The organism is Streptomyces sp. NBC_01481 (genome assembly GCF_026339995.1).
Lineage (GTDB): Bacteria > Actinomycetota > Actinomycetes > Streptomycetales > Streptomycetaceae > Streptomyces.
This window is the reverse complement of sequence record NZ_JAPEPT010000001.1, coordinates 1-110947: the sequence shown is the minus strand read 5'-3', so window position 1 is coordinate 110947 and position 110947 is coordinate 1. Positions and strand designations below refer to the sequence as shown.

The window sequence follows — 110947 nt, the reverse complement described above, 5'->3', positions numbered from 1 at the left end:
GGGGGAAGGGGTCGCGGAAGGGACGGTGACGGTCGAGGTGGAGGGCCTTGAGAGCCGGGTGACACCGTTCCCCGTGGCGGCCTCCAAGTACTCGGCTCTGCACCCCGTGAGCGGCGGCGGACTCGTCTGGCTGCGCTGGCCGATCTCCGGGGCGCTCGGCGAGACTTTCGCCAATCCGGCGGACCCCTCGCACCGCCCCACGCTGGAGCACTTCGACATCACCAAGGCCCGCAAGACCGAACTGGTCGGCCATCTCGACTGGTTCGCGGTCAGCGGCGACGGCAGCCGGCTGGTGGTCATGGACGACGGGGAGCTGCGCGCGGTCCCGGCGACCGAGTCCGGCGACAGCGACTCGACGGTCTATCTGGACCTGCGCCGGATCATGCACGAGGTGGATCCGGCGTCCCAGTGGCGCCAGGCGTACGGGGAGGCGGGCCGTATCGTCCGCGCGTTCTTCTGGGAGCCGGGGATGTGCGGCATCGACTGGGACGCGGTGCTCGACCAGTACCGCCCGCTGGTCGAACGGGTCGCGTCGCCGGACGAGTTCGCGGACCTGCTGCGCGAGGTGATGGGCGAGCTGGGCACCTCGCACGCGTACGTGACGGCCGCGCGGCGCAACGAAGGGCCGCCGCACTACCAGCGGGCGATGGGGCTGCTGGGCGCGAACCTGGTCTGCCGGGACGGCAGTTGGGTGGTCAAACGCATCCTCCCCGGCGACTCCTCGGACTCCAAGGCCCGCTCGCCCCTGGCCGGTACGGGCATCCGCGAAGGCGCGGTCCTCACCCATGTCGACGGCCGCCCGGTCGATCCGGTGACGGGCCCCTACCCGATGCTCTCGGCGGCGGGCGGCACAACGGTCGAGCTGACCTTCCGTCCCCCGGAGGGCGAGGGTCCCCCGCGGCGGGTGGCGATCGTCCCGCTGGTGGACGAGCGGCCGCTGCGATACCAGGACTGGGTGGCCAAACGCCGCGAGGTGGTCCTGGAGTTGAGCGGCGGGAAATGCGGCTACCTCCACATCCCGGACATGGGCGGCTCGGGCTGGGCGCAGTTCAACCGCGATCTGCGCAGGGAGATGTCACGCCCGGCGCTGATCGTCGACGTACGGGGCAACGCGGGCGGCCACATCAGCGAGCTGGTGGTGGAGAGCCTGACCCGGAAGATCATCGGCTGGGACCTGACACGGAACGCCCAGCCCGTCTCGTACGCCTCGAACGCGCCACGCGGTCCGGTGGTCGCACTGGCGGACGAGGCGACGTCGTCGGACGGCGACATGATCACGGCGGCGTTCAAACTGCTGGGCCTGGGCCCGGTGGTGGGCAGCCGGACCTGGGGCGGGGTGGTGGGCATGACGGGCCGCCACCGGCTCGGCGACGGCACGGTGATCACGGTCCCGATGAACGCGGCCTGGTTCGACGCGTACGGCTGGGGCATCGAGAACCACGGCGTCGACCCGGACCTGGATGCCCTGCGCACCCCTCTGGACTGGGCGGAGGGCCGCCACGTCCAGCTGGACGACGCGATCCAACTGGCCCTGGACCTGCTGAAGACCCACCCGGCGGCGATGCCCCCGGACTACTCCGACGCCCCGGACCTGCGCAGGCCGAAGCTTCCGCCGCGGGGGCCTTGAAGGGGCGCGGGCTTGAGAGGCGCGGGCCGGAGGGGCGCGGGCTGGAGGGGCCGCCACCGGCTCACCTACGCAGTCGCCGGTCCAGCGCCATCGACAGTTCCGCCTCGACCACGCTCTTCGCCAGCGGGCGCAGTCGCTCCACCTCGCCCTCCGGGGTGTGGGCGCTCAGCACCTCGACGAACAGGTCCGCCAGCGCGTCCGCGTGGGAGCGGACCCGGCGGGCGGCGTCCAGGACCGCCGCGAGCGGAACTCCCTCGCGTACCAGCGCGGCCGAGACATCCAGCAGACGGCGGCTGATGTGGACGATCTCGTCGCCGTCGGTCGCCAGATAGCCGAGGTCCAGCGCGGCGGCCAGATTCTCGGGAGTGACCTCGCCCTCGAAGTAGTCGGCCAGTTCCTCCGGGCTGAGCCGGACCGGGGTCTCCTCGGTCGGCTCGCCCAGGCCGAGCACCTCGCCGACGTCCCGGCCGCTCTCGAACGCCGTGGCCAGGTCCGCGATGCCGTTCAGCGTGTGGCCGCGCTCCAGCAGCGCCGCGATCGTACGGAGCCTGGCGAGGTGGTGCTCGTCGTACCAGGCGATGCGGCCCTCGCGGCGGGGCGGCTGTATCAGCCCCCGTTCGCGGTAGAAGCGCAACGTGCGCACCGTGATGCCGGCCTCCTTGGCCAGCTCCTCCATGCGGTACTCGCGTACGTCAGCCACAGGGGAAGCCTATGTTGTACCGCCGGTAACTTGTCGGGTCCCACCCCTACCGCGAGATATGCCGCTGCCTTACCCTCCCAACTGTGCCAGTGATTGCTGGCAGGGTGGTGACCTTCAGCGGGAGGCGGCGGCATGGGCCAGCGCGAGCACGTACGGGTGGCGGTGATCGGATCCGGATTCGGTGGCCTGGGGGCGGCGGTCCGGCTGCGCCGCGAAGGGATCACCGACTTCGTCGTCCTGGAACGGGCGGGCTCGGTCGGCGGGACCTGGCGGGACAACAGCTATCCCGGGTGCGCCTGCGACGTGCCCTCGCACCTCTACTCCTTCTCCTTCGCGCCCAACCCCGACTGGCCGCGCACCTTCTCCGGGCAGGAGCACATCCGCGCGTACCTGGAGCGTGTCGCCGACACCTTCCGGCTGCGCTCCCACATCCGCCTCGACCATGAGGTGCTGATGATGCGCTGGGACGGCGACGAGCTCCGCTGGGAGATCGAGACCTCCAAGGGGACGATGACCGCCGATGTGGTCGTCTCGGCGACCGGGCCCCTCTCCGACCCGAAGACGCCCGAGATTCCGGGTCTGGCCGACTTCGCCGGCAAGGTCTTCCACTCCTCCCGCTGGGACCACGACTACGACCTGCGCGGCAAGCGCGTCGCGATGATCGGGACCGGGGCGTCCGCGATCCAGATCGTGCCCGCGATCCAGCCGCAGGCCGCGAAGCTGACGCTGTTCCAGCGGACGCCGCCGTGGGTGCTGCCGCGGATGGACCGGAAGATCACCGGGGTCGAGCGCTGGCTGCACCGGCAGCTGCCCTTCACCGGGAGCGCGCGCCGAGGGCTGCTGTGGGGAATCAGGGAGCTGCAGGTCAGCGCCTTCACCAAGCGGCCGAACGAGCTCGGGCTCATCGAGTCGCTCGCCAAGGCCAATATCGCCAAGTCCATCAAGGACCCCGCGCTGCGGGCCCGGTTGACCCCCTCGTACCGCATCGGCTGCAAGCGGATCCTGCTGTCGAGCGACTACTACCCGGCGCTCGCGCAGCCCAATGTGGACATCGTCGCCTCGGGGCTGAGCGAGGTACGCGGATCGACGGTTGTCGCGGCCGACGGTACGGAGACAGAGGTCGACGCGATCATCTTCGGTACGGGATTCCATGTGACCGACCTGCCGATCGCCGAGCGCGTGGTCGGCGCCGACGGGATCACGCTGGCCGAGTCCTGGAAGGACGGGATGCAGTCGCTCCGCGGCGCCACCGCCGCCGGTTTCCCCAATTGGATGACGATCATCGGCGCCAACACGGGCCTCGGGAACTCCTCGATGATCCTTATGATCGAGTCGCAGCTGAACTACATGGCCGACTACATGCGCCGGCTCACGGTGCTCGGCGGGCGCGCGGCGCTGGCGGCCCGGCCGTCCGCGGTGGGTGCGTGGAACCGGCGGGTGCAGGAGCGGATGGAGCGGACGGTGTGGAAGTCCGGCGGCTGCAACAGCTGGTACCTGGACGCGAACGGGCGTAACACCACGCTGTGGCCGGGGACGACGGGCGAGTTCCGGCGGGAGACGCGGCGGGTGGATCTGACGGAGTACGAGGTCGTACGGGTGCTCGCCAAGTCCGCCGCGGCCGCCGAATCCGTGGACGTCGCGTCATGAACCGGACCGTCATGAGCCGGACACTCACCGCCGTCTCCGCGGACGGATCGCCGGTCCATGTCGAGGTGCACGGCCCAGACGGTGCGCCCGCCGTCGTGCTGGCGCACGGCTGGACCTGCTCGACGGAGTTCTGGGCCGCCCAGATACGGGAGTTGGCCACCGATCACCGCGTCGTCGTCTACGACCAGCGCGGTCACGGGCACACCGCGGCCGCCGGAGCCGGTACCGGCGTACTCGCCGACGACCTGGTGGCCGTGCTCGGGGCGGTCCTGGCTCCGGGCGAGAAGGCCGTACTCGCCGGGCACTCCATGGGCGGGATGACACTCATGGCCGCGTCCGGGCGAGCCGCCTTCGCCGAGCACGCGGCCGCGGTACTGCTGTGCAGCACGGGCAGTTCGCGACTGATCGACGAGTCGCTGGTGCTGCCGATGCGCGCCGGACGGCTGCGGAGCCGGATCACCCGTGCGGTGCTCGGGTCACGGGCGCCGCTCGGGCCGGTGACGCCGGTCTCCAAACGGATCCTCAAGTACGCGACGATGGGCCCCGGTTCGGCGCCGGAACGGGTCGCGGAGTGCGCCCGTATCGTGCACGCCTGCCCGAGGGCGTCCCGGGTGGCCTGGGCACGTGTGCTCGCGGAGCTCGATCTCGACGCGGGCGTACGGGAGTTGATGGTGCCCACGATCGTGGTGGCGGGCACGGCCGACCGGCTGACCCCCCTGGTGCACGCCCGGCGAATCGCCGACGCCCTGCCCCGGTGCCTGGAGCTCGTGGAGCTCGCCGGGATGGGCCATATGACACCGGTGGAGGCTCCCGAGGCCGTCACCGCGAAGATCCGCGAACTGGCGGACACGTATCTGAACGCGAAGGAGGAGGCCGCATGAGCAGGACCAGCCTGGAGGGACAGGTCGCGGTCGTCACCGGCGCGGCACGAGGCGTGGGCGAGCTGCTGGCCCGCAAACTGTCGGCGCGCGGCGCGAAGGTGGCGCTCGTGGGCCTGGAGCCGGACGAACTGAAGAAGGTCTCGGAGCGGCTGCACACCGAGAGCGACCACTGGTACGCGGACGTCACCGACCACGAGGCGATGGCGCGGGTCGCGCAAGAGGTCAAGGAGCGCTTCGGCAAGGTCGACATCGTCGTCGCGAACGCGGGCGTGGCGTCGGGCGGTCCCTTCATGGACTCGGATCCGGTGTCGTGGCGCCGGGTGATCGAGGTCAACCTGATCGGCAGCGCGGTGACCGGGCGGGCGTTCCTGCCGGTCCTGGTGGAGAGCCGGGGGTACTTCCTGCAGATCGCGTCGCTGGCCGCGATCACCCCGGCGCCGATGATGACGGCGTACTGCGCGTCCAAGTCGGGCGTCGAGGCCTTCGCGCACAGCCTGCGGGCGGAGGTCGGCTACCGGGGCGTCGGGGTCGGTGTCGGCTATCTGTCCTGGACGGACACGGATCTGGTGCGGGGCGCGGACCAGGACGACGTGATGCGGGAGCTGCGGCAGCGGCTGCCGTGGCCGTCGAACAAGACGTATCCGCTCGGCCCGGCGGTGGACCGCCTGGTGGCCGGGGTCGAACGGCGGTCCTCGCATGTGTACGGGCAGTGGTGGCTGCGCGGGATGCAGTCGGTGCGGGGGTATCTGCCGTCGCTCATCGGGATCGTGGGACAGCGGGAGATGCGGCGTTTCGCGCCGCGACTCGAGGGGGTCCCGAAGGGGCTTGTCGGGGCGGGCGGCGCGGCGGACGAGGCGGCGCGCACGGAGCGTAATTGATCAAAATGCGCGGTATGTCGGCGCATGCCAGTCTGGTCGAGGCCCACATCTCTACACCCCGCTAGGAGTGAAACACATGGGCATCAGGGACCAGTTCGCGTACAAGGCTCAGCAGCTCAAGGAGCGGGCGGAGCAGGCCGCGAGCGGCGCGCGGGACGAGGCGCCGGAGCGGGCTTCGAAGGCGCGGAAGCCGGGCCGGGAGCAGGACAAGTCCGACGACGAAGCCATGCAGGAAGCGCAGGACAGGTTCAACCTGGACTACGACGCCTGACGCTGCGCTGTGCGAGGGCGTGAACGAGGCGCACCCGGGACGCCGGGTGCGCCTTTCGCGCGTGGGGCCCTCACTTGAGGTCGTAGACCGCCGTCACCGGCGCATGGTCGCTCCACCGCTCCCCGTGCGTCGCGGCCCGCTCCACCCACGCCTTCACCGCGCGCCGCGCCAGACCCGCCGTCGCGACCTGGTAATCGATGCGCCATCCGCTGTCGTTGTCGAAGGCCCGCCCGCGGTACGACCACCACGAGTACGGCCCCTCCGCCTCCGGGTGCAGCGCCCGCATCACATCCACGTACTCCTCGAAGACCTGGCCGAGCCACTCCCGCTCCTCGGGCAGGAAGCCGGAGTTCTTCCTGTTGCCCTTCCAGTTCTTGAGGTCCGCCTCGCGGTGCGCGATGTTCCAGTCGCCGCACACCACCACCTCGCGCCCGTCCGCCGCGGACTTCGCCTTGAGCTCGCGCAGATACGGCAGGAACTCGCCCATGAACCGCATCTTCTCGTCCTGCTTGTCCGTGCCCACGTCGCCCGACGGCAGATACAGGCTCGCGACCGTGACACCGGGCAGGTCCGCCTCGACGTACCGCCCGCTCGCGTCGAACTCGCTCGACCCGAAGCCGATCCGCACCCGGTCGGGTTCGCGCCGCGTGTAGAGGGAGACGCCCGCGCGGCCCTTCGCCAGGGCGGGGGCGTGCACCGTGTGCCAGCCCTCGGGCTCGCGGACCTCGTCCGGGAGCTGGTGCGCCTCGGCCCGTACCTCCTGCAGGCAGATGACGTCGGCGGCGGTGCCGGCCAGCCACGGAACAAAGCCCTTCTTGGCGGCGGCGCGCAGCCCGTTCACATTCACGCTAGTCACGGTGAGCATCCCGGCACCCTACCGAGCGACCACCGCGGCATCCCGGTGTGGCCTACACGTACGCTCGTGGGCATGGATGTGAGACCCATGCCTTTCGACCACCCCGATGCCGTCAAGCTCAATGACCAGGTGCAGCTCGAGTACGCCGAGCGCTACAGCGACGACGGCGATGTCACGCCGCTCGACGCATCGATGTTCGAGCCGCCGAACGGTCTCTACCTCCTCGTGTACGACGACGGTCACCCGGTCGCCTCCGGCGGCTGGCGTTCGCACGAGGAGAACGATGAGGGCTACAGCGACGGAGACGCCGAGCTCAAGCGCATGTACGTGATCCGCGAGGCGCGCGGCCAGGGTCTCGCCCGGCGCATCCTCGCGGCCCTGGAGGACGACGCCCGCGCGGCCGGCCGGACCCGGATGGTTCTGGAGACCGGCACGAAGCAGCCCGAGGCGATCGCCCTCTACCTGTCCAGCGGTTATGAGCTCTGTGCGCGGAAATTCGGCCACTACCGCGAGTTCGACGACAGCCGCTGCTTCGCCAAGCTCTTGTCGCGCCCCTGACATAACCAAGATTCCCGTGGCACTCTGCCTCACGCACGTGCAAGCCGATCCGCACCGCCTCATCCCCCACCCTGCCCGCGCGACACCACGCGCGGGCACGGCAGAAGGAGACATGCGTGAGACGCCATCGCACCGCCGCAGGAATCCTGTTGGCTGTCGGTACCCTGCTCGCCGGCGCACCGTCGGCCACCGCCGCAAGCGCCGCCCCGGCCCCCTCCCCCACCCCGACGGTCTTCAAGCAGCAGCACACGAAGGGCTTCTGGACCGCTGAACGGATGCGCAGCGCCACCCCGCTCGATGTGCTCCGGGTCGCCCCCGGCTCCGTCAAGGCACCGAGCCCGGGCGGCAAGGAGACGGTTGTCGCCCCGACCGTGGCATCCTCAACTGCCGTAGGGCCGATGGCCTTTCCGCAGCCGGGCGGCCCCTGGACGGGCGGCGGCGCGGTGGTCAAAACCTCCGGCCGGGTGTTCTTCACCTTCCAGGGACGTACGGCTTCCTGCTCCGGCGACTCGGTCACCAGCCAGAACGGCAGCACGGTGATCACCGCGGGCCACTGCGTGAAGTACCAGGGCAGCTGGCACACCAACTGGGTCTTCGTGCCCGGCTACAACAACGGCCAGGCCCCGTACGGGCAGTGGTCCGCCACCAAGACCTTCTCGACCACCCAGTGGGTGGCGAGTGAGGACATCAATTACGACGTCGGCGCCGCGGTCGTCGCCCCGCTGGGCGGCAAGACCCTCGCCGCGACCGTCGGCGGGCAGGGCCTGAGCTTCAACGGCGGCTACAACAAGCCGATGTACGCCTTCGGCTTCCCCGCGGCCTCTCCGTACGACGGCACCAAGCTCATCTACTGCAGCGGGAACTCCTCCAAGGACTTCCTCTTCTCGCAGGACCACAGCCTGGGCTGCAACATGACGGGCGGCTCCAGCGGTGGCCCCTGGTTCACCTCGTTCAGTGAGACCACCGGAATGGGTCTTCAGGCTTCGGTGAACAGCTTCGGCTACGTCTTCCTGCCGAACCGGATGTTCGGCCCGTACTTCGGCAATGACGCCAAGTCGGTGTACGACAAGGCGCAGGTGTCCTGAGCCCGGACGGCCGGCGGGGGCGCTCAGCTCCCGCCGGTCCCGGCGCCCGCCGCGGCCGCCTCCGGCTCGTTTTCGCCCTCCGCGTCCACATGCGGCAGGATCCGGTCCAGCCACCGCGGCATCCACCACGCCGCCGGCCCGAGCAGCGTCATCACCGCCGGGACCAGGAGCAGCCGCACCACGGTCGCGTCGATCAGCACACTCACCGCGAGGCCCAGACCCAGCATCTTCACCACGATGTTGTCGCTGATGAGGAACGCGGCGAAGACGCTGACCATGATCAGCGCGGCGCAGGTGATGACCCGCGCGGTGATCTCCAGCGCGTGCGCGACGCTTGCCTTGGAGTCGCCCGTGCGCAGCCACGCCTCACGGACGCGGGAGAGCAGGAAGATCTCGTAGTCCATGCTCAGACCGAAGACGATCGCGAACATCATCATCGGCACATAGCTCTCGATCGGCACGTCCCCCGACACCCCCAGCGCCGGGCCTCCCCAGCCCCACTGGAAGACGGCGACCACGACTCCGTACGAGGCCGCGATGGAAAGGACGTTCAACACGGCCGCCTTGACCGCGACCAGCACTCCGCGGAAGACGATCAGGATGATGATGAAGGCGAGGCCGACCACGACCAGGATGATCAGGGGCAGCCGCTCGGAGACGATGTCCAGGAAGTCGACCTGCGCGGCCGTCGTGCCCGTGACGTAGCCCTTCGCGGCGGTGCCCGATACGGCGTCCGGCAGGGTGGTGTCCACCAGCCGGTTCACCAGCTGCGTGGTGTCCTCGTCCTGCGGCGCCTGCTTCGAGTACGCGGTCGCGACCAGGACATCGCCGTCCTGGGTCGGCTTCAGCGGAGTGATCACGGCGGCCCCGGGCACATTGGTGAGCGCCTTCTGGGCCTGCGAGGAGAGCGCCGCCCGGTCGGCCGACGGCACCGAGGTCTGGTCGATGACAAGGGTCAACGGGCCGTTGGATCCGGGTCCGAACGCGCTGGACATCAGATCGAAGGCACGCCGGTCCGTGAAGGACTTCGGGTCCGCACCGTCCCCGATATGGCCGAGCTGGATGGAGAAGAGTGGAATGGCAAGCACGGCCAGGACCACCACCCCGCCGGTCAGGAACCACCACGGGCGGCGCTCGACACGCATCGCGTACCGGTGCCAGGTTCCGTGCGCCTCGGCGCCGGGCTCCGCGTCCGTCTCCGCGATCGGCTTTCGCACGTGGTACTTGTCGATGTGCCTGCCGGCCAGCCCCAGCATCGCGGGCACCAGCGTGAGCGCGCCGATGACCGCCGTGACCACGGTGACGGCGGCGGCCACGCCGAGTTTGCCGATGAAACTGATCCCGGAGACCCAGAGGCCGCACAGGGCGATGATGACCGTGCAGCCGGAGACGAGCACCGCCCGGCCGCTGGTGGCCACCGCCCGGCCGGCCCCGCTCACCGGGTCGGCGCGGTCGATGAGGTTCTGCCGGTGCCGGGTGATCAGGAACAGCGCGTAGTCGATGCCCACGCCGAGGCCGATCATGGTGGCCAGCGTCGGCGAGACCGTGGCGAAGGTGAAGGCGGCGGCGATCAGCCCGAGGACGGCGAGCCCGCAGATCACGCTGATCAGCGCGGTCAGCAGCGGCAGTCCGGCCGCGATCACACTGCCGAAGCCGATCAGCAGCACCACGATCGCCACCGCGAAACCGATCAGCTCACTGACCCGGTCGTCGGCCTCGGGACGGGCAAGCTCACCCAGTGAACCGCCGTACTCCACATCCACTCCGGCGGACCGCAGCGGCTGGACGGCCGTGTCCACCCCGTCGAGATACGAGTCCTCCAGGAGGGAGGGCTGCTTGTCGAAAGTGATGGTGATGTACGCGGTCTTGCCGTCCGAGGAGAGCGGACCGACGTCCTGCCCGGACGGCTGCGCCGGTGGAGTGGATCCGGGGGGAGGCAGCGGATTCTGCACCGAGATCACATCCGGCAGCTTCTGCAGATTCGCGACCACCGTGGACACCTGCGAGCTGAGGTCGGTGAGCGGCTTGGCGGTGTCGTTCAGCACGATCTGGCTGCTGTAGCCGCCCGCGGACGGCTCGTGCTCCTTCAGTACGTCAAGCCCCTCGGTCGACTGCACGTCGGACAGCGAGAAGTTGTCGGAGTACTCGCCGCCATATGTGCGATGCAGCACCTGAAGACCGGCAAGCGCGACCAGCCAGATGACGATGACGATCACGCAGTGGCGGGCGCACCATTCACCGAGCCTGCGCAGCAGCCCTTTGCGGGGCACGGGTTCGGACGCACGGGAGGTCTGCGGGGGTGGCTCGACCATCGACATGCGTCTCTCCCGACAGGAGCTGGAATCGGACATTCAGCATTAAAAGCCCGGCCGGTCGGAACGGCATGCGCAAAACGACGAAGTCCCGCCCGGTCGTGATGACCGGACGGGACTTCGTCAGTTGTTGTGGACCTGTGGGGATTTGAACCCCAGACCCCCTCGATGCGAACGAGGTGCGCTACCAGACTGCGCCACAGGCCCTTGCAACGAGTGAAACTCTAGCATCCCCCTCGGGGTGCTTGGAAATCCGTTCCCGCGCTGGAAACGCGCCGGTCACAGGCTCACTCGTTGGCGGCGCGGGGCCGGTCCTCGTCCGCGTACTGGTCGAACAGCGGGGTGCGGCCGCGCTCCCGCGAACGCCGGGGCTGCGGTGTACGCCGACCGGGCGACGGCTCGGCCGTCTCCGCGTGCGGTGCCGGGGTCGGCTCGGCCGTCGAGGAGCGGGCCGCGCTCCAGGTCTCCGGATCGCTGACGTCGACGCCGCTCGTCGCCCGCGGGGCCACCGGCGCGGTGACATACGTCGGCAGGGGGACCGGGACCGGCTCCCAGCTGTCGCCGCGGGCCGGACCGCGCTCGCGCTGCTGGTCGACCCACTCCGCGTGGTCCGTCTGCTCGACGAGCGCACGCCGGCCCGCCTCCTGCGGGGAGAGCGCGGCGGCGGACGCGGGCTCGGGGCCGGCTTCGGGCTCCTCGTCCGGCTCGGCGGCGGACGCAGCCGCGGCCTGGTGCCGGCGCGGACGGTTCTCGCGCAGCCGCTGCGCCGCGGCCTCGGCCCGGCGCCGGTCCATGGTGAACACGAAGCGGCGCCGCTCCTGGTTGCGCAGATGCACGATGTATGCGCTCAGGAGAACGGCCGGGGCCGCCGGGGCCCACAGGAAGCCGAGCCCGCCGACCGCCGCGACGATCGCGCCGAGCGTGAAGGCGAGGAAGAGGACGACGGTGGTCCGTCTGCGGCGGGCCAGAACCCTGGTGCGGCGGGCGCGCTCGGCCGCGGAGCCGTTCGGGCGGGGACGCCGCGGGGCGGGGGCCGGGACCTTGGCCGCCTGCTCCGGCGCCTTGCGGGACGCCGGGACATCCATCCGGGCTTCGGTACGGGCCGGGGGCGCGGCGAAGGCCCGGACGTCCACGGAACTCAAACGGTCCGTGGGGGCATCCGGGTCCACGTCGGGAACGGCCTGCTCCGCGTCGCGCTCCCGCAGCTCCCTGGCGTATCGGCGCTCCATCGCACCGCGTCCGGACAGCAGCCGGATGGCGGTGGAGAAGCGTTCCGTCGGACGGGCTTCATTGAGCTCGTCCTGCCTGCGGAGCCACATCGGCACCAAGTAGGCGGCCCAGGCCCCGACGATGACTGCGTAGATGAGGCCGCTGCTGCTCACGCATCACACCGTAGAGGGGTTTACGCAAGGGCATCCGCCAATTGGCCCGGTGTGTCGCACGATCTGGCTGATATCACGGACTTTTTTTGCGATTGTTCAGATCACATCATGGTCGGCCGCGATCGATTTCGAACGTTTATTTTATTTCCCGTGGCCTTCCGGGCCGTGCCTGGTGCCAGCGGCGGAGCAGTCCTTCGGGCACCTCGTCGGCCGTCAGCGCGAACACCAGATGGTCCCGCCACGCACCGTCGATGTGGAGATAACGCGGGCGCAGCCCCTCTTCACGGAATCCGAGTTTCTCCACCACCCGCCGGCTGGGGCCGTTCTCGGGCCGAATGCAGACTTCGATGCGATGCAGCCCCACCGAACGGAAACAGTGGTCGACGGCGAGCGCGACAGCGGTCGGCATCACCCCGCGGCCCGCCACGTCCCGGTCCACCCAGTAGCCGACATGGCCCGAGCACATCGAGCCCCAGGTGATCCCGGCGACCGTCAACTGGCCCACCAGATGGCCCTGGTACTCGATGACGAAGGGCAGCATCCGCCCCGCGTTGGCCTCGGTGCGCAGATGACGGACCATCTGCCGGTAGGTGGGGCGCTGGGCGTGCGGGGCGCCGGGGGCGGGCGGCGGAATGGTCGCCTCCCAGGGCCTGAGCCAGTCGCGGTTGCGCCGGTTGACCTCGCGCCAGCTCCGCTGGTCACGCACCTTTATGGGACGGAGGACCACATCGCCGTCCGCCAGGATCACCGGCCAGGAGAGGGCGTTCAGCTTGAGCTCCCGGCAGGTCTGGGGTGGTCGCCGCCGCGGATCTGGTCGACGGCGTGGATCAGCAGCGGCTCCAGTACGGCCATACCGTCATGTACCCCGCCGGTGGACCCCGGCAGGTTGACGATCAGGGTGTGGCCGGCGACCCCGGCAAGCCCACGGGACAGCGCCGCGGTGGGCACCTTCTCGCGTCCGTACGCGCGGATCGCCTCGGGGATGCCGGGGATCTCGTGGTCGAGGACGCGGCGGGTGACCTCGGGAGTCTCGTCGGTCGGCGAGATGCCCGTGCCGCCGGTGGTGAGGATGACGTCGTACGCGGCGGCCACCCCCTCGCGCAGGGCCTGCTCGACGGGGTCACCGTCGGGGACGACCCGGGGGCCGTCGACCGCGAAGCCCAGTTTCGTCAGCCCCTCGGCGAGGACCGGGCCGCCCTTGTCCTCGTACACCCCGGCCGCGGCGCGGTTGGATGCGGTGACGACCAGGGCCCGCCGGACCGCTCCCGATTCCGCCCCCGCTTCCGGGCCGTGACTGTGGCTGTAGACCTCTCCGGCGCGCGGGCTCATGGCCGGCTCCAGTCGCCGGACTTGCCGCCCGTCTTCTCCTCGACCCGGACATCGGTGATCACCGCGCCCTTGTCGACTGCCTTGACCATGTCGACGACGGTCAGCGCGGCGACCGAGACCGCCGTCAGCGCCTCCATCTCGACACCCGTACGGTCGGTCGTCTTCACCGTGGCGGTGATCTCCACCGCGTCGTCGGCGACCGACAGATCCAGCGTGACGCCGGAGACGGCCAGCGGATGGCAGAGCGGGATCAGATCGGGGGTGCGCTTGGCGCCCATGATGCCCGCGATACGGGCCGTGGCCAGGGCATCTCCCTTGGGGACGCCCTCACCCCGCAGCAGCTCCACCACCTGCGGTGAGACCAGAACCCGGCCACTGGCGCGGGCGGTGCGCGCGGTGACGTCCTTTCCGGAGACGTCGACCATACGGGCCGCCCCCGCCTCGTCGATGTGCGTCAGCCTGCCTTGCGTACTCATTCGGTGCGGCGCTCCCGGTCAGGGCCCTGGGGGGCCTGTGTGGGCAGACACGGTACCGCCACCGTAGGCAGGTCAGCCGATGAGGACCACTTCCACATCCGCGCCGGGCTCCACCGAGGTGTCCGCTTCCGGAACGACGATCAGGCAGTCGGCATGGGCGAGGGCCGCGATCAGATGGGAGCCGGAACCGCCGACCGGGGAGACCGTGCCCGACTCGGCGTCGTACCTGCCCCGCAGGAACTGCCGCTTGCCGTCGGGCGAGGTGAGCGCCTTGTCGGCCTTCAGTACGGCACGCGCCTTCGGGCGCTGCACGTCCTTGAGGCCCATCAGCGCCCGGATCGCGGGTCGTACGAACAGCTCGAAGGAGACGTACGAGGAGACGGGATTGCCCGGCAGCGCAAGCAGCGGGGTGTGCTCGGGGCCGATCGAACCGAAGCCCTGCGGCTTGCCGGGCTGCATGGCGAGCTTGCGGAAGTCGACACCGCTGCCCGGCACGTCCTCGTCGCCCACCGAGGAGAGTGCTTCCTTCACCACGTCGTACGCACCGACGCTCACGCCGCCGGTGGTAACCAGCAGATCGGCGCGGATCAGCTGGTCCTCGATGGTGGCGCGCAGCGTCTCCGCGTCGTCGGTGACCGCGCCGACCCGGTAGGAGAGGGCGCCCGCGTCGCGAGCGGCGGCGCACAGGGCGAAGCTGTTCGAGTCGTAGATCTGGCCCTCGCCCAACTTCTCACCCGGCTGGACCAGTTCGCTGCCGGTGGAGAGCACGACCACGCGCGGGCGGGGCCGTACCCGCACGGTGCCACGGCCGATCGCGGCGAGCAGGCCGATCTGCGGCGGCCCCAGGACCGTGCCCGCCTCCAGGGCCAGATCACCCACCTGGACGTCGCTGCCGCGCGAGCGGACATGGGCACCGGCCTCGGCCGGACGGTGGACGCGGACCTCACCGCTCGCGCCCTCGGGGGCCTCGCCCGCCGGGCGCATCGTGGTGGCCACTCCCCCGCCCGTACCGCCGTCGGTCCATTCGACCGGGACGACCGTCTCGGCGCCGGGCGGCAGCGGGGCACCAGTCATGATCCGGGCGGCCTCGCCGGGCCCGACGGTGGGCAGTGGGCCGCCGCCGGCCGCCACATCGCCGATCACCGTGAGGACCGCGGGGAACTCCTCGCTCGCGCCGGCGACATCGGCGGTGCGGACCGCGTAGCCGTCCATGGAGCTGTTGTCGAAGGGTGGCAGCGCGACCGGCACGGTGACGTCCTCCACCAGGACGCAGCCCTGGGCGTCCGGCAGCTGCAGCTCGATCGGGTCGAGCGGCCGGATCGCGCCGAGGATGTCATCCAGGTGGTCGTCCACCGACCAGATCGTGCTGCTCACGGTGTTACATCTCCTCGGTCACATAACTGCGAAGCCAGGTCCGGAACTCCGGGCCCAGGTCTTCACGTTCGCACGCGAGTCGGACAATCGCCCGCAGATAGTCACCGCGATCGCCGGTGTCGTAGCGGCGGCCCTTGAAGATCACGCCGTGCACCGGGCCGCCGACCTTCTCGTCCTCGACGAGCTTCTCCAGGGCGTCGGTGAGCTGGATCTCGTTGCCGCGGCCCGGCTCGGTCTCCCGGAGTATGCCGAAGACGGCGGGGTCGAGGACATAGCGGCCGATGATGGCGAGATTGCTCGGGGCCTCGGACGCGGCGGGCTTCTCGACCAGCTCGGTGACCTTGACGACGTCACCCTCGGCGGTCGGCTCGACGGCCGCGCAGCCGTACAGGTGGATCATCGCGGGGTCGACCTCCATCAGCGCGATGACGCTGCCGCCCTCACGCTCCTGGATCTCGACCATCCGGGCGAGCAGCGGATCGCGCGGGTCGATCAGGTCGTCGCCGAGGAGGACCGCGAAGGGCTGATCGCCGACGTGCGGTTCGGCGCACAGGACGGCGTGGCCGAGGCCGCGCGGATCGCCCTGGCGGACATAGTGCATGGTGGCGAGGTCGCTCGACTCCTGGACCTTGGCGAGCCGGCCGGCGTCGCCCTTGCTCTTGAGCGCCTCCTCCAGCTCGTAATTACGGTCGAAGTGGTCCTCGAGCGGGCGCTTGTTGCGGCCCGTGATCATGAGCACGTCGGAGAGGCCGGCCGAGACCGCCTCCTCGACGACGTACTGGATCGCAGGCTTGTCGACGACAGGCAGCATCTCTTTGGGAGTGGCCTTCGTGGCAGGCAGGAACCGGGTGCCGAGGCCTGCGGCTGGGATGACAGCCTTGCTGATCCTGGGGTGCGACTGAGTCATGAGGATCACCCTATCCGGTGACTATGGGCTGAAGATGAGCCTCCGGTTAACTTCCTTCTCATAAAGGCGTATACGAGAGGTTTGTGAAGTACCGATGAGCGGTGACTTGTCCGGAAAGAGTGCGGTAAGGCGTGAACTCCTGGACGCCCGGAGCCTTCTGTCCAGTGAGGACGTCGAGCGGGCCGCCGCGGTTCTCGCGCGACTGGCCCTGGATCTCCCGGAATTGACCGAAGCACACACCGTCGCCGCATATGTCTCCGTCGGGCGCGAGCCCGGAACGCGCACGCTGCTCGACGCGCTGCGCGCGCGGGGCGTACGCGTCCTGCTCCCGGTCCTCAGGGCGGACAACGATCTGGACTGGGGAGTGTACGAGGGCGCGGAGCATCTGGTGCGCGCGGGGCGCGGACTGCTGGAGCCGGACGGGGAGCGGCTCGGCGTGGACGCCGTGCTCGACGCGGATGCCGTGCTCCTTCCCGGGCTCGCGGTGGACGCCCGCGGTATGCGGCTCGGCCGCGGCGGCGGCTCGTACGACCGGGTCCTCGGCCGCCTCTCGGCCGCCGGTGCCGACCCGGCGCTGGTGGTGCTGCTGTACGCGAACGAGGTGGTCGCACGGGTCCCTGAGGAGCCGCACGACCACCCCGTGCACGCGGTGGTCACACCCGAGGCCGTCATCCGCTTCAAGGACCGTGACGTCAGGCGCCCCGGTCGGTGAGCGTCAGGGAGTGAGCTTGAGGGTGTCGACGGTCCTGGCCTGGACCGCCTGCTTGCCGTAGGCCCAGTCGAGGAGCTCGCCGTCGGCCCACTTGTCGGTCTGGTCGATGTAGTGCGCGCTGTACGCGTGTCCTGAAGCGCCGGTCAGATTGATCCAGCGGGACTTGTCCCAGTCGCCGACGTTGACGACCATCCGCATCGAGGGCGCCCAGATCACGCTGTAGTCGCCCGCCGCGTTCCAGCCGGTGGCGTTGGCGGCCGCCTCGCCGCCGCCCAGGTTCCACGGGCCGCGGTTGAGCACGAACTGCAGGAAGCCGGGCCCCTCGGTGCCGAGCGTCTGGTTCTTCAGCGTCAACTGGTGCAGCCTGCCCCAGCTCCAGCTGGTGGCGTCCTTGCCGAGCTTGGCCGTCAGCTCCCAGCGGGCGTCCTCCATGGCCCGGGCCAGCAGCTGGTCACGGGTGACGGTGGCGGCGTCCGTACGGCTGGCCGGGGACTGCCACCACTCGTTCTTCTCGTCCTTGAGGATCCTGCGTACGACCTCGAACCAGCGGTCGCCGCCGTCCGGCTGCGCCGAATCGGTGTCGCGCTGGCCGCACTCGCGCACCCGCTTGGTGAGCTCGTCGTCCGGGGCCGTGCTGTCGGCGGGGCGGACATTGAGGCACTCGTCCTCGACCCGCAGCTCCTTGGGCAGCTTGTTGCCGAAGGCGAGCTTGAGGACATTGCGCCAGACCACGTTGAAGTAGGCGGCGGCACCGGAGTCCGGCTCCTGGGTGTAGCGCCAGCCCTCCAGCAGCTTTTGCGCCTCACGGACGTACGGGTCCGAGATGTCGATCTTCAGCAGGTAGGGGGTCAGCAGCTTGGCGATCTCGCTGCTGTTGTCCATCTGCATGGTGCGCATGTCTTCGGTCGAGATCTTCCCGCCGCCCTGGATCTTCAACTCGATGAGGTCGTTGATCCGCTGGCTGCGGGTGCCGTAGCCGTAGTCCTTGGTGATCAGATGCGGATACTTCTTGGCGTCGGTCACGGCTTGGTTGGCGGTGACGATGTAGCCGCGCTCCGGGTCCAGTTCGTACGGCAGCTCGTCGAAGGGGATGTAGCCCTTCCACTTGTACTTGGGGTTCCAGCCGGGCGCCGGCGTCGTGCCGTCGCCCTCCGCACGCACCGGGATCTTGCCGGGTGCCTGGTAGCCGATATGGCCCTTGGTGTCGGCGTAGACGAGGTTCTGCGAGGGGACCTCGAAGTTCTTGGCCGCCGCGCGGAAGGTGGCGAAGTCCTTGGCGCGGTTGAGCGCGAAGACGGCGTCCATGGACTTGCCGGCCTGCAGGGCGGTCCACTGCAGCGCAACCCCGTAGCCGGCACCGCGGTCCGGGGCGGAGTTGGAGACGGGGGCCTTCTGGCCGACCTTCTCCAGCTCGTCGCTGCGGTCGGAGACCAGCGGGCCGTGCTCGGTGGAGCGGACCGTGATCTTCCTGTCGGAGCCGCCCGCGACCTTGATGACCTCCTCGCGGGTCGTCAGCCGCCTCTCCTCGCTGCCCACCTGGTAGCTGTAGCCGCTGAGCTTCTCCAGGTAGAGGTCGGTGACGTCCGCGCCGAGGTTGGTGAAGCCCCAGGCGATGTCCTGGTTGTGACCGATGATCACGCCCGGCATGCCGGAGAAGGTGTAGCCGGCGACGTCGTACTGGCAGGAGGCCGAGACGCTGCGGCAGTGCAGGCCCATCTGGTACCAGAGGGAGGGCAGCTGCGGCGCGAGGTGCGGGTCGTTGGCCAGCATCGGCTTGTTGGTCGTCGTGTACCGGCCGGAGACGACCCAGGAGTTGGAGCCGATGCCGTTGCCGCTGGGACCCAGCAGGGCCGGGATCGTGTCCAGGGTCTCGGAGAGCGCGGCCAGCTGCGAGTTGAGGCCCTGCGCGGCGCCCTGCGCGCTGTTGCCGCCACGGTTGCCGCCGCTGTTGCCGGAATTGTCCGACGGCTTGGCGTCCGGGTCGAACTTGCCGGTGGCCGGATTGACCCCGCCCTCGGCGACGATCGGCTTGTTCCTGTCGTACGGATAGGCCGGATACAGATCCTTGATCTGCTTCTCGCTCAGCCTGCTGGTCAGCAGGGAGCGGTCGATCTCCTCCTGCATGTTGCCGCGCAGGTCCCAGGCCATCGCCTTGAGCCAGGCCACCGAGTCGACGGGCGTCCACTTCTCGGGCTTGTAGTCGTTCTCGAACTCGAGCGCGGCGTACTCGACGGAAAGGTCCCTGCCCTCGCGACCCTTGAGATAGGCGTTGACGCCGTCCGCGTACGCCTGGAGGTACTTCTTGGTGGCCTGCGAGAGCTTGGTGTCGTACTCCTGCTGTGCCACCCGGCGCCAGCCCAGCGTGCGGAGAAAGGAATCGGTCTCGACCTGACCGGAACCGAACATCTCGGAGAGCCGGCCGGCCGTCATATGACGGCGTACGTCCATCTCCCAGAAGCGGTCCTGCGCCTGGACGAACCCCTGGGCGCGGAACAGGTCTTCGTCACTGTCCGCGTAGATCTGCGGGATTCCGTAGTCGTCGCGCTTGACCTCGACCTGACCCTTGAGGCCTTCGAGCTTGATGGTCCCGGTGGTCTGCGGGAACGAGGCGCGCACCGTAGTGATGCTCCACCACGTGCCGTATCCGACACCCGCGACAAGCGCCAGCACCAGGACGATCACGAGCAGGCGGGCGCGTCGCCCCTTCTTCTTCTTGGGGGAAGAGGCGGTTGTGTTGGCGGGCATCGCTGTCCTTCGAGGCGCAGTCTGGTCCTGGAGTGCTGGAGCAACCATAGGCGCAGCGTCCGACGGGCCCGGACGCGGTATCCGAAAGGCAGCACCCGGCCCCCGAACAAACGATCTCCCAAGTAAAGGAAACGTTAAAGATTAGGTAAGGTAACGAAGTGTCGCCGGCCGGTGGAACGATCCGGCATGTACGCGCGAGGGGAAGGATCGGCCACTGACTGTCCACCAGCTCAACGAACTCCTGCTCATCTGCTCGCTGGTCCTGCTCATCGCCGTGGCGGCGGTCCGCATCTCCTCCCGCAGCGGGCTCCCCAGCCTGCTCCTGTATCTCGGGATCGGGATCGCCATCGGGCAGGACGGCATCTTCGACGTCAAGTTCGACGACGCCCGACTGACGCAGGTGATCGGCTATGCCGCGCTTGTGGTGATCCTGGCCGAGGGTGGCCTGGGCACCAAGTGGAAGGAGATCAAACCCGCGTTGCCCGCGGCGGTCGTGCTGTCGACCGTCGGCGTCGCGGTGAGCGTGGGCGTCACGGCCGCGGGAGCGCACTATCTGGTCGGGCTCGACTGGCGGCAGGCGCTGATCATCGGTGCGGTCGTGTCATCGACTGATGCCGCGGCGGTCTTCTCCGTACTGCGCAGGGTGCCGCTGCCGTCCCGGGTGACCGGTGTGCTGGAGGCCGAGTCGGGCTTCAACGACGCCCCTGTGGTCATCCTGGTGGTGGCCTTCTCCACGGCCGGACCGATCGACGACTGGTACGTCCTGGTCGGCAAGATCGCGCTGGAGCTGGCGATCGGCGCGAGCATCGGACTCGCGGCGGGCTGGCTGGGCGCCTTCGGGCTGCGGCATGTGGCGCTGCCCGCGTCGGGTCTCTACCCGATCGCCGTGATGGCGATCGCGGTGGTGGCGTACGCCGCCGGCGCCATGGCACACGGCAGTGGCTTCCTCGCCGTCTATCTCGCCGCCGTGGTGCTCGGGAACTCCCGGCTGCCGCACGCGCCCGCGAACCGTGGCTTCGCGGAGGGCCTCGGCTGGATCGCCCAGATCGGCATGTTCGTCCTGCTCGGCCTGCTGGTGACCCCGCACGAGCTGACCGAGGACTTCTGGACCGCGGTGGTCGTGGGCCTCGTGCTGACCATGGTCGCTCGACCGCTGGAGGTCTTCGTCAGCCTGCTGCCCTTCCGTATTCCATGGCGCGAGCAGGTCCTGATGTCCTGGGCGGGGCTGCGCGGAGCCGTGCCGATTATTCTCGCGACCATCCCGACGGTGGCCGGCATCGAGGGCAGCGACCGGATCTTCAACATCGTCTTCGTCCTGGTCGTCGTCTACACCCTGGTCCAGGGACCGACGCTGCCGTGGCTGGCGCAGGCGCTGGGCCTCGGCCGCTCGGACGACGCCTCCGACCTGGGCATCGAGTCCGCTCCCCTGGAGCGGCTGCGCGGGCATCTGCTGTCGGTGGCGATCCCGGAGGAGTCGCGCATGCACGGCGTGGAGGTCGCGGAGCTGCGGCTGCCCGCCGGGGCGGCGGTCACCCTGGTCGTACGCGACGGGAAGAGCTTCGTACCGCTGCCGTCCACTGTGCTGCGGCGGGGCGACGAGCTACTGGTGGTGGCGACCGATCCGGTACGGGACGCGGCCGAGCGGCGGCTGCGGGCGGTCGGACAGGGCGGAAAGCTGGCCGACTGGCTGGGGACGGGAGGAAACACCGAGGGAAGACCCGGTTAATCGCAGGCGGACCTTCGAGAATGTGAGCCATTTCCCAGGAACGATCCCGAGATCCCCTGTACGATGAAGGCACACTGATCGACCAACTCTGCCTGACGCAGAGCTGGCGCGACCGTATGGCGGCCGCGGAGCCCTCGCAGCGGCCCCGGTATCTACCGCAGTTCAGCGCAAGAGGACAGCTCTCGGCGGCTCGGGTGCGTCTCGTACCACAAGTACGACGCGTACTTCAGGAGCGCTACCAGGCGGCAGAAAGGCACGGACCGTGGCATCCACGGTCAAGAACCGTCCTGGATACGGGCAGCTTCTGCGCACCCCCGGCGCCTGGACATTCCTGCTCCCCGGCTTTCTGGCGCGCCAGCCCTTCGCGATGCTGACCATCGGCATCGTCCTGCTGGTGCAGCACACCACCGGCTCGTACAGCAGCGCCGGCGTGGTGGCCGCCGTCACCGGCGTCTCCATGGCGCTGTTCGCACCGCAGAGCGGCAAGCTCGCGGACCGCTTCGGGCAGCGGGCGGTCCTGGTGCCCGGCGTCCTGCTGCACACCGCTTCCGTCTCCGCGCTCACCGCGCTCGCGCTGTCGGGCGCTCCCCTGTGGGCCCTGTTCGCGGCGGCTGTTCCGACGGGTGCCTCCGTACCCCAGATCGGCCCGATGGTGCGGGCCCGCTGGGCCGCCAAGCTTGGTGGGGGTACCTCCCAGGCCGAAGGCTCTGGGGGAGGCTCGCCGCTGATGACGACCGCGGCCGCCTTCGAGTCCGTGACGGACGAGTTCACCTTCGTCGTCGGACCGGTGCTGGCGACCGCGCTCAGCACGGGTGTGCACCCGGCCGGCGGACTGATCGCGGAGGCGATGCTGACGCTCACCGGCGGTCTGTTCTTCGCGGCCCAGAGCCGTACGCAGCCCCAGCCGAGCCGTGCCGCGGGGCACGCGCGCGTGGAGCACGCGTCCGCCCTGTCCATCCCCGGCGTACGCGTCCTGGCCGTGGCCTTCCTCGGCATCGGCTCGGTCTTCGGCGGAATGCAGGTCGCACTGACCGCCTTCTCCGAGGAGATCGGCAACCCCGGGGCCAACGGTCTGCTCTACGGGATCTTCGCGGCCGGCAACATGCTCGCGGGCATCGCCTGCGGCGCGATCGCCTGGAAGAGCGGGCCGCGGCGCCGGATGGTGCTCGGTTACGCCGGGCTGACGCTGGCCGCATCCGCGCTGTGGGCCGTGCACTCCGTGGCACTGCTGGCAGGGCTCGGGCTGCTGGTCGGCCTCTGCATCGCTCCGGCCCTGATCGGCGGCTACACCCTGGTCGAGTCGCTGGTGCCCGCATCGGCCCGTACGGAGGCCTTCACCTGGCTGACGGGCGCCGTCGCGCTCGGTCAGGCGGCGGCCGTGACGGTGGCCGGACGGCTGGCCGACGAGCACGGCGCAAGCGCCGCATTCGTGGTCCCGCTGGTGGGCACCGCACTGGCTCTGGTCACCCTCCTGGCCCTTCGCTCGCGGCTCTCACCGAGGGCCCCCGGGCGGATCGCGGCGCGTGGGATGGGTCACCGAGTGCCGGTGACGGTGGACTGATCCAGCGGAATACGTCACTATGGACCGTCGTTAGCACTCATTGAGTGAGAGTGCCAGGAGGAAGACACAGTGCCGACCTACCAGTACCAGTGCACCGAATGCGGCGAGGGCCTCGAGGCGGTGCAGAAGTTCACCGATGATGCCCTGACCGTATGCCCCAACTGCGAGGGACGCCTGAAGAAGGTGTTCTCGGCAGTCGGCATTGTCTTCAAGGGATCCGGCTTCTACCGCAACGACAGCCGTGGCTCGTCGTCGAGCAGCTCGCCCGCGTCGTCGGGCGCGTCGACGCCTTCCACGGGTGCGAAGTCGTCCGACGCGAAGCCCGCGGCTTCCCCGTCGACGAACGGCTCCGGCTCGTCCTCGGGCTCCGCCTCTTCCTCGTCGAGCACCAGCGGCAGCTCCGCCGCCTGACGCCCGCTTTCCCAGGACCCTGCCGTTGTGTACGGCGGGGTCCTCGGCGTGTACGGCGGCTTCCCCGGGCGGCGCCCCCTGCGTTTTCGCGTACGGATAATGTGGCGGCCATGGCGACCAACGCGAGCGAACTCTCCGGCACCCCTTCCGCGGAGATCGGTGTCATTGGCGGCTCGGGGTTCTACTCCTTCCTGGAGGACGTGACGGAGGTCCAGGTGGACACTCCGTACGGCAGCCCGAGCGACTCCTTGTTCTTCGGCGAGATCGCGGGGCGGAAGGTCGTCTTCCTTCCCCGGCACGGACGCGGCCACCATCTGCCGCCGAACCGCATCAACTACCGCGCCAACCTGTGGGCGCTGCGCTCGGTCGGCGTACGACAGGTGCTCGGGCCGTGCGCGGTGGGCGGACTGCGGCCGGAGTACGGGCCGGGGACGCTGCTCGTACCGGACCAGTTCGTGGACCGTACGCAGGCGCGCGTGCAGACCTTCTACGACGGCTATCCGCTGCCGGACGGGTCCATGCCCAACGTGGTGCATGTGTCGACGGCCGACCCGTACTGCCCCGAGGGGCGCAAGGCCGCGCTGGCGGCGGCGCGCGGGCAGGACTGGGAGCCGGTGGACGGCGGGGCGCTGGTGGTGGTCGAGGGGCCGCGCTTCTCCACCCGGGCCGAGTCGCTGTGGTACCGGTCGATGGGCTGGTCGGTGGTCGGCATGACCGGACACCCGGAGGCGGTGCTCGCCCGTGAACTGGCGCTCTGCTACACGTCGATGACCCTGGTGACGGACCTGGACGCGGGAGCCGAGTCGGGCGAGGGCGTCTCCCACGGGGAGGTGCTGAAGGTCTTCGCCGCCAATGTGGAGCGGCTGCGGACGGTGCTGTTCGACGCGGTGGCGGGGCTGCCGGTTGACGGGGAGCGGAACTGTGAGTGCATGCGGGCGCTGGACGGCCTCGATCCGGGGATACAGCTGCCGTAGACCACGCGCGGGTGAGGGAGTTGTCCACAGCGCCGGGGTTGTCCACAGGCGCCTGCGGGATGCGGGCGGACGGTGGATCGTGAGGAGCGGTCGGTCCAACTCCCTTCTCACTGCAGGCGGTGCGTGTCATGTCGTTTCTTCCTCCCGCGTCAGTTCCTCCGTCGTCCCTTCCCCCTTCTTCGGCCCCTTCTTCGGGTCTCCCGCCTTCTTCGGGTCTCCCGCCTTCTTCGGGTCTCCCGCCTTCCTCGGCTCCGGAGCCTGTCGGTGTGCCGCCGTTCGCGCCGCTGCGGGTGCGCGGTGGAGCCCACCGGCTGCGGCGGGCGATGCGGCGGCGACGGCGTGCGCTGGCGGCCGGGCTCGCCATGACGGCGGCCGCACTCGCCGCTTCGGGCGCGCGTGGTGCGGACGCTCTGGGGCCGGACAAGCCGGACAGTCCGGGGGCCGGTGCGCCGGCGGCCGCTCATCGTGAACCGCGGCCCGCCGCCGAGATGGTGTCGGCTCCGGTGCGTATCGCCGATGCGGCGACCGTGCGTCTGCTGCGCCCGGGAGACCGGGTCGATGTGATCGCCGCCGCCAACTCCCCTGCGGGTGAAGCATCTGAGGCGCGGGTGGTGGCATCGGGGGCCCGGGTGACCGACGTTCCCCGGCCTTCGGAGGCTGTCGGGGATGGCGGCGCGCTGGTGGTGCTGACCGTTCCACGCGCCACCGCGGCTGCGCTGGCGGGCGCGAGCACGACGTCGAGGCTGGCGGTGACGGTGTGCTGACCTGTCGGACAGCGCGGTCACGTCGTGCCGTAGGTTGCGGAGAGTTTGGCTCCATGACCTGCACGTGCGTAGAGAGGCTCAGCGGTGAGCGAGAAGAAGGTCAGCGTCCTGGAGGGCTTCAAAGCCTTCCTGATGCGCGGCAATGTGATCGACCTGGCCGTCGCCGTCGTCATCGGCGCGGCGTTCACCCAGATCGTGAATTCTGTGGTGAAGGGCGTGATCAACCCGGTGGTCGGAGCGTTCGGCACGCAGGAGCTGGATGCGTACACCTACTGCCTGAAGGGCACCTGCAAGGTGGTGAACGGCGAGGTCGACGGCATCAAGATCCTGTGGGGCTCGGTGCTCAGCGCCACGCTGACCTTCGTGATCACAGCGGCCGTCGTCTACTTCCTGATGGTGCTGCCCATGTCGAAGTACCTGGCCAGGCGGGCCGCCCGGGACGCGGCCAAGGAAGGCGCGAAGGAAGTGGTCGAGCTGACCGAGCTCGAAGTTCTGAAGGAGATCCGGGACGCCGTTGTGGCCCAGCGGGGTTCAGGGCACGACCAGCAGTAGCGAAAGCTCAGTGGTGGGGCGGCTTCTCGTCGAGGAAGCGCGCCAGATCGGCCGCACTGTCGCCGCCCGCGAGAGGCCGCTCGCCCCACCCCCGGTCCGTATCGTCCGAGGATTGCTGGTCCAGTGGATCGTCGAAGATCAGTTGCGGTCGTGGGGACTGCTGCCGCGGCTGCTCCGCATCACGCGGTCCGGGGGCGGGGGCGGTGCTCATACGTCCAGGGTACGGCGGCGGGCGAGGTCCGTCGGCGCGGTCGAGGCGATCCGGCGGTCCCGCCCGAGCGTGGGCGAAGCGCCCTGGCGCTTCCGCCCGGCCCGTCCCGGTTCTTCGCGCGTCTCCGGGGTCCCTCGCTCACCCTCTGCTGTGCTTGGCGCATGACTCACACGCCCGGCGCCGACCGGCCACCGACGTCGTCGAACCCGTCGAGCCCCCTGCGGCCGCTCGTCGCCAGGCGGCGTGACGAGGAACACCGGGCCGCCACGCCTCTTGAGCTGTTCTTCGACCTCTGTTTCGTCGTCGCGATCGCCCAGGCCGGTGTGCAGCTGGTGCATGCCCTCGCCGAGGACCACGTGGGGGACGGCGTTTTCAGTTACGTGATGGTGTTCTTCGCCGTCTGGTGGGCGTGGATGAACTTCACCTGGTTCTCGTCGGCGTACGACAACGACGACGCCCTCTACCGTGTGGTCACCCTCGTACAGATCGCCGGAGTCCTGATCCTCTCCGCCGGAGTCACGCGCGCCTTCGAGGACCATGACTTCCTGGTCGTCTGGCTGGGCTACATCGTGATGCGCATCGCGCTGACCTCGCAGTGGCTGAGGGCCGCGCGGTCCGCTTCAGGCGCCGAGCGGACCATGGCACTGCGGTACGCGGGCGGCGTGATCCTCTGCCAGATCGGCTGGAGCGCCCTGCTGTTCGCGCCCGAGTCGGCCCGGGGCTGGATCTTCCTGGTGATGGCGATCGCCGAGATGTGCGTACCGGCGTACGCGGAGAAGGACTTCCACACCAATTGGCACCCGCACCACATCGCCGAGCGCTACGGCCTGTTCACCATCATCGTGCTCGGCGAGACGATCGCCGCGGCCACCGTCGCAGTGAAGTCCGGCGTCGACGAGAACGAGGCGCTGGGCGATCTGCTGCCGATCGCCGGGGGCGGACTCCTCATCGTCTTCGCCGCCTGGTGGATCTACTTCGTCGTTCCGGCCCATGACCGTCTCACTTCCAGCAAGGAGGGATTCCTGTGGGGTTACGGCCACTACGGGATCTTCGCGTCGGCCGCGGCGATCGGCGCGGGCATCGAGGTGGCGGTCGAGCAGGCCGTGGGCACGGCGCATATCTCCACCATCGCCGCGTCGGCTGCCGTCACCGTCCCGTCCGCCGTGTTCATGCTGCTGGTGTGGGCCCTGCACGCGCGTTATTTCAAGGAGGGCGCCGCGCAGCAGCTGATCCTTCCCGTCACCGCGGCGGCGATCCTCGCCTGTACGTTCGCGGGCGACTGGGCAGTCCTGGCAGCCGGTTTCGTGGCGGCGGCAGCGGTCGCGGTCGGCGTCACGCTCACCGCCCGGACGGCGGCCGCGGCGTGACCGACGCCACGGGCGGGACCGTCCCGCCCCCGGGCGTCACGCCAAGTCCCGTGGTACGCATGGTTCTCATGGCAGCACATGACACACCGACAGACGGCCCGGCGGACGGGCCGACGAACGGCCGGGCGGGTGGGCTGACGGATGTGGCCGGGCTCCACGTCGGCCACGCGCGCGTGCCCGGCGAGCGCGCGCTCAGCGGCACCACCGTCGTCCTCGCCCCCGCGGGCGGCGCGATCGCCGCCGTGGATGTACGGGGCGGCGGCCCCGGCACCCGCGAGACCGACGCCCTCGACCCGCGCAATCTCGTCCAGCGCGTCGAAGCGGTCGTCCTGACCGGCGGCAGCGCGTACGGCCTCGAATCGGCCGCCGGTGTGATGGCGTGGCTGGAGGAGCACGGCCGCGGCGTCCGCGTCGGCCCCGACCCCTCGCAGGTGGTGCCGGTCGTCCCCGCGGCATGCGTGTTCGACCTGGGCCGCGGCGGCGACTGGCGGGCCAGACCGGACGCCACGACGGGACGGGCCGCTGTCGAGGCGGCAGCCCGTACGGACGAGGGCGCGCCGGTCGAGGAGGGTGGCGTCGGCGCGGGCACCGGTGCCGTGGTCGGGCAGTTCAAGGGCGGGGTCGGCACGGCGAGCGCGGTCCTGGACTCCGGGATCACCGTTGCCGCGCTGGTCGTGGCCAACGCCGCCGGCTCGGCGGTGGATCCGCTGACGGGTGCGCTGTACGGGTCGTACTTCGCGGGCCGCGTCGCCTATCCCTCCCCCGACGTGCACGCGGCGGCCCAGCTCCGCCTCACCGAGGCACGCGAGCAGAATGCCCCTCCCCCGCTCAACACCACCCTCGCCGTGGTCGCCACTGACGCCGTTCTCACCCGCGCGCAGGCGCAGAAGCTCGCGGGCACGGCACACGACGGCATCGCGCGCGCCGTACGCCCGGTCCATCTCCTCAACGACGGGGACACGGTCTTCGCCCTGGCCACGGGCGCCGTACCGCTCGACGAGGCCAGTCCGCTCGCCCTCAACGAGGTACTGGCAGCGGGCGCAGACGTGGTGACCCGGGCGATCGTCCGCGCGGTCCTCGCGGCCCGGGGTGTGGAGGGTCCGGGCGGGGTCTTCCCTTCGTACCGGGACCTGTACGACATCGACTGACGTAGGGGACAAGCCAGTTGCCCAAAGGCGCGGGAACTTCGCCCAGTTCCCCTTCGTTTTCCTGAACCCCGGACGCGTTGTCAGACCCAGGGGCTACGTTTAGCAACCACCAAGTGACTTGCGGCGACGGCCTGGAGACCCATCTTGAACGATCCGTACGAGACAACCGAGACGCACCTCGAGCGACTCCTGGGGCGGGCGCTCAACTCGTTCGACCTGCCCGACTCGACGGTCGAACGGCTCGATTCGGCGCTGGCGCACGCCAGTTCGCTGCACTCCTCGCACCACAGCGCCGCGCTGCACCGCGCGACATACCGGCACGCCTATCTCCTCAGAGACGGCAGCTCACTCGTGCTGTGGGAGCTGGTGCACAACACCGGACGCGACGGCTCCGAGCAGCACGAGCTGTACAACGAGGAGTCGGAGGTCCGTCTCGCCGCCTCGCGGCTGCCCGCCGGTTTCCCGGGCTTCGCCGGGCACGGGGGCGACGGTGCGGGCGGCGCGGACGCGGGGCTCGACGTGGATCTGGACGCGGACTGGGAACTCCTGTCCAGCCTGATGGCGCCGCCCGCGACCCCGCTCCCGAGGATGTACGTCCCGGAGGACTCCGCGGACCACGCCCGCCGCGTGCTGCGCCGCGCGGAGAACGCCGACCGGCCGGGCGAGGAGACCGCGAGCCTGCTGCGGGCGGCGTTCGCCCACCACATCACGCAGGTCTTCGGCCGCCAGTGCCAGGTGGCGGGCAAGGACGCGGGCTTCACGCTCTACGAGCACGCGTTCCTGCTCCTCGACGGCACCGAGACGAGCCTGTGGGAGGTGGAGCACACGGCGACGCCGGACGGCCGCCACATGTGCGAGGTCTACGACGCGGAGCGCACCGCGCGCGACGCGATGGAACTGCGCGCGCGGGTGCGCTGACCTCGCCGCGGTCCGGCGCCGGGTTCAGACGCGTACGACGGCCGTCCCAGCGGCCTCGATCGCCCCGGCGTCCTCGGGGCTGAGCCCGCTGTCGGTGATGAGCAGGTCGACGTCGGTGAGGTCACCGAAGCGGGCGAAGTGCGACTGCCCGTGCTTGGCCGAGTCGGCGAGCAGCACCACACGCCGGGCCGCCGAGACGATCGCGCGTCTGACGGCGGCCTCGGAGAGGTCGGGTGTGGTGAGTCCGCCGACGACAGAAAAGCCGTCGGTGCCGAGGAAGACGACGTCCGCGTGGATCTCTCGGTAGGCCCGCAGCGCCCACGCGTCGACGGCGGCGCGCGTACGGTGCCTGACCCGGCCGCCGACCAGGTGGAGGTCGATGCCGGGATGGTCGGCGAGGCGCACCGCGACGGGCAGGGCGTGGGTGACGACGGTGAGCGAGCACTCCAGTGGGAGGGCCGCGGCGAGGCGGGCCACGGTGGACCCAGCGTCGAGGATCACGCTGCCGCCGGTGGGCAGTTCGGCGAGTGCCGCATGTGCGATGCGGTCCCGCTCGTCCGCCGCGGTGGAATCGCGCTCGGCGAGAGCGGGTTCGAAGTCGAGCCGCCCGGCCGGGATGGCGCCTCCGTGCACGCGCTTGACGAGCCCGGCCCGGTCCAGGGCCTCGAGGTCACGCCGGATGGTCTCGGCGGTGACCTGGAACTCCTTGGCGAGGGAAAGCACGTCGACGCGGCCGCCGTCGCGGGCCAGGCGCAGGATCTCCTGCTGGCGCTCCGGTGCGTACATGTGGGTTTACATCCGCTCCATGCCCGAACCTGTGGTTTCGCCAGCAGAGTACGTCCGTTGCGCGGCCTGAACAGATACGGCACGGAACGGGGCCCGGCCCGGAACGCATCCACGCGTCCCGGGCCGGGCCCGTATCCGGGTAATCCGGGTACCCGAGTCCTTCGACCGCCTCAGTGAGCGAGCGCGGGCTCCGCCTCCGCGGAGTCCTCCGGAAGCTCCGACTCGGCTCCCTCCACATGCTGCTTCGGCCGCGCCGGCAGCGCGAACATCACCACGAAGATCACGGCCAGCACCGCCACGACCCACCACAGCGAGTTCTGGAACGCGTCCCCGAACGCCTTCCCGACCGCACTCGGCGCCATCCGGTCGTCGATCGACCCGAAGAAGACGACCGACACCAGACCGAGCCCGAGCGCGTTGCCCATCTGCATCGTCGTGTTGATCAGCCCGGACGCCGAGCCCGAGTGCTCGCGCGGTACGTCCGAGAGGACCGCGTCCGTCAGCGGCGCCACGATCAGCCCCATCCCGGCACCCATGACCGCCAGGGGCAGCACCATCTGCCAGGAGTGGATCGCCGTGCCGTACCGCCCGGCCTCCCAGATGTAGAGGACCAGACCCGTGGCCATCGTCAGCGCGCCCGCCTGGAGGACCTTGCGGCCGAAGCGCGGCACCAGCTTCTGGACGGACAGCCCAGCCGCCGTGGACACGGCGATGGAGAACGGCACCCCGGTGAGCCCGGCCCGCAGCGGCGACCAGCCGAGACCTATCTGCATGTAGAGCGTCCAGACCAGGAAGAAGATCCCGCAGGCGATGCCGAACGTGAGTTGCACGGCGATGCCCGCGGCGAAACTCTTCACCTTGAACAGCGACAGCTCGACCAGCGGCGAACCGTCCTTGCGGGTCTTCCTCTTCTCGTACGCCACGAAGACGGCGAAGACGAGCAGGCTGCCGGCCATGCACAGATGACCCCACAGCGGCCAGCCCAGCTCACGGCCGCGCGTCAGCGGATAGATCAGCATCAGCAGTCCGGTTGTGGCCAGCGCGACGCCGACCAGGTCGAGCCGGAGCGCCTTCGGGGCGCGGGACTCGATGATGTACTTGCGGCCCAGGATGACGCCCGCGATACCGACGGGCAGGTTGATGAGGAAGATCGGCCGCCATTCGAGGCCGAAGAGGTTCCACTGAGTCAGCAGCGCGCCGAGCAGCGGCCCGGACACCGCGCCGAGCCCGATGACCGCGCCGAACATTCCGAAGACCTTGCCGCGTTCGTGCGCCGGGAAGGTGACATGGATGATCGCGAGCACCTGAGGCACCATCATCGCGGCCGTCGCGCCCTGGAGCAGACGGGAGGCGACCAGCATGTTCTCGTCCGCCGCGAAGCCGCAGAGCGCGGAGGCGAGCGTGAAGCCGGTGATGCCGATCAGGAAGAGCCGCTTGCGGCCGTAGATGTCTCCGAGTCGTCCGCCCGTGATCAGACCGGCGGCGAAGGCGAGCGCGTATCCGGCGGTGATCCACTGGATCGCGCCGAACGACGCGCCCAGGTCCCGCTCCATGCTCGGGATCGCGATATTGACGATGGTGACGTCGACCAGATCCATGAAGGCCGCGGTCATGACGATGGCGAGAGCGATCCAGCGACGACGGTCTGAAGCCGTATCCGGTACGGCGGACTGTGAACTCATAGGAGGAAAGTAGAGTAGATATAGGTCGGACCATGTCCTAGATGGCGGGCATCCTGGAAAACATGACGGACACTCCGGCACGACTCCTCAATCTGCTCTCCCTCCTCCAGACTCCGCGCGAGTGGCCGGGCAGCGAGCTGGCCGAGCGCCTCGAAGTGAGCCCGCGCACCATCCGGCGCGACATCGACCGGCTGCGCGACCTCGGCTATCCGGTCGAGGCGACCAAGGGGGCGATCGGCGGCTACCGCCTGGTCGCAGGCGCCGCGATGCCGCCGCTGCTCCTCGACGACGAGGAGGCCGTCGCGATCGCGGTCGGCCTGCGGGCGGGCGCGGGCCATGCCATCGAAGGCATCGAGGAGGCCTCCGTACGGGCCCTCGCCAAACTGGAACAGGTGCTGCCGTCCCGGCTGCGCCACCGGGTCACCACCCTCCAGGCGGCGACGATTCCGCTGACCCGCGGCGACGGCGCGACCATCGACCCGCACACGCTGACGGTCATCGCGGGCGCTGCGACGGGGCGTGAACGCCTTCGCTTCGGCTACCGCGCGGGCGACGGGACTCAGACCAAACGGCAGGCCGAGCCGTATCGCCTCGTGTCGACGGGCCGCCGGTGGTATCTCGTCGCGTACGACCTCGGGCGCGAGGACTGGCGTACGTTCCGTGTCGACCGGGTCTCGGAGGCCTTCGCCACGGGGGCGCGCTTCGTTCCGCGGGAGCTGCCGACGGGCAGCGCCGCGGAACTGCTGGGGCACACGATGTCCCGGCAGCCGGAGCTCGACATCGACGTGAGCTTCGAGGCTCCGGCGTCGTTCGTCGCCGCGCGTCTGCCGGACACCCTGGGCGTACCGGTGGCGACTGGCGAGGAGACCTGCCGCCTGCGCACGAGGGCGGCGGACTCACTGGAGTGGCTGGCGCTCCGACTGGCGCTGGTGGACTGCGAGTTCACGGTCCACGGCCCGAGGAGCCTCGCGGAGTACATGACGGACCTGGGCGCGCGCCTGACCCGCGCCACGACGGCGCGCTGACCGTCGGTCCGGACAGGGAAGGACCCCAGCACCGGGGGGGAGGGTACTGGGGTCCGCTTCAGGGGGCCATTCGCGGGGCGCTTACGCCGCCGCGTCGAAGCCCGTGTCCCGCGCCATCCGCTTCAGCTCCAGCAGCGCGTGCTTCTCGATCTGCCGGATCCGCTCCCGCGTCAGGCCGTGCTGCTTGCCGACCTCCGTCAGCGTGCGCTCCCGGCCGTCCTCGATGCCGTACCGCATGCGGATGATCGAGGCCGTACGGTGATCGAGCTTGCCGATCAGGTCCTCCAGCCCCTCGCTGCGCAGCAGCGACAGCACCGACTGCTCCGGCGAGATGGCCGACGTGTCCTCGAGCAGATCGCCGAACTGCGTCTCGCCCGCGTCGTCCACCGCCATGTTCAGGCTGACGGGGTCGCGTGCCCAGTCGAGCACATCGATGACGCGCTCGGGCGTCGAGCCGAGCTCCTTGGCGACCTCGGCCGGCTCCGGCTCGCGGCCCTTTTCCCTGTTGAACTCGCGCTGGACACGTCGGATGCGTCCGAGCTCCTCCACCAGGTGGACGGGGAGCCGGATGGTCCGGGACTGGTCCGCTATGGAGCGGGTGATCGCCTGGCGGATCCACCACGTGGCGTACGTGGAGAACTTGAAGCCCTTGGCGTAGTCGAACTTCTCGACCGCGCGCACCAGGCCGGCATTGCCCTCCTGGATCAGGTCGAGGAGGGGCAGCCCGCTGCGCGGATAGCGCCTGGCCACGGCCACCACGAGCCGGAGGTTGGAGCGGATGAAGACGTCCTTGGCGCGCTCGCCCTCTGTGACCAGCGCCTCGAGCTCTTCGCGCGTGGCACCGCCCGCATCGCTCTCGACCTCTTTGTCGAGGATCTGCCGGGCGTACACACCCGCCTCGATGGTCTGGGACAGCTCGACTTCCTTGGCGGCATCGAGCAGCGGCGTACGCGCGATCTCATCGAGGTACATGCCGACCAGGTCGCGGTCGGCGATCTCCCCGCCCACGGCGCGAACGCTGCTTGCCCTGCCAGTCCCACTGGAGTCGGACTGACGGCGGGCAACGGCACGGGTTGCCATGCGAGCTCCCTTGCTGAGTAGGTCGCGACACCCTTCCGGGTGCCCTGCATCCGATGGAAACAACGACTGGAATCGGGACAGAATTCCCACGCCGTGGATCGATTTTCGTGATCTTGCAGTACCCTGTCGCGCCACGAGGGGGGAAGCGTGCCGCAGGATCACTCAGAGGTGCAGGTCAGGGCGGGCACGGAGGCGGATCTCGAAGCCCTCACAGAGCCCAAGAACCACTACCTGCGTGAGACGTCCGTCACATTCGACACGTCCGTCTTCATGACCGATCAGCGCCGCCCATGGCTGCACTCCTACCCCGAAGACGGCTCCCACCGCGTTTTGGTTGCTCGGGATGTCCGTTCTGCCCTACTTCTTGGATACGCGACGAGCAGCTGGGACCGACCGGCCTCAGCCGAACTGGACCGACCGCTTCGCCAGGCCCATCCAGAAGCCGTCGATCACGCTCCGCCCGCTCTTGAGCTCACCTTCGGACGCCCCGAGGGTGACGAACAGTGGCGCGAAGTGCTCCGTCCGCGGGTGGGCCAGCCGCCCGGCCGGTGACTTGTTCTCGAAGTCCAGCAGCGCGTCCACGTCCGCCGCCGCGAGCGCCCGCTGCCCCCAGTCGTCGAACTCCACCGACCAGCCGGGAATTCCGCCCTGGCGCAGGGCCGCCAGATTGTGGGTGAAGAATCCACTGCCGACGATCAGCACGCCCTCGTCCCGCAGCGGCGCGAGCCTGCGGCCGATCTCCATCAGCTTCTGCGGGTCGAGCGTGGGCATGGAGATCTGCAGTACAGGAATGTCGGCGTCCGGGAACATCTCCACCAGCGGGACGTACACGCCGTGGTCGAGCCCGCGGTCCGTGATGTCCTGCACCGGCGTACCGGCGCCGCGCAGCAACTTCCGTACCGAATCGGCGAGTTCGGGCGCGCCGGGCGCGGCATAACGCACCCGGTAGTAGTGCTCGGGGAAGCCCCAGAAGTCGTACACCAGCGGTACGGTCTCGACCGCGCCGAGCGCGAGCGGAGCCTCCTCCCAGTGGGCGGAGACCATCAGGATCGCCCTGGGCCGCGGCAACGACGCGGACCAGGAGGCGAGCTGGCCGGGCCAGAGGGCATCGTCGGCGAGCGGCGGGGCGCCGTGGGAGAGATAGAGGGCGGGCATGCGCTCCGCGGCTGGGGTGGCACTCATGACAGCGGCTCCCGGATTGCTTCCGGCCTCGTGCGGCCTACTTGAACTTTCAAGCTGGCCCCACCGTAACTCCAGTTAGTTAAACTTTCAAGAATGTAGTCGTAGAGTGGGATGTATGAATACGGCATCCACGGGCGGGGGCGGCCTCGAACCGCGTTGGCTCACCGAGGACGAACAGCGCGTCTGGCGGGCCTATCTGCATGCCACCACCCTCTTCGAAGACCACCTCGACCGCCAGCTGCAGCGCGACGCGGGCATGCCGCACATCTACTACGGCCTGCTCGTCCAGCTCTCCCAGGCCCCGCGCCGCCGCATGCGGATGACGGAACTGGCCGTCGACGCCAAGATCACCCGCTCCCGGCTCTCGCACGCGATCGCGCGCCTGGAGAAGAACGGCTGGGTCCGCCGCGAGAACTGCCCCTCCGACAAGCGCGGGCAGAACGCGGTCCTGACGGACGAGGGCTTCAAGATCCTGCAGAAAACCGCGCCCGGACATGTCGAGGCCGTACGGCAGGCCATGTTCGACCGGCTCACGCCCGAGCAGGTGGAACAGCTGGGCGCGATCATGCGGATCCTGGCTGAAGGGCTCCAGCCGCAGGACTCGGGCGCGGACCTGCCCTGGCTGCGCTGACCCGCACGCGCATCGGTACCGACGGCACGCGAAGGGCCCCGCCCGGGTTCACCCCGGGCGGGGCCCTGTCCGCTCAATGACCTCTCAGCACGCCTCAGTGCGCGACGACGGGAACCTTGATCTCGTCCTCGACACCGTCACCCGAGGCCGCGGTGACCGAACCGGCCCCCGGGCGCCCGGTGTTGATCAGCGTGAAGGCGATCGCGGCGGCGGCCGCGAGAATGCCGACCGCCCACCAGATGGCGTTCGAGTAGCCGTGCACCATGGCCTGCGCCTGCAGCAGCTGCTGGTTGGTGGCACCCGCCGCGTGAGAGGCGACGTACGCGGTCGTGGCCGAGGCCGCGATCGTGTTCAGCAGCGCCGTACCGATGGCGCCGCCGACCTGCTGCGAGGTGTTCACCATCGCGGAGGCGACACCGGCGTCCTCCGGACGCACCCCGTGCGTGGCCAGGGACATGGCCGGCATGAAGGCCGTACCCATGCCCAGACCCAGCAGCAGCTGCGCGGGCAGGATCAGACCGGCGTACGAGGAGCCGACCTCCAGCTGCGTGAGCATCAGCATGCCGGCACCGGCGACCAGGAAGCCCGGGCCCATCAGCAGCCGCGGCGCGACCCGGGTCATCAGCCGGGCACCGATCTGCGTGGAGCCTGTGATCATGCCCGCGATCATCGGGAGGAAGGCGAAGCCGGTCATGACCGGCGAGTAGTCCTTCACGATCTGCAGGTAGAAGGTCAGGAAGAGGAAGAGCCCGAACATCGCGATGATCGCGAGGCCCAGCGAGAGGTAGACACCGCCGCGGTTGCGCTCGGTGATGACGCGCAGGGGCAGCAGCGGCGCCTTGACCTTGGACTCGGTGAAGACGAACCCGGCGAGCAGCACGGCGGATGCGACGAACATGCTCACGGTCAGGCCGTCGGACCAGCCGGCGGACTCGGCGCGCGTGAAGCCGTAGACGAGGGTGACCAGGCCCAGGGTGGACAGGACGACGCCGGGGATGTCGAGGGTGGAGCGGTTGCGGGTGCCTGCCGGCTCACGGATGACGAAGTACGCGCCCGCGGCGGCGATGACCGCGAACGGGATGTTGACGAAGAACGTCCAGCGCCAGTTGAGGTACTCGGTCAGCACACCACCGAGGATCAGACCGACGGCGCCGCCGCCACCGGCGATCGCACCGTAGATACCGAAGGCCTTGGCGCGCTCCTTGGCGTCGGTGAACATCACCGCGAGCAGGGAGAGCGCGGCCGGAGCGAGCAGCGCGCCGAAGGCACCCTGCAGCGCACGGGAGCCGAACATCATCGCCTCACCGGTGGCCGCGCCACCGAGCGCGGATGCCGCCGCGAAGCCGAGCAGCCCGACCACGAAGGTCCGCTTACGGCCCCACAGGTCGGCGATGCGCCCGCCGAAGAGCAGCAGTCCGCCGAAGGCCAGGGCATAGGCCGTGATGACCCACTGCTTGTTGCCGTCCGAGATACCGAGGTCCAACTGCGCGTGCGGGAGCGCGATGTTCACAATCGTCGCGTCCAGCACCACCATCAGCTGGGCCAGGGCGATGAACACCAGGGCTTTCCAGCGGCTGGGGTCCGGAAGCGATATATCGGGAATAGCGGCTGTTTTTGACATGGCTGTAGCCACCTAAGGGTGCGGAGAGGTCAAAACGGACGTGGTCAGAGAGACGTGATCAAGAGTTGTAGGGAGGACCTGCGAAGCCAACTGAATTAATCGGCGCGCAGGTCCTCCAAGGTCGCTGCCGTGCCCGGCAGTTCGGAGCGCGCCGGCGCTTCGAGTCCGTCGAGGAACAGCGCCAGATGGCGATGGGCGAACCGGTCGATGTTCAGGCACGGGGTGCCCGGCAGCGGCCGGGTGAGCTGGGAGAGAGCGACGAGCAGATCTCCGACGGCGACATCGGCGCGGAGTCGGCCCTGCTCATGGGCGCGGTCGAAGAGAGCCTCGACGACCTCTTCGAGGCGCGCGCTCTCACGGGTCAGATCGGGATGGGACTTGTCGAAGGCGCCCGAGAGCAGCGGGCACAGCGCCCCGATCCGTTCGTCGGCGGCCGCGTGGGTGAAGCGCCGCAGCGCCTCGAACGCGTCCGTCTCCTCGGCGGCGGCATCGAGCGCCTGCTGCTTCGTGCGGGTGAGGACAGAAAGGACCACCTCGTGGATGAGGGCGTCCCGGTCCGGGAAGTGGCGGTAGAGCGTGGCGTTGCCGACGCCGGCGCGGCGGGCGATCTCGTCGAGCGGGACGTCCGGTCCGAACTCCACGAAGGTCTCGCGTGCCGCCGTGACGATCCGCTCCCGGTTCCGCAGGGCGTCGGCCCGCGGCCGGGTGACGCGGCGCGCTTCGGTGTCGGCGGCGGGGCTCACGGCTCCACTCCCTTTCGTGTCTGCCTCGTATCTCTACGTAAGCGGGGATCGTTTCCCCGTTTCCCGGGGACACGAGGTCAAACGGGGAAACCATCCCCGGTTATTTCCCGCATTCGATGTGACCTGCATCACACACCTCTCGCGGGAAATACCCACGATCGGACCAGCCCCGCGCGCGTCCCGCCACGGCCCGTCACAGGCTGATCGCACAAGCGCAGCCAGGGTCCGGCCTGCTGCCGCGGAGCCGAAGGGCGTTTGCATGAAGCCGACGCGCCACCGGATACGCAGAACCAGCAGAACCGGCAGAAGCAGTACGCGCAGGACACGCGGCACAGACGGCAGGGGCGAACGCGGCAGATCCCGCCGTGTCGGCACCCTCGGTGCCCTCGCCTCCCTCGCGCTCGCCGCCCTCACCACGGCGAGCGCCACACTCCCGGCCCCCACCCGCGCCTCCGCCGGCCCGGTGGCCACCGCCGACGAGTCGGCGCTCGGGCCGTGCCGCATCGGCTCCACGCTGGGCGTCCAGATGTCGGAGGGCATGCCGACCCCGCCCGGCTACTCCCGCTCCACAGGCGAGGTCCACGCCCTCAACCTGATGATCGACTTCCCGGACGCGCAGGGTCCCGGGCGGGCGCTGGACCGGCTCGCGGAGTTCTTCCCGCAGACCACGGACTGGTTCCGGACCAGTTCGTACGGACGCCTCACCTACCGTCCGGCCGCCCCGATCACCGAGTGGCTGCGGATGCCGATGCCGTTCGCCGCGTACGGGATACAGCGCGGCTCCCCCTATGAGCCGGGCTACCGCCAGCTGGTCCAGGACATCGCGGCCGGGGCCGATCCGGTGGTGGACTTCAGCGCGTACGACCTGGTCAACATACTGGTCACGCCGAATGCCGGGCCCTCGGCGCTGGACACGGTGCTGTCCGTGACCTTCTCCGGCAACGACGAGGCACCCATGGCGGACGGTGTGCCGCTGGCCAACACGTCCTTCGTCTACAGCCGCCAGGACGACGGCTCCGGGTCGTACGCCGAGACGGGCTATCGCGTCCTTCCCCATGAGAACGGCCATGTCTTCGGACTGCCCGACCTCTACACCGCCGACGGCGGGGGCTCCGTCGGCCACTGGGACATCATGTCCGAGGACTGGGGGGCGAACAACGACCTGCTCGGCTGGCACAAGTGGAAGCTGGGCTGGCTGGACGCCGACCAGATCGGCTGCGCGTCGGCGCCCGGCACGACGGAGTACGAGCTGACACCGCTGGCCACCTCGGGCGGCAAGAAGATGGCGATCGTCCCGCTGAGCGAGGACTCGGGGTACGCGGTGGAGGTGCGCACCCGGGCGGGCAACGACGAGGCCGTGTGCGAGCCGGGCGTACTGATCTACAGCGTGAAGTCCGACGTGGACACCGGGCAGGGACCGGTGACGGTCGCGGACAGCAAACAGAACAGCGGCGGCTGTACGCGCCGCCCCAATGTGCACGCGGAGCTGTCGGACGCGCCGTACCAGCCGGGCCAGACATTCGCCGACCGGAAGCACGGCGTCCGCATCGCTGTGCTCGGGGAGAAGGACGGCACCTACCGGGTGCGCGTCACCCGTTCCTAGGGAGTGTCCGCAAAGTACCGCCGTCCGCCCGAAGGGCGGGGCTCGCGTCCGGTGCGTCCGATCGCAAGGCGCCGGTGCGCCCTCGTAGCGGAGCTACTTGGGCGTACCGGCAACGCAGCGAGCGTGCGTGCAGGGCGTCGCGAGCCAGGCGAGAACGCGGAGCGTCGGCGACTGACGACAACGCGGCATGGGGGCACCTCCCGTGCCCGAAGGGCTACGGGGGAGTGCGTGCCAGGGCACGCGAACCCGGCAAGATCCGAACGACAGGCCCTAGACCCGCTGCTCGCCCAGGAGGCCGCGCAGCTCCCGCTTGAGGATCTTCCCGGTCGGATTCCGGGGCATCGGCTCGTCCCGTACGAAGACATGCGCCGGCACCTTGAAGGCGGCGAGCGTGCGGCCGACATGCGCGCGCAGCCCGTCCACGGTGACCGCGGCCCCGGGACGCAGCTGAACGACAGCCGCGACCTCCTCGCCGAGCTCGGGGTGCGGAACGCCGAACACGGCTGCGTCGGCGACCTCCGAGTGGTCGTGCAGGGCCGCCTCGACCTCGACGCAGTACACGTTCTCGCCGCCCCGGATCACCATGTCCTTGAGCCGGTCGACGATGCTGACCCGCCCCTCGCACACGGTCGCCAGGTCGCCGGTCCTGAACCAGCCGTCCTGGAAGGCCGCGGCGGTCGCGGCCGGGTCCATCCAGTACCCGCGCACCAACGCCTGCCCGCGCAGCCACAGTTCACCGACCTCGCCCTCGGGCAGCGGCTGCCCGCCCGGTCCGGCGACGCGCACCTCGGTGGCGGGGGTCGGCCGCCCCACGCTGCCCGGGTGCTCGCGGTATCCGGCACCGAAGTTGGCGAGTACGCCGCCGCTGGTCTCGGTGAGTCCGTAGCCGTTGCGCGGCTCGATCCGCTGCCCGTAGCGGGCCGTCAGCCGGGCCACGAGACCGGGCGGGGCCGCGGCACCGCCGGTGTTGAGATGCGTGAGCGTCTCCAGCTGCGACCCGGTCCGCTCGGCCGCGTCCAGCAGCTGAAGCGCGGTGGCCGGCACCCCGGAATAGTGCGTGACGCGGTGCCGCTCGATGAGCGCGAGGGCCTGCTCGGCGTCCCACTTCCTCATCAGTACGAGGGCCCCGCCGACCGCCATCGTCGAATACAGCGTGGTGAACGCGGCCACATGGAAGAACGGGAACGTCATCAGCGCCACCGGCGCGGGTCCCTGCCCGGGCATCACCCCGCGCGCGAGGGACGCGGCGGCGGCGTAGTACCGCGGATTGAGCGCGGCCCCCGCCTGTGCGAGCTGCGTGGCGACGGCGCCCTTGGGCCGCCCGGTCGTCCCGGACGTATAGATGATCGTGGCGTCGTCCTCGGCCCGCACCTCGACCTCGGGCGGCGCGAGAGTGGGGTCGTCCACCGGCGCGTACGCCTCGAAGCCTTCCTCCGCCGCACCGTGCTCCGCCGCACCGTGGAAGACGACCCCAGGCACCTCGTGCCGCAGCGCCCAGGCCCGCACGCGCGGCAGCCGCTCGCCGTCCACGAGGAGCACCGCGGGCGAGCAGTCGTCGAGCGCGTACGTGAACTCGTCCTCGGTCCACCAGGCATTGAGCGGCACGGCAACGAGCCCCGCCAACTGGGCGGCCCAGAAGGCGACTTGCCACTCGGGGTGATTACGCATGGCGACGACGGCCCGGTCGCCGGGACGCAGTCCGTACACGTCGACGAGCCGCCGCGCGAGCGCGCACGCCTCGGCGAAGAACTCCCCGTAGGTCAGACTCCGGCTCTCCGCCACGAGAAAGGGCCGGTCGCCGTACGCCCAGGTGGCCTCGACGAACTCCCGCAGGGTCCGCGGCCCGTCGGCGTAAAGCAGCCCGCCGTCCTCACCCCGTACGACGGCGAAGGGCGCGCCGGGGGCGGTGAGTATCGCTTCGGGGACGGCGGGGGAATCGGAGTACGGCACGGGCGAGACGGTATGACGCGGTGCGGGCGGCGTCAAGGTCGGTGTATTGGCCAACGAGCTGGGGAGGCGGGCGACGGCCAGCCGGTCAGCCCGTGCCGGTCACATGGGCCGTCAGACGGCGCAGCAGACGCATCGCTTCCTGCACCTCGTCGGGCGCCAGTCCCATCGCGTCGCCGATGGCGGCGGGAACCGTCCTGGCCCGCCCGCGCAGTGCCAGCCCTTCACCGGTAGGGCTGACCACGACCACCCGCTCGTCGTCCGCGCGACGCTCGCGCTTGAGCAGTCCGTTCGCCTCCAGGCGCTTGAGCAGCGGCGTCAGGGTCCCGTAGTCCAGGTGAAGGGAGGCGCCCAGCTCCTTGACGGGCACTCCGTCCGTCTCCGAGCCGTGTTCCCACAGGACGAGCATCACCAAGTACTGGGGATAGGTCAGCCCGAGCGCCTCCAGCAGCGGGCGGTACCGGCCGGTGACCGCGCGCGAAGCCGCGTACAGGGCGAAACACAGCTGGTCGTCCAGGAGCAGGGAGGCATCACCCCCGAGCTCGGCGGACGGGGCGGCCTGGGCCGACCGGGCGGCGTTCATCCGGGCCTCCTGCTTCCTTCTCTTGCTGCTTCTTGCTGCTTCTTGCTGCTTCTTCCTGACGTGCAACACCTCAGCCTACCTTCCCCTATCGCCAAAGTTACTTGTGAACGTTTAGCTTGTGCACAAGGAAATCGTGCGCTAGCTTTCTGGTCACACGCCACCACGAGGAGTGCGACATGAGCGCGAACACCGTCCGTCCCGTCCTCGAACCGGCCGCCGCCGCGTTCGCCGAAGCCACCGCCAACCCGCCGTTCCTCTTCGAACTCGCCCCCGGCGAGGGGCGCAAGGCGGTGGACGAGGTGCAGTCGGCCAAGATCGCGAAGCCGGACGTGGACGAGGAGTGGGTGACCGTCCAGGGCGGGCCCACCGGCACGGTCCGGGCCCGCATCGTCCGGCCCACGGATGCCACGGGCACCCTGCCGGTGATCCTCTACATCCACGGCGCCGGCTGGGTCTTCGGCAATGCCCACACCCATGACCGGCTCGTACGCGAACTCGCCGTAGGCGCCCGCGCGGCCGTGGTGTTCCCGGAGTACGACCTCTCCCCCGAAGCCCGCTACCCGGTCGCGATCGAGCAGAACTACGCCGTGGCCCGCTGGGTCGTGACCGAGGGAGCGGCGAAGAGCCTGGACGCCGGGCGGATGGCCGTGGCCGGCGACTCGGTGGGGGGCAACATGGCCGCCGCGCTGACCCTGATGGCCAAGGAACGGGGCGATGTCCCGCTGGTTCAGCAGGTGCTCTTCTACCCGGTCACCGACGCCGCCTTCGACACGGGCTCGTACCGCCAGTTCGCCGAGGGCCACTTCCTGCGGCGCGACGCCATGCAGTGGTTCTGGGACCAGTACACGACCGACCCCGCCCAGCGCGCCGAGATCACCGCCTCACCATTGCGCGCCACCACGGAGCAGCTCCGTGATCTGCCCCCGGCCCTGGTCATCACCGCCGAGGCCGATGTCCTGCGCGACGAGGGCGAGGCGTACGCGAACAGGCTGCGCACCGCCGGTGTCCCCGTGGTGGCCACCCGCTACCAGGGCATCATCCACGACTTCGTCATGCTCAACGCGCTGCGCGAGACCCATGCCGCCGGTGCCGCGATCGGCCAGGCCGTCTCCACACTGCACACCGTGCTGCACACCGCCCACTGACAGCAGCGACCACAACCGCACCTACAGGAGGAACCACCGCCATGTCCCGCATTTCCTCGGCCCGGTCCCGTCGCAGTCTGCTCTCCGCCGGCGGCGCACTCCTCGCCGGCGTCACCGTGCTGGCCACGCAGGCTGCCGGATCCGTCTCGGCCGCTCCGTCCCAGGAACACCGGCACCACGGCTCCGAGCCGAAGCCGACCGTGGTGCTTGTGCACGGCGCGTTCGCGGACGCGTCCAGCTGGAACGGTGTGATCAAGCAGCTGAAGCGGGAGGGCTATCCGGTCATCGCCCCGGCGAACCCGCTGCGCGGCCTCGGCAGTGACGCCGACTATCTGGCCGGCGTACTCAAGACCGTCAAAGGCCCGATCGTTCTGGCCGGCCACTCCTACGGCGGCAGCGTGATCAGCGAGGCCGCGGAGGGGAACCAGAACGTCAAGGCGCTGGTCTACGTAGCCGCCTTCATACCCGAGAAGGGCGAGAGCGCCCTGGAACTGACGAACAAGTTCCCCGGCTCGACCCTGCCGCCCACCACCAGCCCGTCCCAGTACCCGCTGCCCGGCGGAGGTACAGGCACCGAACTGACCATCAAGCAGGACAAGTTCCGCGCCCAGTTCGCCGCCGACGTCCCGGCGCAGACCGCCGAGCTGATGGCCGTGACCCAACGGCCGGTCGCAGTCTCCGCGCTCGAGGAGAGGGCAACCAGGGTGGCCTGGAAGGCCATTCCCTCGTACGCCCTCGTCACCACCGAGGACAAGAACATTCCCGCGGCCGCTCTCCGCTTCATGGCCGAGCGGGCCCACGCCGGCACCGTCGAGACGAGGGCCTCGCACGCCGTGACCGTCTCCCGGCCTCAGACCGTCAGCGACCTCATCACCAGGGCGGCGAAGGCCACTTCGCACTGACCCGTACGACCATCGGCCGACACCGGTCTCCCCGGTGCCGGCCGACCCGTGCCTACCGCCCCTGCTCAGCCGTTCGTTTGAGCTCGTCCAGCCAGGCGACCAGGGACTGCTCCAGGGCCGCGAGCATCCCGGCCGGGTCCGCGTCCACCGGCGCCCCCGCCCAGGACTCCTCGGTAACGACCCGCGTCTGACCGTCGCCGTACGGCTCGAACGTCCAGCAGTGGATTCCGTCGATGCCCGCTGCGGGTCCGCCCCAGGCGACGGACCGGCCCGGAACCATGTCCGTCACCGTCGAGGTGATGTCCAGGCCATGGGTGAGCCAGCGGAAGCTCGCGCCCACCTTCAGCTCGCCGTCGAGCGCGGCCAGGTCGATGCCGGAGTTCCAGGTCGGCCAGGCGGCGACGTCGGTGTGCAGCTGCCAGACGGTCTCGACGGGAGCCGCGATCGTGATCTCGTGACGCGTAGTGATCATGCCGCACCATCCTCGGTGTTGTTGTTGTCGATCTCGATGTCGGCGTCGATGTCGGCGTCGGCGTCGGCGTCGGCGATCCAGGAGCCGTGGATCCCGGACGGCACCCGGCGCGGCAGTTCGACCGTGGCGACGGGCTGCCCGGTGGGCGCGGAAGCGTCGAGGATCAGCAGCTGCGAGGCGTCCCGGTCCAGATCGCTGACGACGGTGAGCAGATAGCCGTCGTCCTCGCGGGTGCCGCCTTCGGCCGGTACGAACACGGCCTCGCCGGGCATCCGGCCGCGGCCCATGGGCACCAGCTGCCGTGCGCCGGTGGTGTGGTCGTGCTTGGCGATGGCGTACTCGCTCAGATCCGGCCCGGGGAAGGCGACGGAGTAGCTGAAGCGGTTCGGCAGGCCGGTCAAGTCCTCGTTGATGGTGGGGAATTCGGTCACCAGGTCGTCCACCGCCTCCTCACTCGCGGTGCCGGTCGCCGGGTCGAGGATCCAGCGGTGGCCGGTGGCGCCGACCATGGGCTGGGGCGCGTAACCGGGCGCGCCGATCCACCACTTCCAGGTCTGCTCCCAGGAGCCGCGGTCGTAGCGCGGCCCGCTCAGCACGATCCGGCCACGCTCGTCCTCGTACGCGTTTGCCACATGCAGCAGCGCGCCGGGCTCGACCTCGAACCACTGCACCTTGGCGGGCCCGGTGCGCGGCATGACGCCGATGCGCGGGGTGTAGGTGTCGCTCCAGCGGTACGGGATCCCTGACTGCTCGGCCGGGTTGAAGACGATGGGCAGGTCGAGCCAGATCACATGCCGGGCCGTGATCCCGAAGTCGTGCATCAGCGAGGGGCCCGCGCCGTCGACGACCTCCGAGCGCACGATGTCGCCCTTGGCGTCGGCGACGTAGTACGTCAGATACGGCGGGAAGGGCCCGTAGCCGAAGAAGTGCAGTTCGCCGGTGACCGGGTCGGTCTTGGGGTGCGCGGTCATGGCGGTCTTCAGCCTGCCGCCGAAGTCGTACGCGCCGACGGTGTCCAGCTCGGGCGTCATCTCGTAGGGCAGGTTCACCTCCTGCAGCGCCAGGATCCGGCCCGCGTGCTCGATGACATGGGTGGCGGCGTCGCTGGCCTTGAGATTGGGGATCCCGTCGGCGCCCATGTAGGGGACACCGTCGAGCGCGGGGGTGTGGACCCAGCGGTTGCGGTACCACTCGGCGCGGCCGCCGCGCAGCCGCAGCCCGTGGATCATGCCGCTGCCCTTGAACCAGTGGGTGGGCGTGTGGCCGGGCTTGGGGTTGTGGCCGTTGCGGAAGTAGCGGCCGCTCAGCTCGGGCGGGATGGCCCCGTGGACGGTCAGCTCGTGCGCGGTGATCTCGTCGACGACGGGCGTGTAGTGCCCGGAGACGTACGGCTTGGTGGTCATGACTGCTTCCTCCTGGTGATGGTGAAGGTGGTGCAGGTGGTGAGCGCGGCGAGGACCGCCGCGGTGACGAATGCGGCGCTGTGGCCGGCCGCTGTCGGGGCGATGGCCGTCATCAGGGCGAGGCCGAGTGCTCCGCCGAGCTGGCGCGTGGTGTTGATCAGGCCCCCGGCCAGACCGGAGTCGGCGGGCGGCACGTCTTCGGTGGACAGGGCGGTGAGCCGTACGAACGCGGCTCCGAGTCCCGCGCCGATGAGGAGCGAGGGGCCGAGCAGATCGACGGCGAACGCTGCGTCGTCGGTCGCACGGGACAGCCACAGGAGTCCGAGGGTGAGGACCGCGAGGGCCGCGGGCGTCCCGGCGCGGGCGGGCAGCCGGGGTGCGAGCACCGACCCGACGACGACGCTCAGAGCCAGCGGGAGTTGGGTGAGCCCCGCCGCCAACGGCCCGTATCCGAGGACCTGTTGCTGGTAGAGCGGCAGGAAGTAGAACAGCCCTACCCAGACCGCGCCGAGCAGCGTCATGGCGGCATTGGCGACGGTGACCTTGCCCGTACGCAGCAGCCGCGGCGGTACGAGGGGAGTCCTGGCCCGCTTCTGCCGTACGGCGAAGACGGCGAGGAGGACCAGGCCCGCGGCTCCCGCGAGGGGGTTCTTGGCGGTGAGTGCGTAGACGAGCGCGGTCAGCCCGGCGGCCGACGTGAGGGCGCCCAGGATGTCGACCTCGCCGCCCGCGGGCTGGTCGGCGGGGACGAGGACGAGCGTGGCTGCGAGAGAAACGGCGGCGACCGGTACGGAGACGAGAAACACCGCGGGCCAGCCGTACAGCTCGGTGAGCACCCCGCTGAGCAGCACCCCCGCCGCCCCACCCGCCCCCGAGACCGCACCCCACGCACCGAGCGCCCTGCCCCGGCCGGGCCCGGGCGGGAAGACGCCCAGTACAAGCGCGAGCGCGGCGGGCGCGAGGAGAGCCGCACCCGCGCCCTGTACGGCACGGGCCGCGATGAGGACGGGGGCGGACGGGGCGAGACCGGCGGCGAGCGAGGCGAGCGCGAAGACGGACATGCCCACGGTGAACACCCGGCGCCGGCCGAGCAGATCGGCGAGCCGTCCGCCGAGCAGGAGGAGTGCGCCGAAGGCGAGGACGTAGGCGTTGACGACCCAGGACAGGGCGGCGGGTGACATGGACAGCCCGTCCGCGAGGGCGGGGAGCGCGACATTCACGATCGAGGTGCTGAGCACAACGAGGAACTGCGCGGTCGCGAGAGCGGCGAGGGCGGGACCCTGCCGTATGTCCGGTGGCGCTTCCGTCATGGTTGCCGTGTCCCCTCCGAAGGAAAGAGTGGTCGATCACTCACTCATTGACTGAAAGAAAAGGCCGCGGAGCGTGCGGCCGTGCCCTGCTCAGTAGTGGCGGACACCCGCGAGCAGGGTCCTGGTCCAGGGCGCATCGACGTCCGTCGCACCGATGGACACGACGACATTGCACAGGAACCCGGTGGCGAAGAACCCCTGAATCAACTCGTCGGGCGCACCGGACGCCGACCGCACGTACTCGACGAGCCGTGCGTACATCCCCTGCACGGCCGCCTTGATCGCGGGCTCGCTCGCCGCGCAGTTCGCATGCATCAGCACCCTGAGCAGGTCGTCCCGGTCCGCGATGAGATGCGCGTACGCATCCCCCATCGCATACAGCACATCCGCCGGCTCGGCACTCCCCACCTCGACGACGGCCCCGGCGAGCCGCTCCCGGATCAGCCGCCCGCAGTCCTCGACGACGGCGACGAACAGCGCCTCCTTGTCGGGGAAGAGCCGGTAGAGATACGACTGCGAGATCCCGGCACCCTTGGCCACCTCGGTGGTGGAGGTGCCGTAGTAGCCCCGCGCCGCGAAGACCCTGGCAGCGGTGGCCAGAACTTCCGCGCGCCGGGCGTCGGCAGTGGAGAGCTGTCGCGTCCTTGTCGAACCCATGTGAGTAATAGACCACTCACACTTCCCTGGCGTCAACCCCCCAGAGACCCCACACTCCGGCAGGGCCCGTCCCCGTCGGCCGGTCAGTATCCGCTACCCTGTCCTGGGCTGCTTTCAGCGGCAGCTCAAACCCGCCTCCGTGCCTCCGTGCCTCCGTGCCTCCGTGCCTCCGTGGGGCTTGCGGGAAACCTCAAAAGCCCAGGTCAGAGCCATCCTGCGCAGGCAGCCGAAAACGCTCCTCCCTCTTTCTCGGAACGCTCAGCGCATCATTGCAGCTCAGAGCTTTACCGACGGCCAGGTCGACCTCCCCTAATCGCAGCGTGCGACGGTCACGTCAGCTCGCCTCGCGCATGCGCCGACCGAAGCAACGTCAATGCTGCAAGTCGGCCCACGTCAAACTCCTCACCTGCGACGGTGCGCAGGCGTTCCTAACCGCCGCCCGTCGGGGGTGCGTCCCGGCGGCACGTAGTAGGCGTCACCGGTCTGGAAGGCTTCCTCGCCGTCGGCGGTCTTGAACACCACCTTCCCTTTGAGTACGTAGCCCCAGTGGGAGCACTGGCATCGATCGTCGGGCAGGCCCTTGAACAGCGGGGCCAGGTCTGCGGTCTGGGCCACCAGCTACCTGGGGGGTAAGTCCTACTCCAGCTCTTCCAAGAACGCCGCCCTCACCTGGTCCTTCACCGGAAAGTCAGTGGCCTGGGTGGTCTCGCTCGCCTCGTCTTCCGGGCAGGCGTACGTCTACGTGGACGGTACGAAGGTGGCGACTCTCGACCTCAAGTCGTCCACCACCAAGTACCGGGACGCGATCTGGACGAAGACCTGGTCGACCAGCGCCAAGCACACCGTGAAGATCGTGGTCGTCGGCACCTCGGGCCGCCCGACCGTCACCATGGACGGCATCGTCTACCTCAAGTAGGCACCATGCCCAATCGTGCCCGGCCAGCAGTCCCTCTGCGGGCCGGGCACAGCTGTGCCATAGCGCGCAGCTGCCGCCCGGCCTGCCTCCGCCAAGGCGTACTCGACCAAGCGCCGTGTCGCGCTGAGCGCCGTGAGGCAGACGAGCTGGTGCGGGCAGCCGAGGCGTACCGGGCAGACCTGATCGTTGTGGGGGATGACAGTCACACCGTTCGGGGTCTTAGGTCCCTGGCCGGCCAGTCGAGCAGACGGGCACCGATGACCGCGGTCTGCAGGGTGTAGCGGTGCATGGGGTCCGCTGGATTGGAGCCGGTGAGGCTGTGGATGCGGGTGAGCCGGTACGTCAACGCCCTGACGCTGAGATTGAGTTGGCGCGCTGCTTCGGCCGCGACGCAGCCTGCGTCGAAGTAGGCGGTGAGAGTGTCGAGCAGAGAGTGGGGGCCGCCGCGTGCTTTCTGGAGTGGCCCAAGGACATTGCCTACGAGATCGGCCATCGCTGCCCGGTCGCGGGTCAGGACGGGGAAGACGAGGAGATCGACGGCGCGCAGGACCGGGCCTTCCAGGTGCATACGCTCTGCCAGGTCAAGGGCGTTGAGGGCTTCCTCATACGAGTGGACCACGCCGCCGGGGCCTGGGTGGGGGCGTCCGATGGCGACCTGGCCGCCGTCCGTGGCGGCGTGCGCGTGCTTGGCGAAGAAGGCCAGGATGTCGTCCTGGTCGCCGGGTGCGATGCAGACCAGCCTGCCGTCTTTGGTGGTGAGCAGGATGCGGCGGTCTCCGAAACGGGTGAAGACGGCCTGTTCCACCTGGCGCAGTACGGAGCCGGTCTCGTCGTACGAGGCCGGATCGCCGGCTACCGCGACGGCGTGCGCGTGGGAGAGCCGAAGGCCGAAGCGTTCGGCTCGCTCGGCGAGTCGTCCAAGATCGCTGCGGCCGTAGAGCAGGTCGTCGATGAACTCGCGGCGTGCGGCTTCTTCTTGGCGTACGGCAAGGTGCTGGGCGCCTTCGTAACCTTCGGCGAAGGCGTCGATGGCTTGCTCGACAGCCGCGAGCACGCCGACGGCTGCGGTGCCGGGCCACGATGCCCGTGTCACGGCGAGGTGTTTGACGACGAGGGCTCGCAGACCGTGCCCCGCCTCCGCGGCCTGTTCACCGAGCGCCCGTCGGGACTGCAGCTCGTCCCGGGTGAGCCGACGGCCGGTCGCGGCGACCTCGGCCAGGATCTGGGTGTATCCCGCCAGGTACTCCTCCGGAATTGTCCGCCGATTCACGCAGCCCCCTGATCCTTGATGCGCTGATGACGCGTTCCTGACGCGACCAGGACCAGGGTGGCATGACGCACCCGGCCGTCTCCGGTCGGGGCACGGCATCAAGGGCGTGTAAAGATTGCCGGGTTCCGGCAGTGAACTCATGTGCGGTTCCGTGGAAGCATCGACGTACGGCGGGTACTTGCGAACAGGAAGGGGTGGCGCTCATGGGCTGGTTTCTTGGTCTCGGCATCGCCGGTCTCGTTCTGCTCGTGCTGTCCCTGGTCTTCGACGGGCTGCTGGAAGGGGTCCTCGAGGGGCTGAGCGGCGGCCTGGAAGGGATCATGTCGCTGCCGGTGATCGCCGGGTTCGTGTCGATGCTCGGCTTCGCCGGAGCGATCACGCTCGGGACCACCGGTCTTGGAGCGGCGGCCGCCACCAGTGTGGGCACGGTGGCGGGGGTCAGCGCGGGTTGGCTGACCTGGAAGCTGAGCCGGGCTCTGATGGATGACGGTGTCTCGGTCCCGCCGCGCGGTGAGGATCTCGTGGGCAGTTCGGGCTCCGTGGTGACTGGGATTCCGGCGGACGGTTACGGCGAGGTGCTGCTGTATCTGGCCGGGCAGCCACTGAAGTTCGCGGCGAAGAGTTCTGCTCCGGTCGCTCGTGGCACCGAGGTCTGGGTTGAGTCGGTGCTCACCACGACGTCCGTCGCGGTGCGTCCCGTCGAGCGTTGACCGCCTTACTGCCACGGCGGTCCGTGCTGGTTGTTCTGTCTGTTCCAACCCAAGAGGATTTGTCATGAGCCCTGTTCTCACCGCTGTGGTGGGCATTGTCGTTCTCGTCGTACTGCTCGCCCTCGTCGTCATCACCCGCTACAAGGTCGCAGGGCCCAGCGAGGCGTTCATCATCACCGGCCGGCGCGGTAAGAAGGCCACCGATCCGGCCACCGGCCGGGTGTTCACCGACAACAGCGGCCAGAAGGTGGTCGTTGGCGGAGGCGTCTTCGTCGTCCCGTTCGTCCAGCAGAAGTTCACCCTGGACCTGTCCAGTCGGCACATTCCGGTCGCGGTGCGCGGCGCGGTCACCCTTCGCGGAGTGAAGGCCAACCTCGAGGGCGTCGCGATCGTCAAGGTCGGCGGGACGGAAGATTCCATCCGGGCCGCGGCGCAGCGTTTCCTGATGCAGCAGGACGGCATCGTCGGCTTCACCCAGGAGGTGCTCTCGGGTGCGCTGCGCTCGATTGTCGGCCGGATGTCGGTGGAGGACATCATCCGGGACCGGGCCGCGTTCGCCGGGCAGGTCGCGGAGGAGGCGGAGGCGAGCCTGTCCGGGCAGGGCCTGGTGCTGGACGCCTTCCAGATCCAGGACATCACCACCGAGGGCTCCTACCTGGAGGACCTGGGACGGCCCGAGGCCGCCCGCGCCAAGCAGGAGGCGGACATCGCCGAGGCCGTGGCACGGCGTGCATCGGAGCAGGCGCGGCTGAAGGCCGAGGAGGAAATCGCGATCGCCCAGCGGACGTTCGCGCTCAAGCAGGCCGAGATCAAGGCGGAGACGGACGAGGCCGCCGCCAAGGCTGCCGCCGCCGGTCCGCTCGCCGAGGCCGACCGTCAGCAGGAGATTCTGAGCGAGCAGGAGAAGGTCGCCGAGCGACAGGCCGCCCTGACCGACCGTGAGCTGGACACCCAGGTCCGCAAGCCCGCCGACGCCGCCCGCTACCAGGCCGAGCAGGAGGCAGAGGCGCGGCGTATCGCCCAGGTCAAGGAGGCCGAGGCGGACGCCCAGCGCGCCCGCCTGACCGGTGAAGGCGAAAAGGCACATCGCGCAGCACTCGCCGACGCCGTACGCATCGAGGGCGAGGCACAGGCCGCGGCCATCGCCGCCAAGGGATCGGCCGAGGCCGAGGCCATGCGCAAGAAGGCCGACGCCTTCGCCCAGTACGGCGACGCGGCCGTGCTGCAGATGCTGGTCGAGGTGCTGCCGCAGGTCGTCGCCAAGGCATCCGAGCCGCTGTCCGCCATCGACAAGATGACCATCATCTCCACCGACGGAGCGAGCCAGTTGTCCCGTACGGTCGCCGACAACGTCGCCCAGGGCATGGAACTCCTCAGCTCCACCACCGGGGTCGACCTCGCCCAACTACTCCAGGGCATCACGCAGAAGAAGGTCTCGAGCGCACCCGCCGACAACGGGGCGATCGAGATCACCGACTAGCGCGCCACGGGGGACACGGGGGCGGTTGCCATGAAGACGAGCTAAAGGTCCAGGCCGGTCTGGCGCTGGCCGTGAGCGTATACGCGCTTTCGGCATCCGCCTTCGCTCTCCTCCCCGGTGAACCGATGCTGGACAACACCGGCTCTTTCGCGGGCATCGGTGTCGCGCTGCTGCTCCCTCTCCGAGCCGATGGGGTGATCCCGGCGATGCGGCGCACCACTTCTACGGCGTGCCCGACGGTTCGCAGCTCAGAGCTGAACTCTGCCATGATCTTCCGCGTAGGCCTGGTAGATGTCGCGCGGTGTGCCACCGGTATGGAGAAAACGCTGGTCGAGGATCGTGGAAAGGTCCTCCAGTGCGGTGCTGAGCAGAGCGGCGGCGAACCGCACCTCGGCGTGCTGTGCGTCGCCGGCACGGTCGGCGAGGTCGGCGGCGTAGCGGACTCTGGCAGCCAGTGAGGTGTGGTCCTCACCTTCGTGGAAGTAGTACGACTCGGCGAACTGGAGAAAGTCCACCGAGATACGCGCCACTTCCCCGGCAAGGCTGTCCATGACGGCTGCTCCCAGAGGGGAGCCGAGCTGCGGCGGCGAGGGATCGTTCCGCTGCAACTGGGACAGCCGCAGAGCCAGTGTGCGTCTGCGGCTGAGTGCTGGATAGATCTCCAGCACCCAGGAGACCGTGGCCGTGAGCAGGGCGAATCCGACGAGGGCCTCCAGGGGCGCGACGATGCGCAGCCACGGCTCGGCCGGGGCGATGTCGCCGAGCCCGAGAGTCGCCACGGTGACCAGCGAGATATACAGCGAATCCACCGGCCCGCCGTGCTCGGCCGGCTTCAGGCCCGCGGCGAACGAAAAGGCGTCCGGCAGGTGCAGCCAGTAGATCAGTGCCCATCCCACGACGACAGTGCCCGCCCACATGGCCACCACCGTCACCATGGCGAGCGGACCGGCCAGCCCTGCCGCCCGTCTGCGAAGAGGGAGCCGCTGGGACAGTCTCCACAGCGCCGCCATGACGTGCCGGCTCAGCCCTCCGTGACGGGTGGGGTGCCACAGAGTGTGGAACACGTCCCGCAACGCGACCATGACGAGTGCTGCTCCGACCAATGAGACCAGCCATTTCACACGCGTCTCCCAGAACGTGGCGTATGCGTGCCCAGCATGCACGGCAGCCCGCTCGGAGCTGTGCAGGCCACGCCTCAGAGGGTGAGGCCTTGACGAGGTGTCTTCATTTCTTCCCCAGCAGGCACAACACGCCACGTCGGCAGGGCAGATGATTGTCTGCGGCGACGACGCGCCGACCGGCCCACTCGCCGCCGAGCTGCACGATGTCTACGGGAGCGGGTGACGCTTCTCGGTCGCGGTCGGCCACGCTGGCGGCGCGTGGCGGAGGCCGAGCTGCGCTTCGGGCTCGGGTTCAGTGCCTGAGCCCGACACCGTTGTCCGCGACGACCAGTCCTACCGGTGACGTCGCCCACCCCGCCTGGCGCGCGCCGTCGGCGTCTACCGGCTGTGGCGCGACGGCGGATTCGCCATCGGCGCGCTGCCTGCCGGGCGCTCGCCGGCGCGTACGGGCTCACCACCGCCATCTGGGCCGTCGCCGCCCTCACCGGGGCGTCCAGCCCTCTGGTGGCGGTCCGCATGAAACCCACCCACGGCCCTGACCGTGCGCCGAGCCCCGCCTCACGGCGCGGTTCGGTGACGTCAGCCCGCGTGGTCGGTCAGCCGTTCCGGGTCGAGGACGGTGATGCGGCCCCGGGCGAGGCGGATCAGGTGCTGGTCGGCGAAGTCGCGCAGCACCTTGGTGGTGGTTTCCCGGGAGGTGCCGGCCAGGGCGGCGATCTGCTGGTGGGTGAGCGCGATCTGCGGGCCGCGGGCACCTAGCACTCGGGGCCGGGTTTCGGCGGCGAGAGTGAGCAGGGTGGTGGCGATGCGCTGGGGGACGGATTTGAAGACGCTGTCGGAGAGGCGTTGTTCGAGGTCGGTCAGGCGGCGGCCGAGGATCTCGGTGATGCGTGCGGAGATCCGGGCGTCGGCCAGCAGGAAGCGGTGGACGTCGGCGCGGCTCATCACGCAGACGGTGACGTCGTCGAGGGCCTCGGCGAAGTTGTCGTGCATCCGCTGGCCGAGCAGCACCATCTCGCCGAAGATGGTGCCCGGGCTGATGATCGCGCAGGTCAGGGCGCGGCCGTCGGCGGAGACCCGGAAGATGCGGATGCGGCCTTTCTTGAGGATGAACAGCACCTCGGAGGGCTGGGACGGTGAGTACAGCAGCTCGCCGGCGCTGTAGGTCTTCATCGGGGCCGCGGCGGCGATGGCGTCCATCTCCGCATCGCTCAGGTCGCGGAAGATGTCGACCTCGGAGATGCACCACGTCTTCTCGGCGTCGTCACCGGTCTGGTTCATTTGATGTGATTCCTCGCGTCGTCCCGGCGCCCACGGCGGGGGCGCCGGGCCCCACGCTGGCGTGGCCAGCGCGCCCGCGCTGCTGGCCAGACAGTAGTCGTCCGGGGCACCCAGGAGAGGTTCGGTACTCCGGAGCGGTGAGCCGGGACCAGGTGTTGAGGCCGGCGATATCGGTGTCATCCCGCGGCCCGGCCGGTCCGCTTCCCCGCCATCTGGGCGATGCTCGAGAAGGTGATTCCCGCCAGGATGCCGAAGACGAGGTGGGCGCCGAGGCTGGATGAGGTGACGTCGTTCCAGTCGAAGACAGGCATGCCCATGTTGGCGGGCATGATCCACAGGGCGCCGACGGTCCACCACACGGCGCCGTAGACGAGACCGAGGGCGACGGCGGGCGCGAGGCGCTGCGCGAACTGTCCGAACAGGGCACCGAAGGTGATGCCGGCGAAGAGTGCGATGGACAGGTGGATCAGCCAGCCGGCGAAGGTGTTGGTGGTGCCGAGGAGACCGGCGACCATTGTGATCATCGCGGTGTCCGTCATCGGGCGGGACACCGACATCCAGATGCCCATTCCGATGCCGCCGAAAAGTCCGGCCGCGGCGCCCCAGGCGGCATGGAGGGGAATGGCCGCAGCCTTGGGTGATACATGCGCTGCAGTGGTCATGGTGATTGTCCCATCCGTGCTTCCGGTTTCTGCTTACCCGGTTGACGCTAGGACGGGTGGCATGGGCAGGTATGTGACCGCCCTTACCGACGCGCCGGTAGCCGTCGGCGGTAACCGGGCGGGCACGGTAGCGGTCGCAGCAGTGACCGCTGCTCTCTAGGGTGAGATATGGGGGCAACCGATCGGCTGGGCAGAGAGGAGTGGTCATCATGGCCGGCCGAAGCCGAAGCGAAGTTGAGTCGGAGATCAAGGAAACGCTGGGACTGGTTCCGCATTTCTTCTCCCGGATCCCCGACGACTTGCTGGACTACGAGTGGGAGATCTTCAAGAAGATCGAGCTCGGCGAGACACTCATTCCGAACAAGTACAAGGAACTGATCGGGATCGCTCTGCACTCCGAGACGAAGTGCCGTTACTGCACGCTCTTCCACACGGAGGCCGCGAAGCTGTTCGGGGCCACGGACGAAGAGATCCAGGAAGCCGTCCACTACGCGAAGAACAGCCTCGGCTGGAGCGCCTACCTCAACGGTGTCCGTGAGGACTACGACGACTTCGCGCAGGAACTGGGGCAGATCAAGGACTACCTGGCGTCGAAGGGCTGATCATGCAACTTGAGTGGGCTCGGCCGGGTGTTGTGCGTGCGACTGCTCACGCCTTCGAATTCGCGGCGCTTGTGGCCGCAGCCCGATTCGTAGCCGAGTCCACCCCCTCCGAAATCCCCGGGGAGGCCCTGGACGAACTTCGGCGGATTCTGGACGAATACGATGCGCAGACAGCGCGTCTACGCGAAAAGGCGCCTCCCGCGGACGTCGGGTGATTCGGCGATCAGCAGCGCGTATCCGAGCACGCCATCGGCCACGGCCGTCCGAGCCGCGCCCAGGGCCGTGGGGGCGGCGTCGAGGTCGATGTCGGCCGCGGTGAGCTTGTCCAGGGACGTCATGCGCAGGAGGTTCAGCCGCGCCTCGATCTGGTCGATCATCCGGAGCATCGTTGTGTCGTGCCGTTCGGTAAGTACCGTGCGCAAGCCGGCTGCCTCGAGGATCTGCGCGTACTCGTCCAGCGGCCGGGCGTCGGCGATGCAGGCGATGCGGGCGCCGAGCCCGGTGAGTTCGGGCGGGAGCCGGGCGGGGTCGATGGTGACGTCGGTGATGCCGAGCCTGCCACCGGGCTTCAGGACGCGGGCGAACTCGGCGGCGGCCCGGGTCTTGTCGGGGAAGGTGCACAGCGCGCACTCGCAGACCACGGCGTCGAAGACGGCGTCGGGGTAGGGCAGATGCTCGGCGTCCCCGGTGGTGAAGCGTGCTCTGTCGGCGAGTCCTGCGGCCTGGACCGCCCCTTGGGCGAGCGCGGTGTTGGCGGCGGAGTAGTCCACGCCGTCGACCACGGCGCCGTAAGCGTCGGCGAGGAGCAGGGCGGTGGTTCCGCGTCCGGAGGCGACGTCGAGGACCCGGTGCCCGGGCGCGAGCCTGAGAGCGTCGGCGAGACGTCGGGTGAGCGCGTTGCCGCCGGGGTGGTAGGAGCCGCCGAGGAGGAGGGCGACGATGTCGGAGGAGTACGCGGCGGCGCAGCACGTTTTCAGCTCCTCGCCCGTGGGGGGCTGGGTCATGACGAGGTCTCCCCTCCTGTGGCGGCGCGTGCGGTCTTCGATCCGTACGGGGTCGTGGTGAGGCGGTCAGCGAGGGGCAGGGCGTTGGGGACGACCGGGGCGATGGGCACGCCGGACATGTGGGCGCGGATCTGTTCGCGGTAGCCGACGGAGTTGTATGCGCAGAAGGGGATGAGGCGTCCGTCGGGGGTGATCTCCTCGACGCAGCACTTCATCAGCTGCTTGACGTTGAGGGTGTAGGGGTCCTGGAAGTCCTGCACCACGATCATGAACGTCTTGTCGTTCAGGTCCTTCACGGCCTGCGGCAGGTCAATGCCGCACGCGTCGGCGCAGTCCATCGCCTCGGCGGTCGCCCGCAGCTTCTCCTGTGTCGTCTCGGTGCCCATGAACGCGGACGCCGACCAGAGCTTCTCCAGGGCATTGCGGATACCGGCGTCCGGCATGACGCGGTTGGTCACGTAGTCGAGGTAGTCCTCGATCTGAAGCAGCCGCGGAATCGGCACCACGGTCCGATTCCCCGGCTCGCCATCCACCAGCAGATACGTGACGGAGCGGCAGGTCGGGAAGCAGCAGGGCACCGGGAAGAAATCGCCCCTCCGGAACCAGTCCGGCCGCTGCGCGCCGATCAGCTTGATCACGTCGGGGTTGGTCAGCCGGTTCAGCGGATCGAACTCAACATGCCGCCCCGAGTGGGTAACCGGCTGGAAGGCGACCGAGCGGACGGCGGGATGGTCGATTCCGTATTCGATGATCGCACCGAGTTCGTGCTCGTTCAGACCACGTTCGACGGCGGCGACCAGGGTGACGGTCAGTCCGGCCTCGGCACAGTTGTCGAGCGCCCGCTGCTTGAACGTCCGCAGGTCGCGGCCGCGGATCTCCAGGTGGGTGCGTTTGTCGAAGCCGTCGAACTGTAGGTAGATGTTCACCGAGCGGCCCGGCACCTGGTTGCGTTTGCCCAGCTCGGTGACGAAGTTCCGGTCGGTGGCCAGGCGGATGCCGTTGGTGTTGAGGGTGACGTTCTTGATGGGTCGCTGTTGGGCGAGGCCGATGAAGTCGAGGATGTGCTTGTGGATGGTGGGCTCTCCGCCGGAGAACATCACCACCTCCACCTCACCCTCGCTCTCGACGAAGACGTCCAGCATCCTGGCGCACTGCTCGTGGGTGATGGAGTAGCCATCACTCTGGTGGCCGGAGTCGGCGAAGCAGATCGGGCAGTCCAGATTGCAGCCGGTGTTGACCTCAATGATGCCCAGGCAGGCATGCTGCTTGTGCTCCGGACACAGCCCGCAGTCGCTCGGGCAGCCGTCTTTCACTTCTGTCTGGAAGGTGAGCGGGATGGTGCCGGGCTTGTTGAACCGGGCCGAGGCCAGGTACTCCTCCGCATCCCCATAGACCAGGGCCTCGAACTCTCCGTGCTCGCGACAGCGTTTACGCAGGTAGACCTTGTTCTCACGAATGTTCACCTGGGCGTCGACCGGCGTCTTGCACATCGGGCAGATCGACTTCGTGAACTCCACGAACACCTCGTCCCGGTCCACTTTGCGCCTGGGCGCTGGTGCCTGGGTCATCGAAGAACTCCTCTCCCCTTGGGGGCCTCTGCTGTTCACCGGACGTCACGGCCCGGGGCGTCTTCTTGGTGGGAGGCGGACCGGGGACGATGGGGCAGCAGTCCTCCGGGCGGGCGCCGCGGCGACGGGCGCGGCAGCGCAGGGCGTAAGCGGCACCGGTGAGGAGCACGACCGCGCCGACCGTGATCAGCCACGGGTTGTCGAGCCAGCCGCCGACGCCGCCCAGCGCCCCGCCGGTCACCAGAAGCGGGGCCGCGCAGCACACCACCATCAGCAGCCCGGCGCCCACGACGGCCGCCACACCGCCGAGACCTGAGCCTTCACGGGATGCGGACATCACGACCCGCCTCTACTCCATCGGCATGCCGGGCGGGAGCCTGGCGGGCTGCGCGCAGCATCAGCCCGGCGTAGAGCAGCGTCAGCGAGTCCTGAAGCAGGACGAACCAGCTCAGCCGCTGGGCCAGGTAGATCCCGAAGCAGCCGCAGTTGGCCACCGCGAGGCCGCGCGCATACGCCTGCACAGCCAGCAGCGACCACACCACCGACACCGCTGTGAATGCCCACACCGGCGGCAGGGCTTTCGAGCGCGGTCGGGCCAGGAACCAGACGCCGCACACCAGCTCTCCGGTGATCAGTGCCACGGCCAGCGCGGTCGCGGCGGCCTCGGTCACCAGCCCGTACGCGGACAGGATGGCGGGCATGTGCCCGAGGGAGGCGAGCTGACCGATGGCCATCGCCGTGTACACCGCGCCCAGCGCGATCCTCAGCACCATGATCCGAACGTAGGCCCCTGGGCAAGGCGAGAACTGTAAGCGCGCTCACCGAACCACCACCTCGCTCGCGGGACGATCAGCAGCATCAAGCGGTGTCCTTCACCGCGCGAGCCGGTGTCCCGAGGATTCGGGAGGTGCCAGGTGACCGGTCAGCAGTCCCCCCGCCCGCGTCGAAGGCAGGCAATCAAGGGCGCGGGCGTGATCGGGGCGGCCACGTTCCTGCTCGTGGGCGGGGTCGTCATCGGCTGGCAGGCCCTCTCCGATCGCCCATCCGAGCCGGTGACGGCCGTGCAGACTGGCGAGAACCCGTCGCTGGAGGCGCTGGCCGCTGCCGCAGTCTCCGGCGGGCCGGGCAAGGACGGGATCCCGTCCGTCGACCGGCCACGGTTCGTCCAGGCGCGCGACGCGGACTTCCTCGCCGACGACGAGCCGGTGTTCGGGCTGGAGTACCGCGGCGAGGTAAGGGCGTAACCCACAGCTCGTGCTGGTGTGGCACGAGATCGTCAACGACACCGCCGGCGGCCGGCCGATCGCTGTCACCTACTGCCCGCTGACCGGCACGGTCATCGGGTTCAAGGCACCGCCCGGCGTCCAGCAGCTGACGTTCGGCACCACCGGCCGCCTGATCAACTCCAACCTGCTGATGTACGACCGGCAGACCGGATCCGAGTGGCCCCAGCTGCTCGGCACCGCGGTCAGCGGCCCACTCAAGGGCACCCGACTGGACACCGTCCCCCTGGTGTGGACCACCTGGAAGCAGTGGAGGACCGCGCACCCCGACACCCAGGTGCTCTCGCCCGACACTGGGGCACTGCGCAGCTACGGCAGCGACCCGTACGGCTCCTACGACTCGTATCCGGACCGCAGCGGCTACGCGCAAGGAAGGTCGCCCACCAGGGCGCATACCGTGGGGTCAGCCGTGCGGAGGCGGCAGCCAGCAGAACCCCGCACGCCGTAGCGCCCTGACCAGCCATTCGCTCACGCGATCGCGCAGCCGCACCGGGCCCGGGACAGCCGGGGATTCCGGCAGGACGCGATCACCGGCCACGCGCCGTTCAGTGCGTCCGATCCGTCTTGGTGCCATTGGCCCGCACCTTTTTCCATCAGCTGCCGCACGAACACGGCAAGCCCGCCGTTCCGTAACCCCGCATCGGCCGACACAGGGCACTCGGGCTCACGGCAGGGCCGAGCGCCTCTCCGCCTCCTGCCTGACCGCTGCCAGGGACGCTGCGACGGTCGCCTCCCAGCGCGGAGCGACCATGCCGCCCCACCACTGACCCGCCCGCCACAAGTCCGTGGAGAGTTCACCCTCGTACACCAGCCGGGTCCCCGGCCCCCGCTCGCTGAGCGTGAACGACTCCGTGACGGCGGGCACGGGCCCTCTCACCAGCCGGAAGTCGACCCGCTCCGGGCGGCTGAACTTCACCGTCTCCACCGTCGTCGTCGTCAGCCGCCCACCCGCAACCGGCGTGTGATGCGCTGCCAGCACCATGTCGGCGCCACGCTCCACCACCTGCACCTTCTCCCGCATCGCGCGCGTAGCCCGCCCGAGATAGGGCTGGGCGATCACCTCGAACACCACCTCGCGGGGCGCCGCGATGTCGACCGTCTGCGGCCCCAGCGGGCGCGTCCGCCGGCCAATCCCCACATCCAAGGGCAGCGCCCCCGTCACCAGCCCCACATACCCGGCCACCGCACCACCTGCGACCCCCACGACCACCAACCCGCCGACCCATGCCATGCCCTCGCCCTTCCTGCTGGGCCTGTTCCTCTCAGAATGAGGCTAGGGCGGATGCCCCAGCTGATCGGTGAGCGCGCTCACCTTCAACCACCGTCCAGCCGCCTACCGTGAGCGCAACCCAGCACCCACCCATAACCCCAGGAAAGGACACGGGCGTGGAGTCCGCAGTGAAGTCCGTATCCGAGTTCGCCGACAGCCGCGCTGCCACCAACGCCCTCCTGAACATCCTGCGGGGAGGGCGCCTCTCCCCGCCCGCCGTCGCACGCTTCCTGGCGCAAGCCGCCCACAGATCACTGCGGCAAGCGGCCAACCGCCCACGAGCCCTGGCCGAGCTCACCGCCTTGCACAGTCTGCTGCTCGCCCTGGCCGCGGGCAGGCGCCCGGGACGCCGCTGGGTGGCAACCAGCTGGGCCCTCGCCGTGCTGCACCTGGGCCTGCTGGAGCGGCGCGAACAGCTCACCGCCGCCGACACGCTCACTCTGATCCGCGCCAACCTGCCGGCCCTGCCCGGCGGGGCGAGTCGCTGGTCCGGGCCGCTGGCGATTGTCCTCGACCTCGCCGACGGCCGCCTGGCCCGCCGCCGCGGCACCGTCTCCCCGTTCGGCGACTACGCCGACACCTTCGCCGACGCCGCGTACTGGACCTGGCTCACCCTGCGCCACGAACCCAGCCGCGCCGTACGGACCGCCGCCGTCGCAGCATGGGCGCTTCCCGTAGTCACCGTCACGGCGATGGCGCTGCGCCGTGGCACCATGCCCGAGCGGCCCCGCCCCACGCTGCTGCGGCCGGCCGCCGTCATGCAGGGCCTCGTCGCACTACGCCACCTCACCCGCCGCTGACCCCTCACTCAGACGCCGTCGGCGCCCGACCGCGACGGCTCCTGCGCGCCCTCGACGGTGACGCCCTGCCAGAACGCCACGTGATCCTTGATCTTCCGGGCCAGGGGGCTGGGCTTCGGGTAATACCAGGCGGCATCCGGATTCGGCCGACCTTCGACCTCAAGGCCGTAGTAGCGGGCCACTCCCTTACAGAAGCACAGGGACCAGGTCGTGCTCCGCTCGGCGTGAAGTGCTGACGGTGCAGCGTCTCGGGCGGGAAGCAGTGGTTGCCCTCGACGATCACCATGCGCGGGACCTCCGCGATCACCGTGCCGTTCCATACCGCGCGCAGCATGGCCTGCTCCTCATCCACGGAAGCGCAGGTGGCTCTCACCCTCCGACTGCTCGGCGGCCTGTCGACCGCGGAGGTCGCACGATCCTTCCTCCTGACTGAACCGACGATGGCGCAACGCCTCGTGCGTGCCAAGCACAAGATCAAGGCCGCCCGGATCCCCTACCGCGTACCGGAGGATCACGAGCTGCCCGACCGCCTGCCCCTGGTGCTGGCCGTCGTCTACCTCGTCTACAACGCCGGACTGACCGGACAGGCCGAACAGGGTCTGTGCCCCGAGGCGATCCGGCTGGCACGGATCCTGACGACGCTCATGCCCGACGAGCCGGAGGTGGCCGGCCTGCTCGCACTGTTGCTCCTGACCGAGTCCCGTCGCGCGTCACGACTGCGGCCCGACGGCTCCCTGGTGCTGCTCGGCGAGCAGGACCGCGGCCGATGGGATCGGGCCTTGATCGAGGAGGGCCAGGCGATCGTCCGCAAGTGCCTTCACCGGGACCACCCCGGTGTCTATCAGCTCCAGGCCGCCATCAATGCCGTACATGGGGACACCGCGACATTCGAGCAGACCGACTGGTCGCAGATCGTCGCCCTGTACGATCAGTTGCTCGCGATCGCTCCCACGCCGGTCGTGGCTCTCAACCGTGCCATCGCCATCGGCGAGGTGCACGGCCCCACCGCCGCACTGGCTCTGGTGGACGAGCTGGACTTGGACAACTACCACCCCTTCCACGCCACGCGAGCCGATCTGCTTCAACAACTGGGCCGGAACAGCGAGGCCGCGGCCGCCTATGAGCGTGCGGCCGCCATGGCGCCGACGGACGCAGAGCGGGACTTCCTCAGGCTCGGCGGCCGAGCTGCGCGCTGAGCGAACCGGCTTGCAGCGCGCGGGCATCGCGCGCGTAGCCGCCCGCCGTCAGGGCGTGGCTCAGTGCCCCGTGCTCCAGAGGGCGGAACCATGGGCATGGTTTCGAGTAGGAGTTGGCGCGGGATCGCCCCTCATTTTTTTTGTCCGCTACTGCTCGCTGACAAAAACCCGGGCTTCGTCGATCAGTTCAGCCCAACGGGCCGCATCGCGGTCGCCGATCACGACCCACTCTCGGAAGGTCCGCCCAGCCGGCGTGAACGGCTGGCCAGCACCGTCCGCAATGAGCTGTTCGACGCGCTCGTGGGGGAGTTTGACTACAAGGTCGCCCGACCGGGGATCGCAGGAGGCAAAGAAGGCGCCGGAGACCCGCAGGCAGGGGAACCCCATCATCGTGCCGGTCGCCACATCCGGGTGGGCGAGAGCTGGTGTGCTGACATCTGTGAAGAAGTCGGTAGGGCAGTCAGACATCGGTGGCCTCCCAGCGTGGTGGATTTCAGTGGCGAAGACGGAAGACCGAAAGCGATGCTTCCACCGGCCCGCCAGCCAAGGAACGCGGACACAGGCTCCGGTCGTTGCCCGCGCGCGCCGGCCCAAGTAGTCCTTTCCCCCGTCGGGGCTCCGGCATCAGCACGGCCGCCGACATCACCGACCGCCTGCCTGCGGCAACCTCTGCGCCGCCCGCGGTCCACGATGCCGCTCGGGCAAGGCGGCGGCCGGTCACGGTGCGGTCTCCGGCTCGCCCTCGACCCGCACGCCCTGCCAGAACGCGACATGGTTCTTGATCCGGCGTGCGAGGGGGCTGGGGTGTGGGTAGTACCAGGCCGCGTTCGGGTTCGACCGCCCGTCGACAGTGATGGTGTAATACCGGGCGAGCCCCTTCCAGAAGCACAACGACCGAGAGCGGCTCTCGGTGAAGTACTGGCGGTTCAGCGCCTCGGGTGGGAAGTAGTGGTTGCCGTCCACCACGACCGTGCGCGGTGCCTCCGCGATGGCAGTTCCGTTCCATACAGCGCGAAGCATGGCCATGCTCCTCCTCGTGCGCCAACCCGGGACGTTCCCCGGTCCTGATCACGCTATGCGCGGCCGGTGCGTGGTTCAGTGACGGCGCTCACCGTTCGCCGCGTCGTCTGTCCCGATGAGGATGCGGCAGATGTCGGCGTCGGTGCAGTCGGCCGGATCGGTCGCGGCTGCCCGCGAGGCGAGGGCGCGCAGGGCCGTTCGGGTGGCGCGGAGTTCGGCCACGCGTCGGTCGATGTCGGCGAGATGCTGGTCGATGAGTGCCGTGACGTGCGCGCAGGGGGATGCTCCGGCATCGCGCAGGGCGAGCACCGAGCGGATCTCGGCGAGGGTGAGCCCGGCTCCTTGGGCGTCGCGGATGAACGCCAGCCGCCTCGTGGTCTGCTTCGGATAGTCGCGGTAGCCGCCCGGGGTGCGGGGCGGGGCGGGCAGGAGCCCGGCCTGCTCGTAGAAGCGGATGGCCTTCGTGGTCAGCCCGCTGGAGGCGGCGAGGTCACCGATGCGCATGTCTCCAGGCTAGCCCTTGACCTTCCACTGCACTGGAAGGTCTACGGTCCGGACAGAGCTGATGAGCCGGGAGGACACGCCATGAACGAACGGGATACCAAGGTGCGGATCACGGTGCTGGCGGTTCCGGACTGCCCGAACGCCCCTGTCGTACGCGACAGGATCGAGGCCGCTCTGGCCGGCAGGGCCGCGCAGGTGGACCTGATCGAGGTGTCCGACGAGGCCGGAGCCGTCCGGTGGGGGCTGACCGGCTCACCCACCGTCCTGCTCGACGGCGCCGATCCGTTCGCCGCTGCCCGGGGCGACCGGCCCAGCGTCTCCTGCCGCCTCTACCGCCATGCGGACGGCACCACTGACGGGGCACCGAGCGTGGCGGAACTGCGACGCGCGCTCGCGGAGGCCGGTCTGCCCGAGGCCGCGGGGTAGCAGTGCTGCGAGGCGGACATCCTCGATCCTCTGGGCCGGGCAGGCCGGGGCGGGCCGAGACCGGTACTCGGCCCGCCCCCGACTCACTGGAGCCGATCGCCGAGTCGTACTACCGCACGGCCCGTGACGTGCGACGAGGCCGCGCGGCTGCTGGCTCAGTCACCGCCCGGACTTACGCTGGAACGGAGACCAGAGGGAGAGGGCAGCAATGTGCATGGAGAGGGGCTTGGGCAGTGCCACGACCCGTGATGCCCTGACGAGGCAAGCCAGGCAGTTCGAAGATCGTGCGGTCGAGGCGAAGGCCAGGGGGCAGGTTGGGAAAGCGGAGAGGCTGTGGGCCAAAGCCGAACGCTGCCGGGCGGCCACAGCGCGGCTCGATGAGGTTGAGACCCGCCGCATCGTCCGGGTTACGTGATCAGCCGTAGCCTGTGATCAGGCGGCTGACCTGTGAAGAGGCCGTGCGGCTCCACCCTCGGGCGAAGAGGGCGGGGCCTTTTCGCCGGTAAGGCTCTCCGCTGCGCAGAGATTTGCAGTCCACGCCCCGACGTGGAGTTACCGGTCAACCGTGCTTGGGCACACGCCCCCTGGGGGACCTCCAGGGGACGGTGAGGGGGCGTAACGATCTGCACGGATCGACGAGCACCACGCTGTGAGATCGGCGAGGCGGCGGCCGGGGATCGCCGTGATACGCGCGGCGATACGGGCGTCGGAGAGCAGAAAACGGTGCACGTCCCGTCCCACTGGTGTGGACGACGTGGAAGCAGTGGCGTACCGCGCACCCAGACACGGACGTGCTCTCCACCGACACCGGCGCCCTGCGCAGCTGCGGCAGCGACCCGTACCGCTCCTACGACGGGTACCCGGATCGCGGCGGCTACGCCACGAGTGACCCTTCCCCGACAAGGACATCGTGATCGGCGTACGCGTCGGTGAGGAACGGCTGGCCCATCCACAAGGATCTCGTCCGTACCACCGGACGCACGGCTGCTCAGAGTCCTGCCCGCGTTCCTGCTCGGATTCGCCTGCCGCGTACCGACGTTCCTGCTCGTCCTGGGGACCAGCACGGCAGCGGCGCTCCTGCCGGTGCTGATGCCCTTGCGTCCGGTTTTCTATCCGCTCTAGACCGTGGCACCCCGGCTCCGCTGCACCCGCTCGCGCAGCGTGCGCGCGAACTCCTCGGCCCGCGCCAGCTGGACGCGCAGCTTGGCCACCTGCTCCGCAGTGCCTTGCTCGTATTCGCGGACACGCTTCAGCAGGGCCTCGCGCTCATCCGGCGTCAGCTGCTCACCATCAAGGCGGTCGGTGGCGTCCAGCAGGTCACGCATCTGATCCAGGGTGAAGCCGAGTGGTTTCATCCGGCGGATCACCATCAGGCCGACATCGGCCTCGGTGTAGAGGCGGAAGCCGAGACCGCCACCATCTTCAAAGCCGGCCTCCACATCGCGGGCATCTTCATCTGGTCAGCGAGATGATCCGGGGGAATCGGCTTCGGGCCTTTCCGCAGAATCGGCGCGCCGGGCGCTTTAAACGCAGGGGCCGGGCGGCCGAGGGCTCGAGGTGGAGCTGCTCGATCGCCTCGATCACGAACCAGGCGAGGTGGTCCTCGGGCAGCCAGTCGCGCAGGTCAGGGGGCTGCAGGGGGGCAGCAGCGCGTGGTCTCGATCGCATGTGAGGATGTTCTGTGGCATGCCCCGATGGTTCAAAACGGCCTGGACAGCAAAGGTTTGTGCGACAGCCTCCTTGAGAATCAGGTGCCAGAGTTATCGACGAACCCCACGATATCGAGATATTCGATTTTGGGCGGGACGCCATAAATCCCCGTCACCTTGTCGACGAGCTCCTCCGTGAAGAAGGCGCGGCCTTTCTCCTCGTCATCCCACACGTAGAAGTTCCTTGCCTGAACGCCGTCTTCGTCGAGCATGAAGCTCTTGAAGCGAAGGCCGGCCATGCCTTCGAACGGTCCTCGGAGTTCGCCGGCAATCTTTGCGATAGTTGAACGATCGAACTTGTCGGTCTGCGCGAAAGTCACGAGCACGCCGATCATCGGGCCTCCTATCGATCGAGTGATGCTAGCGGCGGATCCTAGTACACGCGGCCGGAAATTCTGGTCGTCAGGCCGCGAGTCGGAGGTGCGGCTCGCGGTCGGCGATGCGGGCCAGGAGCGCGTCGAGCTTTGCGTGCGTGAACACCTGCTCGAACGGGCGGGCGATTTGGCGGTGCAAGGACACCTGTCTTCCCCCGCGCCCCGGCGGCCGGGCAATAGCCCTGCCTCCCGAGGGCTTGCTGATCCGGAAGAAGCGGCCTAGGAACCTGTCAAGATTCCGTAAGGAACGGGTATGGTTCCCAGCGGTGTGCCGGGAAGCCTGGTCGGCGAATTCGAGAGAGCTCTCTTTGCCGATCGGGGGACACCGTCATGGTGCTCGTTGCTGTCTTCGGAGTCGCACTGCTCATCGCGGTGCTGCTCTCCGGGCTTGCCGCCCGTACGGTCCTGTCCACCTCGTTCCTCTTCCTCGTCGGCGGGGTGCTGGTCAGTGACGGCTTCCTCGGCCTGATCCACATCACGCCGGACAGCGAGATAGTCGCGGTCACTGCGGACCTCGCTCTGTTCGCGGTGCTGTTCACGGACGGCATGCACGTCGCCTTCCCGAAGCTGCGCGCCAACTGGAAGAACCCGGCCCGGGCTCTGGGCCTGGGCATGCCTCTCGCCTTCGCCGGCATGGCCCTGATCACGCACTATGTGGTGGGCCTCGACTGGACGACGTCGTTCCTTGTCGGTGCGGTGCTCGCGCCCACCGACCCCGTGTTCGCCTCGGCGATCGTGGGGCGCAAGGAAGTCCCGGCCAAGCTGCGGCAGTTGCTGAATGTGGAAAGCGGCATCAACGACGGCCTCGCCCTGCCGATCGTCCTGATCCTCATCGCCGCGGCCGGCCCCACGGCCAGCCACGCCGAGGCATCGCTCGCGAAGATCGGGCTGGAGCTGGGTCTCGGACTGGCCCTTGGCATCGTGCTGCCTCTGTTCGTCACCAGCCTCGTGCGGTTCCGGCTGCTGGGCGCGGAGCCGAAGCTGCAGCCGTTGTTGCCGCTCGCCATCGGGATCATCCTGTACGGGCTGTGCCACCTCACCCACGCCAACCCCTACCTCGCGGCCTTCTCCGCGGGCGCGGTGCTCACCGCGGCGTCTCCTGAGGCGAAGGCGGCGTTCGAGCCGCTCGGTGAGGCACTGGCCGAGCTGGCAAAGTTCGCCGCGCTGCTGGTCTTCGGCGCGCTGCTCACGCCACAGCTGTTCGGTGACCTGTCCTTCGGCGGGTACGTCGCTGTGGTCCTGGCGATCGTGTTGATCCGTCCGGCGTCCCTGCTGATCTCTCTCATCGGTACGCGGTTCGACCGACGGGAGAAGCTGGTCGCGGCCTGGTTCGGGCCGAAGGGCTTCGCCTCGGTGGTGTACGGGCTGCTGGTGCTGCAGGCAGGGATCCCGCACGGCCAGGAGGCGTACACCCTGATCGCGGTCTGCATCGCGGCCTCGATCATCGCCCACAGCAGCACGGACGTGCCGATCGCCCGGCTCTTCCACGTCGAGGACCTGACGGGCATCCCCGCCAACAACGACGCAGCGGAAGTTCACCACGGCGAGGAGGCCGGCCATGCTCGCGCGTGACCTCGCAGAACCCTACCCCTCTGTCTCGACGGACATCAGCGCGGTGGATGCGGCACGGCTGCTCACCGAGCACGAGCTGCCCGCGCTGCTCGTGCTCGATACCGCCCAGCGACCGTACGCCATCGTGCAGGGCTCCCAGCTCATCAAGCAGCTGGTACCCGAGTACGTACTGGAAGACCCGCGGCGGGCAGCCGCAATCGACGACCGGCACCTCGCCGAGGTCACTGAGAAGATCGCGGGTCTGGCGGTCACCGCGTGGCTTCCTCCGCGGACGTACACGCCGCCGGTGGTCGGGCCCGACGCGGGAGCCCTGCAGGTGACAGCACTCATGGCACGGACCCACACCCCACTGGTCGCCGTCATCGAACGCGACGGGAACCAGGTCCGGCTGGTGGGCGCCATCACGGCCGCCCGCCTGTTGGAACGACTCATCGGAGGATCGTGAACGACTGGCAGAGCTGGGCCGCGATCGTCGTCTTCGCCGGCACGTACGCCCTGATCATCAGCGAGAAGATCCACCGGGTGGCGGCCGCTCTCGGTGGCGCCGGGCTGATGCTGGCGATCAGGGCGACCGACGACACGTCCGCCTTCTACTCCGAGCACAGCGGCATCGACTGGAACGTCATCTTCCTGCTGATGGGCATGATGATGATCGTCGGCGTGCTGAAGAAGACCGGCATGTTCGAGTACCTGGCCATCTGGTCCGTGAAGAGAGCCAAGGCCAGGCCCTTCCGGGTGATGACCATGCTGGTCGTCATCACCGCGGTGGCCTCGGCGCTGCTCGACAACGTCACCACCGTGCTGCTGGTCGCGCCGGTGACCCTGCTGGTGTGCGAACGGCTCGCCCTGCCGGTCGCCCCGTTCCTGATCGCCGAGGTCCTGGCCTCCAACATCGGCGGTATGTCGACCCTCGTCGGTGATCCGCCGAACATCATCATCGCCAGCCGGGCCGGCCTCACCTTCAATGACTTCCTCGTCCACCTCGCGCCGCTGTCCGCTCTGCTGATCGTGGTCCTGATCGCCATGTGCCGCTGGCTGTTCCGTAAGTCCTTCGTCTACGACGAGGACCGCGCGGCCGAGGTGATGGAGCTGGAGGAGCGCGAAGCCATCCGTGACCCCCGGCTCCTGGTTCAGGGCCTGATCGTCCTGGCTCTGGTCGTCGCCGGATTCGTCCTGCACCCGGTGCTCCACTACGAGCCCAGCGTCGTCGCGCTGTTGGGCGCCGGTCTGCTGATCGCCCTGTCCACTGCGGAGACCGGGGAGGTGCTGGCCGAGGTCGAGTGGCCGACGCTCGCCTTCTTCGCCGGGCTGTTCATCATGATCGGCGGCTTGATCGAGACCGGCGTGATCGGCGAGGTGTCCAAGGCCCTCGCCGACGCCATCGGCGACAACGAGCTTGGCGGCTCCATGCTGATGCTCGGCGCCTCCGCCGTACTGTCCGGCATCATCGACAACATCCCGTACGTCGCCACCATGGCGCCCATCACGAGCGACCTGGTCGAGGCGATGGGCGGCGACACGAACCATGTCATGTGGTGGGCCCTGGCCATCGGCGCGGACCTCGGCGGCAACGCCACCGCGATCGGCGCCAGCGCCAACGTCGTTGTCCTCGGCATCGCCGAACGCAACCGCACCCCCATCTCCTTCTGGCAGTTCACCAAGTACGGGCTCGTCGTCACCGCCGTCACCGTGGCGATGTCGGCGGGGTATGTGTGGCTGCGCTACTTCGCCCTGGCCTGACCGATGACCACATGGACCCAGGCCGCACTCGGATGCAGCATTGTCGCGGCCGCACTCGTCATCCGCACCGCGCTGGGCGAACTGCGCCGGCCGGGCACCGCTCGAGAGCAGTGGCGGTTCCTGACGAACAGAACGGCGGTGATGGCGGGTACCGCATCTGCGGCCGCCTTGGGTGCGGCGCTCGCATTCGGCGGAACCGATCCCGGCCATGCCATATGGGCGCTGCTGAGTGGGATCCTGACCGCGTTCATCGTCGACCGGCTCATGGACCAAGCCAGCAAGGGGCGGGAATGAACGGGGACCGAATCGCGGACTGTATGTGTCGCGTCAAGGTCATCGCCGGGAGCCCCAGTGATGACCGACGCTGGGAACAGGGACATGACGAGCAGACGAGGAGCCGGCCGTGCGCGCACGAGACCTGGCAGTCGAGTACGAATCGGTGAGCGTCGGCAGCGACGCGCTGGAGGCGGCCCGGCTCATGGCCGAGCACAAACTTCCCGGGCTCTTGGTGCTGGATGAGCACGGCGAGCCCAAGGCGATTCTGCCCGCCTCCCAGATGGTCAAAGTTCTGGTGCCCGAGTACGTGATCGAGGACCCGACTCTGGCCGCGGTCGTCGACGAGAAGCACGCCGACCGCCTGTGCCAGTACCTGGTCGGACGCAGTGTCGGCGACTGCCTCCCCAGCACCCCGTCCCCGCCGCCCATCGCGGATCCCGACGACACCGCGCTGGAAGTGGCGGCGCTCATGGCACGGGTCCGCAGCCCGCTGGTGGCCGTGGCCGAGAAGGCCAAGGACGGCACCCATCTGCTTGGGGTGATCACAGCCGCCCATCTTCTGCATGAGCTCCTCGCAGCGTCGGGCGGCTACGGCGGCACGACTCGGCCGTGACCGGCCGGAGCTTCCCCATGGATCTGTTCCAGGCGGGGGCGCCGCTGTCGCCGGGCACAGGCGCGCCCTAGGATCACGGCAGGTGAGCCGGGAAGTCTGGTCGGCATGAAATTCCTTCTGCTCTGGAGATCCGCCGATGCCCTTGTCCCTGGTCGTGCTTGCCGCCTGGGCCGTGGCTTTCCTGACGCTCAATGTGATCCTGTGCGTACGCGTGTGGCGCATACGGGACCTGCCCACGCGGCGCCGGTTGCTGCCCGCCGCGCTGCTGTGCGCGGCGCTGGCCGCCAGCCTCACCCGGGCCGCCGGAATCACGGTGATCGCATCAACCGTCGCCTTCCCATTGAATATGGCGACGCTGTTGGTCGCGTACGGCGAGATCCGGGCGCATCGGCGCCCGGCCAGTGCGGACATCGGTGCCAGGGAATTGGCGCCGTGACCCCGCCTCATTGCGGCGCACCACCTCTACGGCGATCCGGACGGTTCGGCGAGCTGACCTGCGTCGTGATCTTCCGCGTCGCCGCCCTGTGGTCGGGGCGTCTTCGGCGTGACTGCAAGCGAACGGGGGCCCGCATCTGACACGAGCCCGCAATATGGCTCAACTGCCCTGCGGCGCAGCCATGTCCGTCCAGCCCAACGGATACAAGCCACCGTCCTCCGCAGCCGGTACGGCCGGTTCTCCGCCGGCCTCGGTGAACGCGGTCAGCGCACCGATCAGCGCGGAGCGCTGTTCCGGGGCGAGACGCTCCACGATCGACGCGATCTCCTGTCGGCGCCTGGCGGTGACGTCCTCGACGAGCCTGCGGCCCTCGATCGTCAACTGCAACACGGTTTCACGGCGGTTGTCGGGGTTAGTCTGCCGGTCTGTCAGGCCAGCCGAGATAAGCCGGTCGACCATGCGCATCGCGGTCGACGGCTTGACGCCGAGGCGCTCGGCGAGCACCACGAGCTTGGCCGGACCATGGGTGGACAGCACCACCAGCAGCCGGAACTGGGGCAGCGTCACCCGGTCCTCGACTGCAGCCAGGGAGCGCGCGGAGACGGCGACCAGCAGCCGGGACGCCGTCAGCACCGCACGGGTCACCGCGTCGACGTCATCCATGCCCTGTGAAGGCTGCGCTTTCTCGGCCATGCCCCCTTTCTACCGTGCTCCGGCCATACCTCGGCCTCCACCCCGATGTCCCGACCAGAACCGTCCGTCACCACCTGTGGTATCTGAGCAGGAGCATGGCCGCATCATCGTGGAGGGGTCCTTCGACGTGCTGGACGAGGTCGCGGCGCAGCGTCTGAAGAGCTGTCTCGGGGTCTGGGTCCTTGAGCAGGACGGCTCGCTCGCCGGGGGTGAAATCCGTCTCGTACGGCCGCGGTGCGTCTGTGCCGCGGATGCCGAGGCCGAGCGGCAGGGCATTGCGGGGTGGTGCGGCGAAGTGGACCGTGCCGTCGGGGCGTACGACCACAGTCGCGGGGTGGCCGTAGTTGAGCAGGGTGACGCTTCGGTCGCCGCTCACCTCGGCCGGCACAGCGGTGACGAACTTCTCGCCCTGCAGCTCCCTGTCCCACCGTGTTCGCCGCCACCTCCGGCACCCCCCTCACGGCCGCGGCGCTCCTGTTCGAACTCACCAGCCAGTTCTCGATCGTGCCGCCGCTGGCTGCGGGCATCGCCCTCGCCCTGCTCACCGCCCGGCTGCTGTCACGGGACACGATCTATACCCTCAAACTGCGTCGGCAAGGTGTCGACTTCACGACGCGGTCACGGCGGTGCGCATCTGGAGTGGCGAATCCGCCACGACACCGCCGGTGCTGACACTGCCCGCCTCCACCGAAGTCATCGAAGCCGCACGGCTGTTGAGACTCTCCCCGCACGGCGCACTGCCCGTGCTGGACGCTCACGGGCGCTGCCTCGGCATGCTGACCATCCGCGCGGCGGCCGAGGCCCTTACACGCCTCGACAGCACCACGGACACGGCACCGGTCGCGGCAGGCGACCTGGCCCAAGCGAATTCGAGTCCGCTGGCTAGCTGTACCGGCTCGCAAGGGTGCTGTCATGACTGATCGGGACAGGTTGCCTGCCAGGGTGCGGAATCGGATTGCCCTGACTCGCTTTGGGCACATCAAGGAGACGCATCACAGCGGTGCCGAGCCGGACGAGCGCCCATTTCAAAGCCCGTTGAACATCTCCGTGCTCGCCTGCGTACCTACTCCTGCGTGCCGTGCCAGCCGCCACAACGAGCTCCCGACGACATGAAGGAACAGTCCTCAATGCCGAACCGGGAGGCATCATGTGTCCGAACCGACGCGCAACACCGCCCAAGACTTCGATGCGGACGATCGCGATCATCGCTGCTGCCTGTGCCGCCGTCGCCACCGTCCTGATCGCGATACGGGGCATCAGCGGCGAAGCATCGGCTGACCCGACGACAGCCGGTGTCGCTCAGCACGGCAGCGGCCACACCACCACCTCCGGCGCCCTCGGCCAGTCCCAGGCGGGCCCGCAGCCGGTGACGGAGGTGGACAAGACCTTCCTCATCAAGGTGCGGCAGGCCGGGCTGTGGGAGATACCCGCCGGCCGGCTCGCACAGACGCACGCCTCCAGCGATGCCGTGAGGCGAGCAGGACTGCACCTGATCGACGGCCACAGCAAGCTCGACCAACTGGTACGCGAGGACGCCCAGATCCTCGGAGTCGCGCTCCCGAACCAGGCCACACCAGAACAGCAAGGCTGGGTCACCCAGTTGGACAACGCCCACGGCGACGAATTCGACCGCCTCTTCGCCAACCTGCTGCGCGCCTCGCACGGAAAGATCTTCGCCACCATCGGCGAAGTCAGGGCCGCCACCCAGAACGACCTCATCCGCCGTCACGCACGCCAGGCCAACCAGACCGTCCTGGACCACCTCGAAGTCCTGGAAGACACAGGGCTTGTCGAAACCAAGACCTTCCAGGAGGTCGAGGCCGCCGTCAAACCACGGTAGGCACAACGGCGACCGGGCTGGGGGCGTACGAACACGTGGACTCACGTTTGCACTGTGCAATGATTCATGATGGGGCCCGGCTGATGGACGACCTCTGCCCGGGAGCTCGGCACTGGCACGGTGACTCAGCTCAACAACGCACGCCGTTCATCGGCCCGGGCCCTCCCTTCCCTGTCATCCTGACCAGCAACGTCAGGGAAGATGGGCGAGCGACGGCCCGCCCGGAGGCGGCCAGAGCCGATGGCGCTTAACATGCCGACAGGTGCGCCGGGAATTCTGGTCGGCAAGCAGGCGCTCGCTTTCCGCAGAGCCATCCGATGCCGCATCCCCGGGACAAGCCCCCTCGCCGGTGGGGCAGGTTCCTCCACCGGACATTCCTTGCGCAGAGGAAGATCATTCCCTCGCGCCGAGGATGTTCCTGCTGTACCGAAGCCTCCTTGCTACCGCCTCAACGGTCAGGCGGTAGCAAGGACGTCAGCGCCGAAGATCTGCAGTAAGTGTGATCCATCCGTCCGGGATCCAGCCTTCGAGGTAGCCCTCCACAAATTCCGCAAGCTCCGAAGTGCCGAGCGAGGGCAGCCTCAGGACGGCCTGACGCCATGGCATCCACAGCCACGATGCGGAGCAGGAACGCTCAGCGTGCGCCGTGAACAGGCGCACCTTGCGATGCGCGGCTGCTCCGTGGGGATAGACATCCAGCCGTGCCACAACCCCACCGAAGCGAAGTGCTGCCGCCCCGTCCACGAGGCGGCACACCGCTTCGCGGTAGGACTCCTGTGGTGCGCAGGCGGCCGTCGGGAGACTCAAGGAGTCCCGAGCGTGCCGAACGAGGCCGATCCTCTGGCGACCGTCGAAGCGCAGCAGGTGGACCTCACGCTGGCCCTTCGGTGCATACATGCCCATAGAAAAAGAATGCGGCACAGCGCTCAGGATGCACGCCGGGCGGGCTGAACGGCGGACGAAGCAGCGACTCAGGGCTTTGGCGGACTCGGCGGCAGAGCCGCCGGCCCGGGCCAGAGCTGAAAGCCGAAAGCCGCCTCGAGGCGGGCCAGCGTGCCCAGGTCCGGCATGACCTTGCCGTTGAGAACCCGGCTGACCGTCGAGTGGGTAAGGCCTGTCGCCTCGGCAAGGCTACGCAACGTATGCCCGGTGGACGCCATGGCTCGCTCCAGGTTCCTGGAGAGGGACTGGCCGTAGTAGGCGCTGACCGGCGCACCAGGAGCCAGGACAGCATGGGGCCAAGTGCCGTCTGCGACGTAGTCGCGCGGCTGCTTGTCATTGCTGCTCCGGGGCACGCCGAGATCATCCCACGCACCCATGGGCCCGACCCTTCCCCGTAGGGAATCCCATCAGGGATTCCAATCGAGTGTTGCAAGTACGGAACAGCATAGAGCTTCAGAGCCGACTGCCCGGGTGTTTTGCGGCCATCGCGCCCCGTCGGATGTCATGGATGGGGGCGAGGCCCGACACAGCACCCGGGGAACCAACGCGACCGCCAGGAGGGCCGACCGGGGTGCCGGTCGGGCGCAGCTGGATCCGGCAGGCACTGGGCATCCTCGGATGAGGTCACCGGAGGCGAGCCAGCTTCTCTGATGCCCGCATTGGCCGCATGCTCTGCCTAGCCCGCTCTGGGGCGAAGTAGCCTTCGACTGATGCACCCCGCAGGAACGCAACCCAGGGCCTTCAACTGGGGTTTGACCATTTTGATTTGACGTGTCGCCAGGTGCGGGCGAGAAGAAGTGCTTCGAGTGTCGCCATTCCCCTGCGGTGCGAGCTTCGGATCGCTAGCTTGTGCGTGGATCACTCAGGGGGGAGGCGGAGCGTGCACACGAGGGCAAGCAATGCAGAGGGCTCCTTTGTCGCCCATCTGCGCCAGATCGAGGCCGCCGAGCGAGACAAGTGGGTCTCCGCCGACGAGGCGTGTACCAAGGCTGCGTATTACGTGAACGAACTGCGCCAGCGCCTCATCGAGGCCGAGCGGGAGCTCGCGGCCGCGGAACAGGAGCACACAGTGGCCTCGGAGCGGCTCGCGGTGGTGCGCGAGATCATCGCCGATGCTGAGCAACTTCTCACTCAGCCTGACCGCGACACCGCCGGCGGGGCTGAAGCCGAACAGCCGGACCAGCCCAAACCGCGGGCCAGCAGCCCGGGCCGCTCGACACATGACGCCGGCCCAGCTGCACCCACGGTGAGGGCACTCGTTCTTGAAGCCCTGTCCGACGGACAGGCGACCCAGCTCTCCTCAATCCGAGCTCACGTCCAGCGCGGCCGCCCTCAAACACCGCCGAATTCGGTCCGCTCGACGATCAGAACGTTGTGCGACCGCGGACAGGTTGCACTCCTCGGCCGCGCGACCTATCGACTGGTGCCATTGGAGGCGCATACGTAGCGGCCGCACTTCATCACGCAGACGAAGAGGCGCCGCCAGGGGGACTAGACCCTGGCGGCGCCGATGACACGTCAGCTGAGGGCCCACGCATCGCCCCCAGGCTAGGGCATACGTCCATCGCGCATTGGGTCCTCGGCGAATAACGCCACGACATCCTTGATCAAACTGAGGGCCCATCATGACTTTCTGTGCAAGAATGCACCAATCTGCGTGGCTTCAACCTCTCGCTCACGACCCTTCCCGCACTCTCCTGCGGGCGGACCGATGAGCGGCAGGACGTCCAACGGGTCGACCCGTGCCAGGATCCTGCCGACCGAGGCGATGGAGCCCCGCCGACAGCTTGAACTGCTGGACGTCACCGCACGCCTGCAGCACAAGGAACGGGACGGCGCCCCTGTCGGCGCAGTGAGCGCGGCCATGGGAATCAGCGAGAAGACCGTCGCCGGAGCGCACGGCTTTCTGAGGCAGAACGGGCTCCTTGAGCCCGGTTGCCAGAAGTTCGCTCTCACCCTCGCCGGCCAACGGCTGGCGGAGCTGCGGTCTGCGGACTCCGCCCGGGCCCGGCTCCACCTCGGCGAGCTGTGGTCGTCGACATGGTTCACCACGGCCGCCAACCGGCTGCTCGAGCACGGTCCGCAGGAAGCCGCCGTGCTGGCCCAGCACTTGGCCCGTGGATTGAGCAAGCGGATCGAGCGTGGGCTTCATCTCGTGCACTGGCTGGAGTACGCCCTGGTCATCCGCAAGGGCGAAGACGGGCAGATGGAACTGGCGAGCGAGGCAGCCCGCGCCCCGGCTCCCCCGTTCCTGGGCTCCAGCGAGGCAATCACGGCGCTTCCGCGCGAGCGCTTCCTCGCGGTCATGGACGGCTACCGGACGATCATCGCCGCTCTGGCCTCGACGCCTGAGCCTGCCAACAGCCCTCCCGACAGCCCGCCGCGCACCCAGTAAGCGGGCTACGCCCCGTCGACGGCAGCCTGGACAGGCTTCGCCGCGCCCCGCTCACCCATTCGCACACTCCATGTTGCCGCGGAGATCAACCATGCCCAATGTGTTGCATGTATGGAACACAGCAGATCGTTCGCCTCACCCTGCGCCGGATCGGGGCGGAGCAACCGGTCTGCCCGGTACCGCCCATCGGAGGACGCTCATCGTGGGAACCGACCTCTCCCTCACGCACGGCATCGACCGTGTACTCCAGGTCTGGCAGGACATGGCCGCTCATGACGAAATGTCCGTCCAGACCTTCGACAAGTTCGGCCTGCTGTTCAGGCGACTCGGCCGGTACGCCACCGTGCGAGGCGCGCTGTTGATCAGCGACGTCCGGCCCGGGCTGGTCGAGGACTTCGTCAACGCCAAGGGCCACAGCCGCCACGGTCACGTCTCCGATGCCGCCGTCGCCACGCGGCTGCTGCGGCGCAGCGTCGTACGGGCTGCCTTCCGCACCTTGCGTGAGCTCGGTCTGAGCGACCAGGACCCGACCAGGGACATCGTTCTCCCCGCTCGTACCCATGAGGGCGTCCGCGCCCTGACCGAGGACGAGGTCGTGGACCTTCGCCACCACGCCTCCTTCACCACCCGCCCCACCCGGCATGCCGCAGCCGCCGCGCTGGCCCTCGCAGGCGGGCACAGCGGCGAGATCGGCCACACCGTCGTCGCGGACCTGGACATGGCCTACAGCAGGGTGTGGATACACGGCTCCGGCAAGTACGAGCCACGGTGGTGCCGACTCGATGCCTGGGGGCGGCACGTTCTGGCCGAACGCGCCCGGTACGTCAGCGCCCAGCACCCCGAGCCCTCAACGGCGCGCCTCGCAGTCTCGAGCCGTCCCACGTCCGACGCAGCCCTTCAAGCCCGCGCCTGCGTCGCCCTCGGGGACCTCCTGCGCCGCGCAGGGCTCGGCGATGAGCACGACGTCAAGCCCGCCTCCATCACCGTCACCGCCGCCATCGCCGCTTTCGAGGCGACCGGCCGCATCGAGGAGGTGGCCCGGAGTCTCGGCCTTCGCTCCCTCGACCGCGCTGCCGCCATCATCGGCTACGACTGGCGCTGCGATCCCGCCTACACCGACGGAGTACCGCCCCGTGCCTGACGACATCTTCGGTGACCCACTGCCCGAGCAGGGCCGGCCCAACCGCAAGCGCCAGCTCGCCGACCACCACCAGCGCACCGTCGCCCAGCGCGTTCAGGACTGCCTCGACTACCCCCTGCTGTACGAGATGGCCGAGCTCCTCCCGCCGCCGGCCACCGTCGGCTGTCCACGCGAGTACCCAGCGATCGTGTACATGTTCCTCGCTGCCTTGACCCCGGTGACGAAATCGAAACGGTCGGCCGTCGGCCTGCTGGCGTCACCGCGGGAATGGCGCAGCGTGCGTGCGCACATCCGACGCCATCTGGGCCGCAGAACCGCCGCCGCACTTCCCCTGAACGCACCGTCACGCCACCAGTTCCAGGACGCCGTGGACAAGCTTCTGGTACCGAGCAGCGACGCACTCGAAGAAGCATTCCGCAGCTACGCCGCCAGGCAGGCACTGGAACAGGGGCTCTTCCCGTCCGGCGTTCCCAAGGTCTGGAGCCGCCCGGAGCGCCGACAGCTCCTCGTGGGCGACGCCACGGTCCCGCGGGCGATCTCGAAAGCAAGGAAGAGTGAAAGCGTCGACGAGAGCACGGGCGTGCTCCGCAATCACCGCGTGGACCCCGCCGCCCGCGTCTACTACGAGAACGGCGAGAAGGCCAAACGGGAGGTCCGAGGCACCAAGTGGTTCTTCGCTTCGGGCCGGTCCGATGGCTACTGGACCCGCGTCATCCTCTCCTTCGCCTACGTCTCCGGCGGCGAGTACGAGGACGAAGCAGCGGTGGCCGTACGCCAGTTCACCATGCTCAAGGATGTCCTGCCGGACTGTATGGGCATCGTCTACGACGGCGCCTTGCGCGGTATCCACCGCGACGGCCTGGCTCGCCGGGGAATGCTGGCCATCAACAAGCAGCACGGCTCGGTGACTCCCGTGTTCTACGAACACATCAAGCCCTGCCGGAGCGGCCACGAGCTCTGGTGCAACGAAGGACGCATCGCCGAAAGCATCTCCCTCGACGACGGCACCCGCACCCTTGCGCCAGTCCCGATCACCAAGCTGAAGCCCCGCCTCGGTATCGCCAAGAGCCGCTGGTACCACGTCCTGCGCATCGCCTGCCGTCACGGGGACCACACACACCGCGTCCCCGTCGGCATCACCACCACCCCTGCGGATCGCGCTTTGCGTCAAGCCGACAGTGGCAAACGCCTCAAGAGCGACCGTGAGCGCGGATTCCATCGCGCCGAACTACTCCAGCAGATCCCCCAGTCCACACTCGCACACCAGCTCGTCTACCCCTACCGCGCGGACTCCGAGTCCGTACACGCCCAGTTCGACCAGAGTCTCTGGAACCGCCGCATGGTCGCCTATGGGATGGAACGGCAGAAGGTGTTCGTCCTCGGCTTCTCCCTCGCTCAGAACGCGACGAGCCACCAGATCCACCTGGAAGGGCGGAGCATCGCCCAGACTGTGTCTGGGCTGGCCTGCCCCTGATCCGCCCATGTCCACACGACGGCTGCGGCCTGTAAGGGCCCAGCCGTCGTGTTCATCGAGCCTGAAAGGCTGCAGGACGGGCGTCGTCAGTTCACCAGGGACAGCGCGCGCCGTGGTTCGCGCTCGGTCTGCTCGCCGCCGCCCTCGACCATGGTGATGGTCAGGCCGAAGAGCATCTTGTTCATCTCGTCCACGGTCAGGCCGAGCTCGCCGGCCACGGCGGCAGGCCGCACGCCGTTTGCCCTCAGCCCCTGTGAGGAGCCCCTGGTACTTCGCGGCGGTCTTCCCGCCCAGGTGCGGCAGGCGCTGCCGCGTCACAGTCCGGGCAGTTGTGACGTTCTACCGCCAGTGCAACCTGATCGGGCGTCAAATCCATGGCTGAAGTCTCACAGAACCCCGTCGCACAACATGTCGGTTCCGAGAGGACTTTTGCGAGCGGCGACTTGCCGGAACCTCGGTTCCAGTTGGCGCTTGTGCGCGCTACATGCGGGAGGCGGCGAAGCCGATGAGGACGACCGCAGTGACCACGATGCCGGTCAGCCCGGCCCAGCCACCCAGCAGTGCGCATGCCGCTACGACTACGAAGGCGCCCAGCATGAGTGCAGTGAACGCCCACCCCGACAATCCACGGTCATCACTGTCTTCCGCCTGCGTCTTCGTTTTCCTGGTCACCGTGCGACACGGTATCGAGTCTGGCTGGTGGGTCTCACGTCGGGGAGGGCTCATGGGGGATGCGCCGCAGTGCCATGGCCAGTGCAGGTACGCGGACGGCCCGGCTCGCGGTGACGGCCGGGTCGTTCGGGGTGGTGCGTCAGGCGAGGGCGAGGAAGAGTTTTTCGAGTTCTTCCTCGGTCATGGGGGCCTGGTTCTGATCGGCGTTGGTCATGCACTGGCGCATGCCGCTGGCGACGATTTTGAAGCCGGCGCGGTCCAGGGCTTTGGATACGGCGGCGAGCTGGGTGACGACGTCTTTGCAGTCGCGGCCGGCTTCGATCATGGCGATGACGCCGGCGAGTTGGCCTTGGGCGCGGCGCAGGCGGTTGAGGACTGCGTTGACTGAGTCGTCGTCGACTTTCACCGGTGCCTCCTGGCCTTGTGTTCTCACCCCATGGTACCCCAGGGGGTATCCCGGCGGGTGGGGTCAGTGGTCGCGGAGGGCGGCGAGCGCGGCTGCGAGGTCGCCCTGGTGGGGGCGGTTGTGGGGAAGTTTGGCGAGGAGGGCGGCCATGCCGCAGGTGTTGGTGAGGGCGGAGAAGACCAGGCCGCCGGCGGTGCCCGCTGAGGCGAGGCGGAAGGCGGGGCGCAGACGGCCGAGGGCGAGGCCGGCCAGGACGACGGCGCCGGCGGTGAGGCGGACCTGGCGTTCCATGCTCCACGCGGTACGCCGGGCGCCGTCGGGGTGGTGGAGGGCATTGCCGTCCGCTGCCCAGGCTCCGGTGCCGCCGGTGAGGGTGGCGGTGGTGATGCCGTTGTCGGCAAGGGTTTTGCAGGCGTTCTCGGAGCGGGCGCCGGAGGCGCAGACGACGAGGATGTCTCCGCGCTGGGCTGCGTGGCGGATGTCGGGGAGGGCCCGGTCGAGGTGGTCGAGGGGGATGTTGAGGGCGCCGGGGAGGTGGCCGGTGGCGTACTCGCCGGGGGTGCGGACGTCCAGGACGATCAGTTCGTGCAGGCGGGTGCGGGCCTGGTCGGTGTCGAGGGCGCGGGGGGTGGTCATGAGGCGGTGTTCCGTCCTTGTTGTCGGCGGTGCCCGGTTATGGACAACCAAGTTACCCGGGGGGTATTGGCGGGAGAGTGGCGGCGGAGCGCCGTACGGGCGGGAAGGTCAGTGGAGGGCGTCGGTGAACATGAGGGCGGCGACGGCCAGGAGCATGATCGCGAAGATCCGCTGGAGGGCGGGGCCGGAGACTTTGGAGGCGAGGCGTTTGCCGTCCCAGGCTCCGAGGATCGCGGCGCCGGTGAAGGGGGCGATGACCGCCCAGTGCAGGGGCGTGCTGGTGCCGGCGCGGGCGGCGAGCGCGGCGAGGGAGTTGACGGTGATAACCAGGAGGCTGGTGCCGACCGCGGCGCGCATACGCAGTCCGAGGACGGAGACGAGGGCGGGGACGGCGAGGAAGCCGCCGCCAACGCCGAGGAAGCCGGTGACGGCGCCTAGTCCGGCGCCCGCACCGGCGGCCCGCGCCGGTCTGACGGGCCTGGGCTGCTGGTCGGGGTCGGGGGGCTTGAGCATCCTGAGGGCGGCGAGGGCCGCTATCGCGGCGAACGCGGCGGTCAGCACCGCCTCGGGCAGGCGGGCGGCGAGGGTGGCCGCGACGATTGCGGGCACCACCCCGGCGGCCGCGAACAGGGCGCCGGTCTTCCAGCGGACGTTGCCGGAGGTGGCGTGGGTGTAGAGGGCGGTCGCGGAGGTGGCGGTGACGATGATCAGCGAGGCGGTGGCGGCGGCGGCCGGGGTGAAGCCGAGGAGGTAGATCAGGGCGGGAACGGCCAGGACGCTGCCGCCGCCGCCGAGCGCCCCGAGGGCCAGGCCGATGACGGCTCCGGCGATGAGGGCGAGGAGGAGGACACTCACGCTATCCGGCCGCTGCTTCCTCGTTCGTCGACGACCGGCAGCCCGGACGACGCCCAGGCGTGCATACCGCCCTTGACGTCGACGGCCTCGGCTCCGCGCCCGGCCAGGAGTTTGGCGGCCTGCTGGGAGCGGTGCCCGGAGCGGCAGATCACCACCAGCGGCCGGCCCTCGGCCGTGGCGGGCAGGCCGGAGCCGGTGACCAGCCGGGAGAGCGGGACGTGGACGGCGCCGGGGGCGTGGCCGGCGTTCCACTCGACCTGCTCGCGGACGTCGAGGAGGACGGCGTCGCCGTCGGTGGTGCGCCGACGGGCCTGGTCGGGGGTGACGCGGGCGATGCCGCGGCGGAAGAGGAACATCCGCGTTCCTTCCAATTCTCGGGTGGCAGAGGGCAAGGGGGCAGCAGTTCAGCTGCCGGTGCAGGTGGTGAGGGGCAGGCCGGCGTCGGTTGCGGCGTCGAAGGAGTCGTCGACGGCGACGACGTCGCGGTCTGCAGCGTCCAGCAGGGAGGCGGCGATGCCCGCGCGCATCCCGCCCGCGCAGTGCACCCACACCGTCCCGGCCGGTACGTCGGCCAAGCGGCGGTGGAGATGTTGGATCGGGATGTGCACGGAGCCTTCGATCCAGCCCGTGGCGCGTTCGGAGTTCCGGCGCACATCGAGGACCACGTCAGGGCTGGGGTCCTGGGCGGCGAGGTCGGCGAAGGTGGCGCGGGGGAAGGAGCGCGGGGTGTGGCCGTCGGGTATCCAGTCGCGGACGGTGCCAGTGGCGGCGGCGGCTGGGCGGTCGATGCCGACGCGGACCAGTTCGCGCTGGGCAGCGGCGAGCTGGGCGGGCGACTGGGCGAGGAGGGTGACGGGCTTGCCCCAGGGGATCATCCAGGCGAGGTAGGTGGCGATCTTCCCCTCCGCCTCGAAGTTGAACGATCCCGCGACGTGGCCCTCGGCAAACGCGATCCGGTTGCGCAGGTCCACCACCCACTCCCCGGCGGCCAGGCGTTCGGCGATGTCGGCGGCGTCGGCCAGCGGGGGTGCGGTCAGGTCCACCGGCGCGGGGCCGTCGGAGTTGGCCGGGCCCATGTGGGCGTAGTAGGCGGGCACGTCCTCCAGGCCGGCCAGCAGGGCGGCGACGAAGGAGTCAACGTCCTTGACCAGGGCGTCGTTGGTCGTCTTCTCCTTGCCGATGGTGGTGGCGTCGCCCTCGGACTGAGAGGAGGAGCAGAAGCTCCCGAACCCGTGGGTGGGCAGCACCGGCGTCTCGTCGGGGAGCTCGGCGGCGAGCCGGCGGGCGGAGGCGTGCTGGGCGCGGGCCAGCTGGTCGGTCAGCCGCGGCTCGACCAGGTCGGGGCGGCCGACCGAGCCGATCAGCAGCGACCCGCCGGTGAACACCGCGGCCACCGTCCCCTGCTCTTGCAGGACGTAGGAGGTGTGGTGCGGGGTGTGTCCGGGCGTGGCCATCGCCCGCAGGGTGATCCCCCCGTCCACGCTCACCGTGTCACCGTCGGCGACGGGTGTGCGGGCGAAGCCGACCCGGGCGGCGGCGGGCACGAGGTAGGCGGCGCCGGTAATGCGGGCCAGGTCCAGGCCGCCAGTGACGTAGTCGTTGTGGATATGGGTCTCCACCACGTGAGATATCCGCACCCCCCGCGCGGCGGCCGCCTCCAGAACCCGTTCGACGTCGCGGGGCGGGTCCACCACCACCGCGGTGTGCGCGCCGCCCGCCAGGTAGCTGCGGTTTCCGAGGCCCTCGGTCTCGATGGTGTCGATGAAGAACACGCGGTTGCTCCCTTCAGCTGACATTTACCCCCGGGGGTATATTTTCGAGCCTAGCACGGGTACCCCCGGGGGTATTTTTGACGAGGAAGAGAACCCGCTCACAAAGGGCGGCTACCCGCCGCCCGCCCACGCACCCCGGAAAGGATGACCCCATGCGCTACGACCGGACCGTCCACCTCGATGCCGACTTCGCCACCACCGTCGCCGCCATCCGCGAGGCCCTCGCCGCACGGGCTTCGGCATCCTCACCGAGATCGATCTCACCTCCACCGTGACGGCCAAGCTCGGCCACGACATAGAGGACTACCTGAACCTCGGCCCTGCAACCCACCGCTCGCCCGGCCCTGGACGCCGACCGCACCATCGGCCTCCTCCTGGCCTGCAACGTCGTGGTCCGCACCGACGGCGAGCACACCGCCGTCGCCGATCCACTGCGGGGGCGCTGGCGCCCGCCACGCCGAACCGCTGGGACAGAACGGACACCCGAGGGGGCCGAGCAGCCGGCCAGTGGGACCGGCCCGCCGCACGCCTAACAGCCCCGCCGCAGGTCAGCGGCCTTCTGCAACCTCCATGGAACCGCTGTGGCTTATGGGGGCGCATCCGCGGAGCACGATCCGCTAGGCTGTCCGCGGTCGGTCGGCTACTCGGCACGTGCGGGAGAAAATGTCCACTCGGACATCCCACCCGCCGCGCGGGGGCGCGAGCTGACCAGGGCGTTTGACTCGCCGGGATGGCGAACCCCACTGGGGTTTCCTCCACGGTTTCCATCAAGCCCCGGCCTCCGTAGCTCAGGGGATAGAGCACCGCTCTCCTAAAGCGGGTGTCGCAGGTTCGAATCCTGCCGGGGGCACAGAGAAACACCTAGTCAGAGGCCCTTCCGTCCGGCGGACGGGAGGGCCTTCGTACTCGCAGCACACATTTGGCACACATGCGGCTGCGGGCAGCGGTGGGGAGCTGTGCGAGATGCCCGCGAATGACGAGCTGGCCCGGCGCCGCTACGAGAAGCTGGTCGACCGGCTTGAGTCGCTGATGCGGGCCACCCTGAAGCCGGAGTACGAGGGCTACTACGGGCAGCTGATCCTCGGCGCTGACGATCTTGCGGAGATGGGCGAGCTCAAGGACGTCCTGCGTGCCGCCAGGGAGGCGGGAGGGCGTCTCGGCTGGAAGACGACCACGCACCTCGTCGGCGGGAGGCTCTTCGTCCTCGACGAGCGCGAGGTGCCCGAGGGGATCGAGCGGTTGGCTGGGGATGCGGCCGCTGCTGCAATTGACCGGGCTCGGGAGGAAGGCGGTCGGCCGCGACTGACCTGATCCGAGGGAGACGCAAGGGGCTACCCCACCGCGTCAGTGCGCTGGGGTAGCCCCCTTCCGTTGCGACTCCCCGGCACGGATCAAGCACACATCACGCGGCGTCTTCCTCCAGAGTGGCCACCGCCTCGGCGGCCTCACGGGCCTTCCGCTCCGCCTTCTCCAGATTGGCCTTCGCCTTGGCCAGCTGCTTGGCACGGCGCTTGTGCATCTTCTTCGAGACCTCGTCCAGGCGGTCCGGGAAGAGGTGCCCGTACGTGTCCAGGGTCAGCGTCGCGGACTTGTGGCCCAGCATCGTCTGTACGACGTTGACGTCCGCGCCGCTGGCGATGGCGAGCGAGGCCGCCGCATGGCGCAGCTTGTGAGGGGTGACCTTGAGGTGTCCCAGCCCGGCCTTCACGACCGCTGGCGCGAAGAACCGCTGACGGAAGTTGCGGGCCCGTAGCGGTCCGCCCTGCGGAGCAGTGAAGAGCAACTCCTCATCTCCCCGCCCCTGGACGTGGGGCTTCAACTCCTCTGCCAGGAACCGCGGGATCGGTACCGACCGGCGCTCGTGGTTCTTGGGGGTGTCGAGGTAGAGCTTGCCGTTGTCCTCGGCGTACGCCTCGACGATGTGCGCCCGGCAGGCATCCAGGTCCACGCGGCCCACCTTCAGTGCGGATGCCTCGCCCCAGCGCAGGCCGGTGTAGGCCAGCAGGAGGATGAACACACGGTAGGCGCCGGACGCGTTGGCCAGCGCGTCGACCTGCATGTCGTCGAGGTACACGTGGTCAGCCGGCATCGCCTTGGGCAGGGGCACGCCGACAGCCGGATTGACGGCCAGCCGACGAGCCTTGACCGCGTAGCCGAGAACGCGGCTGAGGACGACGTACGCCTTGCGGACAGACCGAGGGCTCAGCTTCCTGCCGCCATTCGCCTCGCCGGAGAGCAGGTCCGCGAGCCACTCGGCGATGTCCTCGAATTGGATGCGGTCCAGTGGGGTGGTGCCCCACTTGGGGATCACGTGGACGTCGAGAACACCGCGATAGCGGCCTCGGGTTGAACGCTTGAGATGGAGCTGCGCGGCCAGCCAGGACTCCGCTACCTCTGCGAACTTCGCCCGCGCGGCAGCCGGATCACGGTAGGAGCCGTCGTTAAGGCGGGACTCCATCTTCGTCCGATCCGCCTCGGCGTCGACCTTGCGGGCGAAGGTCTTCATCTTCGGCTTACCGTCGGGGCCATACCAGCGCACGCGGTAGCGCCCCGGTGGCGTACGGCCCGCCCGCTTGGCTTCCGCCGCGGCCCGCACATACGCCGCGTGCCCTATGCGGTCCTCAATCCAGACCCGCGCCAACTAGCACCCCCTCCGGTCGTCACCGGACACCGACGGGAGCGGCAGGAGCAGGGTCGCGGGAGGAACGCCGAGCGCGGTAGCGAGGGCGACGAGGTCATCTACGTCGCAGCGACGGCGGGCGCGCTCGGTGCGGCTGAGGGCGGTGTTGGCCATCGGGCGGCCCAGTGCGGTGCAGTGGGCGGCGAGTTGGTGCTGGGTCAGGCCGCGCACGAGGCGTAGGTACTCGATGGCGCGGGCGGTGTGGAGGCCGACGGGGCCTATTTCGATAGGTCGGGTTGCCATGACAGATATCTGTAACTTGCATCCGGGCACCATGGCAAGAGTTAGTTCTTAAACTCTACAAAAGCCTTTCCGGGGCGAAGTGGTGTTCGTCTCATCGAATTCCGGGACATCGCGAGTCTTTTCACTGAGAAGGCCGTGCTACCTTCCCTCCACACCCCAGAGCTGGGCGATTTGAGTAGCTATTGGGTGCGATGTCCGGTTGATTGGCCGCGTCACTCCTGGCTGCCAGGCGACACCTCTGAGCTGCGGAGGTACCGGATTCCGACCCCTCTGCCGGTCGCTTCGCCGCAGAATATTTCGGCATCCGCGGGAGCGATTTCGGCAACCGGGGATCCGCCCTTACTGTTTTGGTCTTCCCCGGCCACGCCGAGAGAAGTAGCCCAGACATTCAAAACCAGCCTTGCACCTTTCCCTGGATGGTGTGGCCGTGTTGCCCAAGCCTGCCATCCAAAACCCCGATCCCGATATGGAAACCTCATTGCCAAACCACTCCCCGCGCCTTGCTGGCGCCGAGCGTGACCAGCTCGCCACCCCCGCCGACGTGGCCGCGTACCTCGGGGTGCCGGTGAAGACGCTCTACCAATGGAAGTACCGGGGCACCGGCCCCAGCGTCCACAAGGTCGGCCGTCACCTGCGCTACCGCTGGCACGAGGTGGACGCGTGGCTGGACGCCCAGACGTCGTACGACCTCACGGCCTGACCCGCGCCTGACGCGGACAGCGAAACGGCCCCCGGCGAGCCAACACCGAGGGCCAAAGACTCCCCCTGCCGAGTGCCCATCCCTGAACGAACGAGCTGGTGAGGGGCGGGACCTTGCCCGTCCTGCCTCTCACCGGAGAGGAACGCCTATGGAGGACTCTACGTCCCCCACCACGAACACATCTCCCATCGGCTGGCCCACTCCCGCGGTCCCCGGCGAAGGCATCCCCTGGCACCGCGGGAACCTGACGGACACGCAGTCCCCCGCATCGGGGACCGCCGAGCAATCGGCTGATGCGGACGCACACGGTCCCCAGCCTCCCGCTGACACGGCTGCGGTTGGGGACCGTCCCCGCGACGTGCCCAGTGCTCGATCCCCGCAGGTCACGGTCCCCAAATCCACATCCCGTGGAAACCCGCAGGCCAACGCCGTGGAAGCTGGGACCGGTCCCCAAGAGGAGTCCGTTACACCAGGGGACCGCAATGGGGACCGTGGTCACGGTCCCCACCGACCGCTGGGGACCGGCAATCCCGTGACGGGGACCGCCCAGCAGAACGGGACCGGTCCCGTCGACTCACGGGGACCGGATCACGGGACCGGCTCCCGGCCTCCTCGGGGACCGGCTGACCGCATGGAGGGTTCCGGTGAGGGTGCGGAATTGCTGGATGAGTTGCGGGCTGCGATCGGCAAGTACGTGGTGCTGCCAAGCGAGGAGGCACTGACCGCAGTCACGCTGTGGGTGGCGGCCACGCACATCCAGACAGCTCTGCAGCACGCGCCCCGCCTGGCGGTGGTGAGCCCGACGAAGGGCTGCGGCAAGTCCCGCGTCTTGGACGTGCTGCACGAGACGGTGCACAAGCCGATGATGACGGTGAACACCTCCCCGGCGGTCATCTTCCGCGTCATCGGCAAGAACCCGCCCACCCTGCTGGTGGACGAGGCCGACACCATCTTCGGCCCCAAGGCGGGCGACAAGGAGGACCTGCGCGGCCTGCTGAACGCCGGACACCAGCGCAACCGGCCCGCCTGGCGTATCTCCGGACCCGAGCACAAGCCCACCCCATACCCCACCTTCGCCATGGCCGCGCTCGCGGGCATTGGCGACCTGCCAGACACGATCATGGACCGGGCGGTCGTGCTGCGGATGCAGAAGCGCAAGCCCGGCGAGAAGGTCGCCCCGTTCCGTTCGCGGTACTCGGTGCCCGAACTCAATGCGCTGCGTGACCGGCTGGCCGCCTGGCTGGGACCGCTGCGCGGCACCGCTGCCCGTATGGTGCCGGCGATGCCGGTGGAGGACCGGGCGGCGGACACCTGGGAACCGCTGGTGATCATCGCCGACCTGGCCGGAGGCTACTGGCCCGCGCACGCCCGTGCGGCCTGCGTGGCCATGACCCGGCACGAGGCTGTCCAGGACGAGCAGACCAGCCTGAAGACACGACTGCTGCGCGACATCCACCGCGTCTTCGAGGCACACGGCAACCTCGAGGCCCTGTCCACCCAGGACCTGGTCGCCGCCCTGCTCCAGGACGCCGATGCCCCGTGGGCGGAGTACGGCACCAAGGGGCTCAACGCCTACCACCTGGGCAACATGCTCCGGGACTTCGGCATCGGCTCCGCCAACTACCGTTTCAACAAGGGCAGGCAGGCCAAGGCGTACGCCCGTAACCGGTTCCTCGACGCCTGGGCCCGCCACTGCCCCGGCCTCGCCGAGGCGGCGCACGACGCCACGCCCGCACGCCCAGCCCAGGGCAAGCCACCGACCACTCCGGCGGGTTCGTTGCCCATCGGCCCGCCCGGCGGCCCCGCCGGACCCAATCACGCCCGCTAACCCGCCTCCCCCTCTGGATCCGTATCACTGCGTCGCGTCCATCCCCGCGCAGGTCAGCGCGGGGACGGACGTTCTCACCGGGACGCACTTCTCCGTACCTGCCCATGTGTCCGTACCTGTGCTGACCAGGCATGCGACGGACGCAACGGACGTGACACAGCGCCGCCCCCTGACCGCCGGAGAAACACCCCATGCACGAACAGCACCAAGAGCTCCCCGCAGCTCAGCAGCAGATGCCCTTCACCTCAGCCCCAGACAGCGCAGCAAGGTATCCCGTTGGACCGTCCAAGGGCCGGTCCAACGCGGAAGCCTCCGCCCCGGGGGTGGCAGAGGCGCTCGGGCACCAGGGGGTGCCCGAGCAAGAGAAGCCAGGCACTGCCGCCGAGCTGCCGTTGCCGCGCGCCGCCGACGAAGCCGCCTTCCACCGCGTCGCCCGCCGCCGCAAGCGCAAAGAGAAGCAGCGCAAAGACCGCGTCGACGCACGCTACAGCGCCGACGAGAAGACCAAGATCCTCACCCAGGCCCGCTCGCTGAACGTCGCCGGCGCCCACCTCGTCGGCACCGCAGTCATGGCCTACGTCGACGGCGACCTCACCCTCGCCGACCAGCGAACCCCCATCGACGACTACATCGACGAACTCAACGCGCTGCGCTCCCAGGTCGCCCACATCGGCCGCAACGTCAACCAGATCGCCAAGAAACTCAACTCCGGCGGCCAACCACACCCTGGGGACACCGCCCTCCTCGCCCAGGCCGACCACACCCTGGACACCGTCCGCGCAGCCGTCCAAGACATCGCGCAAGCCGCGAACCAGGCCGCCACCAAGAAGGCAGCCCGATGATCGCCAAGATCAGCAGCGGCAAGGACACCGCGGGCCTGATCCGCTACCTGTTCGACACGAAGAAGGCCAAGGACCACACCGACCCCCACCTGGTCGCCTCCTGGGACGGCTTCGCCCCCGACCCCGGCCGCACAGGCGACCTCGACGCCACCAAGAAGCTCCTCGTGGCCGACCTCGACCTGCACGTCAAGCAGGCCAGGCGGCTCGGCCGCGCCCCCGAGAAGCACGTGTGGCACTGCTCGATCCGCGCCGCCGAGACCGACCGCATCCTCAGCGACGAGGAATGGGCAGACATCGCCCGCCGCATCGTCGTGGCCACCGGCATCGCGCCCGAAGGCGACCCGGACGGCTGCCGCTGGGTCGCCGTGCGCCACGCGCCGGACCACATCCACATCGCCGCCACAAAAGTCCGGGGCGACCTACGAAGCGCTCGCCACTGGAACGACTACCTGACCGCCGACCGCGAACTCGCCACCATCGAGAAGGAATACGGCCTCCGCCAAGTGGTACGTGGCGACCGCACCGCCGCCAAGCGCCCGACCCGCGCCGAACAAGAAAAGGCCCGCCGCGCCGGCCACGACCGGACCGCCCGCGAGCGCCTGCGCGCCACCGTCCGCACCGCCGTGGCCGCCGCCACCAGCACCCAGGAGTTCATCCGCCTGCTGACCGACACCGACGGCGTCCTCGTCGACGTCAAGCACTTCCCATCCGGCGACGTACGCGGCTACACGGTCGCCCTCGAAGGCGATACCAACTGGGCAGTCGAGCCGATCTGGTACTCCGGCTCCGAACTCGCCCCGGACCTGTCCTTCCCCAAGATCCGAGAGCGCCTCGAAGCCACCGACTCCCAGCCCGACGACTGGCCGGGCCAGCGCAGGCCCAGCCCATGGCACCAGGCCATCGCCGCCGTTGAACGCATCCCCCACCACCTCGACCAAACGGACGACGAGGCCGCCCAGGCCCACCTCGCCGCCTTCGGCGAGGCCCTCGACGCGCTCCCCCTCCTCGCGCCCCAGGCCCTCCGGACCCAACTCCGAAAGGCAGCAACCACGTTTGAACGCGCCACCCGCTCCCGCATCCAGGCCGAACACCGCCACGCCCGCGCCCTGCGCGGCGCCGTACGGGCCATGCTCCGCGAACCCCTCCCCAAGGACGGCACCCTCCTCGCGATGTTCCTCGACTCGGCCCTCCTCACCGTCATCGCCGCCGCACGCTGGCACGACGTACGACGCCACGAGCAGCAGATCATCGCCTCCCGCCAGACCGTGATCAACCTCCAAGCCGCCTACGAACAAGCCGCGGCCGAGCCTCTGGCCGCGCTCGCCCAGCGCCGACCGCCCCAGCACAAAGTCGACCGGCACATCCGCCACATACAGCAGACCGTGCCCGAACACGCGGAGCAGGTCCTGGACGACCCCGCCTTCGACGCCCTCGCCGCCGCCCTCACCGACGCCGAGACTGCCGGCCACAACCCCCAACAACTCCTCCAGCAAGCCGCCAACCAGCGCACCCTGGACGACGCCCGCTCCCTGGCAAAAACGCTGACCTGGCGCATCAACCGCCTCGCCCAGAGGCCAGCGCCCAGCGCCCGCGCCCGCGCCGCCCAAGCCCGCAGTACCGCCAGGCCCTTGGCGACGCAGCCCCGCCAGCCAGCGGCAGAGCGCCCGCACCCCCGCAGCCCCGAGGTATCCGGGCGGCGTCGCTGACCGCTGAGCCGCAGGCGTGGCCTCCCCCTGCCCCTTGCCCACCGCGTCAAGTTGGGCTGACCAATCGACCAGGATCGCCCGCTTAGCCGAGTAGGTGCCGGCGTCGCCCGCCGAGCCTGTGGGGACAGCGCTGGCGGGCCGGAAAAGTGGCTGAGCGTCCAAGGGCGCTCATACGGGCAGGAGCCAGCTAGGCCCGTCCGGGGTGCCGAGCCAGACGCGTTGGGCGTCGGGAGTGATGGTCAGACCGAATTCCGACAGGTGCGGCGAGCCGGCGTTCTGCCACGCCTCGACGGCGTCCTCGACCGCGTCCCACAGCTTGAGCGGGCCGCGCTGCACCACAGTCCACCCCTCGCCGTTCTCCGCCGGTCGCGTGCGCGCCTGTGAGCCGGTCGCGACGTCGAGCAGGATCTGCTCGGCGCCCAGGCCGAGCCGTTCGGCCGAGGGGGCGGCGAGCTGAGCGACGAATCGGCCGGACCAGTCGTCCAGAGCGGCGGGGTCGATCCGGCTCGACCGTTGCTCGCCTGGCAGAAGCTCGAAGGGGCCGTGCGGTGGCCGGTCGTGCGTGCGGGCCATCATGAACGAGGTGTATCCGGGCAGGAAGCGGCCGGACGCTCCGCCCTGGTCGTCGACGGTGAGGCGCACGAGGCCGTGCCCGAATCCCCAGCCGGCGAGTGTGACAACGACGGTGCCGCCTTCCTTGACCTGCCGTAGCAGGCCGTAAGGGATGTGCCGCATGGAGCAGAACGCGATCACGATGTCGTACGGGGCCCGTTCGGGGTGACCGCGCAGCCCGTCGCCTGTGATGAGGGTGGGGGCGTATCCGGCTTCGGCCAGGGCCTTGCGGGCGCGTTCGGCTGCGGCGGGGTTGGTCTCGATCGCGGTCGTGTTGTCCTCGCCGAGCACCTCGCAGACGTACGCGGTTGACAGACCGGTGCCGGCGCCGATGATCAGGGCGCGTTTACCTCGGGCGGTTCCGGCCTGCTCGATCATCCAAAGGATGACCCCGGGGAGGGTTGAGGACGATGTCGGGGTGCCACCGGTGACCGAGTCGGTAGCGTCCTCGGCGAGCACCCCGTCGATCTGAGTTACCCACGTCGTGTTCTGGTAGGTGAGACGCAGCCATTCGTCGGCGGGGACGTCGTCGCGGCGTGTAGGAGTCCACACCGTGACACCCGGCGGGTCGCTCGGCTTGTAGATCGCGCTGCCGAGGAACGTCTCGCGCGGAACGGTTTCGGCGGCGCGGCGCAACTCTGGATCGTGCAGCAGGTCTTCCTCGACGAGTTGCTCAACGAGGTGCCGGCGCAGGGCGGCGGCGGTTTCGGTGGTCATGCGGGTACGCCCTTCTCAAGGGTGTTGGCCAGAGCACATGCGATTGCGCGAGTGGTGGACTCGTCGACGAACGCCCACTGCCCATTCGGGTTGCATTCGAGGAACCACCATTGATCGCTGGCGTCGAGAGCAAAGTCGAAAGCGCCGAAGGTCAGCCCGAACGTACGAAGGTAGGAGAGCACAGCCTCGCGGACGGGGCCGGGCACCGTCACCGCGGAGCAGGTGATCAACCTTTGGTCCTGGCGCCAGTCGAGGTGATCGCCGTCGGTGTCGATGCGGGTTGCGAACAACTCGTCGCCAACGGCGGCGAGGCGTATGTCGGCAATCTTCGGCACACAGGCTTGGAACAGGTGAGGGCACAGCGCGATCGAATCGTCGAGCTCGTCGGCTTCGACTGCGCGAACCCAGATGGTTCGGTTCCGTCCGTCCTCGCTGGCCAGGTGCACGCCGTGAACCGGCTTGTAGATCACGGGTCCATGGTTGGCCGCGAACGTGCGGGCGTCCTCCGGAACGTTCGTGAACAAGGTAGCGGGAACGGGCAGACCGAGGCGTGCGGCCGTGGCGAGTTGTCCGGGCTTGTAGTCGGCGGCACGATTCCGCATGGGGTGGTTGACGTGCAGTGCCCCGGGGAGTGCGGTCAGCATCCCGGTGTAGCCGGCCCGGGACTGCTCGATGCCGAATCGCTGCGCGGGAGTCTCGGCTGTCCGAGGATCGCCCCACGAGGTGGGACGCCGCCAGTAGACCGAACGAACGGCAGACAAGTCGACGTGGCGGGTTGCCGTTTCGAGATCGCCGGTGAACGCGCCCTGCTCGATCCGAGCGCTCATGCGCGCGGGTTGTGGGAAGTCGATGCCCGGATCGAGCCGTACGGCCGGGACACCCCGGCCGTACAGCTCGTCGAGCACCAGATCCGCCGTCACGTCACCGAGCGCGGTGACGACGAGAACCGGTGAGTTATCCATGTCAGTCGGGCACGTTGTCTTCGAGCGAGTCCGCGTCGGCCGGCGCGGGCGGCTGCGCGCCCCCGCCGTCGGCGCCGGTCGCGGTCGGGGAGGCGGTCGACTGGCTGGTGCCGTGCCCGCCCATCTCGACGGGCTGGCCGCTCCTGTCGAAGTACCGCGTCGTCTGGCTCGCGGCGTCGAGCTCGGTCCGGGTGTACGGCAGTTCAACGGTGTTCGGGTAGAGGGCTAAACGGCTCGTGCCCCAGGGCTGTACTGCGGTGGCCATCCGATCTCCTTCTGTGGTTGACGGTCACGTGCCTTGAGTTGCATACGGTGCGCTTTGCCTCGGATCAGCGACAAGGCCGCACCGAGGCGGTGCCCGCATCGGGGCGGCGAGGTGAACGAGTCGCCTCTGCCCGACGCGGGAGTGTTGGTGCGACCCTGACCCGGATGGTCGCCATGGGCGCCGCGAACGCGGCGAAGGATGGAGCGTTGCCCGGACGGCGGGTGTTCGCTTGACCGACGGCTGTCCGGGAGGCGGTTCACTCGGGGAGCTCCGGCCGGTACGGGTAGAGCATCTGTCGGTCGTAACAGGCGTCCTCATCCGCGCAGACCACGGAGGAGTACCAGACATCATCGATGTCATCGAGGACGCGGGCGATGTCGAGATCGTCCACTCGCGCCGCGATGTCGCAGACGGTGCACTTGGCCACTGGGGCGTCAGGGGCAGGCTCTACCCCTACGGGGAGCGTGGCCCCGAGGCGCTGCCAGGTGCGAGGGTTGTCAGTCCGGAGGCAGCATGCGGCGCCGTCACTGCAAGATCGCCGTTTGGCGGTTCGCTCTCGACCGTCACCATCGCGCCAGATGAACGATCCGGTTTCCACGCTGTCGAGTGGTACGAGCGACTCACAGATCCCGCAGCGCACGAGTACGGCGGCGCTACCCACGATGCACCGCCGGGGCGTAGGGCGGCACGTACGGCCGTACGTGGAAGGCGTGACCGTCGATCGGCAGAAGTCGGGCTCGTACGTGCGCGGGAAGCGGTCGGCGGGCGTAGGGCGGGGCCGGGGGAATGGCCGAAGTAGGCCGAATCGAGGGTGCGGGCCGCCTGCAGCGCTTCGATAACCGCCGGTGCGTGGCGCGTAGCGTCCGGGCGATGCCTGGCCCTAACCAGATCCAGAGGCAGGCGATAAGGTCGCGCATGTCGTCATCAGCTCCTAGCAATGTGTCAGCTGTTGGCGTCGCTGCCCGGCGGCCGTGTCCGCGGCCGTCGGGTCTTTGGGAGTAGTGGTGCGAGAGTCGGTTCGCGGTGGTCAGACGGGCGGGCCGCCTTCTCCGATGAACCTTCGGGCAGGCTCAGCCCGGGTCTTGCCGAGGAACAGCCGGCCGCGCTGCGCACCTTCCGATACGTACGGCCTGACGTCGGCGAACGGCGTCCTCGGTTTCAGGGGATCGAGGCCGACCGCGACCGCCACTGGTGCGCCGGCGGAGACGAACCCTGACCACTCGGCGCTAACGGGCACGTGGAGTGCAGCCTGGCAACCGTCGAGGCTCAGGAGCGCGGAACGCCCGTGAACGACGAGTCGGGGACCGATGTCGGGAAGTCGGGCCGATGGATCGGCGAGATTCAGAGCCGCAGCGAGACCCCGCATGTCGCCCTCAATGGATTCGGGCGACTCACCTTCCCGACGGGCAGGAGGGTGGGCGAGCAGCACGAAGGCAACGTGACCGGCCTCGGTGAGGTCGATCCAGAACCAGACACCGAGCGATGCCAGCAATCCGGCGGTCGGCGGGGTCGCGGTCGCCATCAGCATGGGATCACACCGACTTGAATCCCGCCCTCGGTCGTTTTGAACTCCGTCCATACGGTCTTGCCGCACGAGTCGTGCGGCGTCACCCCCCATCCGTCCGCCACTGACGTCACGATGAGCAGCCCCCGCCCATCGGTGTCGTCTTCACTCGGCTTCCCGACACGGGGGGCACCCGTCCCCGTGTCGTGCACCTCGACGCGCAGGCACCCCTCGTCGAGGGAGACCTCGACAAGGAAGTCAGCGTGCGCGCCATGGCGTACCGCATTGGTCGCAAGCTCGGAGAGGCAGAGCACCGCATCTTCGGAGCGGTCGTTAACCTCCCACTCCTCCAATACGCTGCCTAAGAAGGAACGCGCCTCGGGCACCGCGCCACCTGCTCGCGGGAACCGCTGCGCCACCGATCTCGGCATGAGTGCAACCCCCTTGCCTGCGCCCTTGGTTCGAGCAACTAGGCAACCGCGGAGCCGAGAGCAGGGGTACCGTCGGAGAGGGTGTCAAAGGGTGTTACTTCCACTACCGCCCGTGGCTGAGGGGTAAGGGTTCAACATGAAGACGCCGAACAGTGATCTCGCAACATGGCTTGCGCGGTCGGGCCTCAGCCGGACGGAGTTGGCCCGTCGCGTCAAAGCCGCAGCTCAGACGTGGGGGCAGCCTCGCATTTCGCCGAACGCGTCGACCGTGCGGCGGTGGTTGGAGGGCGACACGCCTCGCTCACCACTGCCTGAGATTCTCGCCGACGTGATCTCGGCGGGAGTCGGCTATCGGGTCACGACCTACGACCTTGGGCTCGGTGAGAGCGGTTCCGCCGAACGCTCGCTCGTCTACAACGCGTCCTTCGCCGTTACCGTGGAAGCTGTCGCCGACTTGGGGAGAGCGGACGTGGACCGTCGAGCATTCTTGGCAGCGGCACCCTTTGCTGCGGTGGCAGCAGTGGGTCCGTCGCGTGACTGGCTTCTCAACACCCTTGATCAGCAGCCCGAAGCGGGCCCTCGCGTCCGTCTTGAAGACGTGACCGCAGTGCGGAACATGTTCGGCGAATTCCAGAAGATGGACGTACTACAGGGCGGCGGCTCGGGTCGGCTCATCCTCGCCGAGTACATGAATCAGCACGTGTTTCCGTTGCTGCGCCGGACGCACACCGAGGATGTGCGACACGCACTTTGCGAGGCTGCCGCCGAGCAGACCTACTTGCTCGGATGGATGGCCTACGACAACGGCGAGCACGGAACCGCGCAGCGGTATTTGATCCAGTCGCTGCGCCTGGCCGAGGAGTCCAAGAACCGGGCGCTCGGGGCGCATGTGCTCGCGGGCATGGCTGACCAAGCGACCCTGCTTGGCAACCCCACCGAGGGGCGCAGGCTCGCGCAGGCCGGCCGCGCAGGGCTCGGCGCGAACACGTCGCCGGCGTGTCTCGCGGACCTGTGGGCACTTGAAGCTCGCGCCTTGGCCAAGCTCGGCGAGAAGTCCGAAGCGGCACGCGCCGTTGCGCAGTCCGAGACGGCGTACGGTCGTGTTCAGCTGGAAGATGAGCAGGAGTGGGCAGCCTTCATCGACCCCGCCTATCTGCATGGTGAACACGCCAACACCTTCCGAGACCTGGGGCAGGCGGACGCGGCGGAGGAGCACGCGCGGCAGTCGATCGGCCACGCGCGCAAGCAGCGCCGCGCGCGGCGCGGCGCGATGTCGCAGGCGGCGCTCGCCGTCTCGCACTTGCAGCGCAGGGACTTGGAGGCGGCACACGCCGCCGGGCTCCGTACGCTCTCCCTGTCGCGACAGGTGAAGAGTTCTCGGTGCGTCGAGGCTGTACAGGACCTGCAACGGCGGATGCAGCCGTTCGGGAATCACCGACTCGTCGCTGATTTCAGCGAGCGGGCGCGCGATCTGGTCGCCGCTGCGTAACGCCCAAATGCGCCCCCGCCACCGGCACGAAGCCGGCGACGGGGGCGCGTTGCGTTATGGGTTGGCGAGCTGCCACAGGGTGAGGGCGAGGCCGGCGACGGCGAAAGCGACGAGGGCGAGTCCGACGCGGGCCGCGGTCTGCGGAATGCCGACGGCGTCGATGATGAGCGGAAGTCCGGCGGCGAGGGCGAGCACCGTCTGCACGACGGTGCGGATCGTGCGGCGGGTGGGCTGACTGAGATTCATGGGTAGGGGCTCCACACTGTGAGTGAAGGGCGCACGTGATTTTGGGATCGCTTAGGGGGACGATCGAGCTTCAGGAGCAGTAGGAGCCGCGTCGTACCAGGCCGACAACCCACCAACGCCAGCCACCACAGCCCCAACTCACAATGTCCGCGGCGGCGGCCAGGACAGCCCTGCCGTGGCTCGATGACGGAAACCGCTCAATGATGGCGATTGAGGGGATGGCGACCGAAGGACAAGATCCTTCAGACCTGGGACGGTTTCCATGACGATCGATCGAACTACGCCTGGGAGCAGCACAGCCCGTTCGAGGAACCCCGGACGAGAACAGTGCCGAAGGCCGACGGTCGCAGTGCCTGGGCCGCTGAATGGGACAGTGCAGCGGTGGGACGCATTCTCGGCGCCTGAGCCTGGGGCGCGTTCGTCTTCACGGTTGCGGCCGGATCCGCCGTGTTCATCATTCTGGCAGCTACCTGCCGCATGTGAACTCCCGCCCCTGCCGGACGCAGCCGAATCCTCTTCGATCCGGAATCCCGGCGGGGGCGGGACTCCGCTCACGTGCGGTGCGGCGGAAGAGAAGGGGGGTCAGATGACAGAGGAGTACGCTCAGTTGTCCCTGAAGGGCATTCTCGCTCTGTTCGAACCCTACGAAGCCAGACTCCTCACCCCTGAGCCGCAGGCCGACGTCCAGGTGACCGCACACGCGGTCCTGGATCTAACGGAGCAAGCCGGGCCCCTGCACCGGGGCGCTCTTCTGATCGCGGTCGGAATCTCTCCCGCCGACACCGCACTGCTCGACGCACTGCCCGCTCTCGCCGACGCGGGTGTTGCGGCGATCGCGCTGAAAACACGTGGTTCACGGGCCGAGCCGCTGGTCGAGACCGCCACCGCGGCGGGAGTCGCCGTGGTGGACCTCGCCGAGGAGATCCCCTGGCGGCATGTCGACGCGCTGCTGGGCGCCGCCATGGGCGAGGTCCGGCATGGCACACCCAGCTCCTCCCCGGTTGACGCGGTCGGTGACCTCGCGGCGCTGGCCGATGCCGTGGCGGCGAGGGTGGGCGGTGCCGTCACGATAGAGGACCCGCAGAGGCGCGTGCTCGCCTACTCCAGTCTCCCCGGCCAGCCGATCGACGACCTGCGCCGCGAAGCCATCCTCAGGCGGCAGGCTTCCGATGACTTTCTGCAGGCGTGGCGACGAGTCCAGGTCACTCAGGGCGTGATCCGGATCGACGACCTCTCCCCTTTGCCCCGCCTCGCGGTGGCCGTGCGGGCGGGAACGGATCTGCTCGGTTCCATCTGGGCGCTCCAGTCCCCGGGTACACGGTTCAGTCCCGAGACGGAGCGAGTTCTGTGCGGGGCCGCCCAGAGTGCGGCACTGCAGCTGCTCAGGCTCCGCCGTGCCACGCACCGGGAACGCCAGGCACGCGGTGAACTGCTGCGCGCCCTGATGGCCGGTGAGCTCGACTCCTCGCCGCCGGCCAGGCTCGGCATCGAGCGCGGCCGCATAACCGTACTCGCCTTCTGGCTGCCGTCCTCGCCGGAGACCCCCGCCGATGTCGTCGGCCTTCAGGCGGCCGACCTGGTTGCCGCCTGTGCCGAGACGATGGCACCCCGCTCCTCCTGTGTGGTGGAGGGCGACGTCGTCTACGCCCTGCTTCCGCTGCCGGGCGAGCTGCCCGAAGCGCACGGGGCGGTTGCGCTGGCCAGGACCGTCCTGGGCCGGGCAGAGGCGTCCTTGCGTATCCGGTTGCGCGCGGGCATCGGCTCGGCCGTGGCCCACCTCACGGAGGTACCGCGCTCACGTCAGGATGCCGACCGGGTGCTGTCCGTGCTCGCAACAGGGCATCACGGCTGCCGGATCGCGTCCATCGAGGACGTACGCTGCCAGGCGATCCTGCTGGAGCTCGGCGACACCGCCGTCCACGACCCGCGGTTGCGGCTGGTCTCGGTGGCCGCGATTCTGCGCCACGACACGGATAAGCAGGCAGAGTACGCCAAGTCCCTGCTGACGTACCTCGAGGCGTTCGGTGACATCGCCGTCGCCGCGGACCGGCTCCATGTGCACCAGAACACCCTCCGGTATCGCCTGCGCCGGATCACCGAACTGTTCGCCGTGAATCTCTCTGACGCCGACGAACGCCTCGTGCTCTGGCTGCAACTGCGGCACCTGTGCCGGGCCCGGCATCAGAAGAAGCGCCATGCCTGCTGAGGAACTCCGCTGCACGTCCGCATCTCGATCGGTGTTCCGTTCGCGGTCTCAGGACCTCTCACGTCCAGGCACATGCCCTGGTACCCGACGAGTCTGCTGTCGGACGTGAGACTCCACTGCTGGGCCGGAGTGTCCGCGCAGGACCAGAGCTGCACCGGGGTACCAGCTTCTTCCGTTCGCGGGCCGCGTCGCACCTCGAGACACCTGCCGGCCAATCCCTTGATGTGCCCATCACCGGTCAACACCCATCGTTCTTCGGGGACGTTGATGCAATCCCACAGCTGGAACCCCGTCCCGTTGTCGAACGACGGACCGTGGACGGTCATGCACTTGCTCGCATAGAGACTTTGTAGTTGAGATGTGACCGTGGCGGTCGCGGACGAAGCCGGTGTGGTGGCTGTTCGTGTCGTCGACGGAACGGGGGAGCTGGAGTTCGCGGGCGAACTCGCCCGAATCGTCGGGGACTTCGTGCCGCCTCCCGCGCTGGCGTTCTGGTTGTCCAGCCTGGATTCCAGAAAGGCCATGGATCCGGCCGCGGCCGCGATCACCACGAGCATCATGAGTGCGCGACGGACCGAACGCGGGGGAGAGCTGTCGCCTGGGCGGTGCTCCCACGGACTGGTGAGTGGCTCGGTGGTGGATGTGTCGACCTCGGTCGGTTTCGCCCCGCGGTCGCCGTGATCTCCGGGCCGAGGGGCGGTGTCCTCCGCGGCGGGGGCGGCAAACTTGGCGCGCGCCGCCTGGAGGCGATCCAGGAAGACACCGGCGTCCGGGGGCCGGTCCGCGGGTTCGCTGGAGGTGGCACGCGTCAGCAGACGTTCGACGCCATCTGGTGGGTTCTCGCCGAAGATTCCGTAAAGGGTGACCGCCGCCGAGTAGACGTCACTTCGGGGGTCGGGTTGCCGACCCCGGCCCAATTCCGGGGCGAGGTAGCCCGGTGACCCCGCCGGCGCGTTGAGCGTGTGCCGGTCGACAGGTTTGGCAATTCCCATGTCGCACAGGACGGCCCTTCCTTGCCGCAGGAGAATGTTGCCGGGCTTGATGTCGCGGTGAATGTGACCCTGCCGGTGGATCTCGGCCAGGCCCGACAGCACGTCCTCGGCGAGTTCGAATGCGTCCTCGCCCGACAGGGGAGGGCTGCGGTGCAGTCGATCGTCGAGCGACTCGTCGCACAATTCTGTTGCGATCCACGCCGAACCATCGGCCGGTGCATCAGCCCACAGAAGGCGAACGATGTTCGGATGGCCTGACAGCCTATGGTGCAGGGAGCATTCTTGCCGAAATCTGATGCGCTCGTCCTCGGTGAGCGACCGCTGCCAGACCTTGAGCGCGACGACATCGTCGAATGTTGTGCTTTTTGCCCGGTGGACGACCGAGGAAGAGCCCCTGCCCAAAACGCCCAGACTCACGAAATTGGCGGGCCACAGGGGCACATGACGATCCTGCCCTGGTATGGCACGCTCAGTCATCCCTGAACTCCTCCGCGGGGAGCCGTTCCACATCGGCGGCCGTGATCCGGAAGTGCGAGACGAGTATCTGCGCGACCTCGTAGTAGTCAGGCAGAGCAAGTGCCCGCCGCCGGTTGCCCTCCTCCGCGCCCCGGTCTTCGGTGGTTCCCGCCCGGGCCTGTCCGAACGTCCACAGCCCGCGGCGCAACTGCGGATCCGAGGGTATGCCGAGTTGTTCCTGCTCCCGGACCAGTCGCACCAGCAAACGGTCCTTCAGCTCGGGAGAGGCGTCGGTATAGTGCGTGCACAGCTCGCCGACCAGCATGCGGACCTTCTTGAGGCTCGGTTCACCGATGCGTGACATCACTTCGCGGTACGAAGCCGGCAAATACCCCCCGGCAAGGAGCGGCTCGCACAGAGCCGCGGCTATGTGCCGCAGATGGCTAGGGACTTCGGGGATCCTGGAGAGGGTGGGGTTGTCCAGGCCGTAGGTGAGCATCTCCGGTTCCGGCTGGTTCACCTGGAGTACCTGAAGTTCGCAACCGTCCGGACCCAGCACGGTGCACACGGGCCTGGGAATGCTGCGGGCGTCTCCGCGTGCCAGCTCGTCACGGCGGCGTCGCAGTGGCTGTTCCGGCGGCATATGAGGTATCCGCAGGTGGAGCTCGTGAGTCGTGGACAGGTTCCGCAACCACAACTCGCCCTCCATCCGCCAGATTCTTCCGGCGACCCGGGAGAGCTCGCGGCCGTTGAGCGCTGACCAGATCACTATGTCGCACGAGGTGTCGTCCCTGCCGAACAAACGGGAATCGCCCTCCTTGGCGAACTCGAATACGATGTCGGGTTCACCTGTGTAAGTCACTGTCAAGAACGGCTCAGTCATGGACCTGTTCCCCTCGTGCAACAGTGCGCCAAGCCTAGCCCAAAGGTTGCCTTGGTCTGTCGTTGTCGGAGAGCAGGACGCCGCTCACCTGAGAGGCTCTGAACGGGCAGTTGGCACCATTTCTGAACGTTCCCCAGGTATGGCCGTACCGGTCCCGTCGCCGGCGACGGGACGCGTGCCACACCGGCCCCTGGGGGCGCCCCTATGGGTTTCGTCAACCCATGGGGGCGGGTTGGGGGCCGTAAAGGTGCCGTCGCGGAGCATCGCGAAGAGCACGTCGGCTCGTCGTCTCGCGAGGCAGAGGAGGGATTGGGTGTGGTGCTTTCCCTGGGCGATCTTCTTGTCGCAGTAGGGCCTTGACCCAAGGCCCGGGTAGTTAAGGCATTCGTGCTGGTGGCAAGCGAGTTGATGGGAGTTCGGCGCCGGGGCGAACATGGGCAAGGGAGCCCCGTTGGAGCAGGTAGTCCGCCAGGGCCATCTGCTGTTACGGAGCTCCGTTGCCTGCACGTCATTGTGCCCTGACGACTGTCTTCCACGAGTTCACGGTGGCCGGGGGCCGGTTCGCTCCCGACCATCTGGGGGAGCTGACCCGGGTCGTGCCGTTCGATCTCGTCGACGCGGTGCTGGAAGAGACCGTGCAGCGCCGACTGCGCGACCTGCCCTCACGGGTCGGGGTCTACTTCCTACTTGCGATGTGCCTGTTCCCGGAGGTCTGCTACCGGCTGGTCTGGCAGAAGCTGACCGCGGGACTGGCCGGGCTGAACGTGGCACAGGCAGCCGCCAGATCGGCGACTTGAGGCCCGATGATGTCGACGTCCGAAGAGGTCCCGGGCAAGGAAGGCAGTTCGAAGGCGAGCACGGTCATCCGGCCACGCTCGATGGCCAGCCCGGCTGCCGGGGAAACGGGCTCACCGGCCAGCAGGGAGTGCAACAGTTCGCTGCGGGCGCGGCGTTCCAGGCCTGCGGCACGGCGGACCCTGAGCAGGTGAAGCGCGGCACTCGTGGCGGCCGCTGTAAGGGCTCGTTCCGCTTCGGGACCGAGCGTCTCATCGGAGGATCCAACCGCCCAGATTGAGCCGAGCAGGTCTGCTCCGGCTCGCACTGCCACCGCGATGCGGGGCAGGGGCGCGCAGTCGAACCGGGGCATTGGGTCCTGACCGAACGCCAGAAGAACAGCGTCGCCATCGCCTCGAATTAATCATCCAGCGGCTGGACCAGGACCTTCACCGACCCGCGCCTTTGCGCCGCCATCGTCGACCGCCTCACCTTCGGCGGCAACATCATCGAAACCGGCACCGGCTCCTACCGCCTCGCCACCACTCGCGCCCGCACCGAACAACAGCAAGCGGCTGGCTGACTTGGCCTCGTGCTCAAGCGCGATCGGCCGGTACTTCAGGGCCTCATCAACGATCTCCTCCGCAGATGCATCCTGGAGGTCTTCCGGGGGATGAAAGATCAGACCGCTGACCCCAGGGTGCAGCACGTTCGCTTCGAGGAGCCGCAGGTAGTAGTCGCTCTCCGGGGAGGCAACGAGGAGTCTGCGGACAATCTCGACGAGTTCGTCCCGCGTGATGCCTGCAACCGGGAGGCAAGCCGGCCGGGCCGCCTCCCTGGCGAACTCCTCAACGCTGCTGCTTCCGTAGTACTCGATGAAGTCGAAGGCTTCGTAATCGTGGCCGGTCATAGCATTGAACGCCCGGATCGCGTCGTCGGCGTCCTCAGAACGGTCGGCCACCAGGGCAGCGATCCGATCGATCTCGCAACTCAACTCATCCAGCCGTTGTCTGCTCACAGGCGGGGGCAGCAGCTCCGGTCTCAGGTCCACAGCCCGCACTATGTCCACCGGCTCCGACATGCCGGACCACTAGCCCTCTGGGTGCTGCCAGTTCTCATCAACATTTCTGAGCATCTCGATCAAGAAACGATGCCAGGACCCACCAACATCCGCTCTCCGTTCTCACCTACGAAGCCACCCAGTCCTGGTCGTCCCTGCCCGGTTCGGGGCCGAAGAGGGTCAGGGAGCCGCCGCCGTAGTTCTTGTCCTTGAAGAACGTGCCCACGACGACGCGGCTGCTCGCGCCGGAGTCCGACATGAGCCGTAGTGTCTCCTCCCGGAGCCCTTGGAGCCCCGAGTCCTGGGAGGCCGCCTTCGGGTTGTCCGGCGCGTCTGTGATCTGTCCGTCCGATGCCGCGGCGAACGCGGCCGAGAACTCGCCGTAGCAGGTCTGGCAGCCTGTATCGAGGTCCAGTACGCAGTGTTCGAGGGCGGGTTGATCCGCCGGGGCGGGCGGCGCCGCGGCCATGGAGCCCAGGCCCCTGGCCACGACCGCCGCCGCGGCCAGGGGACGCCGCGGGAGATTTCTGATCATTGCAGACTCTCTTTCCGTGGGTTCGCTTGCGGTCTGATCAAGCGCTTTCCGTGTGGTCCGCGATGCTAGTGAGCTGCCTGCAGAAGCCTGCAATGATCAGGGGGTTCAAGTCTTTGTCGTCCGCCATCAGATGACCGCCGCACATTCGTGGCCGATCCCAAGCACCCAGCGTCTGCCGATCGAACGTCTCTGCCAAGTCGGGCCCTTAGCCCGAATCCTGGACACGGGCTATGCGGCTCGGGCCAGATAGTTGATGGTTCCTCGAGCGCCGTTTCGAAGGCGATCTGGCTGCGCTGCCCGAGCCGGGAGTGACGGCGCCCGGTGTTGTAGCGGTGCAGCCAGCGGAAGGCGTCGAGACGAGCCTCGCGCTCGCTGGACTGGCTCTTTCGGCCCTAGAGCGTTTCCCGTTTGAAGGTCGCGTTGCACGACTCGGCCAGCGCGTTGTCCGCCGAACTACCCACCGTGCTCATGGACTGGCGGACGCTGGCTTTCACACAGGCTGCGGCGAACGCAGCGGAGGTGTGCTGGGCGCAGTGGTCGGTGTGGATGATTGCGCCGGTGAGGCTGCCCCGGGTCCGCTCGGCCGCCGCCAGGGCATCGACGACCAGCTCGGCCCGCAATTGGTCGGCGAGCGCCCAGCCGGCCAGACGCCGCGAGGTGACGTCGATGGCCGTAGCCAGGTAGAGGAACGTCCCGTTCGCGAGCGGAAGACACGTGATGTCGCCGACGTGCTTCGTGTTCACCGCCTCGGCAGTGAAGTCGCGTCCGATCAGGTCGGGAGCCTTCGCCGCGGCCGGGCCCGGGATAGTTTCACGCGTTCGCCGTCCTCGCGGAGCTCGGCCGTGGCCCTGGGGACTCCGGACGTCCTGTCGGATTCCTGGTGCACGTTGCGTATCTTCGCGGTGAGCTTGGCATCGGCGGCCTGCCGGGTCGCCCGGGCCGGAGCGGTCTTGCCCCAGTAGCAAAAGCTGGAGCGGGCGATGCCCAGGACCTGGCACAACCGCTTGACGCCGAAGCGGCGCTGGTGGTCAGCGACGAACTGGAAGCGGTTCACCAGCGCGTCTCACCCGGCGGAATACTCGGTGGCGGAGAAGGGGAACGCCGGCGCGTCCGGCCAATCGGCAGCCGCCGTGTCGGCCTCGGCAGCCTCCGTGGCGGCGGAGGTTGGACAGCCACTGCCCTACTGGCCGGTTCAGCACGGTCACCGAACGCGGTGTCACTCCGGACAGGCTCAACCCCGACACCGGGCGTTGGGAATGCCAACCGGCCTGTGTCAGGGTCGGACCGACCCGGACCATGGGCTCATAGAGCTCGCCGACCTCACCGACCGACGAGGGGGCTGCCTATTGCACACGCATGAGCAGCCCCGTCGTCCGGCGCTGGTCCTGGGGTGGCGGTGGCCCGGCCGGACAGCACCGCGAGGGCGGCCGTGCGGCGCATCGAGTGAGGCCGCCTCACACCGTTTCAGCCGAGGTGTCAGTCATCATGGTTCATGGTGAAGACGAAGCTTTCCGAGTTGTAGTAATCGGGCAGGTGCGCGAGGTAAGAGCCTTTGCGGGGCGGACTCTCGTTCGGCCAGTCCTCCGGGCCCAGCAGGTGCAAGGAGTAGTCACTCGATGCCACGGGAGGTACGAACTGCAGGCGGAACGCGCCTGAGTCTGCCACGGGGCTGATCGTCCACAGCTGTACGGTGGAGTGGGCTGAAGAGTGATCATCGCAATCGCTCAGGACGGCCCGCACAACGTTTCCGCCGCCGTCCGTACCGTCGAGGCACTTGCTGCTGCCCGAGTTGCGGAGCCGGTACGCGCCGGATGCGTCCTTGACCGTCTCCCAACGCTGCAACGCCGTGGTCCGGCACTCCTCGAGGCGCAGCCAGGCCCCTGCGGCGGGGCTCTGCGCGCCGACGCACAGTCCGGTCCTTCTGTTGACGAGTTGGAAGCCGACGGGAGGGTCGTCCGGTGAGCGGGACGGGGCCAGGGAACGTTTCGCCGGGGCGGAGGTTATGACAACGGGAGCAGGGGGCTCCGTGGTGCCAGCGGGTGCGGATATGGGGGGCGTGAGGGTGACGCGGTCCTGGGGCGGACGGGTGGTGCTGGACGGGCCGTCCGTCACTGTGCTGGCGGCGACGACGGCCGCCAGCACGATGACGGACGCCGCGACGACGACCGCGGCACGGGACTGCAGGACCCTCACGCCCCGGCTGCGGGGGTGCAGCCCAGGAGATGGGGAGCCTGGGCCAGCAGCAGCGGTCATATCGGGCGCCGCCGGCCTCGGTCCCTCCGGGCCGGTGTCGGCGGTGCCGGTGCGGGGAGTGACTTGGTTCTCTGCCGCGTCCAGGAGAAGGCCGGTGAGGACTGCGTGGCTTCCGCTGCGAAGGATGGCGAGGTCAGCCCGGATGCCTGAGCAGCCCCGGCAGGCTGCGGTGTGGCGGTCGAGGACGCTCGACTGGTCGGAGACACTGCCCTGGACCGTGTCATCCATGACGGCCATCAGATGCCGGCAGGTCCGGCTCGGAGCCTGTGCGGTATAGGCACGCAGGTAGGCCTCGCACAGCTGGGTTCGGGCCGACCGGACGAAGGCGGCGTCCCGGCCAGGTTGCTCCGCGTGGAGGGGCCCGGATGGTCCGGAGACTTCGGCCAGTTCGGGGCACAGGGCCTGTTGCGATGCCGGGGACAATGTACGGAAGGCGCTCAGGACCAGGGGGTCGTCGTCGGCAGCGGTCGGGATCACGATGCTCCTTGTCCAAGTACGCACGAAAGCCGCGATGTTCGGAGAGGGAGCCAATGAACCGGCTTGCCGAGGCGGGGCCCGGACGAAGCCATCCCCACGAGGGGACCGCAGTCCGGGAACACGGACGGTATCTCTCCTGGGCCTCTACAGTGCAGGCGAGTGAGGCATGTGGCGTCAAGTGCGGAATTTTGTACCGGGGTTGGCCCGCGCCCCCTCTTCGACACTTTGATCCGGTTCGGCGCAAGGGCCCCCGGGAGGCTGTCCCTCCGCCCTTACGGTCGTGCGGTCGTGGGGATGCACTGGGCAGCCGGAATTCGCGGGCGAGTCTACGGCCGCCGCGCAGCGGCTGGGCCGGGCTGCACGCTTCCGCAGTGCAGCCCGGTCCAGACTCAGCTCCCTAGCTTCCGCAGTGGGCCAGGCTCTAGCAGGCGCCGAGGTCCTGCCAGACGCCCCATTCGCCGGTGGTGCCGGGCTCTTGGCCCTGGGTCCACCACTTGGCCTTCCAGGTGTGGCCGTTGCGGGAGACCTGCTTGTCGGCGGTGTACGTGGCGGCCCGGTCCCAAGCGGCGGCCGAGCAACCAGCCGGCGGCGGAGTCGCCGGAGGCGTGGTGGGCGGGGTGGTCGGCGGCGGAGTCGCCCGCGGCGGGGCCTTAAGCACCTCGGACGCAATCAGCGAGGCCGTGTCGGCCAGCGAGGGCGTGGCGGCCTGTGAGGGTGTGTTGGCCAGCGAGGCCGTGGCGGCCTGCGTGTCGCCGCAGTGGGCCTTGGCCTCGTCAGGGGTCATCGGCCGGGTGCGCTGGGTCACGCTGCCGGCGTCCCCCTTGGGCTCGGTTGCCGTGAAGGGCAGGTACCAGTAGTAGTGGTCGTAGTACCGCTTCCCGAAGTGGAGTTCGTACCGGCCCGAGACCTCCAGCAGGGTCGGCTGGCGGTTGATCCAGCCGACCTTGCCCGCGGGCACGTTGATGGCGGTGGTCTGCGACTCCGTGTGCGCCTTTGCCCAGCTGTGCGAATACGATACCTGGAGAGAAGCCTTGAAGACTTCGGCGAAGCCGCCCTCGATGCCCATGGAGACACCGATCGTGTTGGTCTCGGTGTCGGTGTCCGACCAGCTGACGTTCATCGTCTGCGGACCATCCGTGCAGTTGAAGACACTCGTTCCGACCTGATGACTCTCGCCCTTGACCTCCTTCGGCGGGCCATCAGGGTGGAACCAGCACCAGTCGCTGCCGTCCTCGCACTCCTCCAGCAGCTCACGCGGGGACGGGACGTCTTCGGCCTGTGCGGAGGGCGCGAGCAGGATCCCGCATATGGGGACGAGAGCCGCCGCGAGGATCGCGGTGCGGATTGATGTACGCATGAAGCCTGTTCTCCTCTTGGGTCGATCAGGTCCGATCCGGGCGCTGAGGTGTGATGCGGACCGGATCACCGGTAGGCGATGGAGCTGGTGCGGTCGTTCATGTACGAGCCGATGTCGGGCGTGTTGGTCCGGTACGCGCCGTCGCGGTCACCGCCGAAGTTGTCGTCGGAGTAGAGCTCGATCCAGCAGTTCGCCCATGGCTGCAGCGAGGTGATGATGTCGTTCCAGCCCGGCGGCATGGTGGGCCCCCAGTGATCCTGGGCATTGTTGTTCCTGCACGGCCTGTCGGCCTCGATGGTCAAAATTGCACCCACCATAATCGCAATACTCGAAACATTGCCTATGACATTGCCATTCGCACCGCCGGCAGCAGCATCGCCCATAATCGTAACATCTGCAAACTCCTGTAACCTCAAACTCCCTCAAGTACCAGCATCAGTAATCCAGCACCAATGCCACAACAAACACAGCCGTAAAACCCATCATGCCGTCACAACGCCCATATCAAGTCAATACACAAATATTCAAAAACTGAGTAATCCACCAGCAAGCAGCACAGCAAACCGCCTTGCCGCTTACGCTACCGCAGCGCGCTCTCGCATTTTCAATCCTGCGGTTTCTCTCTGTTCACTGCGGCATACCGCTGGCAATGGTAGTAAACGGCAGAGCGCGACGTCAGGCTCAATCTGCAATAATCATATCAGTTGTGGTCGTCATGGTCCCTGAGCCGTTATCGACTGAACGTGATACGTTTGTTATAGTGAATAATGATTCAATTTAAAGTGAAGTTTTGCCGTCACCCACCTATAGCCATCAATACATAACGCGTATTACTGCAACCTCTGCGATGACGCACGGCATGATACCATCATAGCCGAATGCAAGCAGCAGCAGCATGCAACGCATGAAAATGGCGGAAACCGAGC

114 protein-coding genes, 2 tRNA genes and 8 pseudogenes (1 of these 124 cut by a window edge) are annotated in these 110947 nt (G+C 68.9%); 56 read left to right on the top strand and 68 right to left on the bottom strand.

Annotated elements, in window-relative coordinates:
- A protein-coding gene (locus OOK40_RS00620) for a S41 family peptidase (protein WP_266475649.1) crosses the window boundary here: on the top strand, window positions 1-1627 show its end. Its footprint begins 1667 nt before the window's first position; 1627 of the gene's 3294 nt are visible here — the last part of the coding sequence; the start codon falls outside the window, past its left edge; it ends in the stop codon at window positions 1625-1627.
- Window positions 1628-1688: 61 nt separating this feature from the next.
- Here the strand turns inward: OOK40_RS00620 and OOK40_RS00615 are convergent, their stop codons facing one another.
- Window positions 1689-2303, bottom strand: coding sequence for a MerR family transcriptional regulator (locus OOK40_RS00615; RefSeq protein WP_266478680.1), 615 nt, complete (start codon window positions 2301-2303; stop codon window positions 1689-1691).
- A gap of 156 nt (window positions 2304-2459) precedes the next feature.
- On the opposite strand from OOK40_RS00615, the gene OOK40_RS00610 reads away from it, so the two are divergent.
- From OOK40_RS00610 to OOK40_RS00595, 4 genes are all read left to right on the top strand, one after another.
- Window positions 2460-3974, top strand: a complete 1515-nt coding sequence (locus tag OOK40_RS00610; RefSeq protein ID WP_266475648.1) for an NAD(P)/FAD-dependent oxidoreductase — start codon at window positions 2460-2462, stop codon at window positions 3972-3974.
- Window positions 3971-4855: an alpha/beta fold hydrolase gene (locus OOK40_RS00605; protein WP_266475647.1), complete on the top strand. Its 885-nt coding sequence runs from the start codon at window positions 3971-3973 to the stop codon at window positions 4853-4855. The genes OOK40_RS00610 and OOK40_RS00605 overlap by 4 nt, the downstream gene beginning before the upstream one ends.
- Window positions 4852-5733: an SDR family oxidoreductase gene (locus tag OOK40_RS00600; protein WP_266475645.1), complete on the top strand. Its 882-nt coding sequence runs from the start codon at window positions 4852-4854 to the stop codon at window positions 5731-5733. Before OOK40_RS00605 ends, OOK40_RS00600 begins: the two co-directional genes overlap by 4 nt.
- A gap of 76 nt (window positions 5734-5809) precedes the next feature.
- Entirely contained in the window at window positions 5810-6004 is a 195-nt protein-coding gene (locus OOK40_RS00595) for a hypothetical protein (protein ID WP_266475644.1), read from the top strand.
- A 70-nt stretch (window positions 6005-6074) separates the two neighbouring features.
- Here the strand turns inward: OOK40_RS00595 and OOK40_RS00590 are convergent, their stop codons facing one another.
- On the bottom strand, window positions 6075-6869 hold the full coding sequence (locus OOK40_RS00590; protein WP_266475642.1) for an exodeoxyribonuclease III: 795 nt from the start codon (window positions 6867-6869) through the stop codon (window positions 6075-6077).
- A 63-nt stretch (window positions 6870-6932) separates the two neighbouring features.
- Between OOK40_RS00590 and OOK40_RS00585 the strand changes: the two genes are divergently transcribed.
- The gene (locus OOK40_RS00585; protein ID WP_266475640.1) at window positions 6933-7418 is read left to right on the top strand and encodes a GNAT family N-acetyltransferase; all 486 of its coding nucleotides are present in this window, start codon (window positions 6933-6935) and stop codon (window positions 7416-7418) included.
- A 116-nt stretch (window positions 7419-7534) separates the two neighbouring features.
- Window positions 7535-8503, top strand: a complete 969-nt coding sequence (locus tag OOK40_RS00580) for a serine protease (protein WP_266475639.1) — start codon at window positions 7535-7537, stop codon at window positions 8501-8503.
- A 23-nt stretch (window positions 8504-8526) separates the two neighbouring features.
- Here OOK40_RS00580 and OOK40_RS00575 read toward each other — a convergent pair whose 3' ends face one another.
- The 8 genes from OOK40_RS00575 to galU all read right to left on the bottom strand — a co-directional run bounded on the left by OOK40_RS00575 (window position 8527) and on the right by galU (window position 16283).
- Window positions 8527-10815, bottom strand: a complete 2289-nt coding sequence (locus tag OOK40_RS00575) for an MMPL family transporter (RefSeq protein WP_266478676.1) — start codon at window positions 10813-10815, stop codon at window positions 8527-8529.
- Window positions 10816-10948: 133 nt separating this feature from the next.
- Window positions 10949-11022, bottom strand: a tRNA-Ala gene (locus OOK40_RS00570).
- 80 nt (window positions 11023-11102) lie between these two features.
- On the bottom strand, window positions 11103-12197 hold the full coding sequence (gene glpR / locus OOK40_RS00565) for a gephyrin-like molybdotransferase receptor GlpR (RefSeq protein ID WP_266475637.1): 1095 nt from the start codon (window positions 12195-12197) through the stop codon (window positions 11103-11105).
- A 136-nt stretch (window positions 12198-12333) separates the two neighbouring features.
- Window positions 12334-12945: a GNAT family N-acetyltransferase gene (locus OOK40_RS00560; RefSeq protein WP_266475635.1), complete on the bottom strand. Its 612-nt coding sequence runs from the start codon at window positions 12943-12945 to the stop codon at window positions 12334-12336.
- 17 nt (window positions 12946-12962) lie between these two features.
- Window positions 12963-13526 carry a molybdenum cofactor biosynthesis protein B gene (locus OOK40_RS00555; protein ID WP_266475633.1) on the bottom strand — a complete coding sequence of 188 codons (564 nt, stop codon included), beginning with the start codon at window positions 13524-13526 and terminating at the stop codon, window positions 12963-12965.
- On the bottom strand, window positions 13523-14002 hold the full coding sequence (gene moaC, locus OOK40_RS00550; protein WP_266475631.1) for a cyclic pyranopterin monophosphate synthase MoaC: 480 nt from the start codon (window positions 14000-14002) through the stop codon (window positions 13523-13525). Before moaC ends, OOK40_RS00555 begins: the two co-directional genes overlap by 4 nt.
- Window positions 14003-14074: 72 nt before the next feature.
- A complete protein-coding gene (gene glp / locus OOK40_RS00545; protein ID WP_266475629.1) occupies window positions 14075-15376 on the bottom strand; it encodes a gephyrin-like molybdotransferase Glp in 1302 nt (433 codons plus the stop codon).
- A gap of 4 nt (window positions 15377-15380) precedes the next feature.
- Window positions 15381-16283, bottom strand: coding sequence for a UTP--glucose-1-phosphate uridylyltransferase GalU (galU, locus tag OOK40_RS00540; RefSeq protein ID WP_266475627.1), 903 nt, complete (start codon window positions 16281-16283; stop codon window positions 15381-15383).
- Window positions 16284-16377: 94 nt separating this feature from the next.
- Here galU and OOK40_RS00535 point away from each other — a divergent pair, with 94 nt between their 5' ends.
- The gene (locus OOK40_RS00535) at window positions 16378-16995 is read left to right on the top strand and encodes a 5-formyltetrahydrofolate cyclo-ligase (protein ID WP_266475626.1); all 618 of its coding nucleotides are present in this window, start codon (window positions 16378-16380) and stop codon (window positions 16993-16995) included.
- Window positions 16996-16998: 3 nt separating this feature from the next.
- Here OOK40_RS00535 and OOK40_RS00530 read toward each other — a convergent pair whose 3' ends face one another.
- Entirely contained in the window at window positions 16999-19740 is a 2742-nt protein-coding gene (locus OOK40_RS00530) for a penicillin acylase family protein (RefSeq protein ID WP_266475625.1), read from the bottom strand.
- A gap of 214 nt (window positions 19741-19954) precedes the next feature.
- On the opposite strand from OOK40_RS00530, the gene OOK40_RS00525 reads away from it, so the two are divergent.
- From OOK40_RS00525 to mscL, 6 genes are all read left to right on the top strand, one after another.
- On the top strand, window positions 19955-21466 hold the full coding sequence (locus tag OOK40_RS00525; RefSeq protein ID WP_266478673.1) for a potassium/proton antiporter: 1512 nt from the start codon (window positions 19955-19957) through the stop codon (window positions 21464-21466).
- A gap of 262 nt (window positions 21467-21728) precedes the next feature.
- Window positions 21729-23027, top strand: a complete 1299-nt coding sequence (locus tag OOK40_RS00520) for an MFS transporter (RefSeq protein WP_266475623.1) — start codon at window positions 21729-21731, stop codon at window positions 23025-23027.
- A gap of 69 nt (window positions 23028-23096) precedes the next feature.
- Complete coding sequence (locus OOK40_RS00515; RefSeq protein WP_266475621.1) at window positions 23097-23438, top strand: FmdB family zinc ribbon protein; 342 nt, start codon at window positions 23097-23099, stop codon at window positions 23436-23438.
- A 110-nt stretch (window positions 23439-23548) separates the two neighbouring features.
- Window positions 23549-24412, top strand: coding sequence for an S-methyl-5'-thioadenosine phosphorylase (locus OOK40_RS00510; RefSeq protein WP_266475620.1), 864 nt, complete (start codon window positions 23549-23551; stop codon window positions 24410-24412).
- Window positions 24413-24540: 128 nt separating this feature from the next.
- On the top strand, window positions 24541-25176 hold the full coding sequence (locus OOK40_RS00505; RefSeq protein WP_266475618.1) for a hypothetical protein: 636 nt from the start codon (window positions 24541-24543) through the stop codon (window positions 25174-25176).
- Between the two features lie 84 nt (window positions 25177-25260).
- Window positions 25261-25728 carry a large conductance mechanosensitive channel protein MscL gene (gene mscL / locus OOK40_RS00500; RefSeq protein WP_266475617.1) on the top strand — a complete coding sequence of 156 codons (468 nt, stop codon included), beginning with the start codon at window positions 25261-25263 and terminating at the stop codon, window positions 25726-25728.
- Window positions 25729-25735: 7 nt separating this feature from the next.
- Here the strand turns inward: mscL and OOK40_RS00495 are convergent, their stop codons facing one another.
- Window positions 25736-25939, bottom strand: a complete 204-nt coding sequence (locus OOK40_RS00495; RefSeq protein WP_266475615.1) for a hypothetical protein — start codon at window positions 25937-25939, stop codon at window positions 25736-25738.
- A gap of 161 nt (window positions 25940-26100) precedes the next feature.
- Here OOK40_RS00495 and OOK40_RS00490 point away from each other — a divergent pair, with 161 nt between their 5' ends.
- From OOK40_RS00490 to OOK40_RS00480, 3 genes are all read left to right on the top strand, one after another.
- Window positions 26101-27306 (top strand): low temperature requirement protein A, encoded by a 1206-nt coding sequence (locus OOK40_RS00490; RefSeq protein ID WP_266475613.1) that lies wholly within the window; start codon window positions 26101-26103, stop codon window positions 27304-27306.
- A gap of 68 nt (window positions 27307-27374) precedes the next feature.
- Window positions 27375-28454, top strand: coding sequence for a P1 family peptidase (locus OOK40_RS00485; RefSeq protein ID WP_266475612.1), 1080 nt, complete (start codon window positions 27375-27377; stop codon window positions 28452-28454).
- Window positions 28455-28598: 144 nt separating this feature from the next.
- Window positions 28599-29372: a DUF6227 family protein gene (locus OOK40_RS00480; protein WP_266475611.1), complete on the top strand. Its 774-nt coding sequence runs from the start codon at window positions 28599-28601 to the stop codon at window positions 29370-29372.
- A gap of 24 nt (window positions 29373-29396) precedes the next feature.
- On the opposite strand, the gene OOK40_RS00475 is transcribed toward OOK40_RS00480, so the two are convergent.
- Both OOK40_RS00475 and OOK40_RS00470 read right to left on the bottom strand, forming a co-directional pair.
- Window positions 29397-30158: a DeoR/GlpR family DNA-binding transcription regulator gene (locus OOK40_RS00475; RefSeq protein WP_266475609.1), complete on the bottom strand. Its 762-nt coding sequence runs from the start codon at window positions 30156-30158 to the stop codon at window positions 29397-29399.
- A gap of 170 nt (window positions 30159-30328) precedes the next feature.
- Window positions 30329-31840: an MFS transporter gene (locus tag OOK40_RS00470; protein ID WP_266475607.1), complete on the bottom strand. Its 1512-nt coding sequence runs from the start codon at window positions 31838-31840 to the stop codon at window positions 30329-30331.
- A gap of 62 nt (window positions 31841-31902) precedes the next feature.
- Here OOK40_RS00470 and OOK40_RS00465 point away from each other — a divergent pair, with 62 nt between their 5' ends.
- Window positions 31903-32865 carry a YafY family protein gene (locus OOK40_RS00465; RefSeq protein WP_266475606.1) on the top strand — a complete coding sequence of 321 codons (963 nt, stop codon included), beginning with the start codon at window positions 31903-31905 and terminating at the stop codon, window positions 32863-32865.
- Window positions 32866-32946: 81 nt separating this feature from the next.
- Here OOK40_RS00465 and OOK40_RS00460 read toward each other — a convergent pair whose 3' ends face one another.
- Window positions 32947-33945 (bottom strand): RNA polymerase sigma factor RpoD/SigA, encoded by a 999-nt coding sequence (locus OOK40_RS00460; RefSeq protein ID WP_266475604.1) that lies wholly within the window; start codon window positions 33943-33945, stop codon window positions 32947-32949.
- A gap of 399 nt (window positions 33946-34344) precedes the next feature.
- On the bottom strand, window positions 34345-35127 hold the full coding sequence (locus OOK40_RS00450) for a dioxygenase (RefSeq protein ID WP_266475603.1): 783 nt from the start codon (window positions 35125-35127) through the stop codon (window positions 34345-34347).
- Window positions 35128-35242: 115 nt separating this feature from the next.
- Here OOK40_RS00450 and OOK40_RS00445 point away from each other — a divergent pair, with 115 nt between their 5' ends.
- Entirely contained in the window at window positions 35243-35758 is a 516-nt protein-coding gene (locus OOK40_RS00445) for a MarR family winged helix-turn-helix transcriptional regulator (RefSeq protein ID WP_266475601.1), read from the top strand.
- A gap of 94 nt (window positions 35759-35852) precedes the next feature.
- Here OOK40_RS00445 and OOK40_RS00440 read toward each other — a convergent pair whose 3' ends face one another.
- Both OOK40_RS00440 and OOK40_RS00435 read right to left on the bottom strand, forming a co-directional pair.
- Window positions 35853-37379: an MFS transporter gene (locus OOK40_RS00440; RefSeq protein WP_266475600.1), complete on the bottom strand. Its 1527-nt coding sequence runs from the start codon at window positions 37377-37379 to the stop codon at window positions 35853-35855.
- 95 nt (window positions 37380-37474) lie between these two features.
- Window positions 37475-38122, bottom strand: coding sequence for a TetR/AcrR family transcriptional regulator (locus tag OOK40_RS00435; protein WP_266475598.1), 648 nt, complete (start codon window positions 38120-38122; stop codon window positions 37475-37477).
- A gap of 259 nt (window positions 38123-38381) precedes the next feature.
- Between OOK40_RS00435 and OOK40_RS00430 the strand changes: the two genes are divergently transcribed.
- Window positions 38382-39725 carry a M6 family metalloprotease domain-containing protein gene (locus OOK40_RS00430; RefSeq protein ID WP_266475596.1) on the top strand — a complete coding sequence of 448 codons (1344 nt, stop codon included), beginning with the start codon at window positions 38382-38384 and terminating at the stop codon, window positions 39723-39725.
- 270 nt (window positions 39726-39995) lie between these two features.
- Here the strand turns inward: OOK40_RS00430 and OOK40_RS00425 are convergent, their stop codons facing one another.
- Both OOK40_RS00425 and OOK40_RS00420 read right to left on the bottom strand, forming a co-directional pair.
- On the bottom strand, window positions 39996-41675 hold the full coding sequence (locus OOK40_RS00425) for a class I adenylate-forming enzyme family protein (RefSeq protein ID WP_266475594.1): 1680 nt from the start codon (window positions 41673-41675) through the stop codon (window positions 39996-39998).
- Window positions 41676-41760: 85 nt separating this feature from the next.
- Window positions 41761-42255: a MarR family winged helix-turn-helix transcriptional regulator gene (locus OOK40_RS00420; RefSeq protein WP_266475592.1), complete on the bottom strand. Its 495-nt coding sequence runs from the start codon at window positions 42253-42255 to the stop codon at window positions 41761-41763.
- Window positions 42256-42431: 176 nt separating this feature from the next.
- Between OOK40_RS00420 and OOK40_RS00415 the strand changes: the two genes are divergently transcribed.
- Both OOK40_RS00415 and OOK40_RS00410 read left to right on the top strand, forming a co-directional pair.
- The gene (locus OOK40_RS00415) at window positions 42432-43400 is read left to right on the top strand and encodes an alpha/beta hydrolase (protein ID WP_266475591.1); all 969 of its coding nucleotides are present in this window, start codon (window positions 42432-42434) and stop codon (window positions 43398-43400) included.
- A gap of 41 nt (window positions 43401-43441) precedes the next feature.
- Complete coding sequence (locus tag OOK40_RS00410; protein WP_266475589.1) at window positions 43442-44302, top strand: alpha/beta fold hydrolase; 861 nt, start codon at window positions 43442-43444, stop codon at window positions 44300-44302.
- Between the two features lie 52 nt (window positions 44303-44354).
- On the opposite strand, the gene OOK40_RS00405 is transcribed toward OOK40_RS00410, so the two are convergent.
- The 5 genes from OOK40_RS00405 to OOK40_RS00385 all read right to left on the bottom strand — a co-directional run bounded on the left by OOK40_RS00405 (window position 44355) and on the right by OOK40_RS00385 (window position 48759).
- A complete protein-coding gene (locus tag OOK40_RS00405) occupies window positions 44355-44774 on the bottom strand; it encodes an SRPBCC family protein (protein ID WP_266475588.1) in 420 nt (139 codons plus the stop codon).
- Window positions 44771-46177 carry a carotenoid oxygenase family protein gene (locus OOK40_RS00400; RefSeq protein WP_266475587.1) on the bottom strand — a complete coding sequence of 469 codons (1407 nt, stop codon included), beginning with the start codon at window positions 46175-46177 and terminating at the stop codon, window positions 44771-44773. Before OOK40_RS00400 ends, OOK40_RS00405 begins: the two co-directional genes overlap by 4 nt.
- Entirely contained in the window at window positions 46174-47487 is a 1314-nt protein-coding gene (locus OOK40_RS00395) for an MFS transporter (RefSeq protein ID WP_266475586.1), read from the bottom strand. The genes OOK40_RS00400 and OOK40_RS00395 overlap by 4 nt, the downstream gene beginning before the upstream one ends.
- Before the next feature lie 90 nt (window positions 47488-47577).
- Window positions 47578-48144: a TetR/AcrR family transcriptional regulator gene (locus OOK40_RS00390; protein ID WP_266475585.1), complete on the bottom strand. Its 567-nt coding sequence runs from the start codon at window positions 48142-48144 to the stop codon at window positions 47578-47580.
- Window positions 48145-48546: 402 nt separating this feature from the next.
- Window positions 48547-48759: a hypothetical protein gene (locus OOK40_RS00385; RefSeq protein ID WP_266479097.1), complete on the bottom strand. Its 213-nt coding sequence runs from the start codon at window positions 48757-48759 to the stop codon at window positions 48547-48549.
- On the opposite strand from OOK40_RS00385, the pseudogene OOK40_RS00380 reads away from it, so the two are divergent.
- A pseudogene (locus OOK40_RS00380) lies at window positions 48755-49060 on the top strand (N-acetylmuramoyl-L-alanine amidase); the annotation flags it as partial. The gene OOK40_RS00385 and the pseudogene OOK40_RS00380 sit on opposite strands and share 5 nt — an antisense overlap.
- Before the next feature lie 202 nt (window positions 49061-49262).
- Here OOK40_RS00380 and OOK40_RS00375 read toward each other — a convergent pair.
- Window positions 49263-50330 (bottom strand): CdaR family transcriptional regulator, encoded by a 1068-nt coding sequence (locus tag OOK40_RS00375; protein WP_266475580.1) that lies wholly within the window; start codon window positions 50328-50330, stop codon window positions 49263-49265.
- A gap of 203 nt (window positions 50331-50533) precedes the next feature.
- Between OOK40_RS00375 and OOK40_RS00370 the strand changes: the two genes are divergently transcribed.
- Together OOK40_RS00370 and OOK40_RS00365 are read left to right on the top strand one after the other, a co-directional pair.
- The gene (locus OOK40_RS00370) at window positions 50534-51040 is read left to right on the top strand and encodes a hypothetical protein (protein ID WP_266475578.1); all 507 of its coding nucleotides are present in this window, start codon (window positions 50534-50536) and stop codon (window positions 51038-51040) included.
- Window positions 51041-51104: 64 nt separating this feature from the next.
- On the top strand, window positions 51105-52520 hold the full coding sequence (locus OOK40_RS00365; protein WP_266475576.1) for a flotillin family protein: 1416 nt from the start codon (window positions 51105-51107) through the stop codon (window positions 52518-52520).
- Window positions 52521-52768: 248 nt separating this feature from the next.
- Here OOK40_RS00365 and OOK40_RS00360 read toward each other — a convergent pair whose 3' ends face one another.
- From OOK40_RS00360 to OOK40_RS00350, 3 genes are all read right to left on the bottom strand, one after another.
- Complete coding sequence (locus OOK40_RS00360; RefSeq protein ID WP_266475574.1) at window positions 52769-53641, bottom strand: potassium channel family protein; 873 nt, start codon at window positions 53639-53641, stop codon at window positions 52769-52771.
- A gap of 579 nt (window positions 53642-54220) precedes the next feature.
- On the bottom strand, window positions 54221-54922 hold the full coding sequence (locus OOK40_RS00355; protein WP_266475572.1) for a Crp/Fnr family transcriptional regulator: 702 nt from the start codon (window positions 54920-54922) through the stop codon (window positions 54221-54223).
- Between the two features lie 176 nt (window positions 54923-55098).
- Window positions 55099-55584, bottom strand: a complete 486-nt coding sequence (locus OOK40_RS00350; protein WP_266475570.1) for a hypothetical protein — start codon at window positions 55582-55584, stop codon at window positions 55099-55101.
- 209 nt (window positions 55585-55793) lie between these two features.
- On the opposite strand from OOK40_RS00350, the gene OOK40_RS00345 reads away from it, so the two are divergent.
- On the top strand, window positions 55794-56186 hold the full coding sequence (locus tag OOK40_RS00345) for a carboxymuconolactone decarboxylase family protein (protein WP_266475568.1): 393 nt from the start codon (window positions 55794-55796) through the stop codon (window positions 56184-56186).
- A gap of 179 nt (window positions 56187-56365) precedes the next feature.
- Here the strand turns inward: OOK40_RS00345 and OOK40_RS00340 are convergent, their stop codons facing one another.
- The 4 genes from OOK40_RS00340 to OOK40_RS00325 are packed head-to-tail and all read right to left on the bottom strand — an operon-like array spanning window position 56366 to window position 59531.
- Window positions 56366-57190: a class I SAM-dependent methyltransferase gene (locus OOK40_RS00340; protein WP_266475567.1), complete on the bottom strand. Its 825-nt coding sequence runs from the start codon at window positions 57188-57190 to the stop codon at window positions 56366-56368.
- Window positions 57187-58758 (bottom strand): radical SAM protein, encoded by a 1572-nt coding sequence (locus tag OOK40_RS00335; protein ID WP_266475565.1) that lies wholly within the window; start codon window positions 58756-58758, stop codon window positions 57187-57189. Before OOK40_RS00335 ends, OOK40_RS00340 begins: the two co-directional genes overlap by 4 nt.
- Entirely contained in the window at window positions 58640-59095 is a 456-nt protein-coding gene (locus OOK40_RS00330; protein ID WP_266475563.1) for a hypothetical protein, read from the bottom strand. The genes OOK40_RS00335 and OOK40_RS00330 overlap by 119 nt, the downstream gene beginning before the upstream one ends.
- Window positions 59079-59531, bottom strand: coding sequence for a MauE/DoxX family redox-associated membrane protein (locus tag OOK40_RS00325; protein WP_266475561.1), 453 nt, complete (start codon window positions 59529-59531; stop codon window positions 59079-59081). Before OOK40_RS00325 ends, OOK40_RS00330 begins: the two co-directional genes overlap by 17 nt.
- A 141-nt stretch (window positions 59532-59672) precedes the next feature.
- On the opposite strand from OOK40_RS00325, the gene OOK40_RS00320 reads away from it, so the two are divergent.
- Both OOK40_RS00320 and OOK40_RS00315 read left to right on the top strand, forming a co-directional pair.
- Entirely contained in the window at window positions 59673-60002 is a 330-nt protein-coding gene (locus OOK40_RS00320; RefSeq protein ID WP_266475559.1) for a DUF3179 domain-containing (seleno)protein, read from the top strand.
- A gap of 10 nt (window positions 60003-60012) precedes the next feature.
- Window positions 60013-60489 carry a DUF3179 domain-containing (seleno)protein gene (locus tag OOK40_RS00315; RefSeq protein ID WP_266475558.1) on the top strand — a complete coding sequence of 159 codons (477 nt, stop codon included), beginning with the start codon at window positions 60013-60015 and terminating at the stop codon, window positions 60487-60489.
- A gap of 216 nt (window positions 60490-60705) precedes the next feature.
- Here the strand turns inward: OOK40_RS00315 and OOK40_RS00310 are convergent, their stop codons facing one another.
- Complete coding sequence (locus OOK40_RS00310) at window positions 60706-61272, bottom strand: SRPBCC family protein (RefSeq protein WP_266475557.1); 567 nt, start codon at window positions 61270-61272, stop codon at window positions 60706-60708.
- Window positions 61273-61427: 155 nt separating this feature from the next.
- Here OOK40_RS00310 and OOK40_RS00305 point away from each other — a divergent pair, with 155 nt between their 5' ends.
- Window positions 61428-62111 (top strand): CDP-alcohol phosphatidyltransferase family protein, encoded by a 684-nt coding sequence (locus tag OOK40_RS00305; protein ID WP_266475556.1) that lies wholly within the window; start codon window positions 61428-61430, stop codon window positions 62109-62111.
- Window positions 62112-62119: 8 nt separating this feature from the next.
- Here the strand turns inward: OOK40_RS00305 and OOK40_RS00300 are convergent, their stop codons facing one another.
- Window positions 62120-62431, bottom strand: a complete 312-nt coding sequence (locus OOK40_RS00300; protein ID WP_266475554.1) for a DUF427 domain-containing protein — start codon at window positions 62429-62431, stop codon at window positions 62120-62122.
- A 16-nt stretch (window positions 62432-62447) separates the two neighbouring features.
- Here OOK40_RS00300 and OOK40_RS00295 point away from each other — a divergent pair.
- A pseudogene (locus OOK40_RS00295) lies at window positions 62448-63307 on the top strand (RNA polymerase sigma factor); the annotation flags it as partial.
- Window positions 63308-63454: 147 nt separating this feature from the next.
- Here the strand turns inward: OOK40_RS00295 and OOK40_RS00290 are convergent.
- From OOK40_RS00290 to OOK40_RS00280, 3 genes are all read right to left on the bottom strand, one after another.
- Window positions 63455-63775, bottom strand: coding sequence for an MmcQ/YjbR family DNA-binding protein (locus OOK40_RS00290; protein WP_266475552.1), 321 nt, complete (start codon window positions 63773-63775; stop codon window positions 63455-63457).
- Window positions 63776-64024: 249 nt separating this feature from the next.
- Window positions 64025-64327, bottom strand: a complete 303-nt coding sequence (locus OOK40_RS00285) for a DUF427 domain-containing protein (protein WP_266475551.1) — start codon at window positions 64325-64327, stop codon at window positions 64025-64027.
- Window positions 64328-64402: 75 nt separating this feature from the next.
- A complete protein-coding gene (locus tag OOK40_RS00280) occupies window positions 64403-64831 on the bottom strand; it encodes a heavy metal-responsive transcriptional regulator (protein WP_266475550.1) in 429 nt (142 codons plus the stop codon).
- Window positions 64832-64912: 81 nt separating this feature from the next.
- On the opposite strand from OOK40_RS00280, the gene OOK40_RS00275 reads away from it, so the two are divergent.
- Complete coding sequence (locus tag OOK40_RS00275) at window positions 64913-65257, top strand: hypothetical protein (RefSeq protein WP_266475548.1); 345 nt, start codon at window positions 64913-64915, stop codon at window positions 65255-65257.
- A 740-nt stretch (window positions 65258-65997) separates the two neighbouring features.
- A complete protein-coding gene (locus tag OOK40_RS00270; protein WP_266478670.1) occupies window positions 65998-66171 on the top strand; it encodes a DUF3179 domain-containing (seleno)protein in 174 nt (57 codons plus the stop codon).
- 204 nt (window positions 66172-66375) lie between these two features.
- Here the strand turns inward: OOK40_RS00270 and OOK40_RS00265 are convergent, their stop codons facing one another.
- The gene (locus tag OOK40_RS00265) at window positions 66376-66696 is read right to left on the bottom strand and encodes a MerR family DNA-binding protein (RefSeq protein ID WP_266475546.1); all 321 of its coding nucleotides are present in this window, start codon (window positions 66694-66696) and stop codon (window positions 66376-66378) included.
- Window positions 66697-67004: 308 nt separating this feature from the next.
- On the bottom strand, window positions 67005-67301 hold the full coding sequence (locus OOK40_RS00260; protein WP_266475544.1) for a hypothetical protein: 297 nt from the start codon (window positions 67299-67301) through the stop codon (window positions 67005-67007).
- A 369-nt stretch (window positions 67302-67670) separates the two neighbouring features.
- Between OOK40_RS00260 and OOK40_RS00255 the strand changes: the two genes are divergently transcribed.
- The 6 genes from OOK40_RS00255 to OOK40_RS00230 all read left to right on the top strand — a co-directional run bounded on the left by OOK40_RS00255 (window position 67671) and on the right by OOK40_RS00230 (window position 71977).
- Entirely contained in the window at window positions 67671-68912 is a 1242-nt protein-coding gene (locus tag OOK40_RS00255; protein ID WP_266475542.1) for a sodium:proton antiporter, read from the top strand.
- Window positions 68899-69357, top strand: a complete 459-nt coding sequence (locus tag OOK40_RS00250; RefSeq protein WP_266475540.1) for a CBS domain-containing protein — start codon at window positions 68899-68901, stop codon at window positions 69355-69357. Before OOK40_RS00255 ends, OOK40_RS00250 begins: the two co-directional genes overlap by 14 nt.
- Window positions 69354-70652 carry an ArsB/NhaD family transporter gene (locus OOK40_RS00245; protein WP_266475538.1) on the top strand — a complete coding sequence of 433 codons (1299 nt, stop codon included), beginning with the start codon at window positions 69354-69356 and terminating at the stop codon, window positions 70650-70652. The genes OOK40_RS00250 and OOK40_RS00245 overlap by 4 nt, the downstream gene beginning before the upstream one ends.
- 3 nt (window positions 70653-70655) lie before the next feature.
- On the top strand, window positions 70656-70946 hold the full coding sequence (locus OOK40_RS00240) for a hypothetical protein (RefSeq protein WP_266475537.1): 291 nt from the start codon (window positions 70656-70658) through the stop codon (window positions 70944-70946).
- A 109-nt stretch (window positions 70947-71055) separates the two neighbouring features.
- Window positions 71056-71541 (top strand): CBS domain-containing protein, encoded by a 486-nt coding sequence (locus OOK40_RS00235; RefSeq protein ID WP_266475536.1) that lies wholly within the window; start codon window positions 71056-71058, stop codon window positions 71539-71541.
- 136 nt (window positions 71542-71677) lie between these two features.
- A complete protein-coding gene (locus OOK40_RS00230; protein ID WP_266475535.1) occupies window positions 71678-71977 on the top strand; it encodes a hypothetical protein in 300 nt (99 codons plus the stop codon).
- A gap of 159 nt (window positions 71978-72136) precedes the next feature.
- Here the strand turns inward: OOK40_RS00230 and OOK40_RS00225 are convergent, their stop codons facing one another.
- Both OOK40_RS00225 and OOK40_RS00220 read right to left on the bottom strand, forming a co-directional pair.
- Window positions 72137-72670: a MarR family winged helix-turn-helix transcriptional regulator gene (locus tag OOK40_RS00225; protein WP_266475534.1), complete on the bottom strand. Its 534-nt coding sequence runs from the start codon at window positions 72668-72670 to the stop codon at window positions 72137-72139.
- A 67-nt stretch (window positions 72671-72737) separates the two neighbouring features.
- A pseudogene (locus OOK40_RS00220) lies at window positions 72738-73094 on the bottom strand (SpoIIE family protein phosphatase); the annotation flags it as partial.
- 5 nt (window positions 73095-73099) lie between these two features.
- On the opposite strand from OOK40_RS00220, the gene OOK40_RS00215 reads away from it, so the two are divergent.
- The 3 genes from OOK40_RS00215 to OOK40_RS00210 all read left to right on the top strand — a co-directional run bounded on the left by OOK40_RS00215 (window position 73100) and on the right by OOK40_RS00210 (window position 74510).
- The gene (locus tag OOK40_RS00215; protein ID WP_266475533.1) at window positions 73100-73342 is read left to right on the top strand and encodes a chloride channel protein; all 243 of its coding nucleotides are present in this window, start codon (window positions 73100-73102) and stop codon (window positions 73340-73342) included.
- On the top strand, window positions 73297-73590 hold the full coding sequence (locus tag OOK40_RS35395) for a CBS domain-containing protein (protein WP_353961853.1): 294 nt from the start codon (window positions 73297-73299) through the stop codon (window positions 73588-73590). The genes OOK40_RS00215 and OOK40_RS35395 overlap by 46 nt, the downstream gene beginning before the upstream one ends.
- 227 nt (window positions 73591-73817) lie before the next feature.
- Window positions 73818-74510 (top strand): DUF4142 domain-containing protein, encoded by a 693-nt coding sequence (locus tag OOK40_RS00210; RefSeq protein ID WP_266475531.1) that lies wholly within the window; start codon window positions 73818-73820, stop codon window positions 74508-74510.
- A gap of 474 nt (window positions 74511-74984) precedes the next feature.
- Here OOK40_RS00210 and OOK40_RS00205 read toward each other — a convergent pair whose 3' ends face one another.
- Together OOK40_RS00205 and OOK40_RS00200 are read right to left on the bottom strand one after the other, a co-directional pair.
- Window positions 74985-75413: a hypothetical protein gene (locus OOK40_RS00205; protein ID WP_266475530.1), complete on the bottom strand. Its 429-nt coding sequence runs from the start codon at window positions 75411-75413 to the stop codon at window positions 74985-74987.
- A 68-nt stretch (window positions 75414-75481) separates the two neighbouring features.
- Entirely contained in the window at window positions 75482-75805 is a 324-nt protein-coding gene (locus OOK40_RS00200) for a helix-turn-helix transcriptional regulator (RefSeq protein WP_266475529.1), read from the bottom strand.
- 527 nt (window positions 75806-76332) lie between these two features.
- On the opposite strand from OOK40_RS00200, the gene OOK40_RS00195 reads away from it, so the two are divergent.
- The 4 genes from OOK40_RS00195 to OOK40_RS00180 all read left to right on the top strand — a co-directional run bounded on the left by OOK40_RS00195 (window position 76333) and on the right by OOK40_RS00180 (window position 80462).
- Window positions 76333-76899 carry a hypothetical protein gene (locus OOK40_RS00195; protein WP_266475528.1) on the top strand — a complete coding sequence of 189 codons (567 nt, stop codon included), beginning with the start codon at window positions 76333-76335 and terminating at the stop codon, window positions 76897-76899.
- A 264-nt stretch (window positions 76900-77163) separates the two neighbouring features.
- The gene (locus OOK40_RS00190) at window positions 77164-77847 is read left to right on the top strand and encodes a hypothetical protein (RefSeq protein ID WP_266475526.1); all 684 of its coding nucleotides are present in this window, start codon (window positions 77164-77166) and stop codon (window positions 77845-77847) included.
- Between the two features lie 202 nt (window positions 77848-78049).
- Window positions 78050-78988 carry a hypothetical protein gene (locus OOK40_RS00185; protein WP_266475524.1) on the top strand — a complete coding sequence of 313 codons (939 nt, stop codon included), beginning with the start codon at window positions 78050-78052 and terminating at the stop codon, window positions 78986-78988.
- Window positions 78981-80462, top strand: coding sequence for a hypothetical protein (locus OOK40_RS00180; RefSeq protein ID WP_266475523.1), 1482 nt, complete (start codon window positions 78981-78983; stop codon window positions 80460-80462). Before OOK40_RS00185 ends, OOK40_RS00180 begins: the two co-directional genes overlap by 8 nt.
- An 86-nt stretch (window positions 80463-80548) precedes the next feature.
- On the opposite strand, the gene OOK40_RS00175 is transcribed toward OOK40_RS00180, so the two are convergent.
- From OOK40_RS00175 to OOK40_RS00150, 6 genes are all read right to left on the bottom strand, one after another.
- Entirely contained in the window at window positions 80549-80680 is a 132-nt protein-coding gene (locus tag OOK40_RS00175) for a hypothetical protein (protein WP_266475521.1), read from the bottom strand.
- A gap of 593 nt (window positions 80681-81273) precedes the next feature.
- The gene (locus OOK40_RS00170; protein ID WP_266475519.1) at window positions 81274-81540 is read right to left on the bottom strand and encodes a metal-sensitive transcriptional regulator; all 267 of its coding nucleotides are present in this window, start codon (window positions 81538-81540) and stop codon (window positions 81274-81276) included.
- A gap of 63 nt (window positions 81541-81603) precedes the next feature.
- The gene (locus OOK40_RS00165; RefSeq protein WP_266475518.1) at window positions 81604-82176 is read right to left on the bottom strand and encodes a rhodanese-like domain-containing protein; all 573 of its coding nucleotides are present in this window, start codon (window positions 82174-82176) and stop codon (window positions 81604-81606) included.
- Window positions 82177-82284: 108 nt separating this feature from the next.
- A complete protein-coding gene (locus OOK40_RS00160; RefSeq protein WP_266475516.1) occupies window positions 82285-83031 on the bottom strand; it encodes a sulfite exporter TauE/SafE family protein in 747 nt (248 codons plus the stop codon).
- A complete protein-coding gene (locus OOK40_RS00155; RefSeq protein ID WP_266475514.1) occupies window positions 83028-83387 on the bottom strand; it encodes a rhodanese-like domain-containing protein in 360 nt (119 codons plus the stop codon). The genes OOK40_RS00160 and OOK40_RS00155 overlap by 4 nt, the downstream gene beginning before the upstream one ends.
- Before the next feature lie 48 nt (window positions 83388-83435).
- Complete coding sequence (locus tag OOK40_RS00150; protein ID WP_266475512.1) at window positions 83436-84803, bottom strand: rhodanese-like domain-containing protein; 1368 nt, start codon at window positions 84801-84803, stop codon at window positions 83436-83438.
- 152 nt (window positions 84804-84955) lie between these two features.
- Between OOK40_RS00150 and OOK40_RS00145 the strand changes: the two are divergent.
- The 3 genes and pseudogenes from OOK40_RS00145 to OOK40_RS00135 form a co-directional block, all read left to right on the top strand.
- Window positions 84956-85225: pseudogene (locus OOK40_RS00145) on the top strand (DUF302 domain-containing protein); the annotation flags it as partial.
- A 355-nt stretch (window positions 85226-85580) separates the two neighbouring features.
- Window positions 85581-85653, top strand: a tRNA-Arg gene (locus OOK40_RS00140).
- 113 nt (window positions 85654-85766) lie between these two features.
- Entirely contained in the window at window positions 85767-86114 is a 348-nt protein-coding gene (locus tag OOK40_RS00135; RefSeq protein ID WP_266475511.1) for a hypothetical protein, read from the top strand.
- Window positions 86115-86205: 91 nt separating this feature from the next.
- Here OOK40_RS00135 and OOK40_RS00130 read toward each other — a convergent pair whose 3' ends face one another.
- Window positions 86206-87444: a site-specific integrase gene (locus tag OOK40_RS00130; RefSeq protein ID WP_266475510.1), complete on the bottom strand. Its 1239-nt coding sequence runs from the start codon at window positions 87442-87444 to the stop codon at window positions 86206-86208.
- Window positions 87445-87726: a helix-turn-helix domain-containing protein gene (locus tag OOK40_RS00125; protein WP_266475509.1), complete on the bottom strand. Its 282-nt coding sequence runs from the start codon at window positions 87724-87726 to the stop codon at window positions 87445-87447.
- Window positions 87727-88204: 478 nt separating this feature from the next.
- Here OOK40_RS00125 and OOK40_RS00120 point away from each other — a divergent pair, with 478 nt between their 5' ends.
- The 4 genes from OOK40_RS00120 to OOK40_RS00105 all read left to right on the top strand — a co-directional run bounded on the left by OOK40_RS00120 (window position 88205) and on the right by OOK40_RS00105 (window position 92802).
- Window positions 88205-88426, top strand: a complete 222-nt coding sequence (locus tag OOK40_RS00120) for an AlpA family transcriptional regulator (protein ID WP_266475508.1) — start codon at window positions 88205-88207, stop codon at window positions 88424-88426.
- Window positions 88427-89057: 631 nt separating this feature from the next.
- Window positions 89058-90254 carry a DUF3631 domain-containing protein gene (locus tag OOK40_RS00115; RefSeq protein WP_266475507.1) on the top strand — a complete coding sequence of 399 codons (1197 nt, stop codon included), beginning with the start codon at window positions 89058-89060 and terminating at the stop codon, window positions 90252-90254.
- A 323-nt stretch (window positions 90255-90577) separates the two neighbouring features.
- Window positions 90578-91096, top strand: a complete 519-nt coding sequence (gene mobC / locus OOK40_RS00110; RefSeq protein ID WP_323136016.1) for a plasmid mobilization relaxosome protein MobC — start codon at window positions 90578-90580, stop codon at window positions 91094-91096.
- Window positions 91093-92802 carry a mobilization protein gene (locus tag OOK40_RS00105; protein ID WP_266475504.1) on the top strand — a complete coding sequence of 570 codons (1710 nt, stop codon included), beginning with the start codon at window positions 91093-91095 and terminating at the stop codon, window positions 92800-92802. Before mobC ends, OOK40_RS00105 begins: the two co-directional genes overlap by 4 nt.
- 168 nt (window positions 92803-92970) lie before the next feature.
- On the opposite strand, the gene tgmC is transcribed toward OOK40_RS00105, so the two are convergent.
- The 6 genes from tgmC to OOK40_RS00075 form a co-directional block, all read right to left on the bottom strand.
- Window positions 92971-94131 carry an ATP-grasp peptide maturase system methyltransferase gene (gene tgmC / locus OOK40_RS00100; RefSeq protein ID WP_266475503.1) on the bottom strand — a complete coding sequence of 387 codons (1161 nt, stop codon included), beginning with the start codon at window positions 94129-94131 and terminating at the stop codon, window positions 92971-92973.
- Complete coding sequence (gene tgmB / locus OOK40_RS00095; RefSeq protein ID WP_266475501.1) at window positions 94128-95093, bottom strand: ATP-grasp ribosomal peptide maturase; 966 nt, start codon at window positions 95091-95093, stop codon at window positions 94128-94130. Before tgmB ends, tgmC begins: the two co-directional genes overlap by 4 nt.
- 1 nt (window position 95094) lies before the next feature.
- Window positions 95095-95358: a putative ATP-grasp-modified RiPP gene (gene tgmA, locus OOK40_RS00090; RefSeq protein WP_108149237.1), complete on the bottom strand. Its 264-nt coding sequence runs from the start codon at window positions 95356-95358 to the stop codon at window positions 95095-95097.
- Window positions 95359-95614: 256 nt separating this feature from the next.
- A complete protein-coding gene (locus OOK40_RS00085) occupies window positions 95615-95785 on the bottom strand; it encodes a hypothetical protein (RefSeq protein ID WP_159100267.1) in 171 nt (56 codons plus the stop codon).
- 600 nt (window positions 95786-96385) lie between these two features.
- Complete coding sequence (locus OOK40_RS00080; RefSeq protein ID WP_266475499.1) at window positions 96386-96886, bottom strand: hypothetical protein; 501 nt, start codon at window positions 96884-96886, stop codon at window positions 96386-96388.
- Window positions 96880-97248 carry an ATP-binding protein gene (locus OOK40_RS00075; protein WP_266475497.1) on the bottom strand — a complete coding sequence of 123 codons (369 nt, stop codon included), beginning with the start codon at window positions 97246-97248 and terminating at the stop codon, window positions 96880-96882. The genes OOK40_RS00080 and OOK40_RS00075 overlap by 7 nt, the downstream gene beginning before the upstream one ends.
- 181 nt (window positions 97249-97429) lie before the next feature.
- Here OOK40_RS00075 and OOK40_RS00070 point away from each other — a divergent pair, with 181 nt between their 5' ends.
- Window positions 97430-98782 carry a transcriptional regulator gene (locus OOK40_RS00070; RefSeq protein WP_266475496.1) on the top strand — a complete coding sequence of 451 codons (1353 nt, stop codon included), beginning with the start codon at window positions 97430-97432 and terminating at the stop codon, window positions 98780-98782.
- A 54-nt stretch (window positions 98783-98836) separates the two neighbouring features.
- Here OOK40_RS00070 and OOK40_RS00065 read toward each other — a convergent pair whose 3' ends face one another.
- Window positions 98837-99028 (bottom strand): hypothetical protein, encoded by a 192-nt coding sequence (locus OOK40_RS00065; RefSeq protein WP_108149241.1) that lies wholly within the window; start codon window positions 99026-99028, stop codon window positions 98837-98839.
- Window positions 99029-99614: 586 nt separating this feature from the next.
- Between OOK40_RS00065 and OOK40_RS00060 the strand changes: the two genes are divergently transcribed.
- Window positions 99615-101234 (top strand): CdaR family transcriptional regulator, encoded by a 1620-nt coding sequence (locus OOK40_RS00060; protein ID WP_266475495.1) that lies wholly within the window; start codon window positions 99615-99617, stop codon window positions 101232-101234.
- On the opposite strand, the gene OOK40_RS00055 is transcribed toward OOK40_RS00060, so the two are convergent.
- The 3 genes and pseudogenes from OOK40_RS00055 to OOK40_RS00045 all read right to left on the bottom strand — a co-directional run.
- On the bottom strand, window positions 101210-102703 hold the full coding sequence (locus OOK40_RS00055; protein WP_266475494.1) for a serine/threonine protein kinase: 1494 nt from the start codon (window positions 102701-102703) through the stop codon (window positions 101210-101212). The genes OOK40_RS00060 and OOK40_RS00055 overlap by 25 nt on opposite strands.
- Entirely contained in the window at window positions 102696-103565 is an 870-nt protein-coding gene (locus OOK40_RS00050) for an FHA domain-containing protein (protein ID WP_266475493.1), read from the bottom strand. The genes OOK40_RS00055 and OOK40_RS00050 overlap by 8 nt, the downstream gene beginning before the upstream one ends.
- Window positions 103566-103649: 84 nt before the next feature.
- Window positions 103650-103925, bottom strand: a pseudogene (locus OOK40_RS00045) (IS110 family transposase); the annotation flags it as partial.
- Between the two features lie 158 nt (window positions 103926-104083).
- On the opposite strand from OOK40_RS00045, the pseudogene OOK40_RS00040 reads away from it, so the two are divergent.
- Both OOK40_RS00040 and OOK40_RS00035 read left to right on the top strand, forming a co-directional pair.
- Window positions 104084-104360 (top strand): annotated as a pseudogene (locus OOK40_RS00040) (transposase domain-containing protein); the annotation flags it as partial.
- A 355-nt stretch (window positions 104361-104715) separates the two neighbouring features.
- Window positions 104716-104922 (top strand): annotated as a pseudogene (locus OOK40_RS00035) (ATP-binding protein); the annotation flags it as partial.
- Between the two features lie 604 nt (window positions 104923-105526).
- Here OOK40_RS00035 and OOK40_RS00030 read toward each other — a convergent pair.
- The 6 genes and pseudogenes from OOK40_RS00030 to OOK40_RS00005 form a co-directional block, all read right to left on the bottom strand.
- Entirely contained in the window at window positions 105527-105934 is a 408-nt protein-coding gene (locus OOK40_RS00030; protein WP_266475492.1) for a hypothetical protein, read from the bottom strand.
- Between the two features lie 392 nt (window positions 105935-106326).
- Window positions 106327-106677, bottom strand: a complete 351-nt coding sequence (locus tag OOK40_RS00025; protein ID WP_266475490.1) for a DDE-type integrase/transposase/recombinase — start codon at window positions 106675-106677, stop codon at window positions 106327-106329.
- A gap of 26 nt (window positions 106678-106703) precedes the next feature.
- Window positions 106704-106988: a hypothetical protein gene (locus tag OOK40_RS00020; RefSeq protein WP_266475488.1), complete on the bottom strand. Its 285-nt coding sequence runs from the start codon at window positions 106986-106988 to the stop codon at window positions 106704-106706.
- Between the two features lie 422 nt (window positions 106989-107410).
- Window positions 107411-108664 (bottom strand): RICIN domain-containing protein, encoded by a 1254-nt coding sequence (locus OOK40_RS00015; RefSeq protein WP_266475487.1) that lies wholly within the window; start codon window positions 108662-108664, stop codon window positions 107411-107413.
- A gap of 421 nt (window positions 108665-109085) precedes the next feature.
- A pseudogene (locus OOK40_RS00010) lies at window positions 109086-109292 on the bottom strand (carbohydrate-binding protein); the annotation flags it as partial.
- A gap of 794 nt (window positions 109293-110086) precedes the next feature.
- Window positions 110087-110338, bottom strand: a complete 252-nt coding sequence (locus OOK40_RS00005; RefSeq protein WP_266475486.1) for a hypothetical protein — start codon at window positions 110336-110338, stop codon at window positions 110087-110089.
- Between the last annotated feature and the right edge of the window lie 609 nt (window positions 110339-110947).

Excerpts from the sequence above, each read along its gene's own strand:
- OOK40_RS00310 (WP_266475557.1), bottom strand. The coding sequence starts at position 61,272 with ATGGCATGGGTCGGCGGGTTGGTGGTCGTGGGGGTCGCAGGTGGTGCG.
- OOK40_RS00510 (WP_266475620.1), top strand. The coding sequence starts at position 23,549 with ATGGCGACCAACGCGAGCGAACTCTCCGGCACCCCTTCCGCGGAGATC.
- OOK40_RS00390 (WP_266475585.1), bottom strand. The coding sequence starts at position 48,144 with ATGGGTTCGACAAGGACGCGACAGCTCTCCACTGCCGACGCCCGGCGC.
- OOK40_RS00595 (WP_266475644.1), top strand. The coding sequence starts at position 5,810 with ATGGGCATCAGGGACCAGTTCGCGTACAAGGCTCAGCAGCTCAAGGAG.
- OOK40_RS00030 (WP_266475492.1), bottom strand. The coding sequence starts at position 105,934 with ATGATCAGAAATCTCCCGCGGCGTCCCCTGGCCGCGGCGGCGGTCGTG.
- OOK40_RS00355 (WP_266475572.1), bottom strand. The coding sequence starts at position 54,922 with ATGAACCAGACCGGTGACGACGCCGAGAAGACGTGGTGCATCTCCGAG.
- OOK40_RS00585 (WP_266475640.1), top strand. The coding sequence starts at position 6,933 with ATGGATGTGAGACCCATGCCTTTCGACCACCCCGATGCCGTCAAGCTC.
- OOK40_RS00555 (WP_266475633.1), bottom strand. The coding sequence starts at position 13,526 with ATGAGCCCGCGCGCCGGAGAGGTCTACAGCCACAGTCACGGCCCGGAA.
- OOK40_RS00600 (WP_266475645.1), top strand. The coding sequence starts at position 4,852 with ATGAGCAGGACCAGCCTGGAGGGACAGGTCGCGGTCGTCACCGGCGCG.
- OOK40_RS00460 (WP_266475604.1), bottom strand. The coding sequence starts at position 33,945 with ATGGCAACCCGTGCCGTTGCCCGCCGTCAGTCCGACTCCAGTGGGACT.
- OOK40_RS00420 (WP_266475592.1), bottom strand. The coding sequence starts at position 42,255 with ATGAACGCCGCCCGGTCGGCCCAGGCCGCCCCGTCCGCCGAGCTCGGG.
- OOK40_RS00250 (WP_266475540.1), top strand. The coding sequence starts at position 68,899 with ATGCTCGCGCGTGACCTCGCAGAACCCTACCCCTCTGTCTCGACGGAC.
- OOK40_RS00325 (WP_266475561.1), bottom strand. The coding sequence starts at position 59,531 with ATGGTGCTGAGGATCGCGCTGGGCGCGGTGTACACGGCGATGGCCATC.
- OOK40_RS00470 (WP_266475607.1), bottom strand. The coding sequence starts at position 31,840 with ATGAGTTCACAGTCCGCCGTACCGGATACGGCTTCAGACCGTCGTCGC.
- OOK40_RS00530 (WP_266475625.1), bottom strand. The coding sequence starts at position 19,740 with ATGCCCGCCAACACAACCGCCTCTTCCCCCAAGAAGAAGAAGGGGCGA.
- OOK40_RS00350 (WP_266475570.1), bottom strand. The coding sequence starts at position 55,584 with ATGACCACTGCAGCGCATGTATCACCCAAGGCTGCGGCCATTCCCCTC.
- OOK40_RS00060 (WP_266475495.1), top strand. The coding sequence starts at position 99,615 with ATGACAGAGGAGTACGCTCAGTTGTCCCTGAAGGGCATTCTCGCTCTG.
- OOK40_RS00260 (WP_266475544.1), bottom strand. The coding sequence starts at position 67,301 with ATGATCGGCGTGCTCGTGACTTTCGCGCAGACCGACAAGTTCGATCGT.
- OOK40_RS00405 (WP_266475588.1), bottom strand. The coding sequence starts at position 44,774 with ATGATCACTACGCGTCACGAGATCACGATCGCGGCTCCCGTCGAGACC.
- OOK40_RS00240 (WP_266475537.1), top strand. The coding sequence starts at position 70,656 with ATGACCACATGGACCCAGGCCGCACTCGGATGCAGCATTGTCGCGGCC.
- galU (WP_266475627.1), bottom strand. The coding sequence starts at position 16,283 with ATGACTCAGTCGCACCCCAGGATCAGCAAGGCTGTCATCCCAGCCGCA.
- OOK40_RS00105 (WP_266475504.1), top strand. The coding sequence starts at position 91,093 with ATGATCGCCAAGATCAGCAGCGGCAAGGACACCGCGGGCCTGATCCGC.
- OOK40_RS00370 (WP_266475578.1), top strand. The coding sequence starts at position 50,534 with ATGGGCTGGTTTCTTGGTCTCGGCATCGCCGGTCTCGTTCTGCTCGTG.
- tgmA (WP_108149237.1), bottom strand. The coding sequence starts at position 95,358 with ATGGCCACCGCAGTACAGCCCTGGGGCACGAGCCGTTTAGCCCTCTAC.
- OOK40_RS00490 (WP_266475613.1), top strand. The coding sequence starts at position 26,101 with ATGACTCACACGCCCGGCGCCGACCGGCCACCGACGTCGTCGAACCCG.
- OOK40_RS00155 (WP_266475514.1), bottom strand. The coding sequence starts at position 83,387 with ATGTTCCTCTTCCGCCGCGGCATCGCCCGCGTCACCCCCGACCAGGCC.
- OOK40_RS00615 (WP_266478680.1), bottom strand. The coding sequence starts at position 2,303 with ATGGAGGAGCTGGCCAAGGAGGCCGGCATCACGGTGCGCACGTTGCGC.
- OOK40_RS00465 (WP_266475606.1), top strand. The coding sequence starts at position 31,903 with ATGACGGACACTCCGGCACGACTCCTCAATCTGCTCTCCCTCCTCCAG.
- OOK40_RS00610 (WP_266475648.1), top strand. The coding sequence starts at position 2,460 with ATGGGCCAGCGCGAGCACGTACGGGTGGCGGTGATCGGATCCGGATTC.
- OOK40_RS00190 (WP_266475526.1), top strand. The coding sequence starts at position 77,164 with ATGAGCGGCAGGACGTCCAACGGGTCGACCCGTGCCAGGATCCTGCCG.
- OOK40_RS00535 (WP_266475626.1), top strand. The coding sequence starts at position 16,378 with ATGAGCGGTGACTTGTCCGGAAAGAGTGCGGTAAGGCGTGAACTCCTG.
- OOK40_RS00055 (WP_266475494.1), bottom strand. The coding sequence starts at position 102,703 with ATGACTGAGCGTGCCATACCAGGGCAGGATCGTCATGTGCCCCTGTGG.
- OOK40_RS00290 (WP_266475552.1), bottom strand. The coding sequence starts at position 63,775 with ATGTCTGACTGCCCTACCGACTTCTTCACAGATGTCAGCACACCAGCT.
- tgmC (WP_266475503.1), bottom strand. The coding sequence starts at position 94,131 with ATGACCACCGAAACCGCCGCCGCCCTGCGCCGGCACCTCGTTGAGCAA.
- OOK40_RS00605 (WP_266475647.1), top strand. The coding sequence starts at position 3,971 with ATGAACCGGACCGTCATGAGCCGGACACTCACCGCCGTCTCCGCGGAC.
- OOK40_RS00410 (WP_266475589.1), top strand. The coding sequence starts at position 43,442 with ATGTCCCGCATTTCCTCGGCCCGGTCCCGTCGCAGTCTGCTCTCCGCC.
- OOK40_RS00430 (WP_266475596.1), top strand. The coding sequence starts at position 38,382 with ATGAAGCCGACGCGCCACCGGATACGCAGAACCAGCAGAACCGGCAGA.
- OOK40_RS00135 (WP_266475511.1), top strand. The coding sequence starts at position 85,767 with ATGCCCGCGAATGACGAGCTGGCCCGGCGCCGCTACGAGAAGCTGGTC.
- OOK40_RS00415 (WP_266475591.1), top strand. The coding sequence starts at position 42,432 with ATGAGCGCGAACACCGTCCGTCCCGTCCTCGAACCGGCCGCCGCCGCG.
- OOK40_RS00275 (WP_266475548.1), top strand. The coding sequence starts at position 64,913 with ATGAACGAACGGGATACCAAGGTGCGGATCACGGTGCTGGCGGTTCCG.
- OOK40_RS00165 (WP_266475518.1), bottom strand. The coding sequence starts at position 82,176 with ATGACCACCCCCCGCGCCCTCGACACCGACCAGGCCCGCACCCGCCTG.
- OOK40_RS00065 (WP_108149241.1), bottom strand. The coding sequence starts at position 99,028 with ATGAATCTCAGTCAGCCCACCCGCCGCACGATCCGCACCGTCGTGCAG.
- OOK40_RS00590 (WP_266475642.1), bottom strand. The coding sequence starts at position 6,869 with ATGCTCACCGTGACTAGCGTGAATGTGAACGGGCTGCGCGCCGCCGCC.
- OOK40_RS00345 (WP_266475568.1), top strand. The coding sequence starts at position 55,794 with ATGGCCGGCCGAAGCCGAAGCGAAGTTGAGTCGGAGATCAAGGAAACG.
- OOK40_RS00210 (WP_266475531.1), top strand. The coding sequence starts at position 73,818 with ATGTGTCCGAACCGACGCGCAACACCGCCCAAGACTTCGATGCGGACG.
- OOK40_RS00125 (WP_266475509.1), bottom strand. The coding sequence starts at position 87,726 with ATGGCAACCCGACCTATCGAAATAGGCCCCGTCGGCCTCCACACCGCC.
- OOK40_RS00495 (WP_266475615.1), bottom strand. The coding sequence starts at position 25,939 with ATGAGCACCGCCCCCGCCCCCGGACCGCGTGATGCGGAGCAGCCGCGG.
- OOK40_RS00400 (WP_266475587.1), bottom strand. The coding sequence starts at position 46,177 with ATGACCACCAAGCCGTACGTCTCCGGGCACTACACGCCCGTCGTCGAC.
- moaC (WP_266475631.1), bottom strand. The coding sequence starts at position 14,002 with ATGAGTACGCAAGGCAGGCTGACGCACATCGACGAGGCGGGGGCGGCC.
- OOK40_RS00505 (WP_266475618.1), top strand. The coding sequence starts at position 24,541 with ATGTCGTTTCTTCCTCCCGCGTCAGTTCCTCCGTCGTCCCTTCCCCCT.
- OOK40_RS00450 (WP_266475603.1), bottom strand. The coding sequence starts at position 35,127 with ATGAGTGCCACCCCAGCCGCGGAGCGCATGCCCGCCCTCTATCTCTCC.
- OOK40_RS00280 (WP_266475550.1), bottom strand. The coding sequence starts at position 64,831 with ATGCGCATCGGTGACCTCGCCGCCTCCAGCGGGCTGACCACGAAGGCC.
- OOK40_RS00080 (WP_266475499.1), bottom strand. The coding sequence starts at position 96,886 with ATGCTGATGGCGACCGCGACCCCGCCGACCGCCGGATTGCTGGCATCG.
- OOK40_RS00205 (WP_266475530.1), bottom strand. The coding sequence starts at position 75,413 with ATGGGCATGTATGCACCGAAGGGCCAGCGTGAGGTCCACCTGCTGCGC.
- OOK40_RS00395 (WP_266475586.1), bottom strand. The coding sequence starts at position 47,487 with ATGACGGAAGCGCCACCGGACATACGGCAGGGTCCCGCCCTCGCCGCT.
- OOK40_RS00575 (WP_266478676.1), bottom strand. The coding sequence starts at position 10,815 with ATGGTCGAGCCACCCCCGCAGACCTCCCGTGCGTCCGAACCCGTGCCC.
- OOK40_RS00050 (WP_266475493.1), bottom strand. The coding sequence starts at position 103,565 with ATGACTGAGCCGTTCTTGACAGTGACTTACACAGGTGAACCCGACATC.
- OOK40_RS00485 (WP_266475612.1), top strand. The coding sequence starts at position 27,375 with ATGGCAGCACATGACACACCGACAGACGGCCCGGCGGACGGGCCGACG.
- OOK40_RS00445 (WP_266475601.1), top strand. The coding sequence starts at position 35,243 with ATGAATACGGCATCCACGGGCGGGGGCGGCCTCGAACCGCGTTGGCTC.
- OOK40_RS00330 (WP_266475563.1), bottom strand. The coding sequence starts at position 59,095 with ATGTCCGCATCCCGTGAAGGCTCAGGTCTCGGCGGTGTGGCGGCCGTC.
- OOK40_RS00340 (WP_266475567.1), bottom strand. The coding sequence starts at position 57,190 with ATGACCCAGCCCCCCACGGGCGAGGAGCTGAAAACGTGCTGCGCCGCC.
- OOK40_RS00115 (WP_266475507.1), top strand. The coding sequence starts at position 89,058 with ATGGAGGGTTCCGGTGAGGGTGCGGAATTGCTGGATGAGTTGCGGGCT.
- OOK40_RS00005 (WP_266475486.1), bottom strand. The coding sequence starts at position 110,338 with ATGGTGGGTGCAATTTTGACCATCGAGGCCGACAGGCCGTGCAGGAAC.
- OOK40_RS00475 (WP_266475609.1), bottom strand. The coding sequence starts at position 30,158 with ATGTACGCACCGGAGCGCCAGCAGGAGATCCTGCGCCTGGCCCGCGAC.
- OOK40_RS00230 (WP_266475535.1), top strand. The coding sequence starts at position 71,678 with ATGCCCTTGTCCCTGGTCGTGCTTGCCGCCTGGGCCGTGGCTTTCCTG.
- OOK40_RS00440 (WP_266475600.1), bottom strand. The coding sequence starts at position 37,379 with ATGTCAAAAACAGCCGCTATTCCCGATATATCGCTTCCGGACCCCAGC.
- OOK40_RS00365 (WP_266475576.1), top strand. The coding sequence starts at position 51,105 with ATGAGCCCTGTTCTCACCGCTGTGGTGGGCATTGTCGTTCTCGTCGTA.
- OOK40_RS00285 (WP_266475551.1), bottom strand. The coding sequence starts at position 64,327 with ATGCTTCGCGCTGTATGGAACGGAACTGCCATCGCGGAGGCACCGCGC.
- OOK40_RS00300 (WP_266475554.1), bottom strand. The coding sequence starts at position 62,431 with ATGGAACGGCACGGTGATCGCGGAGGTCCCGCGCATGGTGATCGTCGA.
- tgmB (WP_266475501.1), bottom strand. The coding sequence starts at position 95,093 with ATGGATAACTCACCGGTTCTCGTCGTCACCGCGCTCGGTGACGTGACG.
- OOK40_RS00070 (WP_266475496.1), top strand. The coding sequence starts at position 97,430 with ATGAAGACGCCGAACAGTGATCTCGCAACATGGCTTGCGCGGTCGGGC.
- OOK40_RS00255 (WP_266475542.1), top strand. The coding sequence starts at position 67,671 with ATGGTGCTCGTTGCTGTCTTCGGAGTCGCACTGCTCATCGCGGTGCTG.
- OOK40_RS00335 (WP_266475565.1), bottom strand. The coding sequence starts at position 58,758 with ATGACCCAGGCACCAGCGCCCAGGCGCAAAGTGGACCGGGACGAGGTG.
- OOK40_RS00225 (WP_266475534.1), bottom strand. The coding sequence starts at position 72,670 with ATGGCCGAGAAAGCGCAGCCTTCACAGGGCATGGATGACGTCGACGCG.